This window comes from Pedobacter sp. T50_32 (genome assembly GCF_057652195.1).
Map to the genome: position 1 here is coordinate 1 of NZ_JBYFBY010000011.1, position 91,717 is coordinate 91,717.

Here is a 91,717-nt window from a genome sequence, read left to right on the forward strand (position 1 = left end):
ATGAGGTGGTCAGTTTGCCGCGGAATAGGTGGTCAGCTTAAACCGAAATCAGATGGTCAATTTCAGCGAAATCTCCAGGCTAGTTCTATTAGAAATAATTCATGAGCAAGCGGTACAGCATTTGATTTAGATTTTAGCGCTTTCAATCGTTCAATTGTAATCCCAGTTTTATACGAAATGATTTTGATGGTATTGTCCTCTACAGTATCAAAAAACTTCCCTAATACAGTCTGTTTAGAAATCTTTACCTCAGGCTCAATATTAACTAATGATAGATTTGGATAAATTTCCTCAATGACATTCCCTATATCCTCTCCAATACTTAAAATGATCAGAAACAATTTCTTAGCACCAATCTTCTTGATTAACCCATTTCGAAGTTTGCTAATTTCGACGGTTGGAATTCCAGTCTTAGCATGTATATCAACATTTGCAATATTTCGCTTTGTTAGAAAAGAATTTAAGTTATTGTGGGGAATACGTGAGGCCATTATCCTCTAAAAGTAACCAACATGCTATTTAATGGCAATTTCGTGTGTTTTACTTTCTTTTTATTTTAAATATTTGCTTTTAATGAAAGTATTATTAATTTTGAATAAGAATTTAATAATCCTATTGATTATAAGAGTCTTGCGGACACAATCTGAGGCCGTCATCGCAGGACAGCAGAATAATCCCAATATCTATTTATAGATGTGCTATATTTGCGCGTCCAGATAGATTTGGGGTCTGCTGTAATGCCACGTTGACTTAAGGCCTCAGAAACTTTATTGTGTGCTTGGTTTGCAGACCCCAAATTTATCAAGTCTCTTCCAATGCAGGGCTCATCTTAACCAGATACGAGCATGCCTGTATATCAGAACCTTTCGAATAACGATTTGATTGCCTTTTTAAGGGGGGGGGATGCTGCTGCGTATAAGGAAGTCTATGATCGGTATTTTCAGTTGATGTTTGTGTTTGCTTTTAGGAAGTTGCGGGATGAGGAATTGGCAAAGGATTTTGTACAGGAGTTGTTTGTCTCGCTTTGGGTGAAACGTGATCGGTTGCTGGTGGAGGGGAATTTAGCGCAGTACCTTTACATCAGTTTGCGAAGTCAGCTGTTCAATTATTTTGCGCACCAGAAGGTGCAGTCTAAATATATTGATTTCCTTGGGGTGTATGCGGATGGTTTTGCTGCTGAAGAGTCTGATTTTTCGATCAGGGAGAAGCAGCTCTCGGATTATATTGAAGTGCAGATGCAGAAATTGCCTGCGAAGATGAGGGCGGTGTTTGAGCTGAGCAGGAAGGATGGGCTGTCCAATAAGGAGATTGCCGATTCGCTGAATACTTCGGAGAGCAATGTTTCTCACCAGATCTCCAATGCGTTGAAGATACTAAAATCTAAGCTCCATTTGCTAATTGGTCTGCTGTTGGTCTGAATTTTCCTCTTTTAATTCTCCTAATTTTCTTTTTTTTCATTTTTGTCTTCAAGATTGCTGCATGGTTCTTTTACAACCTGTAAATAACCTTTGAAAGGTATGGATGCAAAAGAAGCAAAACAACTCCTAGAAAAATATAACGCGGGCCTTTGTAACGAAGCGGAGAAAGCTTTGGTAGAATCTGCTTTGTTGGACTTCAACGAGGGGCATGAGCTGGAATTGTCGCAGGAGCGTATCGATGAAATTAAAAGAGAGGTATTTACGGGGCTCCCTGTTCATCGGTCCCATAAGCTTAATATTTATATCTGGATTGCCGCTGCTGCTGCGGTGGCGCTATTGATATTGGCGATAGTACATTGGAAGCTGGAGGAAAACTTGCGCTTGTTTGATCAGAATGTTGCTATACCGGATGTGGCACCTATCGGAAATAGGGCGGTGTTGTCGGTTGGTGATGAGTTGATAAACCTCGATGGTGTCAAGGGTGGATTAAGGTTAGGGGCTGATGGGGTTGCTTATTTGGATGGATCTATTGTCGGTAAGAATTTAAAAACACAGTTGTCGCAGACCCTTTCGACCCCCAAGGGGGGACAGTATCAGGTGGTGTTGTCGGACGGAAGTCGGGTTTGGTTAAATGCGGCTTCGTCGATCAGCTACCCGTCTTCCTTTGATGGGGCGAAAGAACGTCGGGTGTCGGTTACGGGTGAGGTGTATTTTGAAGTGGCCCATGACAGGTCAAAGCCTTTTGTGGTGGCTTCTGCCGGCCAGGAGATCAAGGTGCTGGGGACAAATTTTAATGTGAATGCTTATGGTGATAATGGGGTGACGGCGACGACTTTATTGGAAGGAAGTGTGTTGGTGAGGGATTCGCATGGTGTTGGTGAGGTGTTGAAGCCGATGCAGCAGTTGGTAATGGGCAGGGGTGGGAGTTTGCTTCGCGCTGCCGATGCTGAGCTTGTGATGGCCTGGAAAAATGGGAAGTTGGAATTCAAGGATGCACCGCTTTCGGACATCCTTGCGGAGGTGGCACGTTGGTATGACCTGGAGATCGTGTATGAGGGTGGGATTTCGGACCGTGTATTCACTGGAAGTGTTTCCCGTAAATCTAATTTGTCGGTGCTGTTGAAGATATTGTCCTTTTCAGATGTTCGGTTTCGTCTTGAGACTAGTGGAAGGGGGATCAAAAAACTGATTGTTGAACCTTAAATAATGTTTTGCCGATGAAGTAAATTTTAAAGATTTAGTATTAGTTAATTAATTCCCCATTCATAAAAAAGCCGGAGGTGTTCGAGCACTTCCGGCGGCTTTAGGGGGATGGATGTCTGGGACATCCGATTCACGCACGAATTTTTATCAAACCCTAAACTACAAACTTATGATTTTTTTTGAAAACTGTCGTCCCTTTCTTTGGGTCGGGCAGTATCTATCTATTTTATGTCGGTTGATCCTTTGGTGGAGGCCGTCAGCCCGTTGGGGCTTTTCACTGGTCTTTTCCTGTTGCTTTTTGATGTCTGTTGTTGCGAGTGCGTCACAGGTGACCTTGAATCTTAGATCGGTATCTCTGGAGCTTGCCTTTGCGGAGATCAAGAAACAAACGGGCTATGGCTTTTGGTACGAAAAGAAGGACTTAATGGATCTGCCGAAGGTGTCGGTCAGTGTGCGGAACGTGGAATTGCGTGCTGCCTTGGAGGCTTGTCTGAAAGGTCAGCCCTTATCTTATGAGATCTTTGATAAGACGGTGGTGCTGAAAAGGAAAAGTGTTACGCCTGCTGTTGTTCCGTCTAAGAGAAGTGCGCAGGATAAGGTGCGAGGAAAGGTGGTGGATGCGGAATCTAAAGAGCCACTTGCAGGTGTACTTGTTAAGGTGAAATCTCCGGAAATATCTGTTGTTACCAATGATAAAGGGGAATTTGAGCTGAATTTGCCGAATGGAAAATATGAGTTGTTGGTTCAATACCTTAGCTACAATATCCGTGAATTTAGTGTCACTGTTCCCACAACTGAATTACTGTCTCTTGAATTAACTGCTAACGAAAGTATCCTAAGCCAAGTTGAGATTGTAAATACAGGGTATCAAAGTCTCCCTAAAGAAAGAGCAACAGGGTCATTTTCTTATATAGATGAAAAAACGATTTCCCGTTCAGTTTCACCTGATTTATTGAGTAGGCTGAATGGCGTTTCAAATGGATTGCTTTTCGATAGTACGGTAGGTAACTCAACAGGTATAAGTGTTAGGGGACGGAGTACAATTTTTTCCAATACGACACCTTTGATTGTAATTGACAACTTCCCGTTTGAAGGCGATCTAAACACTATTAATCCTGATGTGATTGAGAGTGTGACCTTGTTGAAAGACGCTGCTGCTGCGTCCATTTGGGGTGTTAGAGCTGGGAATGGTGTTGTTGTGATTACTACCAAAACGGGGAGGTTGAATGCAGCGCCGAAAATTTCGGTTAATGGAAATGTAACCGTTGGTGAGAAACCTGACCTTTACTATGAACCTCAGCTTTCTTCGAGCGAATTTATTGATGTAGAAAAATTTCTTTTTGACAAAGGGGCCTACACTGCTACAATTAATGGTGGATTTGGCGTGATTTCTCCTGTGGTTGAAATCCTGCAAAAGATTAAGCTTGATCCGAGCTACGCCGCGGTCGGGAATGCACAGATTGATGCTTTCAGAAATATTGATAATAGAGAGCAGAGAAGTCAATACTTTTTTAGGAATAGCAATGTCCAGCACTATGCCGCTGATGTCACTGGAGGGGGAAATATGCAATCCTATTATTTCTCTGTAGGCTATGACAGAAATGTACCCAATTTGGTATCTCGCTCCAATGATAGGATTACACTTAAGGGTAGCAATTATTATAATTTATTAAAAGGCAGGTTAAGGCTGAATACGGATTTGATGTTTTCAAAATCCAACAATAGGAATATGTTCGCCAGCGGTTATGTGCCTTTTTTACCCTATGAGCAGATTGCGGACGCCGTGGGAAATCCTTTGCCCGTTCTTCGACGTGGCGGATTGCGAGCATCTTACATAGAGACAGCCGGAGCTGGTAAGCTTTTAGACTGGTCATACAGGCCTTTGGAGGAATTAAGAAACCAGGGTTCGACCAACCTATCTGGCTTGTTAGATTACAGGTTAAGTGTAGGTGCTAACTATAAAATATTGGATGGATTGTCTTTTGGACTATCCTATCAGTATTATAATGCAAGTACAAAGACGGAAAGCCTTAATGACCAAAATTCTTTTTATACAAGAAATATGGTCAACACCTTTACGAATATAAATTCCACTTCAGGTGCGGTAACTAGGCCAGTTCCGCTTGGATCAATCTATAATCCAATATTTGCATCCAGAGAGTCTCACTATGGAAGAAGCCAATTAGACTATAATAAAGTATTAGGTAATCTACATGAATTGTCAGCAATTGCCGGCTATGAAGTTAGGCAGGACGCTGGTAATCAAAATACCTATTTTGCCTATGGCTACAATCCCGAGACGGGAAGCAGTGCAATTATAGATCCGATTACGTTGTTTCCGTCCTTTTTTAATCCCGTTTCGGCGTCAAGAATTCCAGCTCCAATGAACCAGAGCTCGAATATAAACAGATATATTTCTTGGTATGCCAATGCTTCCTATGCATATGACAGTCGATATGTTATTTCGGGAAGCTTTAGGAAAGATGAGTCAAACCTATTTGGTGTAAAAGCAAATCAGAAAGGTGTTCCTTTATGGTCTGTCGGCTTATCTTGGAATATTCATAAGGAAGATTTTTTTAATGTGAATTGGATCGACAATCTTCAGCTAAAATCCACCTTTGGATACAATGGAAATGTGAATAATTCTATTACCGCATATCTGACCGCTTCACCATCACTATTTAATTCTTATGGCGTACAGTATTTTACTATAGTTAATCCACCCAATGATGATCTAAGATGGGAACGTGTTAAAAACTTCAACACGGGTATTCATTTTTCACTTCTAGAGAGCCGTATTTCTGGAAGCGTCGAGTATTACTTGAAAAACGGTGTTGATCTGATTGCCAGTAGTCCAATTGCTCCACAGACGGGGGTCTCACTATTCACTGGTAATGTTGCTGACACACGAACAAATGGGATGGATGTTCAGCTAAGATCTAGAATTCTGAACGGGGGATTGAGGTGGACAAATTATATCATTTTGAATTTTGTTAGGGACAGGATCACCGACTACAAGGTAGGGACCGGGAGCAATTCAAATGTAGTAACAGGATATACAGGGAACCTTTCCCCACTGCCCGATTATCCGATCAATGCCGTGTTTGGTTACAGATGGGGAGGATTGAATGAACTTGGAAATCCGCGAGGTTTTATCAATGACCAATTAAGCTCAGATTATGCCGCCATTTTGAATTCCAATGATCGTTCTCAGTTACAATTCTTCGGATCGGCAACACCCACGGTCTTTGGAAGTTTCAGAAACACCATCGGCTACGGCAGGCTTGAACTATCATTCAATATCCTTTACAAGTTTAATTATTTTTTCAGACGTCCTTCATTAAGCTACGCTTCTCTGTTTTCGGGTGCTTACATGCAGCGGGATTACGGGAAGAGATGGCAGTTTGCGGGAGATGAAGTTAGTACGGAAGTACCTGCTATGGTATATCCAAATCTACCAAACCGCAGCGATTTTTATAATTATGCTTCGGTACTTGTAGAAAAAGGAGATCATATCCGTCTACAGGATATCCAGCTCAATTATACCTTTTCAAATTTTAAAGGAGAGGCCTCTTTCTTGAAAAATATGAATGTCTATTTCTATGCTAATAACTTGGCAATACTCTGGAAAGCTAATAAACATGGGATAGATCCCGATGTCCGCTCAGGTTTTCCAAATCCAAGGACAGTAGCTATAGGCTTAAAAACAACCTTTTAAATCATTGTTATGAAAGCAATTAAAATCTCTATTAACATCATTGCTATACTTTCATTTTTTTTGATCTCCTGCAAAAAGGATTTCTTGGAAAGAAAGCCCAGTACGAATATCTTACATCCGACCACATTGGAGGAGTTTCAGAGTCTGTTGGAAAATCATCTGGTAATAAATGGCACTTCGGGCCTTGGAGTACTCGCCGGTGAAGACTACACATATGCCTCCAGGGAGATTTGGCTGTCCAACAGGACGGCCACAGAAAGAAATTCATTTATATGGGCAAAGGACCTTTACGAGGGCGAGCCATCTGACGATTGGAGTATGCCGTACACAACGATCTTCTACGCCAACTGTGTACTCGATGGATTAAAAAATATTACGGTGACGGAAAGGAACAGGGCACAGTTTAATCTTGTTAAGGGTTGGGCGCTATTTGTACGCGGCTTTGCCTATTTCGATTTGGTCAATAGTTTCGGACGTTTTTATACTCCAGCTACTGCCGAAAGTGATTTAGGTGTGCCTCTAAGATTGAATCCTTCTGTAGATGAAGTGCTACCTAGGGCGACTGTCTCGGAAAACTACAAACAGATATTGAATGATCTGAAATACTCGAGCCAACTGCTACCGCAGACATTTCCTACTCTCAACAGGAATAGACCATCCAATGTCGCTTCCCATGCACTGCTTTCAAGGGTCTATCTGTTTAGAGGGGAATATGGAAATGCCGAACTACATGCTGATAGTGCCCTAACGCTGTATGATAGGTTAATCGATTACAATACCTTGGATAAAACAAGTGTTACACCTTTCTCTACAACAAATGTCGAGCTTATCTACTGGAGATATGCAACAACTAAGGCGGCTTATGCCGCTTCTGGAAGATATAGCCAAATTAGCCCTGAATTAATTGGTTTGTACACTCCCAATGATCTAAGACCTTCAGTGTTCTTTGCCAAGCAAGGCGATGGAAGCTTTGTGCCAAAAAGGGGGTATCAAGGGGTTGGAAACCAGCCTTTTATGGGTCTTGCGACAAACGAACTCTATTTGATCAAAGCAGAATGTCTTGCTCGGCGAGGCCAATATATCGAGAGTATGAATTGGTTGAACAAACTGTTAATAAAGCGTTGGAATCCGAATGCGAATAGCGTACCCAATCCATACCAGAATATAGAGGCCAGTTCTGCTTCAGAGGCATTAGGGAAGATTCTGCTGGAACGTAGAAAGGAACTAGTTTGGCGTGGAATACGATGGGAGGATATCAAAAGGCTGAACAGGGATGGTGCCAACATTGTGTTGAAGCGGAATTTGGGCGTGCAGGAATTTACACTTCAACCAAATAGTCCATTGTATATATTTCCAATCCCGAATGAAGAGATCATGTTCAGTGGGATCAAACAAAACGAACGATAATTATCAGGGCAACTTTAAAAAATAAGAAATGAATATTAAGATATATATGTTGCTGCTATGTTTGTCAATCATAGCTTTGGGGAGGGTGGATGCAAAGTCTAACAATCCAGATGATGTTGTTATAGAGGGACGGGTACTTGATAACTTCACAAAGACTTCGAAACATAAAGTTATTGAAGTCACTATACTTATTTCGGAATTTGCAACTAGTGGTATGAACTTTCGTGGAAGGAAATTTCTGCCAGAGGTTGACCAGAAAACTGGCAAGTTCAGACAGGTAATACCAGCTATAAGTGATAGGTTTTATATGTACATCTATTTTACACCGGTAGGAACTGAGAATTGGACGTTTATTCCCAACGTCTACATACTTGAAAAAGGAGATCGTCTCAACTGCGAGCTTTCCTCACGATACTATAAGTTCACGGGAAAGGGGGCAACAAGGCTCCAATGCCAGAGTGATATTTATAGTCAGAAACTCCCACATAAGTCGCAAAGTACTCAGGACGCTGATTCCTTACTTAATATTAGGCTTAAGATCATAGAGGATTATTCAAAAGAATTGGGTCTAGAACTTACAAATATCATGATTGCCAATTGTTATGGACTGCGAGATTTCTTATGGCTGAGGGAATACGCAATTAAAGCAAAAGTTAATAGAAGTGACTATGATTACGCAATAAACTCAGAAAGATTCAAAAAACTTGAACATAAAAATTTAAACAGCATACAAATCGAGCATCTTGTACAAGCTCCAATCTATGTGGATTATCTTTATTGTAAAATTGTCTTAGAAAGTAATATTGTCAATGATTGGAAAAGTTCTAGGGCAGATGCTGGTGCAAACTTTGTCTATAATAGGATTTTGAACAACTATAATGGCCTTATAAGGGAAAAACTTTTGGTTATATTTTTTCTGCATAATAAAATATCGTCGAAATTCTTGGACGAAGGACTTCAAATCGTACAATCGAAAGACTACAGAAAAATTTTATTGGATCTAAAGGAGACTTACCGGAACGATAAACCATTTTATAATTTTAAGCTTAAGGACGACAAGGGAAATTGGATCACGCTAGATCATTTCAAGGATAAGGTGGTAGTGATGGATTTCTGGTTTACTGGCTGCACAGGTTGTAAAATGTTAAATGAAGCCATGGTGCCAATCGTAAAGAAATATCGAGACAACCCGAAATTAGCGTTTGTTTCAGTTTCCATAGATAAGGAGCGGTCTGCTTGGTTAAAAAGTGTTGCGACCGGGAATTATACCCACCCCGAGAGCATTAATCTGTATGCGGGTGTAGGTAAGGGTAATAATGCAAGACATCCACTGATAGAACATTATAAAATTAAGAGCTACCCGACACTTTTTATCATTAAGAACGGTAATATGTTTGAGGCCAAACCAACTATACCAATCTCGTCTCCAGCAATGGATGGGACGCTAACAGATAATACTAAGACATTTATTTCTCTTTTGGATTCCGCACTCAAATGAGAAAGAATTATCTACTAGTGGTGTAAAGAATCCACCACTAGTAGTTTTGGAAATAATCTATAGGTTATAATTCCCATCAAGACTTGAAGGGGTCATTCCTTTAGAGCTGACTTCAGAATAGTTTAAAGTTTGTCCGTGATCCTGTGTATCGTTTTCAGGTTGTGTGAACGAACATTCTCTGTCTGAATCATCATCGCAGTTGATAGGATCATAGGTTCCGGCTGGAATCTTTTCATACTGGTTTTCGTCAACTTGTACATAAACCCAAAGTGGCGCTTTTGTTCTTTTTGCGTTGGTAAATGCGCTAAATCCTACTGCAAGAACTGCAACCAGCAGTCCGAATGCGAAATTTTTTAAATTTTTCATTTTAATTGATTTTAATTTTAAATTAATGTCTTCCGGTTTATGTTTTTATGGAGGTAGATGGCGAAGATGGCCAAGAGGATAAAACCGATATTGAACAACAGGTGCTGTTCCCAAGTGAGCGATGCTATCGCTCCCCCGCAATGACAGGGTTTCTTTTCTGCCCAAAGTAACATCGACGCGATGTATAGCGTAAAGATACTCATCATGATGGTGAAGAAGTATAATCCTAATTTTTGGGTCTGAGGGATGATCAGTGCTAGGGCAATGGCCAGTTCACTGATGGGTACCAGCCAACTGATGGTGAGGGCATAGTTCTTAAGGTATTGGATCTTCGATAGTCCTTTGTAGAATTGGTCATGTTCTACAATTTTTGCCTGTGCGGTGTAGACTAAGAGGAAGATACAAAGTCCTGTGATGCCGTTGATCAGGAGCTGCTTGGTCTGGTGCCTTTGGTAAAATGGTGGTTTGCCTGTAATACTGGTACTGTTCATGGTCTTATCTTTTGGTTGTGCTTCGATGTGGTGGTATCCGCCACCTTGGGTACTTGCCCCAATTTCTCTGTTTTGTTGATCGTTGTCACGGACCTCCTTTCTTTTTTGATGAATTCGTTGATGTAAATTTCAGTACGTTTTTTTGTTAAAAAAATATCCCGCGGGATAGAAATGCGTTTGCCGATCAATTAGTTAGTCCGGTTGAAGGCAGCCTTGGCGGCGCTGAACCGGGAAGGGGTCATCCTCAAAAAGGATGCGCTGATAACATTGGGAAGCAGGTTGATGGGGTATTTTTGGGCGTAATGATAGACCTTTTCTCGATCTGAATAGGTCATCAGCTCCGAACGCCATACATCGAGTTCCCATTGTTGGAGCATGAAATGTTCGAGGAGAAGGGAGGTTTCTGGAAATTTCCGAAGCTGGTTAAAATTGTTCCGTTCAATGCGCAAGAGGTTGGTGCCGCTTATGGCAATAAATTTATGGGTGGAGATGGTCTGTTTGAGAAAGCTGTTGATGTCGGTAAAGATCTGTTCTGGACCATAGATGGCGTAGACTTCTGATTTGCCGCTTTGGAGGTTTCTGTATTCGGCGACCCAGGCATCAATACTGTACCAGGCATAGTGTAGGTCTTTTTCTTCATTGCTGATAACGCTTTTTGTCCTGATGCGCTGGATGTCTACAGCTCTGACCAAGGCTCTTTCGAATTTGGGTGAGAGCCGGACATTTGCAGAAAGGATGCTCAGAAGCTCTTTGAGCTGTTGCGCGCTAGGGTTCATTTGATTATTTATCTTTTAACCATTGTCTATGTATTCTGGAAAGGTGCTTGCGGCTGATGTGTAAATAACTGGCCAAATATTTTTGGGGGATTAGGTTTGGTTCGGGATTTTTGTTGCGAAATTTGCGGTAACGCTTGTTTGCCGGTTCTTCGTGAAGCAGGAGCTTTTCTTCAGTGATACGCCTTTGCCATTGGTCTTCAAGGTGGAGGATTATTTCATCGATACCAGATGCCATATGATGATTCTCGAGAAGGACTTTGTATCCGCAGTAATAAAGCCGGCTGGAGATGAGCGCACTTATTCTTGGACTTGGATGGGAGTTCGCGTCACTCTGCTGACCGGACATTGGAAAAAATGCTCCGGCGTGATGGAATCTGATGGTTTTGGTTTGGCCAGGATCGGTTGCATCGATTGGCGAAGTTACTTTAGGAGTTTCAATGTATTCATGAAGTAAGCCTGTGGCCAAGAAATAAAGTGTGCGTTGTGCGGGCAGTTCGAGTTGTTCGCCCTTTTTTAATGTGATCAGTCGAAAAGTGCTTTCAAACAACGCGTTGAGCGTTGTTTGAAAGCTAGAAACCGGTGCCAGCGCAGCTGTGACTTGACTGATATCGATCATGGTTTGAGCTTATAATTTCGAGTTTACATAGGTGATTTCGATTGTCATACTTCCCGAAGCGGTGATATGGCCATCGTTAGCTGTCTCGATCATCAAATCGCTTTTAGGCTTAAAGAGTTTGTCCTCATCTCCGGAGCCGTCGCCATCTTTGGTCAAGGTTACCGGTAGGCGGTGTTGAATGGCAAAGCTCCCTTGGTCGCCAAGGAAATTGGCAATTGCTGGCGGCATTTCATCAAGATAACTGAGCTGGTCGGTAGTCAGGTCGAAATGACCGTTGATCCATAGTTTGGGCTGCAGTTTAAGGGCGGCCGCCTCTGCGGTTAATTGTTGGTCATTTAGTGCATAAAGTGCTTGTAAAAGGGACTGAAGACCAACTTCATCAAAGGGTTGTTTTTGCATTTTCGTAAAAATTTATGTGAGACCATTTATTGTTTGAGGCAATTTAGTGGCACTTTTTGAAGTGGAAAAGCTTTTCGCGGTGATATTTTCTGAGTGGCACCCTGAAAAGTGTTGTGAGTGGTCTATTTCGGAAATTTTAGGAAAATTTTGGTAATTTCGGCACTTCAGCTACCTAGTTTACCTAACGCTTCCCATTATGCTGAAACGGATTCTACAACATCTCTGCTCAAGATTTTTTATCATCAATCTTTTGTTGATACTGATTGTATCAATATTCGCAGGACACTACATTGTCGTGCACGGCCGTGACGAAACATGGGCAGAACTTAGGCAGATGTCCGCATACTATTATTCCGTTGCCTATAGTGCAATCATAGCAATGGTATTACAACTGGGCATCTATTTGGTAAGCTACAAGCTATCCAGGAAACATCGGGGCAAAGGATTGACCATTCCTTGGGCATTGGAACAATTGCTGTATGGTGTTGTAACGATCCTCATGCTTGAGTTGTTATTGGCCGCTGCGCTGTTCGGCCTACATGGCTTATGGTTGCCGGAAACGTCATTTTTTAAAAAGCTGTTTCTACCCATTGTACTGTTTGTACTGATAGTCAATCTCTGTTATGTCATTTACTACATGAATAAATACCCTAGGGCGCAGAAGCTCGTTAAGTATCTGATACCTAAGAAACCGAAGCCAAAGCCGCAAATTAAAGTATCCACTGATTTACCTGCCTTGGTTTATGCTGGCGAATCAGGAGTTATGGCCTATGGTTTTTCTGGAAATCCAATGATTTGGACACACTCGATCAGACAGTCTATTGAACTGTTAGGTACTAGAGATTACTATAGTGGACAGCGGCACTGGCTCGTTCACCGTTTGGCGATCGCTGATTTGGAATCCATTCCGGGAAAGCGTGTGAAGCTCATTTTAGCCTTTGAATTCAAACATGAAATGATTGTTTCGCGCAGACGGTCTTCAATCTTTAGGGCTTGGTTCGGTGAGGCAGCTAGGCCGTTAGACGATCGTTTTGGCTAATTTATTACCTGTGTTTGAGGAGCTCCGCTTTTAACCTTGACAGGGTTTCCCTTGTGATCCCCAGATAGGAAGCGATATTCGCCTGGGTGGTGAGCTGTTCGATATCCGGATGTTGTTTGAGCAGGTTCAGGTATCTCGTCATGGCTTTGGGTATATGTCGCTGCATGTGGATGTCCATGACGACCATGAGGTATTTCTGGGTCATGATCCTACCGATGAGGTTGGCTTCCTGGAAGTCGGCATAGAGGGCGTTCAATTGGTTCCAGGTGATGGAAACGAGGACGCTATCCTGTAGGAGTTCGATATTTTCCATGGAAGGTTTTTGTTCGAAGAAGCTCGTGACGGCGCAGGCCAGGTCTCCGGCTTTCATGAACCAGTTCGTGCACTGGTTGCCGTCGTCATCGATGTGGTAGGACCTGACAAGTCCGGTCTCGACGAAGTAGAGCCTTCGGCAGATTTCTCCCTCACGTAACAGATGGTGTTTGGCTGGAAGTGTTTCGGTCAATAATTGTTCGGCAAGGCGTTGTTGGTATTCTGCCGAGGTAGGCGCCACGCTGCCCAGCAGTTGGAGCAGGGAGAGGGTTTCTATGTCGTTTGTTTCCATGATGTCGCGTAAACTAGGTTAGAGTGAGCTGTGACTATTTTGGAAACGTACCAAATTTGAAGATGTTTTTTGGGCTAACATTTTGGGACATTTGCTCCCTTTTTCTGGATTACTACGGATTACTTTCATGGCTTTAGCAAAGGTTTTTGTGAGAATTATCACAGTCTTTCTCATTTATTGCTTTATCACGCGCATTTGGCGGCGTTATTGGGAGCCTGAAAGTTGTAACAAATATCAATGACATTTTTGGAAGCTTGGAGGAACTTTGTGAATGTTAATCAACGCAATGGCTTATGGAGAAATGATACCTTATAGCAACCCGAGTGAAAGTTGACGCCAGTATACCGGCTAGGGAGCTGATCATTTAGTTTATTGTTTATGTTAGATGAGGTGTTAGAAGTTTGGCTGAAGGAATTTGAGGCCGAATTGGGTGAGATTGCTCTTGAAGAATTGAACCCTATCGAAAAACTTAAAAGAACAGTGGCTGTCACAGAAGTACAGCTGAATAACTTGAGGGCATTCGTTGTCGAAAATCCGTTTGTGGATGAAGCCGATGAGATCGAATTTTTCAAGCGCGTTAAACCGCAGTTCTATTGTTGGAAAATTTATGCTTTTGAACGTTACAGTGTAGAGTCCTGGATGCCTAGCGATAAAGACGAAAGTAAACGGAATTTCCTGTTGGGAGAATTAAGATCAATTGAAAGGTTCTTTCGACTGCATGATTTCCATTACCAGTATTATAGGATGGGTGCAGGTGAGTTGGACGGGCTTTTCTTCCTTCGCAAGCAGATGGAGGAGGGAAGTATTTTGGTCCCGAATGTGGCGGATCCGGATCCTAGTTTTGCAACGAGGGGAGATTATCTTTTTGCCAAGTTCATGGCTTTGGAGAAATTGGCGGCTTGGATCCAGCAGGCTATTTTGGGTTTGGATGGGCTTTCTCCAGTTGATATGGGTCAACCTAGGCCTAAGAAACTGAAATGGACGGGGGAAAGTATCAATCTCTTGGAGATTGCCTATGGTCTATATTATACGGGTCAGTTGAATGAAGGTAGGGCGAATATCATCGATATCGTGAAGGAGCTAGAGGACATATTTGGGGTGAGTTTGGGAAGGCCATACCGGAGGCTTGCCGAGATTAGGCAGCGAAAAAGGTTGAGCAGGACGAAGTTTATTGATGAGATGGGATCGGCGATCTTAAAGAAATTGGATGATGAGGATGAGTATAGGCCTTGATCATTTCTGCATCTTGCACAGCCATATTAAAATTTAATGCTATCGCACATACAAAAAGTATTACCTGTATATCGCAAAAAAAAACTATTTCAAGTTTCGGTTAAAAAATAGTTAGTGCGAGCCGAACGCTAATCCAATAGTGTTCGGCTTTATGTTAGGGCAAGTGGACTTGTCTATCCGGCTGCCCCGCCCCGAGAACCTACAACAAGCTTTCGGGTGTTGAAATTAGCTGGGTCGGTGACTTCAATGATGACTTTTCCATCTTTTTTTAGGGCCACCTTTCCTGTAACTGTACTCAAGCCATAGTTCGAACTATCTGCTTTTGACCTTGCGCCCTTTTTTAATACAATGGTTACTGTGGCCAATTTTCCATCTGCGTGATTGTAAAGGTAGATTTCTTTGCCAACCTTTTTTGAGCTTAGGATAGTTGTGGCAAATTGGACAAGCTTGCCATTGTGGGAAGCAAGATTTTCCGCATTGGCCTGGATAGGCTCCTGTTTCAAGTACAAACATCTTTTATTCAACAAGAAGGCATGAACGGAACTCGTAAATGCGAGGAAGAGCATGCATGCGATAATTAGTTTTTTCATGGGCCTAAGGTAGGGAATTAAACCACTTTAAAATGTTTTTGCAATTAAATTTGACCACCTCCCCAACGAGTTGTCAATCCGGTTTTCCCAATGTGTGAACCTTTGTGTCATGTTCCGCTGCAATGGAGTGGCGGGTTAACGGATTTTATATGTTACAGAATTTTACATGGCAACAGTTTTTGGTTGCTGCATTGGTCTTTTCCCTTTTGTGGTATGGGGGGATGTGGTTTTTTTGGTTGAGGCATAGGAAGCTTGGCGGTTTGGGATGGAAGGGGAGCAGTGCTGGGATTGGTTCGGATCGTAGTGGTCCGGGTGCCGGTAAACTGCCGCACCGTTGGGAAGGGGATGTGGAAGTGCTGTCACCTGCGGATGAGCTGATGGGTAAAAGTCGATTGCCGGAGGGGATGGAACTGTTGTCTGGCAGCGAGCTGCGTTTTGCGGGGAAGGAGGGGACGGCGGACCGTTCCGACCAGTTGGGCCTGGTCCCTGATCTGTTGCAGGAACTGAAGCTTTTGTTTCAGCGGCTTGCCGAAGAAGATGGGAAAAAGAGTGATTTTTTTCGGTTGCTGGAAGCGCTGAAGTCGGGGTTTCCCAAGATGGGCGGCCATCCACAGATGCATGCGCTCAATGAATTCATCATCGACCATGCCCCTTTCCATTTAACGCCAGGGGAAATTGCGGACCTCTGGGATTAGTTTACCATTCAAACCTTTTTTATGAAAGTATTTCATCGATTTTTTATTGGCCTTTTGAATTTTACAGGTGTGGCCTACTGGCTGTTTTTGGTGGTTGGGCTGGTGTTGCTGTCTGCAGGTCCCCTGTTTGCCCAGGATGGGAACGCGGGGATTGCAGAGGCGACCAACCGGGTAAGGAGCTATTTCGATACGGGCTGCGACCTGATGTATGCCATCGGTGCAGTGGTTGGGATCATCGGTGCCATCAAGGTGTTCAACAAGTGGAATGCGGGCGAACCGGATACCAATAAGGTCGCTGCCGCCTGGTTCGGTTCCTGTATTTTTTTGGTAGTGGTGGCCACGGTACTCAAATCCTTCTTTGGGATATAATTTTCACTTTAAACTTTTTTATGGCTTCGGTATATCAGATCAATAAGGGGGTGGGCAAGCCCATCATGTTCAAGGGATTGAAGGCGCAGTACATTGCTTATTTGGCAGTTGGAATGGTGTTTTTGTTGGTTGCTTTTGCGGTATTGTATATCTCAGGCGTCAGTCTGTTTTTGGTACTGCCGATCATTTTCGGCCTGGGTGCTGCGCTGTTTGTGGTGGTGGGCAAGCTATCCGCGCGCTTTGGCGAGCACGGGCTGATGAAATTCTTTGCCCGTCGGAATTATCCGCGCTATATCCAGTTCCAGTCGAGGCAGTTATTCCTTTCACTTAAAAATAAAGCTCATGGTCAGTGCAAATAAGATGTTTCCGATTTTGAAGGTAGAAAAGGGTTGTATAGTTTCAATGCAGGGGGATTTTTCGGTGGTGTATAGGGCGACCTTGCCGGAGATCTTTACGCTGTCGGACGGGGACTACGAGGCCTATCACCAGGTCTTGGTGAAGGCGATCAAGGTCTTGCCAAAACACAGCGTGTTCCATAAGATGGACTGGTTTGTCAGGGATGGTTACCAGGCGGATTACGTTCGGGCCGGGGATAGTTTTCTGGCCCGGAGCAGCGAGACCTTTTTCAATGAAAGGGAGCGCTTGGAGCATAGCTGTTATATTATCCTCACCAAAAAGCCCGAGGGAAGGAAACTGTCAAGTTCGGTCTACAGCAATGTGCTGCGCAGGAGCATCGTTCCGGCGCAGCTGATGGAGGAAAAACTGCAGCTTGACTTCCTGGATAGTTGTGGACAGTTGGAAAGGATCTTGAAGGACAGTGGTTTTGTGGCTTTGTCAAGGTTGGGTGATGATGAACTTGCGGGTACGGCGAACAATGCTGGACTGATCGAAAGGTTTACCTTTCTTTTGGGGGAGCATGAACCGTCGCTCTTGCGGGACATCAGTGTCAGTGATGGGCTGAAGGTGGGGGAAAAGGAGGTCGAGCTCTATTGCCTTTCGGAGATGGAGGACCTGCCGGCACTTTGCGGCAGTAGGATCAATTATGATCGGTACAGTACCGATCGATCGAAGTTTTCGATCGGTTTTGCAAGTCCATTGGGACAGATCCTGGACTGTAACCATATCTATAACCAATACATTTTTATCGGAGATGACAGGGATACGATCAAACGGCTGGAGGCGAAAAAATTGCGCTTGCAGTCGCTGTCGGGTTACTCCAGGGAGAATGCGGTATCGCGTGATGCGGTCAATGATTTCCTGAATGAAGCGGTAGTGCATCAACGGCTGCCGATCAAGGCGCATTTCAATGTGCTGGCCTGGTCGGACGATCCGATGGAGATGAGGGATTTGAAGAACAAGGTGGGCTCGGCGATGGCACAGCTGGACGCGGTGGCCAAACTGGAAACGGAAGGTGCGGCGCAGATCTGGTTTGCGGGAATGCCTGGGAATGCGGGCGACTTTCCAATGAACGATACCTTTGATACCTTTGTCGAGCAGGCGACCTGTTTCTTTAACATGGAAAGCAGTTACAGGGACAGCCTTTCTCCCTTTGGGCTTCGCTTTGGCGACCGCCTGAAGGGACGTCCGGTACATGTGGATATTTCGGATGAGCCGATGCGTTTGGGCCATGTGACCAATCGGAACAAGTTCATCCTTGGTCCATCGGGTTCTGGTAAATCTTTTTTCACCAACCATATGGTACGAAGCTACTTCGAGCAGGGGGCACATGTGGTGCTGGTGGATGTAGGCCATAGTTATCGAGGGCTCTGTGATCTGGTGGGCGGCTACTATTTCACTTATGCAGCGCATGACCCAATCAGGTTCAATCCGTTTTTCATTGCGGAGGGGGAGATATTGGATACCGAAAAGAAGGAAAGCATAAAGACGCTTTTGCTGGCGCTCTGGAAAAAGGATGATGAGCATTTCAAGCGCTCGGAATATGTGGCGCTGTCCAATGCCCTGACCTTGTTCTATCAATATCTCGGGGAGAATAGGGATATCTTTCCCTGCTTCAATACTTTTTATGAGTGGCTGCTTTCGGACTATACACAGATTTTGGAGAAGGGCAAGGTGAAGGACAAGGATTTTGACGTGTCGAGTTTTCTGTATGTGCTGCAGCCCTATTACAGGGGCGGGGAGTTTGATTACCTGTTGAATGCAACGGAAAACCTGGACCTGTTACATCAGCCTTTTATCGTCTTTGAACTGGATAACATCAAGGACCATCCGATCCTGTTTCCGGTAGTGACGCTGATTTTGATGGAGATGTTCATTTCCAAGATGCGCAAGCTGAAGGGTATACGTAAAGTGCTGCTGATTGAGGAGTGCTGGAAGGCCATTGCCAAGGAGGGGATGGCGGAGTATATCAAATACCTGTTCAAGACGGTCAGGAAATATTTCGGGGAGGCGATCGTCGTGACCCAGGACGTGGAGGATATCATTTCCTCGCCCATCGTCAAACAGGCCATCATCAATAATGCGGACTGCAAGATATTGCTCGACCAGAGCAAGTACCAGAACAAGTTTGATTCCATCCAAGCATTGTTGGGGCTGACGGATAAGGAGAGGGCGTTGATCCTTTCGATGAACAGGGCCAATGACCCTAAGCGGAAATACAAAGAGGTATTTATCTCCCTGGGTGGGCAGTACAGTAAGGTGTACCGGACGGAAGTAAGCCTGGAAGAATACCTATGCTACACGACCGAAGAAACGGAGAAGATCAAGGTACAGGAATACGCCGTCCGTTTCGGGAGCATCCAAAAGGGCATCCAGATGCTCGCACGGAATATGAAAAACTTAAAGCCATAGTCCTATGAGAACAATGCTAGTTTTTGCTGCCGTAGCCATGCTAATGGCAGCCTGCAATACCAATCCTAATAATCAGTTTGCCGGCATTTATGCCAACCATTCCGAAGGTGAGTATAGTATTGCCGACGATACATTGGAGCTGGTCCAGCTTTCGGATGTTGAGTATCAGATTGTTCGAAGAACAGGGTTTAACCTGATCAGGAAGGGCAAAGTCGGGAGTCGGCAACATGAAACCGAAAACTGGAGAGTGAGCTATGAAGCTACTCAACAGCTGCTGCGCGAGCAAGTGCGCGGTAAGCTGATCAGGGTCGTTCCTGATAGTGGAATGCTGGTCATCGGTCATAGGGAATACCGCAAAATCAAACCTTAAAATTTATCGGATGGAAACAATAAAATATTCCATACGGCAGATTCAATCTGCCGTATGGTGGACGGATAGTGCTAAAATTCTAATAAGAAGAATTGTGAAAACCTTCGAAGGAAGCTTGAATACAGTTAAAAAACAAATTAAACAGGTTATGAAAAAATACATGATCATCCTGCCCTTGAGTACGATGACACTGTTTGTGGGGCTGCCCAAGGGGGCCAATGCCCAGCTTGCGGTGGTGGAAGTGATCAGGGCGGGTGTAAAGAAAGTCATCAAGGCGGTGGACCTTAGGGTGCAGCGCCTGCAGAACGAGACGATCTGGCTGCAGAATGCGCAGAAGGTCTTGGAGAACCAGTTGTCGAAACTCAAATTGACGGAGATCGCAGATTGGACGGATAAACAGCGGGAGCAATATGCGAAATACTATGAGGAACTCTGGAAAATCAAGTCGACGATTGCCTATTACAAGCGGATCAGGGACCTGACGCAAACGCAGATCGCTATTGTGGATGAGTACAAGTGGGCCTGGGGACTTTTCCAGAAGGATGTCCGGTTCAAGTCCGAGGAGCTGGAATATATGGGAAAGGTCTATTCGGGCATCTTGGACGAGAGCATCAAGAACCTTGACCAGCTCTTTTTGGTGATCAATTCCTTCAAGACCCAGATGTCGGATGCATCGAGGCTGGAACTGATCGCAAAGGCGGCAGACGAGATGGACGCGAATTATTCGGCGATCAAGAAATTTAACTCGGGCAACATCAGTTTGAGCATCAGCCGGTCGGTCTCATTGGAGGAGACGGCAAAATTGAAGGAGATCTATGGGGTGGATTAAAAAGAGATGCAGCGTTTTAGGGGGGAGGTCTAAGATGTTGAAAGGTCTGCTGTATGGCTTACTGCTGATGATTTTAAATCTTCAGCCCTTGCTGGCGCAGAAGGGCTCGGAATGGTTTCGGCAGAAGAAAACGCAGACAAGGTACCTGTTTGAGCAAATTGCGGCATTGAGAATTTATGCTGATATGGCACAGAAGGGATATCGCCTGGCAAGTTCGGGACTGAATACAATCTCGGACCTTTCTAAAGGGGAGTTCAGTCTGCACAATGCATTTATTTCTGATTTGAAGCAGGTCAACCCCAGTATCCGGAACAGTGCAAAGGCTGCGGGGATCATAGAGATGCAGCTGATGATTTCCAGGGGATTTAAGGGGGTCAGCGATCATGGACTGTTAAGTTTTTCAAACCAGGAGTATGTGCATCAGGTACGGGAAAATATTTGGCAATTATGTCTAGATGACCTAGAAGAGCTGTTATTGGTCGTCACGGCTGGCAGGGTCGAAATGGATGATCGGCAGCGGTTGGAGCGCTTGGACAGGGTCTATTTTTCGATGCGGGAAAAGCTTGCTTTCGCCCAGCATTTTCAGCAACAGGTTTTGGGATTAATTAATAGGAGAGAAGATGAACAGAGAACGATCAAATCGCTATGGGATCTCCATGGCATTAGGTAGTGGAGTTAGGTCGGTCTGGATCAGGAAGCTTTGGGTGTTGGCGATGTGTGTGCTAGGTTTTGTAAAAGCAAATGCGCAGTCGCACGAGGTACAACAGTTATTGCTGAATGTGGAGAAGCTTGGCCAGCTGAAAAATATCCTTCGGGATATGAAACGGGGCTATCAGGTGCTCAGCGGTGGCTACAACACGGTCAAAAATATCGCACAGGGCAATTTTTCACTGCATGAGGTTTTTTTGGACGGGCTGATGGTGGTCAGTCCCGAAGTAAGGAAATACCGCAGGGTGGCCGAGATCGTGGAACAGCAGCAGTACATGGTGAGGGCCTACAAGTCGGCCTTTAGTCGTTTTGGGGCCGCGTCGATTTTCAGTGTGGCGGAGATGGCCTATATCGAGTGGGTCTATGGTCAGCTTTTCTCCCGTAGCCTGGATAATCTGGAGGAACTGGCGATGGTCATTACCTCATCCAAACTGAGGATGAACGACGAGGAAAGGCTCAGCGCAATTGATCGGATTTTTGGGGACATGCAGCAAAAGGTGCTGTTCCTTCGCGATTTTAACGAAAAAACGACTGCGTTGGGAATGCTCAGGGAGCAGCAGCAACGGGATCTGAAGTCCGTGGGCAGTCTTCACTCGAACCTTTAAATTTTTTATCATGAAAGGAATAATCATCACAGCTATTGGTATGGTAACATTGGTATGTCTGCCAAATTTGCTTTGGGCGGGCGGGCTTGCGGAAAATATCGGTGGGCTGCATCAGGTACTTGACCAGGTGTACAAGGAGATGGTCCCCTTGTGTGCGGGACTGATCGATGTGGCAAGGGGGATCGCTGGCTTTGCGGCACTGTGGTATATCGCCAGCCGTGTCTGGCGCCAGATTGCCGCCGCCGAACCGATCGATTTCTATCCATTGTTGCGCCCATTTGCTCTCGGTCTTGCGATCGTACTGTTTCCGATGGTGCTCTCGGTATTCAATGGCATCCTACAGCCCACGGTACTGGCCACGCGTGGTATGGTAGCCGATAGTGACAGGACGATCAGGGCTTTGTTGCAGCGTAAGGAAGCGGAACTGAAAAAATCGACGAAATGGAAACTCTATGTCGGAGAGGACGGGGTGGGCAATCGTGCCGAATGGTACAAGTACACCTATCCGAAGGATGCCGATGGGACCGGGGAGGGCTGGATAGAATCGATCGGCAACGACATCAGGTTTTGGGCGGACCGTACGGACTATAAGGTAAGGCATAGTTTTAAGCAGTTCATGTCGGAGCTATTGGAACTGGTCTATCAGGCGGCGGCGCTCTGTATCAACACGCTTCGCACCTTCTTTCTGATCGTGATGGCCATTCTGGGGCCATTGGTCTTAGGGTTTGCGGTATTCGATGGCCTGCAGCATACGCTTTCGGTCTGGATCGCCCGCTACATCAATATCTTTTTGTGGCTGCCGATCGCCAACATTTTTGGGGCGATCTTGGGCAAGATCCAGCAGAATATGATCAAGCTGGATATTTCCGAGGTGGCCTCTGGTGGGGATACTTTCTTTTCGGCGACGGACATGGCCTACATGATTTTTTTGGTCATTGGGATCGTCGGGTATTTCTGTGTACCGACGGTGGCCAATTATGTGGTGCATGCTGGCGGCGGAAACTCAATCCTGATGAAAGTAAACAGTATGACTGCTGGCGGCGGGAAATGGGGAAGTGCTGCCAGTGGCATGACCGGGGGACTGATGGCCAGTGGTGCCAAAAGGGCTGGTGCAGCTGGCTGGGAAGGTACGAAGTCCGCGGGCGGAATGTTGGCCGACACCTTTGGCGACGGCAGTAGGCAGATGGGGGGGATGGCGGAAACTTCGGGCCAGGACTACTTCAAGGAAAAAATTAGTGGGGATAACAAAAAGTAAGATCATGTTTGCACATTTTAAAAATATAGATACGGCGTTCAGCCACATTAAACGGTTTAGCCTATTTCTGATTGTCGCCTGTGTAGCCATCTGTGGGATGGTGGTTTGGAAGTGCTTCGGAATGGTACGGGAAACGCAGGAAAGAATTTATATACTCGCAGGTAGTAAGGCAATAGAGGCCTTTAGTACGACCAGAAAGGATAACCTTCCTGTAGAATTGCGGGATCATATCAAGACCTTCCATCACTGGTTCTTCACGCTCGATCCAGATGACAAGGTCATTCGTTCCAATATCGGTAGGGCTTTGAATTTGGCCGATGAAAGTGCCCGGAAAGCGGACAATAACCTGAAAGAAAAAGGCTACTACAACAATGTGATCTCGGCCAATATTTCCCAATCGATCGAGGTGGATAGTATCAGGCTTGATCTCAATGTATATCCCTATCTATTCCGCTGCTATGCGACCCAGCAACTGTTGCGGTCAAGTTCCACCCTGAAAAGGAAACTAGTCACGCAGGGGGAAATCAGGAACGTTTCCAGATCGGATAACAATCCGCACGGATTTCTGATACAGCGCTGGGAGACTTTGGAAAATGTAGACCAACAGGTGGCGCGATGAGCTGGCAAAGAAATAAATCAGCTCGGCAATGGTTAGCTACGATTGCTGAAAGGTTAGATGTGGCTACTAGTTCGAGGAAACGGAAACTTGCAGACTGGTTAAATGATAGATGTAGGGATGTTCCAATTTGGAAAATGAAATGCTATCTCATTTTAATTGCTGCCTTGGTCTCGATGTACCTGGCCTATGTCGTCATCATGGCCTTTAACTAAATATTCATTCATAAATTTTAGATCATGGATCAACAAAAAGAAAAGAACAAAACCAGGTTCTGGCTTTTTCTGCCATTGCTATTATTGCCGTTTTTGGCACTGGGCTTCTATGCACTTGGTGGCGGTAATGGAAACAAATCGCGGACGCAGACCGCTAGCGGGATCAACGCCAACTTGCCAGATGCAACCTTCTCGAAGGATACGCTAAAGAACAAGACGGAATACTATGACCAGGCCGAGCGCAGATTATCAAAAACGGATAGCAATGGCATAAAGGACATTGCCGAAAAATTGGGTTTCAGCGGCATGTCTAATTCCGCTCATCAAGAAACGGGCGCGGTTAGTCAGACCGAGGAAATAGATAAGAGGATTGCCGCTATCCAAAGGGAAATTACCAGGCCGGAGCCTGCACCGGTCATGCAGCGAAGTAATACGGTTCGAAGGGAAGCAGCGGGCGGTATCAAAGATGACGTGGATCGATTGGAAAAATTGATGTCCACCATGCAACAGGGCAAAGGGGAAGACCAGGAGATGCTGCAGCTCAACCAGTTGATGCAGGGGATCTTGGATGTACAACATCCCGAAAGGGTTCTCCAGCGCCATGCGATGGAGAAATCACTTTATCCTGATAGCCAGTTCAAGGCTTTGCCTGCCTATATCGACGGAAACCAAAAAGTGGTGGATGGTGCCGCTGTAAGGCTGAAGCTGATAGATACCGTAGTGATCTCTGGTCTGACCTTACCAAAGGGGCAACAATTATTTGGGCTGTGCAGGTTATCTAATCAGCGATTGCTCTTGGATATCAAAAACGTGCGTTTGGGAAATGCAATTGTACCCGTAGACCTTACCGTATTCAGTTTGGATGGGATGGCAGGTATTGCAGCTCCCGAAGCGGTATTTACTGGAACGTTGAATGCAGGGACCGATAATGCAGTACGAGGTATTGGGATGGGTGGTTTTGACAGTTCCATAGAGATGCAAATGGCTACCGCCGGGATTGATGCTGCCAGGCAATTGGTATCGAGGAAGGTCAGAAAGGTCAAGGTTAAATTGAAAGCGGGAACGGTGGTGCTATTGAGGGACAACAAGCTAAAGCGTTAGCCATGTTGTTCAAACGTCAGGACTTTTTGATTGCTGTCCAACAGCTGTCGGTGGCATTGGTGCGCAATGCTGATTTTGTACTCTATCCCGAGGAGCTCAAGCTTTATGGATTCGAGGACATCAATACTGTGAGGGGCGAAAGCTGGGCAGAACTTTATGCGAACAGGTATCAGCTCAGCTATGTCCCTTTGGAACCTTTTCTGGAGAGAATGGTAAGGGACCTCGACCTGCGCAATTTGCCGCCACTGGTAGACACGGGCTATGCGCATGGGGATAGGTTTGAGGAGCGCTTGTATCAGCGGAAAATGCGCTTTGAGCGGCAGACCTTTATAGCGACAGTGGATCATTTGAGGGAAGCCAATAAAGCAGGGTTTGATCACGTGGCCTATCTGAGGACCGATCAGCTGCTGGGTTTCGATGATGTCATTGCGATAAGGGGGCAAAAGGAGGCCAGCGAATTTGCGGAGGCTAACCTAGCTTGGCGGGTGTTGCCCCTTGGTCCCTGTCTGAAGGCATTGGTGGCGGTACTACAAAATGAAAATCTTCCCGATATCGTCGATGCGGGATATTACCATAATCAACTTAATAACAGTTATATGAATTTAAAAAATTTAGAAAATCTCAAAGAAGAGATGAAGACACTCGGTTTTGCCGAACCGCTGATCGAGCAGATGGAGGAGCGCATGAAGGCGAACGAACCTGCTTTCAAATTGCTGGACAGGGTTGATGCCGCCAAGGGGGTGGTCGACCTAACCCTACATTTCAAACAATCGGGACAGTCGGATTTTTATTATCTGAACCGACTGGAGGCCCTGAACAATCAGGGCAAGGTGTTGGAGAATGGTGAAAAGTATGCGGTGTTGGTCATGGATGCCGAGGGAAAGATCAGTGCAGCAACACCGATGGATACTTTCGCCGAGGCGGTGGAGATGTTCAGGAAACAGGATGGTGATTTTGCCTTGGGCGTGATCAAGGACAGGGAAGTGGTTGCCGAACTTGCAACGATGGTGGCCGGTAAAGTCACCCATATCGATAATGCTATCAAGCGTGATTACTTTGCGCCGCCCTTGTCGCAGACTTTCTGGTTGGATCACGGAAAGGGCTTTAACCGCGAGCAGGCTGCGAATTTGGTGCAGGGCCGCGCGGTCTACCGTGATGACCTGTTGAGCAGGGAGGGCAAGCCTTATCAGGCTTGGATGCAGTTGGATACGGACAAGGTGAGGGATAACCACAATAACCTTGGTTATCGTCAGTTCACTGACGCCTATGGCTATGACGTTAAGGCACAGCTGGGGGAATACAAGATTGCTGAGATGGAAGATCCGAAAAAGGCCGCACAGTTGGAACAGGTACTAAAGAATGGGGGAAGGCCGTTGATTACAGTGGAGAAGGACGGCAAGCCCACGAAACTTTATCTGGAAACTTCGGTGCGCTATGGCAAGCTGAATTTCTATTCGGAAAATGGTAGGCCAGAAAAACGCGAACAGTTTTTGAAGCAAACAGGCTTTGATAAAACAGAACAATTGGAAAGCGGCAAGGCCAAAGCCAAGGGGAAAGTGGAGGAACAGGCGCAGGGAATGGGCGTATAGGACGTATTCGGGCGACGAAAAGTGATTTTTCGTCGCCCGAATTATTTGGGATTGTGCGACTAAGCTTTATATTCGCAGCATAATTTTATCAATCATTTAATTATCAACGTTTAAAACCAAAAGAAAATGGAAAAGTTCCAAAAAGTTAAGGAGTTGGTGGCATCGATCGAACAGGATGCAGAGAAGTTCTACAATAATGGCAACAGTGCCGCTGGTACACGTGTAAGAAAAGGTTTTCAAGAACTGAAAACTTTGGCGCAGGATATCCGTAACGAGGTGACCGCAAAGAAAAACGAAAAATAATATTGCCTAACCTGAGAATTAGGGAAGCCCGGCCATTTGGTCGGGCTTTTTTTTATCTTGCGCTTGGCCGTTGGGGCAGCTGTACATGGAAACTGCTTCCCTTTCCGGGCTGTGATTCTATCTTGAGCGTTCCGCCGAGCTTTTCGACCAGGTGGCCCACCAGCGGAAGACCGAATCCATAGCCCTTTTCCTCCACCGTGCCGAGCGTACTGTCAGAAATCCCAGAACGGAGCTGCTCCAGGCGCTGCTGGTCAATGCCGACCCCGGTGTCCGTAACGGTCATGTCCAACAGGTTCCTGTCGGGAGTTTCGATAAGGTCGAGCCCGACACTGATCTTTCCCTTTGCGGGTGTGAACTTGATGGCGTTGGAGATCAGGTTGCCGATGACCTGTAGGATCTTCTGCTTGGAAAAGATGATATGCTTGGCCTGTTCGTTGATGTTGACCTCAAGTGCGATGTCCTTATAGGTCGCCTGTGGCAGGTAGAGCTGTAGCAGCTTGTCCCTTAGGGCGTCAAGGTTAAGTTCATTTTCACTGATGGGGGCATGTTGTTCGTTCTGGCTGAGGATCTCGTCGGCCAGGTCCAGCAGTGACCTGCTGCCTGTATGGATCATTTTGATGAATTCAAGCACTTCTGCCAGGTCTGCCGATCGGCCCTGTTGGCTGATCATCTCCGATAGGCCGATGATGCCTGCCAGTGGTCCACGGATATCATGGGCCACCTTCTTGCTGGCCTGTCCGGCGTGGTTCAATCGGTGCTGCATATGCTCCAGGGTCTGGTAGCATTTGATACGGTTGACGATCTCATCGGCGATGATCTTGAGCAGCTCTACCTTTTCGGGGCTCAGGTTTTTCAGTCCCGTATCCAATACGCATAGGGCGCCGATGTTGATGCCCTGGTCCTGCAGCGGTATACCGAAGTAGTAGCGCAGGGAAAGCGGGTCGCCAACATAGAACTTGTCGCTGAAGCGTTCATCTGCCGAAAGGTCGGGGACTTCGAAGGACTGGTCCCCCATGATGGTATACTGGCATACGGATTCCTCCCTGTTCATCTGCTGCAGGTCCAGTCCGTGCGAACCTACGGTCCACTGTGTGTAGGCATCGATAAGGTTGATCAGGGAGATTTCTGTGCCGGCCACCTTGGCGGCCAAGAGGTTGAGGTCCTTCAGGCTTTCGTTTAGGCTGGTATAGTCAACATCGAGGGAGGCCAGGTGCATGAGCCTCTCTGGCTCATTGTGTGGTATCGGGGAAGTTATTGCTGCCATAAAATATGCTAAGTGACCAAATTCTGTAGGGCCGTGATGATGGCCGAAAGCTAAGATAATGATTTTGGTCTGCTTTTGACAGTAAGAAATTTTATTTGCTTTTCTAGGTGGGAAGGGCTGGTGTCTTTCTTCATTGGTCCATATGTTTTTGCCTGGTGCCCAATGCGATGTCTGTTCATGTCAGTATTCCCAATCCCGCTTGATCCTGATGACGTTCTCGATATACCTGTCGGTCATCACCAATAGGATTTTTCCGTTCTCCATTTCCAGCCAGCCATACTCGTAGCAGTAGTGGTAGCGGCCCTTTTTGGTCTCCAGGATGTTGGTGTAGTATTCGAAGTTGAATCCCTGGTCCATCAGCTCGCTCCGGGTAACGACCCTTGGCTCGTACTCGTAGACCCGCATCTTTGCGATGATGTTGCGGTTGCGCAGGAGATCCCGCGAGATCTGGTAGACGTGCCTGGGCTGTTCCTTTTTGAGTTTTTTCCGCTTGGTGCCGTTGGCCTGGTTACGGCAGGTGTCGTTGCAGTATTTTTTATCGGCCCTGCCGAAGAGGTCCTTTCCGCAATTCAGGCAGATGGGCTGAACGTCGTATCTGAGGGTTGCCATATATCTTCTTGTTGTACAGTATGATATCCGATGTAATAAACGTTTAAACCGTTTGTCTTGTTTTTCGACCGACTAATTCTTTATGGTCTTCGGAGGTTTGCACTGTACCAAAACGAAAAGGATATGCAAAACAATGTTCTGGCAACGGAGAGTTTTTCCTCCTCGGCCAAGCGCCATTATTTCCTGGACTTCAAGCTGGCCGCCAACCAAAGGAATTTCATACAGATCACCCGTAGCGAGGAGCAACAGGGTGGCGGTTACAGGCGTTCACAGGTGATCATCTACGAGAGCGACTTCCACCTGTTTTTCCAGGGACTATCCTCGCTGCTGCACCATGCCGCCCATTTGGACCTGCAGCAGCTGGACTTCAGCGCGCAGTGCGAGATGTTGCGGCAGAAGCGTGTCCGCGGGATCAAGTCCTGGGAGCCGGACATGAGGCCAAGGGAAAAGATGCTGGCCGGTGGGGCGGCAGTACTATCGGATGCGGAGCTGTTGGCACTATTGATCGGTTCGGGGACGGTGCGCGAGACAGCGGTCGATCTGGCCGCACGCATATTGGATAGCGTGGAAGGCAGCCTGGAGAAATTGTCCAGCTGCAATTACGGGGCGCTCGGCAGGTTTGCGGGCATGGGACTAGCCAAGTGCAGTGCCATCATTGCCGCCATGGAGCTATCCCGCAGGCTGGTGGAGCATCAGCTGGTCTCTGCGACCGGGTTTCTTGGAGCCTTTAAACAGTAGGATTTCCCTATGTGCCAGGGAAGTGTATGCGGTAATTTCTTTCCAAAGAAACGGACAAAAAGGCGGCGAATGTCGTGACCTCCGCTAGCTGCGTACGCATAATGGTCCCGATTGCATCGGGACCACCCTTCGGGACTTATAGTACTCCGCTAGCTTATAAGGTCACGGACTTCTTTGCTTTCTTTTTTTCCGTTTTTTCTTTTGAAAAGAATTCACGACTGAAAGGAAGCCAATTAACCAATTTTTTAATTAAAAGTTTAATGTAATGGAAATTACGGGAAGATTGACCGCTGATGCGGTTGTGAGAAATGTATCGGGGGATACTAAGGTAGTAGGTTTTACGGTGGCTGTGAACGACAGCTACAGGAGCGGGGACGAGCGCAGGGAGATTGCGACGTTCTTTGAATGCAGTTACTGGAGGAATTCGGGGGTTGCGGAGTACCTTAAAAAAGGCGACGTAGTGCAGGTGTTCGGACGTGTGGGGGTGCGTGCCTATGTGACCAAGGATGGCGAGGCGGCGGCGGCGCTGACGTTCCGTGTGTCGGAGGTGAAATTGTTCGGAGCCTCGCAGAAGCATGCCAAGGGCGTGGAGGTACTGCCCGAGCAGGTGCCTTCGGCAATGGAACAGGCAAGGGGCGAAGGTGGAACGGGCGACCTGCCTTTTTAATGGTCTCATTTTTAACTTAAATCTTAATGGTCATGGGACACAATTTGAATTACAACGAGGAGACAAAAAAGCATAGTTTCTTTTCCGTGAAAGAGAAGGCTTGGCATGGGCTGGGCACGGTGGTGGATAGTTATCCGACTTCGGCGGAGGCGCTAAGGTTTGCTGGGCTGGACTACACGGTGGTAAAGCGCCCACTGTTTACGATGGATAACCTGAACGAGGAGTTCAGGCAGGGCGAGCTCATGCGTGCGTATGCTGAGGTGGAGGTGCCGAATTTTTATGCGACCGTACGTACAGACACCGAGCAGGTATTGGGTGTAGTGGGGAAAGATTATGGCGTGGTGCAGAACATAGAGGCGTTTTCATTTTTCGATAGCATTGTTGGCGGTGGAGAGGGCATCCAGTACGAGACGGCTGGGGCACTGGGCAGGGGAGAAAGGATCTTCATCACTGCGAAACTCCCTTCCTATATCCGTGTGGGAAATGAAGACCTGATCGAACAATATATCTTTCTGACCACATCGCACGACGGGGGCGGGAGCATTACGGCGGCGTTTACGCCCGTAAGGATAGTGTGCAACAATACGCTTAATGCTGCAATGCGCAGCCAGCGGAATGTGGTGCGCATCCGACATTCCTCGGGTGCGGGCGAGCGCCTGAAGGTGGCGCACACGCTCATGGGCATCTCCAATGACCTTGCAGGGGAGATGGAATCTATCTTCAACCATTGGTCGAAGGTCAGGATCACCGACAAGGAAGTGAAAAAACTGGTGCAGCTGGCCATGGCACCCAATAAAGAGGTGCTGCAGAAATTGGAGAAGGGTGCTGATGACGAGCAGTCGAGCGTCTACCGCAACATGGTCGAGGAGGTTTATACCTATGCCATGGGCGACCCCGCCCAGCAGCTCGAGACTACCGCGGGCACGGTGTTCGGTGCGTATAATGCCGTGACGGGCTATTTCCAGAATGTCCGCAGGTTCAGGGACGGGGAGTCGAAGTTCAGGTCGATCATAGAGGGCACCGCCAAGCAGCGCGGACAGGCAGCCTTTGATCTGTGCCACGGCTTCGCTGCCGATGGCGAACTAAAATTAAGGTGATCATTTACGGGGCGGGAAGCCGCCCCTTTTTAAAATATAAAAGTATGAGCGTTTTATCAGAACATACCGAACGGAGGGCGATCTTGGAAATAGCGAAAAGTGTCCGCTATCTTGAAAATCTCGACCATCTTTTGATGGGCAGTGACGATGCCTTCGAGGCGCAGCTCGCCAAAAACCTGCTCAGGGGCATCATCGAATCCAATAATTATGAAGTGATCTATTCCAAGGAGATGGGCACACGGATAAGAAAGATGAAAAGCGACGGCGAAAAATAGTTAGTTGATAGGTTATAAAAAACAGTTGTTTATGAAACAGGAAATAGAAGTAAACGTCACCCTTACAATCGAGGGCGACGCAGCGCGCGACAGGTGCGAAATCAGCCAGTTTATAGGGATGCTCATCCCCAAGGAGTTCGAGTCGGAGGGCTTTTCACTGATGTACCACAAAATCCACAGGATATTGGAGGAGGGGGATATCTATTTTTCGTCACGTCCCTGCGGCTCAGCGGTCTGGCAGTTTGTAGAGGCGTATTATCCCGCCTATCACAGCAGCGGCGAGATCGCCGAAAACGACGATCTGAGCAAGATGCTCAGCGGGGAACTTACAGGGGATGCCGCCGTGCTCTTTTGGGGAACGTATGGCGGTGATCTGGGCAAAGTGCTTGCCGCCTACAACAGGTCGTGCAGGGAAGTCTATGAACGGGCAATCCTCGGCTATGTGGAAGATGAAGCTGAGACCATTTCGATCCGTTGGAGCGTGAAGGACGTGGAAGAGCGTGCAAAGGAAAATGGCTATCGGCTAAAGGCTGGCGAGGCGCTGAAGGTGCTGGAACTGCTGAAGGAAAGGCATGATTGCAATATCGGCATCACTTGGGATACCATAGACGATTACCTAAGCTATATCGTTCCCGATTCCTTGGAGGATGATGGCTTGCAATGGCGTACCCTCAGGTTTGCGGGCATTGAGTTTCTGTGCAGGGTCATTCCCGATATCGCAAACGGAGGTAAGGAACTGCTGGTCGCCCCCACTGAACTTGAAGGGCAGATGAAGAGAGGGGATACAGATGGTACAGCGCAATCGCTCGACGATGGTATTGCGTACTACGCAACCGAAGCGGAAATGAAGCTCGGCGACGACGAACTGTACCAGCTGATTTATGCCTGATACCGAAAAGTAAGACCCTAGGTCTACCTGCCGTAAAGGGTACAGTGGTTTATGCTGTACCCTTGCGGTATTTATTTGATAGTCGGTCGGCGACAGCGGAGCTGTCGCCCGAAGCCTCGCGTACTATCGTCCGCTCGGCTGGAGTTTTAAGTCATTATTGTAGATGAAGACAGCTATAATGAATTCAGACACTAATGGTTGATAGATGCGAAATATTTCTCACCTCTTTCCGTAATCGTAAAGTTGGGCCATTCGTCATGTCCATTACCGCCAACGGTAAGGTATCTTAAAATGATGAAATCCCATACCACCTCTCCCAGCCTCGCTTCATCAGCGTAGGATAGATGTTCTTGGTAAATAGCGTTCGAAGATTTTTCAAACCCCCGTCTGATTATCAGTTAATTGCATGATTGTAGGTCATTGGGGGCAAGTCCCCGGCAATAGTAATTGTCATTCCGATTTAAATTAGTTGCCAAAAATAATTACCAAAGACCACTTGAGTTGTCGTAACGCCCCTTGTTATGATACATGATAAAAATGCGGATAATAGGATAGGATTTTCATTAAAAAAAATTATCCAATTACCAACATTTATAGGCTTTGGCAAAAAGAGGGATCATTGGTGAGGCGATATGCCTACCAGTCTGTCTCTTCAGATAACTTTAGTTTTATTAGCACCTTTTGTTTTAAAATTGGGACGTTGAAAAACAGGCTCCTAATTTCAATGACCTTAAAATAAAACCCAATATCGTTCATGTTCGGATTTTCGCACTGAAGATATATTATTTCGTCGATTGACGGTATATGGGGTAGTACATCGTATTCCTTGGTATCTATTACATCTCCTTTGTAATAAAATTCAATCTCGAAAGGTTTTTTCATGTCTATGGTGTTTAGATTATATCAAGATAACATTTTTCTATTAGTTTTTAGTATTAGGCTGGTTATTCTGCACCCAAATTAGTTTCAATCTTAGCGAGAGAAGTCTCTTACGGGGAGTGGTTTTGAAAACCTAGATGTTAGAAATAGTCTTGGTTGAAACCTAAATCTGCAGGAAAATTGCAAACTGCAGGTTCATAATCAATCGAATAGCTTAAATTTGTTTTATCATGAAAAATCTAATTTTGTTTTTCCTGACCTGCTTCATTGCGACAATGACCTTTCTAGGTGGTCTATCGATGAAAAACCCTTTGCCTGCATTTCTGGTAGGTTTTGGGGTATGGATGCTTTTTCTTTATAGAATAGCCCGCAAATAATTTTATTGTACTAGCCAAAATTTGTTTTTATCTGTTAACGATAATTTGCATGTCCGTGTTAATTCAGATGAGACTTATATAAAGTCCTTGTTAGATGGATGCTATCAGAATTTTAAATGGTATCGCAAGAACTTTAGCTAATGAAAGTGGCATAGGAAATTATGTACTTTAGAAACAAGAGGTATTTAGTACCACTAAATTTTGGATTCCGTCAATAGTGAGTAGGGGTCAGTAGAATTGGATTTTCCATTTTATGGTAGATTTTATTTTTTTGTATTCATCCAGTTATTATTCTTGGGATGTTAAATCTACTTTTCACTACGGTCTAACCAAAATTATTTCAGTTTATCCTTGTCTTTTAAAATCAAAACCCAATCATTTTTATCTCCTTTTGTAGGGCTGGTTAAGCTTGTTGATTGAAACTTGGAATAAGCTTGCCATTTGGTGAATTCTCCATTACGAGGATTATACCAGCGTAATTTTTTGAACTGATGTGCCTTTAGAGTAATAGTTCCGCCTTTGGGCAAATAAATAAGCGAGTGTTTCATCGTAGAAGAAGCCACTATATGCAGACTGTCGATTGCACTGTTCTCTGCCAAAATATAATTGTCGGGTTTTAGTTCATTAAAAGGTATAGTTTTAAATAACTTGATAAGATGCTGTAGCTGTACGGCTCCGGGTCTTTGTAGGCTTTCTTTCCAATCCGTTATACAGGGAATAACAAATGATGAGTTTTTTTCGAACATCTGCCAAACAGCATTATGTCCGTAGGTAAATCCACAGGCACCAGCCAATATATTTCTGTAGGCGGCTAACCTTACATCATAATCTCCGAAAAAGCCCAGTTTAAAATGTGCAGTATCTTTTAGGGAGTTGTCATTATTCAATATAGTTTTGTGAACTTTGAATTCTGTATCGAAATTCATATAATTCCAAAACGCCACGGGAATGTCTTCATAGCAGGGTTCTGCATCTAAAAAGGGTTTTGTGGGTGTCTTATCATAATCTTTTTTCGCAAAATGGTAAACTTCCATGTGTTTTTTTGCATGTCCTGTTTGGTAAATATTAAAATCTAGCCAAGGTTCGTTATGAAAGAAATCAGAAGATGATTGTTCGCCAGCAGGGTGATAGGTAATAAGGTGCCTACCTCCGTCTCCCTCCGTTAAACCTTTCGCCATTGCCCTCCATATTTCTATCGATTCTTCAATAGGGTTTCTATCGCCACCTAAAATCCACACCACATTGTCGTTCTTATATCGTTTACCGAGAAATCTTCCATAGAAATAGGCATTGGTCTTGTTAAATATAATAGGTCCGTTTCCTAAACGATCCGAAATAACCTTATCGCCCCAGGTAGGCAAGATGGCCATTACCAAATTGAGCTTGTTAGCTTTTCTAATTACCTCATCTACATGTCTAAAATAGGGCTCGTTGGGTTTGTTTGGATCTAAATTAATAAAAGGTACATCGCCATTGGCATTAGGTTTTTTAAGACCATCGTCTTCCGCCAATAAGGTGGCCTGTATTACCGAAAAGCCCTGTGCTGCCCTTGTTCTTAGATAATAATCCGAATCATTTATATTTAATTTATGGAACAGTTCCCAAGCAGTATCACCTAGCCAAAAAAAAGGCTTGCCATTTTCATCGGTTAAATACCTTTGATTACTGCTGATTTTTAGATTTTGAGCATATAATACATTGGATAAAACGAGAGAAACCAATACAAAAAGAATATATTTCATTTTTATGATGATGTAATTTAAGCATCAATTTATAATACTTTTTTAGTTTATATGCAAAATAGACAAGTAAACATAAGCTTGGGCTATAAAAGTATAGATTGAGTGGCGTTCAGGGATAATTATCTCCACACTTTGGTTAAAAAAGTATGAGCAGCTTAATGTGGTTTCTAATAAATTTGATATTATCAAACTTCTTTTAAATTGAAATAACTGTATCAGATGAGATATATACTATTCTTTCTTGTTTTTGTTTGTGTTAATGATAGTTCAGCAGGTATTAGACTTCCCAAGCTGTTTGGTAATGGGATGGTGTTACAGAGAGACGAGCCTATAAAAATTTGGGGCTGGGCAAACCCTAACGAAAAAGTAACGGTAAGTTTTAAGTTTCAGCAGAAAACTGTTAAAGCCGCTATAAACGGTACATGGCAATTATTTCTGGCTAAAGAACCTGCCGGTGGCCCCTATCAATTAATAATAAGAGGAGGTAAGGAAGGCATTAGCATAGATGATGTGCTTTTGGGTGATGTTTGGGTATGCTCTGGTCAATCTAACATGGAATTTGCCGTAAGCAGCTCTTTAAATGCAAAAGAGGAAATTGAAAATGCCAGTTTTCCTTTAATAAGACATATAGAAATTCCTAAAGCAATGGCCTATCATCCAAAAGATGATTTGGATAGGACAGTACAATGGAAACAGGCCAATTCGGAAAATGTGGGTAGGTTTACCGCAGTGGGCTATTTTTACGCGAAAGCCTTGCAAGAAAAACTAAATATCCCCATTGGGCTTATCCATACTTCATGGGGAGGTACAGATATAGAAACTTGGATAAGCAGAAGCGCATTGGAAACAAGCAATCTTTTTACAGCCGATAATATGGCTCGCAAAAATGTAGACCTAGAGCAACTGATTAAGCAACGGAAAATTGATATTATCGGAAGTATGCAAAAAAAACAAGACGGCTTTCCTAAGGATGCACTTGTAAAAACATTTCAAAACACTGCTTTTGATGATTCTAAATGGCCACTCATTAAATTGCCAGGGTTGTGGGAACAATCTATAGAAAATTTTGATGGTGTGGTGTGGTTCCGTAAAACAATAATCTTATCGGCAGATTACGTGAGTGGGGCAGGTTTGTTAGAATTGGCTAGGATAGACGATTCTGACGAAACCTATGTAAATGGTATTAAAGTAGGTGGCCTTAAGGATAAATATAGCGATAAGCGTACCTATCCCATATCGGCAGGTATTTTAAAACAGGGCGAAAATGTGATAGCCATTAGGGTAGAAGATACAGGTGGTGGCGGTGGTATATACGGAACGCCAGATGAGATAAAACTTACCATCGGAGATAATATGATATCACTTGCCGGCAACTGGAAATATCAAGTAGAAAGTGTCTTCGAAAATTCGTCTTCTAATACAGGAAATATAGGCAACCCTAACGATTATCCTACACTTTTGTTTAATGCAATGATTTATCCCCTAACTAAGTTTGCTATAAAAGGCGTCATCTGGTATCAGGGAGAAAACAATGCAAATCGGGCCTATCAATATCGTACAACTTTCCCTTTGCTCATTAACGATTGGCGTACACACTGGAATCTTGGAATATTTCCTTTCTACTATGTACAGTTGGCCAGCTGGAGAGGTGCTAACGGAAATAGCAATGCCGGTAGCTCGTGGGCAGAGCTGCGTGAGGCACAATCGCTTACACAATCCACGACAAATACCGGAATGGCAATAACCATTGATATTGGGGAAACAAATGATATCCACCCTAAAAATAAGCAAGACGTAGGAAAACGTTTGGCGGCTATTGCGCTAAACAAAACATACGACAAGAAAAATGTTTTCTCTGGACCTGTACTGGATAACTATACTATTAAAGCAGATAGTGTAATTATTGCCTATAAAAATGTTGAAAATGGCCTACTAATAAAAGATAAGTATGGATATGTTAAAGGATTTGAGTTAGCAGGGGCCGATAAAAAGTTTCATTACGCGATGGCCAATGTAACCCACAACAAAATTATATTATCTAGTAAAAAGGTTAAAAAACCAATAGCCATAAGATATGCATGGGCCGACAACCCTAACGATGCAAACGTATTTAATAAGGAAGGTTTTCCAGCAGTTCCCTTCCGTACGGATGATTGGGAAGTGACTACACGACATGTGAAGTACTCTATCAAATAGTTTTTATAATAACAATAATATGTTTACAGCCTAATTAAATATAGACTATCTATATGTTGAAAATTACGGTCTAAAAAAACTACTTATTTTTTAAGTACGGGAAAAACTTCAATACTATACATATCTAAATATTTAATTTACGTTTTTGTACGTGTTTTGGACAAAAAAGTATTATCGCTTATACTAACAAATTCCCAATTTTGATACACAATGTCTTAACGCACTAAGTTTGAAATTGTTTCTGCATTATTCTACAGGTAAAGAAAAGGGCAGGAGATATTGTAAACGAATTAGAAATTTATTCGTGAAAGTAGGATTAGTTTTCTCATCGAATAAAAAATTAAGTATACTAACCAATATATTAAACCAAATTTAAATGAAAGTATGTCGTAACTTTTTTTACCCTTTTCGTTCATTAGAAAGTGGTGAAAAATCGAAATTTTCTATATGGAGAAGGAATTGTAGAAAGCCTCCATATCTATCAAGGAAAATTCATCTTTTAATTGTGGCCTTATCTTTTTGTTTTCTCGGCGTTAATGCACAAACAGGGATTTCAATAACAGGAACAGTTAAAGATTTCAATAATCATGTGTTGCCTGGTGTTAGTGTCAAGATAAAGGGCACTAGTACTGCCACAGTTACCGATACAAAAGGAGCATATCAAATTCAAGCTAAAGACTCTGAGAGTATTCTAATATTCGCTTTTCTTGGAATGGATCCAAAAGAAGTTAAGGTCGGTAGTAATAAAGTTATCAATGTATCTCTGAATGAATCAAGATCTTTATTAAACCAGGTCGTGGTTATAGGTTATGGAGAAACAACCAGAAAGGATTTAACGGGCGCCATTGGTCAAGTTAACATTACCGATTTACAAAAAGCACCTGTTAAATCATTTGATGAGGCACTTGCAGGACGTGTTGCAGGTGTATCTGTAGGTACTAATGATGGCCAGCCTGGCTCAAACACCAACATTGTAATAAGAGGAACCGGAACATTAACCCAAAATCCAACACCTTTATATGTAATTGATGGTTTCCCAACCGAAGATGCTAATAGTAATTCTATTAATCCTTCAGACATAGAATCTATGGAGGTATTAAAAGATGCGTCTGCAACAGCTATCTATGGTGCCAGAGGAGCAAATGGTGTGATTATCATCACCACTAAAAAAGGTAAGGCCGGAGCGCCGGTAATTACCTATAACGGCTACGCCGGATTTTCGGAAAATCCAAAACCAATAGCCCTAATGAACGCCTATGAGTTTGTAAAATATCAGGCCGAATTAGAGCCTGTATATGCACAGAATGCTTATCTGAATGCAATGCCATTGGAAGACTACCGCAATGTGCCCACCATTGATATCCAAGACCAGATTTACAAAAGCGCAGCAACCCAAAATCATGAATTTTCATTGAGAGGTGGAAACACAACTACAACCTATGCAGTTTCTGGAAATGTGCTAGATCAAGATGGTATTATTATCAATTCTGGATTTAGACGTTATCAAGGTAGGATCAGTTTAGACCACAAAGTGAACAAATGGGTGCAGGTAGGTACAAACTTAAATTACGCAGCAACAAAAACCTTTGGAACCATTGCTACAGAAACAGCTTATAAATACACTTATAGTAGTTTAGCTTTAATGTATAATGTTTGGGGCTTTAGACCTGTAGCAGGTGCTGGAGAGCAAATAATAGAAGAACTGTTTGATCCATTAGCTGTTGCCGGAGACTTTCGCGTAAACCCTATCATTTCGGCAAAAAATGAACTAAGAGAAACTAAGGTGAACAGTTTGAATGCAAATGCATGGGCACAGTTTAAAATTTTACCAGAATTAACTTTCAGAGTATCTGGCGGAGTTGCTAGTACGATGGTAAATAGAAACATTTTTTTCAATTCGTTAACAGCCCAAGGAAATTTTCGCAGGGTAGAAGGGGTAAATGGCTCTGTTGTATTTAATCCTATCAATACATGGTCAAACGAAAATATCTTAACCTATCAAAAAATATTTAATAAAGCACACAATGTAAATATTGTTGGCGGGTTTACCATGCAGCACCAAACCAATAAATATTATGGTTTAGAAGCACAACAGGTAATTAACGAACAGCTAGGACTAGATGGATTAGACGAGGCATTAACCAATATCAATTTCTCAAATGGCTCACTTTGGTCCATGGCATCTTTTCTTGGGCGTGTGAGGTACAACTATAAATCCAAGTACTATTTTACCGCTTCGTTCCGTAACGATGGTTCTTCCAAATTTGCTCCTGGAAAACGTTGGGCATTTTTTCCTTCGGCAGATGCCTCTTGGAGAATGAAGGAAGAAGACTTTTTTAAAAATATTAATGTCATATCGGATGCCAAGCTTCGTGTGAGCTATGGGGCATCAGGAAACAATAGGGTGTCAGATTTTCCATACATCACTCAGTTGTCGCTTCCGCGTTTTGGTGGTTATTCTTTCAATAATGCCGCCCCTACACGTGGCGCATTGTTAACAGCTTATGGTAATCCAGATTTGAGATGGGAAACTACTGTACAGGCAAATATTGGTTATGACCTATCCTTATTCAAGTCTAGATTGAACATTACTGCAGATGTATATAGAAAAACAACAAAAGACCTATTGATAGAAGCAAACTTGCCATATTCCACCGGATTGTACAATATATACAACAGAGCTACCGCTTTTAAGAATATTGGTAAGTTGAGAAACCAAGGTCTAGAATTGACCATTAACACAGTGAATATCGATAAGCCAAATTTCAAATGGACATCCAATTTTAATATCAGCTTTAACCAGAATAAGATACTGGAACTATATGAAGATATTTCATCTATCACTAGTCAGGTTGCTTTTGATAGCGATTTTAGCAGTGTCCCTTCATATATTTCACCTGTGGGCAAATCTGCGGGTAACATGTATGGCCTAGTTTGGGATGGTGTTTATCAATATTCTGATTTTGACAACATTGCAGGTGTATGGCAATTAAAAAGCCACATAACCACCAACGGGCAAACAAATGTACGGCCTGGAGATATTAAATATAAAGATTTAAATGGCGACCTCAAGATTGATATTGCAGATTTTACCGTAATAGGACGTGGTTTGCCAATTCATACAGGTGGTTTTACCAATAATTTCTCTTACAAAGGATTCGATTTAAACATATTGTTTCAATGGTCTTATGGTAATGATATTATAAATGCAAATCGTTTATTGTTTGAAGGTAATGCTAAGAGATTAAGGGCCTTGAACCAATATGCAACTTATGCAGATAGATGGCAGCCCGATAATCCTAGTAATACACTTTTCGCTACCGGAGGGCAAAGAGATGCATACTTTTCTAGTAGGGTGGTTGAAGATGGTTCGTTCTTAAGATTAAAGACTGTAGCATTGGGCTATAATTTTGAACAAGATTTGGTTAAAAGGCTAAAACTAAAAACCTTAAGGGCCCATTTTTCGGCACAGAACATCTTTACTTGGACCAAGTACTCTGGCTCAAATCCAGATGTTTCGACCAGACATTCTGTACTTACGCCAGGATTTGATTTTGCATCATATCCATTGGCAAGAACAATAATTTTCGGATTAAGCACCTCATTATAAATAGTATACAATGAAAAAGAACTTAATATTATTAGCAGTTGTGTTACTATGTAGTACATCTTGCAAGAAATTTTTAGATACCAAACCCACAGATTTTATCACCCCAGAATACAACACTATAGCCCAATTGGAAACGGGTTTAGCGGGTGTTTATGATGTATTGGGAACTGTTTATCAAGATGTATATCCTTATTGGCTAAATGCTACTTCAGACTTAAGTTTAGAAAGATCTGGATCTTCTAATAGTACAGTTTATGTTTATAGTCCAGCTGATATAAGGATAACTGATCTATGGAGGCAATTATATCAAGGTATATATAGAGCCAATAATATTCTTGCTGTGGTAGATAATCCGGCACTTGACGAAAAATCTAGAAACAGAATAAAAGGTGAAACGCTGTTTTTAAGAGCATATTTCAACTTTTTGTTGGTAAGTAATTATGGTGATATACCACTATTGTTAACATCAAATCCATCAATTACAGAGCTAAATACACCCCAAACTCCCCAAAAAGATGTTTATGATGCGATTGTAAAAGATATGATTACAGCTGAGGGTTATGTAGATGCCGCAGGAACAGGTGTAGCAACATTTGGTGGTAGAGTATCGAAATCTGCAGTACAGGGTATCTTAGCACGTGTATATCTTAAAATGGCGGGCTATCCCTTAAATGGAGGAATACCAATGTATAAAGAAGCATTAAATTGGGGCTTAAAAGTGAAAAGCTCGGGAAGTCATGAGCTGGAAGCAGACTATCGTGAAGTATTTAAACGCTATGCTAGAGATCAATATGATATTAAGGAAAGTATCTGGGAAGTAGAATACTATGGTAACGGTACAGGAGGGTTGCAAGAATATAGTTATGTAACAGGAGGTCGTTTTGGCATTCTTTGTGTAGATCAAAGCAAAGGCAATAGTTCAGGGCTAATTTTTGCTACGAGAAAACTCTATAACCTGTACAAAGAAAGTGCAGAAAGTACACTTCCTATCAAATCTTCTTATGACATTAGACGTGATTGGAACATTGCTCCCTATCATTGGGGTTCGGGAACCACAGCCGTTTATACCGCCAATTCCGACCTTCACAGAAGATATGCAGGCAAATGGAGACGCGAATATGAAACTCTCACTCCCAAAGGAAATAATGTTACTGGTGAGAATTTTCCGTTGTTAAGATATTCGGACGTATTGTTGATGATAGCAGAAGCTGAAAATGCAGTAAATGGTCCAGCAAATGCGGCTCAGTATGTTAACGAGGTAAGAAGAAGAGGATTTGGGATTCTATATGGTAATACCGTTAAATCTATTACAGTTACAAATGGAGGAACAGGCTATACTTCGGTTCCAACAGTAACGGTGGGCGGTACGCAAATAACAGCTACGGCTACAATAGCAGCTGGTGCTGTTACAGCTATAAATATTACTGATTATGGGCAGATAACCAAAACAAATGGTTATGCTGCACCCCCAACTATAACCATTACAGGAGGTGGCGGCACTGGTGCAGTTGCGGCAGCAGTTTTAACACAAAATGCAGATGCAGATTTAACTGCTGGAGACATTGCTTCTCCCGGGGCCATGTTAATAGCCATAAAAAATGAGCGTGCTAAAGAGTTATGTTTTGAAAGCTTGCGGAGATCCGATTTAATTAGGTGGGGTAATTTTGTAAATGATATCAAACAGTATGCAATAGATGCTAGAGCTATTGGCGCAATTGATGGAATGGTAGCTTGGACCAATAATGTTACAGCAAGGTCAGTTTTGTTTCCTATTCCTATCTATGATATCACGTTGAACAAAGCATTGGTACAAAACCCAGGATATTAATCAACTAAATAATTATATTCCAATGAAGAAATTATATATCATTTTACTGGCATGTATTGTATTATCATGCAGTAAAGAAATGGAAGTAAATGAGCCTAAATTTGAGGTAACAACTGAAAAACTTACCTATAAAGTAGGAGAGCCTATAAATTTCAATTTTACCGGAACGGTAGAGAATATTACATTTTATTCTGGTTTGCCCGGGGCCGATTATACCTTTAAAGATAGGACCGAATTGGAAGGAGGTACACCCCAAATCAGTTTAAACACCCAATATGGTGGAGGAGGAACACAAATCAACTCTCTAAAGCTGATGGTTACAACAGAACTTACGGCACTAACTAAAGAAGCTGTAATAGCCGCCGACTGGACTGATATCACATCTAGAGCTACAATTACTACAAATACTACTGTGGTGCCATCGGGAACTATGAATTTATCAGATATTGCCAAGCCTGGTAAGCCCTTATATTTTGCCTTAAAATTTGTAGGAGCACAAGACCCTACAAAAGCAGCAGGTAATTGGATTATTCCTGCATTTAATGCATCCACTCTGTTAACCGATGGAACAATTTTGCCTATCGCCAACCTACAAAATGCTGGCTGGTTAGCTTTTTCTATTAAAAACGATGCCAATAGCTGGACTGCAAGAGGTAACCCTATTGCGGATTTAGTAGTTATAGGAGGTGGTCCAAATGCGCCAGAAAGTGAAGATTGGTTTATTACGAAACCACTTTTCTTTACAAAGGTTGCCCCAGATAAAGGTTTAGCAATCCAATATATTAGCAGTAACACGCTAAGCAGCTACAAGTTTGCAGGATATACACAGCCTGGAAAATATAAAGTAGCTTTTGTGGCATCAAATGCAAATGCCGATGGTCAGAAATCGATTGTGAGGCAAATAGAAATTACAGTAACGCCATAGCTAAAAGTAATAATGGAGCAAAGAAGAAATAGGTATTCTAATTAAGAAGGTATGACGTTTATGTATGTAAATATGTTTGGTAAATTATTATTGGTTTTCTTTTTAATTGTAACCTCTTGTGGCAAAAAAAAGGAAAATACAGTAGTCGAGACAGTTGCGCCAGACGGTGTACAGCTTCAACCACAACCTTTTGGTACCAACTTATCTGGAGCCGAGTTTGGCGCAAACGTACCAGGGCAGCATCAACAAGATTATAGTTATCCGCTAGTAACAGATTTGGATTATTTTAAATCAAAAAACATGATGTTGGTACGCTTGCCGTTTAAATGGGAACGAGTACAGCCAGTCTTATATGGGCCGTTAGATCCAGTAGAACTTAAAAGACTTACCGATTTTATAGATGCTGCGGCTGTTCGCGATATACTCATCATACCAGATGTACATAATTTTGCACGTAGGGTAGTTAACGGAAATAGGGAAATAATAGGCACTAGCCTGGTCCCAACAACGGCTTTTACCGATTTTTGGGGGAAACTTGCCGAAGTGCTGAAAACAAAGAAAAACATTTGGGCCTATGGCGTTATGAACGAACCTTTCAATATGCCCTCTAACATTGCGTGGTTTAGCATTGCACAGGCAACTATCAACAAAATTCGTGAAATAGATCAAAAGACAGCTATTTTAGTTGGTGGCGATAGTTACAGTTCTGCCGAAAGATGGCCTCAGGTAAGCGAAAATTTAAAAACATTACGTGATGATACAGATAACCTTATTTTTGAGGCACACGTATATTTTGACGACACTTCTGCTGGGACTTACGATGGTACGTACGACCAAGAAAAAGCAACACCACAAACTGGTGTAAACAGATTGCGCCCTTTTGTGGAATGGCTAAAAACCAATAAAAAAAGAGGTTTTATAGGAGAATATGGTATTCCAGACGATGACCCGCGTTGGCTGGTAGTTTTGGATAATATGTTGAAATACATGAAAGAAAACAATATCAACGGAACTTATTGGTCTGCCGGGCCTAGATGGGGAACTTACAGACTAGCTATCCAACCGCGTAATGGCATAGACAGACCACAAATGCAAATACTTCAAAACTATCAGACTACCTCGCCTACACAAAAATAAAATGGGTTCAAATAAAATACGCTGGATAATACTCATATTGGTTTTTATAGCCACAGGCCTTAATTTTTTAGATCGCCAAGTGCTTTCCATTACGATCATCAAGATACAAAAGGAATTTCATCTTACCGATGTACAATATGGAATGGTAAATACCAGTTTTCTTATCAGCTATGCGTTGATGTTTACCATTGGTGGCCGTTTAACGGATAAGTTCGGAGCAAAACTCGGTTTGGCTTTTTCGGTGGGTGTGTGGTCTATTGCCAGTTGTTTGCATGGCTTTATGGATACTTTTTACCAATTGATATTGTTCAGGTTTTTGTTGGGCGTTGGCGAGGGCGGGTGTTTTCCAGCAGCAGCTAAAACTGTAAATGAACTATTTGAGAAAAAAGAACGTGGATTTGCTAACGGTATTGCCATTGGTGGTTCGGCAATGGGAGCAGTATTGGCGCCACCCTTAACCATCTGGATAGCAAATCAGATGGGGTGGCGTTGGAGCTTCATTATTCCGGGTATTGTGGGACTTGTTTGGTTAGTGGTATGGGTAATTATACCATGGAACAAAAAAAGAATAGCCCGACAACAAGAAGCATTGCTACAACAGACGGCTTTAGTGCCTAGCAAGCCAATTCCATTTTTAAAGATTCTTACCAACAAGTATGCAATTGTATTCTTGGTCATCAGGTTCTTGCTCGATCCAGTTTTTTATTTCATTATGTTCTGGATTCCTAAATATCTTAACGAAGAAAGAAATGTCTCTTTTGATGAAGTTGGACGCTTGTTATGGATACCGTTTTTGGCATTGGGATTATCTAACATGATTGGTGGCTACTTTTCAGATAAATTATTGAAAGTAGGTTTCTCAATTAATAAGGCGAGAAAAACAGTAATGGGCATAGCTGCATTTTTAACCTTGGGGGCAATGTTTGTACAGGGCGTATCATCGGTAACTTGGGCAATAGGTCTAATGTCGTTGCTCATGTTTGCCCACGGGTTCTGGATTACCAATTACATTACCTCCATATCAGATGTTTTTGGAAACACCGCCACGTCAACAGTAGTGGGACTTAGCGGTACTGCTGGCGCAATTGCTGGAATTATTTTAAACCCATTGATAGGGCTTGTGGTACAAAATTATTCCTACAATCCACTTTGGATAATTTGCGGATTAATGTATCCTTTGGCATTTCTTATTCTAATGGTATTTATCCCCAAAATAAGACCTATCACAACAGAATAGGCTATATGCTTACAAAATGAGCTAAATTTTTATATACAAAATAGGTTAACGCGTTAAGATGATATTAATTAATTAAGATAGATAATGAGTGAATTAGCAGCAAAAGTTAAAGCGGGTTTTGATAACCAAACAACAATAAGTAATAAGATTAAAAAACGAAACCAAACCAGTCCACGTATAGGTGTATTTGGTGTGGGCTACGCTAAATACTGGCCACAATTTGAGGGTTTGTACGAGCAAATGCTCGAAAAGCAGGAAATCTTTATTGATAAGGTAAAAAAGAACCATGTAGAAGTGATTGATTTTGGAATGGTTGACGATGTGACTGGAGCCTACGATATTCTTCCAAAATTAAAGTCGGCAAATCTCGATCTTATATTTTGCGATATGCTTACCTATGCAACCTCAAGTACATTTGGTATCATCATTAAGAGTATAGACGTACCTATTGTATTGGTGGCATTACAGCCAGATAAGGCATTAAACTATAAACAGGCGTCAACTTACCAACAATTATACAATGATGATGTATGTTCGTTGCCAGAATTTACAGGTGTGGCGGTACGCATGGGAAAAAAGGCACCCGATGTAATTATCGGCACACTACATGATGATCCGAAAGCAGAAGAGGAGATAGCAGAGTATTGCAATATTGCTAGGGTTCTGCACGATTTAAAAACAGCAAGGATAGGGCATATCGGTCATCCGATAGAAGCTATGTTAGATATGCACTCTGACTCTACTATGCTTACGGCACATTTTGGAGTGCACATTGTACAATGCGAAGCAAATGAAATTGTAACCCAATATGAACGAGCGGAAAGAAGTGCGATAGAATCAGAAAAAGAACGTATCCTAGATTTTTTTGATACGCCAGATCCAGTTTCTGACCCAATTTCGGAGAAATTAAAAGTAGATGATTTAGAAGTTGCGGCAAGAGTTTCGGTAGCTTTAGAGGCATTTGTAGAACAAAAAAAATTAACAGGATTGGCCTATTATTACGAAGGAGAAGATAATAGCGAAACCCGCAGAGTGATGACCAATCTCATTGTTGGCAATTCGTTGCTAACTGGTGCTGGCTTCCCGATGTGTGGCGAATCTGATCTGAAGTGCTGCATCGCCATGCTCATTATGGAAAGATTGGGTATTGGTGGTAGCTTTGCCGAATTTCATCCAGTAGATTTTGCCGAAAACTTTATTTTGGTAGGGCACGATGGCCCGCATAACATTACCATTGCACAGGGCAAACCCGTATTAAGAAGTTTAAAAAAGTATCATGGTAAGCCTGGTTTTGGTGCAGGGGTAGAGTTTAAGATTAAAGAAGGTCCAATTACCATGCTGAGCATCAGTTCTAACTACGAGGGCAAATTCAAATTTGTAATTGCCGAAGGAACATCGGTAGAAGGCCCGATACCACCAACAGGAAATACCAATACTCGGGGGTATTTTAAACCAGATGTACGTACATTCCTTAAAAAATGGGTTAAAGAAGGTCCAACACACCACTTTGCTTTAGGTATTGGCCATCATGCGCAAACCATTAAAAAAATAGGTGAATATTTAAACGTAGAAGCTGTAATTGTAGAATAAGGTTTAGTCGCAATAAAACAATAAGCTGGTTAGGAAAGCTTCGAAAAACATTATTGGTCATTAATTTTTTAAGAAGTTAAGCTTGTTTCTAAAAGCAGTTACAAATTGGCTTACAACTTGTCACTTTCATGAAAAAATAAGCCATTTATTAAATAATATCGCTATTTTTCTAAACAAATCGCACACAAATGAAATTAAAATATCTTTTATACTTAATTGCTGCAAGCCTATTAATATATGGTTGCAGTCATCTAAAGCAAAGGCCATTAACCTCGTTAGGTAGTAGTAATCTTAGAGGCGTTCCCTTTCAGAATATAACTTTAGAAGCTTCTTTAAAACCGTTTAAAAAAAATGACAAGGAAGATATTAGAAGGGTGGCAGAGGAGATTTTTACACAGTGGAGTTCTCTGTTGCGCCATGCCGATACTATTTCTATCATGCTTTGGACTTCTGACGGTTCTGAAATTTTAGATTACACAGGCAATTTAAACCAACCTTTGGAGTGGTCTAAGTATATCGGAAACCCAAATACCGAACACGCCATAGGCTCGGGTCCAAAAGAACTTTCATTGCATGAGCGGGCTTACTTTTACATGGAAAATCCCCCAAATTATACTTTTAAGGATTTAAGGTTTATCGTTAACACTTTAAAAGAAGTAGGCGCAGCAATTACGGGCAGACCCATAAGAATAGGAGCTACTTTTGATCCAGGTCCGGAGTTTGCAAAATCTGAATTTAAATATAAAAAGCATCCCGAAATACTAGAAGGCAGTGCCATGGGCGAAAAGAGCTTTGTGTTCAGTTATGCTGCCTTAAATGAAGATAAAACCAAGTATGCAGGCTTTCCTAATGGTATTCCGGCAAACACCCCATTCGGTACTTTTTTTGGCCGTCAAAGCCAACATTTTTTAAAAGATCTTAATTTCGATTATATCTGGTTTAGCAACGGTTTTGGCTTTGGTATGGAGCCTTGGGCATCAACTGGTGTTATTTTTACAGGAACAGGTTTCAATTTCCACCGTCTAGCCGAAACCAAGGAAAAAATCATCAACTTCTGGAAACTGTTCAGGGCAGAATGTCCAACATTCAGGATAGAAACCCGGGGCACCAATCTATCTACTGGTATTGATTTAGCTAAGGATGGTGTTGATTTGAGAGCGATATACAATGGTGGCTTTAACCTATTGCCACCGCCAAATTCGCCTTGGGCTGCACTAGATGGAGATTTTGGATTGGAAATGATTGGCTACCTCTCTCGAATGGCCGAACTGCCCGATGACAAATACATCTACCGTTATTATACACATGACCCTTGGTGGTTAAATAGTCCATGGTTAGACAGGTATGGCAGCGAGCCACATGATATTTATCTGCCTATGTCGGCGTCACGCATTAATGCCAAAGGCGAAATCAAACTGCCTACACATCTTAATTTTTTAACCATAGATGATAGTTTCGGCAACATGCCAACACAAGTGCCAAACGAAGTTATCCCGCATATTTTAAAAGCACGATATAACAGCCCAACCGCTGCTGCACCACTGGTATGGGTCTACCCTTTCGATGAATACCATAACTGGGCGTCTAACCAACCCAACAGGCTAAATGAAATTTACTATGGTGATTGGTTCATTAGACAGGCCATTAACAACGGATTACCTTTGAATACGGTAATATCAACTAAATCATTTCCCACGGCAATACAAGAAAAACCAAATTTGTTTAGCCAATCTATTTTATTGGCCGTTGTGCCCGATGCTAATTCGGTTTACGAAAAAACGCTAATCAACTTTGTTAAAAATGGAGGAAAATTAGTAGTCTACGGTCCAGCGGATTATGCTAGCGCTGCTTTTAAAGAATTGTTGAACTTAGAAAATTCGACAAGCCTAATCGGGGAATTTAAAATCGTAAATAACTACCTGTTAGATAACCTTAATAGAAGCTATCGCGATAAAATCACTCATCAATCTCTATTCTCTGGCGGTGGAATAAGCACTGTTATCAACAATAAAAATGATAAAAGCACTAAATCTCTCGTAAAATTCTCTAAGGACGGTCAAATAAGAGATGTGCTTTGGTTTAGGGAATTACCAGAATGGAACGGTGGCAAGATAGCCTACGTAAGGGGAACAAATTCTAGTCATTTTGAAGGCGGCAGGTTGTTAAAGCCAGATGATCCGAATGAATATTTTGTTGGACCGCTCTACCTGCGTTACATTCTTAAAGAATTTGGGCTGGAATACACTGTAGATAAGCAAAATTCTGATGTTAAAAATCCGGTATTAGGCATTGCCCGTAACAACAACGGCTATTTCTTTTCGGGATATGTGCCCAATACATCAGTAAGGCATGGTTTTAAATTTGCGCAGGGTGCACCCATTTTGGTAGGCTATGATGCCGTAATGGAAAACGGAAAGGCCAACTATTCTTTTCCTACGGCTTGGCATAGAGAGGCAAGAGTGTTTGTAGAGCAGAACGACGGTATTGTTTCTTGTAAAGAAATGCACTCTGGAGAACTAGGTATTAGCAGAAGGCTGCAGGTATATGGACTTAAAAATGCTACAGTGCGGGTTTTTCCAAATGATGAAACGACCGAGCAGACCATCCATTTTTATCTGAATAGCACCTACCCGTGGAAAGAAGGGCATCTTAAATTTGCCAAGGGCGAAAAAGAATATGGAAATAACTATGTCGTAAAAAATGTTACTGGCGAATTAGTGGTTTCTTGGTAGATAATGAATAGAATAATGAAGAAATTTAGCGGTATGGTATTGGGTATGCTATTTACCCTTACGGTTAATGCACAAATTGGTAAACTGTCGGATACGGTTAATTACCTTGCTCCAATAAAAAAGCAATTGGAAACCAAGTTCCCCAAAAACCGTACTATAAACTTGGTTTTTCATGGTCATTCCGTACCATCGGGATATTGGACAGGCTCTAAAGTGCACACTTTAGAATCTTACCCGCACCTTTTGTTGGGTAAGTTAAAAACCATTTACCCTTATGCGGTTATCAATGTAATTTTAACCTCCATTGGGGGCGAGTGGGCCGAAAAAGGACAGACACGTTTTACCAACGATGTGCTATCGCATAAACCGGATGTGGTAATTATAGATTATGCACTGAATGATTTGGGCATCGGTCTAGAACGCTCCAAAATTGCATGGAGCAAAATGATAGAAGAAGCCCTGTCCAAAAATATCAAGGTAATTTTGGTTACGCCATCCCCCGATCAACGCGAAGATATTACCGATTCTAATAATAAGCTGGCTCTACATGCGACACAGATTAGGGAACTGGCGGTAAAGTATCAAGTTGGCTTGGCCGACCCGTTTGCTCAGTTTCAAAAAATAGCCAAAGAGAAAGGTTCTATAAAGGAACTGATGTCGCATGTGAACCACCCCAACGAAAATGGACACAATCTTATTGCCGAAGAACTGTTTAGATGGTTTAAATAGCACAGAGATATTAATTACCAGTTTGTAATGTAGTGGTTTAAGTGTATGGTCGGAAAAGTATTAACTATGGCAAAAAAAATATGCAAAACTTAGTGCGTTAACTTGGTAAATTAGCTAACAATTAACAGAGTGTACAACTCTTCGGTTTAACCAAGTATTAAAATCTTTTTGTATGAAAAAAACAGCTACTTTATTTTTATCATTTTTATTGTGCTTTATGTTGGGTGCAAAAGCACAGCTATGGGAATTTAAGTTTAATCAACCTCCTGCAACGCCAAGTTTGCCATCTTCTTGGGCTGCAGTTAATTATACTTTCACTTATTCGGGCACGGCATTAAATCTTAAAATAAATGCTGCCGGAACGTCTTATCTGCAATATAATCCTGGAGGTGCTTCCACCATTGCTACAAAAACCTATAAATTATTAAGGGTACGTTTAGCAAACGAAACTGACGGAACAGTTGCGAGATTTTATTTTAGAAATGCTAACGCTTGGATATATATACCTTTTAATATTGACGCTAATTCTGGTTATAAAGATTATACCATAGATTTAGCAAGTGAGGCTTTTTCAGGTAATGGTGTCTCTTTTGGTACAAATAAATGGGAATTTACAGGAGGGGATGCAGATGCTTCACCTGCAGGAGATGGTACCCATAGAAATATGCCGATAATTAGGTTTGACCTACCCAGCGGACATCCAGGTAGTGGTTCATTGCCAGCAGATTATGCAAATAAAACAATTAGTATAGAATACATTAGGTTTGGCAGCGATTTACAAACACTTCCAGTGAATTTAGCTAGGTTTACTGCTAAAAAGCAAGCCAACGGCATCCAGCTAAACTGGAGTACAGCATCGGAAGAAAATAATTCGCATTTCGATATATTACGTTCACCAGACGCAGTTAATTTTGAAAAAATTGCTCGTGAAGAGGGAAAAGGCAATTCAAATAGCGCAATTAACTATCAATATACAGATACAAAAGCATTGCCGGGAACTAACTATTACCACTTAAATCAGGTAGATTTTGATGGTAAAACAAAAAAATCTGAAGTAGTGGCGGTAAATTCTGGCCTTAAGAATGTTGATTTTAAAGTTTATTCAGGCAATGGTGCTATCAAGATTTCTGCTTTTGCTTCTAACGATGATAAAGGCAAATTGCTCATTACAGATATTTCTGGAAGGAAAATTATAGAGAGTCCTTATGCTTTTACTAAAGGACAAAATGTGGTGGAACTTTCTTCTGTAAAGTTAACTGCTGGTGTATATGTGGTTACTTTAGCTGGAAAAATGGAAGCTACAAGCGTAAAATTTGCGTCGAAGTAATCAATCATTGAGAATAACAACTAAGAGATAATAAAAAGAACAATTCTTTTACGAAAAAATAAGAATAGAACAAGGGAAAGGCTTAACGAAAGTAATGGCGTTAAGCCTTGTTTATGAAATATATTAGCTGATTCATATTAAGATATTACATGCAGCAAGCATAGCCAATAATTATACGCTCTGTTAAACAAACCAAATATTAAATTAAACCTAAAATGATTAAAAAAATCTGTTTTATCGGGATATTTTTATTTTGTGTAGCTTATAACGGGCTATTTGCCAATACGGTTTTATGGAGTTTTAATGCTCCAGTTTTGGCCAATAAGGCCGATGGATGGAATATTGTTGGCTATACCAACGCTGCCACAACTAGCAGTACCCTAAATCTTAGCGTACAGTCTAACTCAAACATTAGGTTTGATGAGTATACCAATCCATACAACCCATCGGTATATAAATATGTAGCCATAAAACTTAAAAACACCACCTCGCAAACCACAGCTAGATTTTATTGGTGGGGTGTAAATAATAGTACAGCCTATTATATAGAATTTGCTATCAGTTCAAATGATAATACCTTTAAAGAATACTTAATTAATTTAGGCGCCAATAGTAACTGGACAGCTCAAACTGCCGGTATCCGTATCATTAGGTTTGATTTACCTAGCAATGTACAAGCTGCATCCTTGGGTAAGACTATTAGTGTAGACCATATTAGATTGGCGGCCTCGCCGCCTCTGCAGTTTCCATTGGCACAACCTTTTGGCGTAAACCTAGCGGGTGCAGAATTTGGAGATATTCCCGGGAATGACTATAGCTATCCAACTATTGCCGAGTTGGATTATTTCAAATCAAAAGGCTTGAAACTATTTAGGCTACCCTTTAAATGGGAGCGCATCCAGCCTGCGCTAAATGGAAATTTAGATGTTGCCGAATTGGCGAAAATGACAACTTTTGTAGATGCGGCTCGAGCACGTGGTTTGTGGGTGATATTGGACATGCACAATTATGGAAGAAGGAAGATGGGTGGAAATACCATTATTATCGGTTCGCCTACGCTTTCTGTTGCACACGTAGCTGATGTATGGGAAAAATTGGCACTAGTATTTAGAGACTATGAAAATATATATGGCTATGGAATAATGAATGAGCCCCATGGCATGTTGACCGCAACTCCATGGTTTAATATTGCACAGGGCATTATCACAAAGATAAGGACGGTTGATGCTGGTACGGCAATTATGGTTGGGGGGGATGACTGGAGTTCTGCCAGTAAATGGCCTACAGCTAGCGATAACCTTAAAGATCTGATAGATGCATCCAACAACCTAATTTATGAAGCCCATATTTATTTCGATAAAAACGCAGGGGGACTGTATACACAAAGTTACGATTTGGAGGAGGCTACGCACAACATCGGTGTAGTAAGGGTTGCGCCATTTGTAAAATGGTTAAATACAAATAATCTTAGGGGCTTTGTTGGCGAATATGGTGTGCCCAATAACGACAGCCGTTGGTTGGTTACCTTGGATAATATGCTCAATTATTTGAAGGAAAACGGCATAAATGGAACCTATTGGGCGGCAGGGCCAAGGTGGAATGACTATTTCCTATCTGTAGAACCACAAAATGGTAATGATAGGGTGCAAATGTCGGTTTTGCAAAATTATACTACGGCAAATATATCAAGCACTTCAGCAGTTGTTGATAGTAGAAGTATGATGCACAATTGGGAATTTAACCGCCCGGTTGTAACCAATGCAGTAGAAGGATGGACTATTATCAATTATGCCAATCCAGCTACTTCCGCAGGTATATTAAACTTACAGACTGTAGTAGCCAATAATCACATTAAATATGATGTAACACCACTCGATCCCATTCAAACTACACTGCACAAATATGCTATTGTCAGACTTAAAAATACAACCAACCAAACACAGGCAAGATTTTATTGGCATGACCATATTGCTTATAGCTATGCCGATTTTAGCATTACGGCCAACGATACCCAATATAAAGAATATGTTGTTGACCTTAGCCAAATTAGCAGTTGGACAAGTAAGAACAGTATAAAGATTATCCGTTTCGATGTGCCTTTTGGCGGTATTACAGGTTCGATAAATAAAACTGTGCATATCGATTATGTTAAACTAGCAACATCAGCACCGATAGTAACATCAGGTTCGGCAAACGTAGAATTTACGCATCTGCAGAAACTGGTGCCCATTAATGCTAATTTAACAAAAGGAAAGACACTGAAGATAGTGCCAAACCCAGTGGATAGCCATGTAGAACTGGTGTTGAATAATGGTAAAGGCATACTAAAAGTGAAATTATTAACCTTAGATGGTCGATTGCTTTTTGAAACAAGAGGAACTTTAGATAAAATAAACGAGCAATTTGGTTTAAAAGTTTCAACTTTTAATTCGGGTACTTATCTGGTAAATGTTGAAGATAACGGTATCTTCTACAGCCAAAAGTTAGTTAAGAAGTAGTTTTATGTTATGACAATAAAGATGTCATATCTAATATAGATGAATAAATAGTTTTTAGAGAATACTTAGTATAACACACAAAAGAATGAAAAAAAGAATTGCCTTAATCTGCCTTCTACTGGTAGGAATGATAATGAATGGAGCCTATGCCCAAAGCAGAACCGATTCCTTTTTTAAAACTGGCGACAAGATTAGTTTTATTGGCAACAGTATCACCCACAGTGGCGATTTCCATCACTATATTTTAGTGTATTATGCCACTAGATTTCCAGAACTAAATATCAGCGTTTACAATTTAGGTATCAAAGGCGATAATGCAAATAGTTTTTTGCGCCGTATGGATGCAGATATTATCCCCAAAAAAGCAAACTGGTCTATCATTATGGCTGGTATGAACGATGTAAACCGTAGTCTTTATGCGGCCGAAAGACAGGGAGATACAGATATCCAGAGCAGAAAGGAACGAGCTCTGAGCGATTATAGGAACTACTATGAAACGGTTATCCAGCGGTTATTGAAGACCAAGACCAAAATTATTCTTCAAAAGCCAAGTATCTACGATCAAACAGGCGATTTGCCCGTACCTAATTTAATGGGTGTTAACGATGCTCTTAAAAAATGTACAGGCATTATAGACGAACTTGCCAAAAAATATAAGCTCCAAGTTATTGATTATTGGACTATTATGGCGCAACTCAACAAACAGTTGCAACAAAAAGATCCGAAAGCTACTATAGTAGGTAACGACAGGGTTCACCCTGGTCCAGTCGGAAATTTTGTAATGGCACATCAGTTTCTAAAATCTACCAGTGCACCTACATCAGTATCTGCTATAGAAATAGAAAACGGAGCCGTTAAAAACTCAAGTTATGTTGTAGTAAAAGACTTATCGGTAAAAGATGGAACAATAACATTTAAAGCAAAAGAAGAAAGCTTGCCTTTTCCTATGCCACAAGAGGCCGAGCCAGCTTTGGCATTGGTTCCTTTTACCGAAGAGTTAAGCAAACAATCTCTAAAAATAGGAGGGCTAACCGAAGGAAGCTATACACTAACCATTGATGGTACTTTTATTGGAAACTTTACCGCACAAAACTTAGAAAATGGAATTAATCTATCCAACTTTAAAAATACACCACAATATAAACAAGCGGTTAAGGTATTACAACAGGCAATTTTGTACCGCAATACTCAACGTAAAGTAAGAGACCTGAAGTTTGTAGAGTTTAGCTATTTGCCAGAAAATTTATGGAATGGCGACTTTAATGGCATTAAAGCATTTATGGATAACTACCTTAGCTTTATGCAAACTTCCAATGACGCCAGATATCCTAATTTTAAGAAGGTATTTGATGATTATCTGAAAGATAAACCTTCACAAAGAATGTTTGAAAAGCAGATTGACAGTCTTGCTGGTGTTATTTATACTACAAATAGACCAAAAGAACATACTTTTCAAATTAGTAAATCTGATTTAAATATGCCAGATAGAAGCAAAGCTCCTTTTGGCGTAAACTTGGCTGGTGCAGAATTTGCCCATAACAAAATACCCGGCATTTATGCCAAAGATTATATTTACCCAACTATAGACGAATTGGATTACTTCAAATCTAAAGGAATGACCCTCATAAGAATTCCATTTTTATGGGAAAGATTGCAGCACGAGTTGGGTGGCGAATTAGATCAATTGGAACTACAACGCCTGATGACTATAGTAGACGCCGCTAGAGAAAGAAAGCTATGGGTAATTTTAGATATGCACAATTACGGTCGTAGATATGTAAATGGAACTAGAGAAATTATTGATTCTGAAAACCTGCCTATAGCGCACGTAGCCGATGCTTGGAGGAAAATTGCAACAGAATTTAAGGGAAAAGATAATATTTGGGGCTATGGTTTAATGAACGAGCCACATGACATGCTTAAACCTAACTCTTGGTTTAATATTGCGCAAGTCTGTATCAATAAAATTAGAGAAGTAGATCAAAAAACGCCAATTATGGTAGGAGGCGATAGCTGGAGTTCGGCAGAACGATGGATGGAATTTAGTGCCAATCTTAAGAACTTGGTAGACCCATCAAAAGACTTGATTTTCGAAGTGCATATTTATTTCGATGAAGATGCTTCTGGAACTTACAAACGGTCTTATGATGAAGAAAAGGCTGATCCAAATATTGGTATTAAAAGAGCAACCCCTTTTGTGAAATGGTTAAAGGAAAATAATTTTAGAGGCTTTGTTGGCGAATACGGTGTGCCAGATGACGACCCTAGATGGCTAGTAGCACTAGATAATTTCTTGACTTATTTAACCAAAAACAACTTAAACGGAACCTATTGGGCAGCTGGCCCATGGTGGAACAAATATCGCTTGGCCATAGAGCCTAAAAATGATACAGATAGGCCGCAAATGGTAATCTTAGAAAAATACAACTATACGGAGCAGCACCGAAAATAATTCCATTATCTCAAATTAACAGCTGTTAATCCTGTCTGTCAAAAAGCAGGGTTAACAGCTATGCTTCCAGATAAAATTATTGTTAACCCCAAAACTCATTATCAAATATCATGAGAAAGCTAATGTTTTGCGCCATTTTTTTTGTGTTGTTTTTTCAAAATGCAGTTTTTTCACAACATAGGGACGATTCTTTTTTTAAAGATGGCGACCGTATCAATTTCATTGGTAATAGTATTACACATGGTACTTCTGGTACCGGAAGGTTCCATAATTTTATACTGCTATACTATGCTACTCGTTTTCCCAATAGTAAGGTTGTTTTCTACAATTCTGGTAAATGGGGCGATAATGCCAACAGCTTTTTACAAAGAATAAATAACGATATATTGAACAAGGGGGCTAATTGGTCTGTAGTAATGGCTGGCATGAACGATGTAAACCGCGAATTATATGCGCCCGAAAGACAGGGAGAGGCAAATATCGAAACGCTAAAACAGAATGCCTTAAATAGTTACAAAGGGTATCTCAGAAATGTTATCGTTAAATTACTAGAGGCGAATACCAAGGTCATTTTACAAAAACCAAGTATCTATGACGAAACTGGCGATTTGACGGGAGCAAACAGGCCCGGTGTTAATGCAGCACTACAGAAATGCACAATTATTATCGATGAACTGGCCACTGAGTTTAACCTTAAAACTATCGATTATTGGACCATAATGAACACCATTAATCAGGAGTTGCAGCAAACCAATATCAAGTCTACCATTGTTAGTAACGATCGTATCCATCCGGCTGCTCCGGGCAATTTTGTAATGGCCTATCAGTTCTTAAAATCTACTAATGCACCAAAATACGTGGCTAATATTGAAATAGAGAACAATTCAGTCATCAAAAGCGAATTTTGTACCATTACAAATTTAAATGCTACCGGCAATAGCCTTACCTTTAAATATAAGGCAGAAAGTTTGCCTTTTCCCGTTGCGGTAGATGCCGAACCAGCTTTAGCACTTGTTCCCTTTAATAATGATTTGAATAAAGAAACACTTAAAATTACAACGCTTGCTGAGGGTAAATATGCACTAAATATCGATGGCTCATTTATAGGTTCTTTTACGGCGAATGAACTAAGGCAAGGTATAAATCTAGCGCAGCTAAAAAACACGCCACAATATTTACAGGCATTGCAGGTTAAGGCAAAAACAGATGCGTATAGAGATCAATATGTTTTAATAAGGGATATAAAGTTTATTGAAATAAATTATTTGCCACAGACATTGTGGACAGATTTTGCTGCGGCTCAGGTTCATATCCAAAATTTAATTGCTACCAATAGCAGTACCTATACCAATCAAAAAAACAGATTTGATGCCTATTTAATTAACAAACCAAATGAAGCTGCTATTGAGCAGCAGCTTAATGCGCTAGCCGATGAGATTTTTGCTATAAATAAACCCGTAGAACGTACTATAGAAATTAAGCAAACCACACAAAGCCATATTTGGGAATTTAATGAAAGCGTAGCTAACGATAGGGTAGAAGGATGGACCATTATCAATTACATTAATGCCCAAACTAACAATGGAATATTGAAACTTACCGCGTCGAAAACCAATTGTCTTATCAAGTTTGATTCTCCCGATGGGTACATAAATCCACAAGTCAGTAATGCAGCAATCATCAAGCTTAAAAATGGAACATCAAATACTTTAGCTAGATTTTATTGGTGGACGGGTACCGTAAGTGCAGCCTATTTAGAATTTCCTATTTCTGCCAACGATACCGATTTTAAGGAATACACCGTTTATTTAAGCGATGATTCTAGATGGAGCGGAGATATAAATATCATCAGATTTGATGTGCCCAGCCCTGTCACTGCCGACAACCTCAATAAAAATGTTGAGATTGATTACGTTGCATTAAGTACCATACAGCACGAGATGACACCAAAAACACCAGCACCATTTGGTGTAAATTTGGCCGGGGCAGAGTTTGGAGAAATAGGAGAACCTCATTACAGCTATCCAACCACAACAGAGCTCGATTATTTTAAACAGAAGGGATTAAAGTTATTTCGCCTTCCCTTTAAATGGGAGCGTATACAGCCTATTCTAAATGGCAATTTAGATAATGAGGAGTTAACTAAAATGAAAACTTTCGTGAGTGCCGCACAGGCGAGAGGGCTGTTAGTTATACTAGATTTGCATAATTATGGCCGTAGAAAAATAAGCGGCACGGAATATATTATCGGCTCTGCCCAGCTATCTACTGCACACGTAGCCGATGTTTGGACCCGACTAGCCAATGAGTTTAAATCTTATAAAAATATATGGGGATATGGCATCATGAATGAACCGCACGATATGTTAGCTTCAACACCATGGGCAAGTATAGCGCAAACCATTATTACAGCTATTAGAAGTATAGATACAGAAACCAGTATTTTAGTGGGCGGAGACAGTTGGAGCTCTGCACAACGTTGGCCTACTGCTAGTAACAACTTAAAAGATTTAATAGACCCAGCTAACAAACTGATATTTGAAGCGCATGTATACTTTGATAAAGATGCCAGTGGTAAATACCAAAACAGTTATGAAGTAGAAGAAGCTACACCAAATACAGGAATCAACAGGGTAACACCTTTTATAAATTGGCTAACGGCCAACAATCTCAAAGGTTTTATAGGCGAATATGGTGTGCCAGATAATGATCCACGTTGGCTAACGGTTTTAGATAATATGCTGGTCCACCTACAAAGTAAAAATATTAATGGTACCTATTGGGCAGCAGGACCAAGATGGGGAACTTATACACTTTCTGTAGAGCCGAGAAATGGACAGGATAGACCGCAAATATCCGTGTTAGAGAAGTACAAGGTGGCAACCGATTCTACGCTGCCAGTTTCTCTGCTTTCTTTTACAGGAAAAACACAGTTTAACAGCATTCTATTAAACTGGAAAACAGCTACCGAACTTAATAACTCGCATTTTGATATTTTGCATTCTGCAGATGGAAAGTTGTTTGGAAAATTAGCCACTGTTAAGGCGAACAACGAGCCAGACAAGGTTTTTAGCTATAATTTCAAACATCAATATCCCATATTGGGTACAAATTATTATCAGCTTAAACAATTTGATTTCGATGGTAATACGTCTGGCCCAACAATAATATCGGTAAATTTTCAATTGGAAAAGCCATCGTTAAAAGTTTATCAGGACATTAATAAGGCAATGAATTTCATGTTTGAGGTTACTAACGACACCAACGCCAAGCTTACGATAACTGATTTAGCAGGAAGGAGATTAATAACTCAAGACTACTGGTTACAAAGTGGCAAGAATATACTTGAGATTAAAGACAAACTGGCGTACGGAGTTTATGTGGCAACCTTGACAACAGCTACCGAGAGGTTAAGTGCCAAATTTTTTGTACAAGACTAAATATGAACACAATTTAGCAGCCTAATCGTCACTTTTGTGCCCATATTCAGGGTGTGCACTAATGGCGAATTTATACTTATCACCCCGGTAGTAAGAGTACTCAATTTCTATCACCTTTCCATCATCGGCAAAAACAGCACTGTCAAGAACAAAAATAGCGATGTTGCTGGTTGTGCCAAAATGGTTCTTATTGCTATTGGCTTCTAATATATCTGCGCTGAGCGTTTGCCTTATGTCGTTTATTTTGAGATTATATTGTTGCTCATAAGCTTTAAAATAAGATATTTCTGTGGATAAGGCGTCTATTTTTGGACATAGAGTTAACGAGATATATCTTGTTTCATCTTTCATTAATTCATCATCGGCGTAGCGAAGCTGGTGTACTTTTAGAACAGGCCCTTCAATAATTACGTGCGTTCCCACAATAGCGGCAGAAACGCCCTCATTCAAGATAGTTTTCTCTAAAATAATATTTTTTGGCGTAAGGCCTTCGGCCTTTAAGCTTTCGTTAAACCCTTTACGCGTCGAATCAATGGATCCTAAAGTGCGTACCAGCTGGTGTGTCGCTGTTCTATTTAGTACAAAAGTACCTTTGCCTTTTATTCTCCTTACCCAACCTTTCGATTCTATCTCTAACAATGTTTTCCTCGCTGTGGTATTACTAATTTTATAGTTTTTAATCAGTTCATTTTCAGAAGGGATTTTGTCTCCGGGAATTAATTCCCCCGATTTTATCTTTTCAATAATAGAATCGCTTATAGTTATAAACTTAGGTTTCATTCGTTGAAGTAATGAAGAATTGGTTTTAGTTAGGATAAATATACTGTAAAAATACTAAGTTTTTTATCCTCAGATGGTTTTATGGCTTATTATTTAAAGGTTGCTGCCTTTAAATATCATATTATACATAAGATAATCTAAAGTGCACAGCAACCTTATATTAATACAATCAAAAAATTATTTTTTACTATTGTTAAATTTGAACTTACCCTGCATCACATCCCTAAAAAATGCACCTTGATCCGTGGGCTCGTAATTCCAGTTTTTAATCATTTGTGGTACCCATACCGGGTCGAAAACCCATACAGTAAATGAGATACCCTTCTTGTTAAAATAATTCATAATAGCAGGACCGTATTTGCCATCATCGTTCAGATTTTTGTCTTCGTCATTATCTTTCATATAGCCAATTTCTGTGGCAAAAACAGGATAGTTATCGGCAACGTAACCAAAATCTTTTTCCCACTCGTCAACCCAAGGATATTTTCTTTTTCCTGGATAGGGATGGGTTACATAGGCTATTCCGGGTCTTTCGATTGGTTTGAATTTTACAGGAGTAAGATCATAGGCCCAGTTAAAGCCTGCAACCAACGGTATGGCCTTATCGTTAAGGGAGTAGACTACATCTATCAACTGCTCCATCAGGTTCTTCCATTCGTCCCAAGTAACTCTGCCATATTGCCCATTGTATGTGGTAGGTTCATTAAAGAGTTCATAAAAAGCTACTGTTGGCACATCTTTATAATGGGCAGCAATAGTTCTCCAGAAATTGAATGTTTCCCTTTTCGTGGTATTGTGCATGTCGTGCGCCAAAAGTTCTGTATGTAGATTTCCAATAGAATGCCAATCTATAATCACATACATGCCCAGTTCAGAACACCATTTTACAGCTTCATCTAAGAGTTTGATATACGCCTCAACGCCTCGTTGATGAAACGCAATGGGATGCACTGGGATACGGATAACATTGGTGCCCCAACTTTTAATCACTTCAAAATGTTTTCTGTTCCAATAGCCATCCTTAACTAATTTGTCTGGATCTGAAATCGAAAGACCTTTAAATACAATAACTTTTCCAGTTTCGTCTATAAAAGAATTTTCTTTTACCTTTATGAGATTTAACCTAGTGATATTAGGATATTGTTTAATAAAAGGTGTAATTCTGTTAATATACCACCATTCTTTTTTTGTTTCGTTGCTGGCTAAGCCAGGCTGCGCTTTTAACGTCAAACCAACAGTCCAAAATACAGTGAAGAGTAGCAAGGAGATTAAATTAAAATTTTTCATATCAATACATTTTTTTTAGCCCGAAAAATAAGCTTAGCAATATTTAAATAGTAGCTTATTTTTATCCATATATGATATTGATTTAGCTCTGATATATTTTCCTGCAAATACGAGCTGGCTTATATGAATATTCTATGTCCAGAATAGTTTTCCCGAAGTTCTTTGGGTGTGCAGTGTTTTTTCTTTTTAAACAATCGGTTGAAATTTGATATATTATTGAAACCACATAAATAAGATATTTCTGTAATGGTATGGGTCGTATCAATTAACATTCTAGAAGCATGGCCAAGTCTGATTTCATTTAAAGAATTAATGAATGTGTTACCCGTACGTTTCTTTATAAACCTACTGAACGATTCTTCGGTCATATTGGTCAGCTTGGCTAAATCTTTTAGTGATATTTCTTTATCATAGTTATTATTCATGAATTCGAATGCTTTTTCCAGTCTTCTACTGTTATGTTTAAGGTTGGCAGCATTCATAAAGCTAGAGTTAGATAGAAGAACCATACTTTTAGACATTGAAAGTTCATGAAGAATACTCAACAGTTCCAGAACAGAGTTAAAACCGTTAGAGTCTTTCAGTGCAATGAGCCTAGGCTGTATAGTATTTATCATTTCCGGACTGAAGGAAATTCCACGTAAACTTTTTTCCAGCATATTTTTGATAAGAGTCATCTGATTCCTTTTCAAGAACTTTTCCTCGAAGAGGTCTTTATGCCACTGCATCGTAATCTCAGTTATTTCGGAATTACATTCGTGCGTAAGCCATACATGAGGGAGATTGGGTCCGATCAAAACAAGTTCTAAATCGCCAATGACATCAATATTGTCACCAACAATTCTTTTCGCTCCCTTAGCATTCAAAATTAGGTTCAACTCGTATTCCTCATGGAAATGTATCGGAAAATTAAATTCTTTCTTTACCCTCGAAAAAATTGTAAAACAATCGTTTGGAGTAAGTGGGGTAATTTCTTTAATAATATTATTAATCGATGCCATAGAATAATTGTATATGATATTAGTAGTTTTCTAGACAGTGTAAAGCATTAAAGAAAAACAGAATGAAACTGCTCTTTTATAAATAAATGGACTTTAACGTTTGGTTAAAGGTAAGCTAATTTATTAACTTAACGCACTAAGTTATATGGTTTTTTTTTATCATAATTGATACTATCGTGACATCTCTAAAGCCAAATGAGTGCAGATCCTCTAAATCATCGGTAGAAATAGATCTTAATAAGCTTTTCAGCAAGAGAGATAGGAATTATATGTTATTTGGGTAAAAAAGTATTTGTCTTATGCCCATTTTATTAATGAAATTTACCCCATTGAAATTACACATGTAAAGCCGCTTCTAGTTGCTATATGCCGTATAATTATTGTTTAACCGGATAAAAACCTACACAATTGAAACTACAACTAATAGATATTGCGATCGTTATCTCTTACCTAGTAATGATGGTATTGATAGGATGGTACTACAAAAATAAAGCCAGGCAAAATAAAGAAAGTTACTTGATGGGGGGTAAGAAACTGCCCTGGTATATGTTGGGTTTAAGTGATGCCAGTGATATGTTTGATATCAGTGGAACGATGTGGATGATATCACTTTGTTTTGTTTATGGAATGAAGAGTATTTGGATACCTTGGTTATGGCCAGTTTTTAACCAAGTATTCAATATGATGTTTCTTTCCAAGTGGCTACGTCGTTCTAATGCCAATACCGGAGCAGAGTGGTTGGCTACCCGTTTCGGACTTACAGGAACGGGAGTTAAAGCTTCACATAATATCGTAGTAGCATTTGCCATTATCAGCTGTCTGGGTTTCTTAGCTTATGGTTTTATTGGATTAGGTAAGTTTATAGAGGTTTTTGTGCCATGGGATTTGGTCAGTGGTTACATCCCTTTTGATATTCCACCGCAATATGTTGCACATTTTTATGGTATCATATTTACCCTTTTTGCCATGTTCTACTCCATATTGGGGGGTATGCATAGTATTGTGGTAGGTGATTTTATCAAATATATGATTATGACGATAGGTTGTATAGCTATTGCCGTAATTGCTTATTTACATCTGCAAGACAAAACCCTTAATGTACCGAAGGGTTGGTTCGATCCATTTTTTGGGTGGAAACTGGACTTGGACTGGTCTAATATCCTCCCGTCAGCCAACAAGAAAATAGAAGATGACGGATTTGGATTGTTTGGCATATTCTTTATGATGATGCTCTTCAAAGGTTTTTTTGCGAGCTTGGCTGGGCCTTCGCCAAGTTACGATATGCAGAAGGTATTGTCTACAAAGTCGCCCAAAGAGGCATCTAAAATGACGGGCTTTGTATCACTTGTTCTGCTACCGGTTAGATATTCCATGATTATTGGCTTAACTGTATTGGCCTTGTTATACTTTAATGAAATGGGCATCAGCACACCTCAAGGAACCGATTTTGAACGTATATTGCCTGCGGCTATCAATAACTTTTTGCCTGTTGGGATTTTAGGTCTGGTTCTTACGGGGTTATTAGGTGCCTTTATGGGAACCTTTTCGGGTACTTTAAATGCTGCACAGGCATACATTGTTAATGATGTATACCTAAAATATGTAAACCCTAAGGCTTCGACTAAGAAAATTATCAGTATGAACTACATTGTAGGTGTACTGGTCGTTATTGTAGGTGTTGTGCTTGGCTTTTTCGCTAAAGATGTAAACAGCATTCTGCAATGGATAGTTGGCGCACTATACGGTGGCTACATTGCTTCTAACATGTTAAAGTGGTACTGGTGGCGCTTTAACGCTAATGGCTTTTTCTGGGGAATGGCCTCGGGAATCGCTGCAGCATTAATATTTCCCTTTATATTCGATGGTATTTTACCATTGTACGTATGGCCTTTATTATTTGTAATCTCTTTAATAGGCTCTATTGTGGGTACCTATGCCGCTCCAGCAACAGATGTAGAAATATTAAAAGCTTTTTATTCAAATGTAAAACCATGGGGTTTTTGGAAACCAGTGCATGATTTGGTAATCAAAGAAAATCCGTTTTTTAAGCCAAACAAACGCTTCAAGCTAGATATGTTCAATGTATCGCTGGGTATTATAGCGCAGTGCTGTTTAACGTTGGTACCTATGTATCTGGTGATGTGGATGAAACTTCCATTACTTATAGTGCTGCTCATATTAGCAGTAATCATTATCATCTTAAAAAGAACATGGTGGAATAAATTAGAAGATTAGTAAGATAAAGACACAATTAGATAATATTATGAATTTGTATTTTGATAAGCGGCTGAATGAATTAAGGCAATCTTATTTTGAAAGAATAACAGCACAAAATCAGGTAGAGAAATTGGGTAATGGTGTATTTGAACGCTATCAAAATCCTATTCTTACAGCAGCTCATACCCCTTTAAGTTGGCGCTATGATTTAAATGCCGAAACTAATCCTTTCTTAATGGAGAGGTTTGGTATCAACGCTACCTTTAATGCCGGAGCCATCTTGTTCAATGGTAACTTTGTTTTGGTAGTAAGAGTAGAGGGCCACGACCGCAAATCGTTTTTTGCAGTGGCCGAGAGTTACAACGGTATTGATAATTTTAAATTTTGGGAATACCCAATAATTATCCCCGAAACAGATGAACCCGATACCAACGTATATGATATGCGGTTGGTTAGGCACGAAGACGGCTGGATTTACGGTCTGTTTTGTACCGAAAGAAGAGATAAATCAGCTCCAGAAGGTGACCAGTCTGCCGCAGTTGCACAATGTGGCATAGTAAGAACAAAAGACCTTAAACACTGGGATAGACTGCCAGATTTGAAAACACCATCTCCTCAACAGCGTAATGTTGTATTGCATCCAGAATTTGTAGATGGAAAATATGCATTTTATACCCGTCCGCAAGATAGTTTTATCGAAGCTGGCAAGGGAGGGGGAATAGGATTTGGTGTGTGTGATGATATAGAGAATCCAGTAATATCCGTAGAAAAGGTAATAGATAAAAAGGTTTATCATACTGTTTACGAAGGAAAAAATGGGTTAGGCCCAGCACCAATAAAAACGGAGAAAGGCTGGCTACATTTGGCTCATGGTGTGCGCAATACCGCGGCTGGTTTGCGTTATGTGCTATATATGTTTATGACAGATTTACACGACATTAAAAAAGTGATTTATAAACCTGCTGGATACTTTATGGCACCAGAAGGTGAAGAGCGCATAGGGGATGTTTCTAATGTATTGTTCAGCAACGGCTGGATAGTGGACGAACAAAACAACGTCTACATCTATTATGCATCATCAGATACCAGAATGCACGTAGCCACAAGCTCTATAGAAAGGTTATTAGATTATGTAACCAATACGCCTGAAGATGGTTTACGATCCGCTGAATCAGTAAAAACAATTTCTAAAATAGTGTCGAATAACGCTAATGTTAACATTCAACAGTAAACATAGGCTTGCTTAAGTTTTATAGGTGCTTAATATTTAAGGTATCTAGCTATGATATGTCATTTATTGACAGAAGTTTTCCTTCTAGCCGAGGGAATTAATGAAATAAAGAAAATTAAAATATACTGCAATGGCTGTTAAAGAAACGAATTACAATTACGTAAGTTATTTATGGGATGAAGAAGAAGCAGCGAATATGGCTGGCGATGAGGTGGCATTATTGATTTATCGTTCAAACCTATTAGGTGCTGATTTGCGCCTGACCAATTACGGTGGGGGAAATACCTCCTGCAAGGTTAACCAAATTGACCCACTTACTGGGCTGGAAACGGAAGTAATGTGGGTAAAAGGCTCCGGAGGTGACCTTGGCACTCTTAAGAAAAGCGGTCTGGCAGCGTTGTACGTGGATAGGCTGCGCAGCCTAAAAAATATATACAGAGGAGTGGAGCATGAAGACGAAATGGTGGCGCTGTTCAACCATTGCATCTATGATCTTGATTCAAAGGCCCCTTCTATCGATACGCCATTGCACGGTTTCCTGCCGTTTAAACATATTGACCATCTACACCCAGATGCGGCTATTGCCATTGCAGCAGCAAAGGACGGAAAAAAAATTACCGAAGAATTGTTTGGGGGCACTGTGGGTTGGGTAGAATGGAAAAAACCAGGTTTTGAGCTAGGATTGCAACTAAAGGCTTGTCTAGACGCAAATCCGGGTATTCGAGGTATCATGTTGGGTTCCCATGGACTTTTTACTTGGGGCGATACGGCCTACGAAAGCTATGTAAGCACTCTTGATGTAATTGAAAAATGTTCTGAATATCTAAACCAAAACTATGGCAGGAAAGGTCCAATATTTGGTGGTCAGAAAATAGAAAGCCAATCAGAAGAAATTAGAAAAAAACAAGCTGCGGCAATTGCTCCAACCTTAAGAGGGCTATGTTCTACAAAACAGCAGATGATTGGTCATTTTACTGATGATGTTAGGGTATTGGAATTTATCAACTCAAATGACCTTTCACGTTTGGCTCCAATGGGTACAAGCTGTCCAGACCATTTTTTGCGTACTAAAATCAGTCCTTTGGTGCTAGAACTGGATTCGGATGCAGATTTGTCTGACGCAGCTTCCATCAGAGCCTCGTTAACTCCTTCCTTTGAAGCTTATAGGCAAATGTATACAAATTACTATGAAACATGTAAGCATCCGGACAGTCCAACTATTCGAGATACCAATCCGGTAGTAATTCTATACCCTGGAATTGGAATGTTCACTTTTGCCAAAGATAAGCAAACGGCTAGGGTAGCAGCAGAATTTTATATCAATGCCATTAATGTGATGAAAGGTGCGGAGGCAGTTTCAGAATATACTTCACTACCTCATCAAGAAGCTTTTAATATAGAGTATTGGTTGTTGGAAGAAGCCAAACTACAACGTATGCCAAAGCCAAAACCATTAACAGGCAAAATCGCATTGGTTACCGGAAGCGCCGGTGGTATTGGGAAGGCAATTGCGAAGAAGTTTGCCTCAGAAGGTGCTGTTGTAGTATTAAACGATATGAATGCCGACCGATTGGAAGGAACAGTAAGTGAATTTGAAACACAGTTCGGGAAAGATACAGTGGCTTCTGTAACATTGAATGTAACCCACTCTGCTGATATTGAACTGGCTTTTACAAAGGCTGCACTTGCTTTTGGCGGTATTGATATCGTGGTTAACAATGCTGGTATTTCCATATCCAAAACCATTGCAGACCATACCGAAAAAGATTGGGATTTACTGTATGATGTATTGGTAAAGGGACAATTTTTTATTACTCAGGCAGCATCTAATATGATGAAAAAGCAAGGTACAGGTGGCGACATAATTAATGTGGTGAGCAAGAATGCCTTGGTAAGTGGTCCAAATAATGCTGGCTATGGTAGTGCAAAGGCTGCACAGTTACACTTGAGCAGGTTGAACGCTGCAGAACTGGGTGCCGATGGTATCAGAGTGAACGCGGTAAATCCAGATGCGGTGATTAGCGACAGCAACATTTGGGCAGGTGGCTGGGCAGAAGGGAGGGCGAAAGCCTACGGGGTTACAGTGGAGGAACTGCCAGCATATTACGCTAAGCGTACATTGCTTAACCAAATCATATTGCCAGAAGATATAGCCAATGCTTGTTTTGCATTTGTTGGGGGGCTAATGAACAAATCTACTGGGAATATGCTAAATGTAGATGGTGGTGTGGCCATGGCTTTTGTAAGATAATTCTAAGAATTATTCTGTGAGCCTGCCAACATATCTACATGGTTTGTTGGTTTCTTCAAAGCAAACAAGTACACAATTTCGTGGATATTACCTTAATCAATCAAAACCACATGAATATTGAACAAAAACATATTGCACAACATAACGATTCGTTAATATCTGCCCATAATCGAAAGCTAGCGTATCTAAAGGAAGATTTTCCCCAGCATGATTTAGAAAGAGCAATACAGAAACTGGTGGATTTTCAAATTGCTATTCCAAGTTGGGCTCTTGGGACGGGGGGAACGCGTTTTGGGAGATTTTCCATCATCGGCGGCGAGCCAAGAAACATCGAAGAGAAAATTGAAGATGTTGGATTGCTGCACCAGTTGAATGCTTCTAGTGGTGCAATATCACTTCATATCCCTTGGGACATTCCACAGGATGTGGCAAAGATAAAGGAGATCGCTGGTCGGTTTGGTCTTGCCTTTGATGCCGTGAACTCAAATACGTTCCAAGATCAGCGAGATGCTGCCCACAGCTATAAATTTGGTTCGCTGCAACATGTAGACAAAGCGGTAAGGCAACAAGCTATAGCCCACAACATAGAGGTAATTAAGCAGGGCGATAAATTAGGGTCAAAAGCGTTGACGGTATGGCTGGCAGATGGTTCTTGTTTTCCAGGACAGCTTAATTTTAGAAGAGCCTTTGAAAACACCTTACAGAGCTTGGAAGAAATATATGTACAATTGCCGCCAGACTGGAAAATGTTTGTAGAATATAAGGCCTTCGAACCCAACTTTTATTCCACCACTATTGGAGATTGGGGACAATCCTTATTATTAGCCAGTAAATTGGGTAATCAGGCATATACTTTGGTTGATTTAGGTCATCATTTGCCCAATGCAAACATCGAGCAAATCGTTTCCTTATTGCTAATGGACGGTAAACTGGGAGGCTTCCACTTTAACGACTCTAAATATGGAGATGATGATTTGACCACGGGCAGCATTAAGCCTTATCAGCTTTTCTTAATCTTTAATGAATTGGTAGAAGGAATGGATGCAAGAGAAATGAACCACGCTAAAGACTTGGGATGGATGATTGATGCCTCCCATAATGTAAAAGACCCTTTAGAAGACTTACTACAATCGGTAGAGGCAATAATGCTTGCTTATGCGCAGGCACTAATGGTGGATAGACCAGCTTTAAATAGTGCCCAGCAACGGAACGATGTGGTACGGGCACAGGAGATACTTCAGCATACTTTCAGAACAGACTTTAGACCCTTAGTTGCCGAGGCAAGATTGCGAGCGAATGCCGCTTTGTCGCCATTGGCACTTTATAGAGATTTGGATTATCGCAATCAATTGATTCGAAAAAGAGGTAAGAATACAACCTCTACAGGACTTTAGCGCATGGCGAACAAAAGGAAAATACCTGTAGTGGCTGTTTTCGATGTAGGTAAGACCAACAAAAAACTGTTTTTATTTGATGAGCACTACCGAGTAGTTTTTGAACGTTCAGCACGCTTTATAGAAACGGTAGATGAAGATGGAGAACCCTGTGAAAACCTCGAAAGTTTAAGGCTTTCGGTCTTTGAATCCCTTAAGGAGATATTCAGTCATCCCTTGTTTGATGTGAAAGCAATCAATTTTGCTTCCTATGGTGCCAGTCTGGTGTATATTAATGAGGAGGGTGAACCCTTAGCGCCGTTATATAACTACTTAAAACCCTATCCAGAGAAACTTAAACAGGAATTTTATCAAAAATATGGTGGAGAAATAGAATTCGCATCACTTACGGCCTCTCCGGTGTTGGGCAGCCTTAACTCTGGGATGCAGTTCTATCGTCTCAAAATGGAAAAGCCAGAGATTTATGCACAGGTACAATATGCCTTGCACCTGCCTCAGTACCTTAGCTATCTGATTAGTGGCGTAGCCTATACCGATAAAACGAGTTTAGGTTGCCATACCAATCTATGGAATTTTGATAAACAAGATTATCATGCTTGGGTAACTGAAGAAGGAATATTGGAAAAAATGGCTCCAATAGTTTCATCAGATCATGTTACTTCGGTTATTTTTACGGGAAGCAAACATGCCGTTGGAGTGGGGCTGCACGATAGTTCCTCGGCTTTAATACCTTACTTGGTGTCGTTTAAAGAACCTTTTGTACTGCTTTCTACCGGAACTTGGTGTATTAGTTTGAACCCATTTAATCAACAACCTCTCACCACGGATGAGCTGTCTAATGATGTTCTTTGTTACATGCAATATCAGGGCATTCCTGTGAAAGCATCAAGATTGTTCTCGGGATATAATTATGAACAACAGATCAAGCGTATTGCTTTGCATTTTAAAACCGATATTACAGCATTTAGGAATGTTGTTTTTCGTCCAGATTATGTTGCTTTGTTATTGGAAAAATACGGGAATAAAGTTAATATTAACTGGAAGGAGCTTCAATTCGCCAGCAGGGACCTAAGTGCTTATGAAAATGTATGGCTTGCCTATCATCATCTAATGATGGATTTAGTAAGTCAACAATACCACTCTACCCAATTGGTGGTAGTTGGCACCAATGCTAAACGTATTTTTGTCGACGGCGGTTTTAGCCGAAACGTGGTATTTATGAATTTATTAGCCATCACTTTTCCAAAGGTGGAAGTATATGCAGCTTACATGCCTCAAGCTACAGCTATGGGTGCTGCTTTAGCCATACACAAAAGCTGGAATACCCAGCCATTGCCAAATAATATCATAGACCTTAAGCTATACACTCCAGTTCAAATAAAAGTAAATTCATGAATTTAGATTATAACCAATCTTATCCCGGTATAGATGACCTAAGAAACAGAGCCAAAAGTAAGATTCCTCGTTTTGCCTTCGAATATCTAGATGGCGGCTGTAATGAAGATGTGAATTTATATCGCAATACCGCAGAGTTGCGTAATATTCAGCTAAATCCTATTTATCTTAATGAGTATACCGGGGTAGATATGAGTACAACTTTGTTTGGCAAGACTTATTCTGCTCCATTTGGGGTGGCTCCAGTTGGATTGCAGGGCCTGATTTGGCCTAATTCACCAAATATTTTGGCAAAGGCCGCACATAAGCATAATGTCCCCTTTATACTCAGTACGGTAACCACCAGTGCTATTGAAGATATTGCAAAAATTACCGAAGGCAATTTTTGGTATCAGCTTTACCATCCGGCAGAAGAAAAACTGAGAGATGATATTATCCGAAGGCTAAAAGAAGTAGAATGCGATGTTTTAGTTATTCTATCTGATGTGCCAACATTTGGTTTCAGACCACGAGATATCCGTAATGGATTGGCTATGCCACCGCGTATGACTTTAAACAATATTGTTCAGATTATGGGTCGACCGCATTGGGCCTTGCAGACTTTAATACACGGCACACCTTCTTTTGCTACCATGAAACCTTATATGCCAAAGGGCTTAGATATGAAACAACTAGGGGCTTTTATGGATAGAACATTTTCTGGGAGATTAAATAGAGAGAGAATAGCTGCCATTAGAGACCAATGGGAGGGTAAATTAGTTATTAAAGGAATTGCCAGTGCTGAAGATGCACAGCTTGCTATTGATTTAGGGCTAGATGGTATTATTGTTTCCAACCACGGTGGGAGGCAATTAGACGCGGCGGAATCGGCTATAAAATCGTTAACGGATTTATTGCCATTTAAGGACAAGATAACTATGATGATGGACAGCGGGATTCGTTCTGGAGCAGACATTGGTAGAGCATTGGCTGCTGGAGCAGATTTCACTTTCTTAGGAAGGACATTTATGTATAGTGTTGCTGCACTTGGTAATCAAGGAGGGCAACATGCCATGGCAATTCTAAAAAGTCAATTAAAACAGGTAATGGAGCAAGTTTGCTGTCAACAGGTTTCTGGTCTTACAAATCGGAAAGTTTGAAAACGAAAACTATTACTGACAAGTAATTCTAGGACGAGACAGTAAGGAAAAGCCTGGAAATAGGAGGGGAATCTAAACCACGAAAATGCCGAATAATAACTAGGTCATGGCAAATATTGCAAAGTTTTTAAGTTTAATACTTCCAAAAGATCAGATAAAGACCAACCTAATAGATTTGGTATCTTATGCATCAGATGCAGGCTTTTATTGCTTACGTCCTAAAGCAGTGGTATTGCCAAAATCGGAAGAAGAGATAATCAAGTTATTTGATTTTTCTAGAGAACATCAAATACCCTTGGTATTCCGGGCTGCCGGTACCAGTCTGTCCGGCCAGGCCATTACAGATGGAATACTTGTTGACCTTAGCCAGCACTGGGATAAAATACAGGTAGAAGGCAATGGGGCATTTGTAAGGGTTCAGCCCGGAGCGATCGGATCCGTAGTCAATGCCCATTTGAACAAATATGGCAGAAAAATAGGACCCGATCCCGCTAGTATAAATTCTGCGATGATGGGAGGTATTTTGTCAAACAATGCCAGTGGAATGTGCTGTGGGGTGAGTAATAATTCCTATCATACCATAAAATACATTCGTTTCGTCTTGCCTAATGGTAAAAGCTATAGCACCGAAATTGGTATCGATTATGAGCGTTTTAAACAGGAATGTTCTATCCTCTATCATCAATTATTAGCGTTAAGATTTCAACTCATAAAAAGGACCGAAATATTCGAAAGGATAAGGAGCAAATATCGTACAAAAAATACTTTAGGGTATTCGATAAATGCTTTTATAGATTTTACGGAACCATTAGATATTCTTGCCCATTTATTGATAGGGGCGGAGGGAACGCTAGGATTTATAGCCGAAGCGGTGATGGAAACAATTCCAGATCATCCAACAAAATCTACGGCGTTATTATATTTTACAGATATTTGTTCGGCCTGCAAAGCTATAGTCCCATTGACTAGATCAGGTGCGGCTGCTGTTGAATTAATGGATAGGGCATCGCTTCGGTCTATCGAAGATATTTCGGGGATACCGGCCATTATCAAAACACTTCCAGAAACAGCGGCCGCATTGCTCATAGAGTATCAGGGGGAAAATTCTTTAGAAACACAAACAAAGATTGATAGCTTCCTTTCGATAGTTGCCCAGTTGGAACTGTTAAACGAAGCTTCGTTTACTTCGATCCCCCACGAGCAAGCATTACTATGGAAAGTACGGAAAGGAATGTTCCCTGCTGTTGGGGCGGTGAGAGCAAGCGGAACAACGGTGATACTGGAAGACGTAGCGTTTCCCGTAGAAAAATTAGGGGATGCAATAATAGATTTACAGGGGCTGTTTGGAAAATATGATTATCAAAAGGCGATTATCTTCGGCCATGCCAAAGATGGAAATATTCATTTCGTCGTTACTCAATCTTTTGACACCAAAGAGGAAGTGCAAAGATATGCCGATTTTTTAGATGAAGTGGTGGAACTGGTTGTAAAGAAATATGACGGGGCTCTAAAAGCTGAACACGGAACAGGGCGCAATATGGCACCATTTGTAGAAACTGAATGGGGCGGCGAGATTTATCAGATCATGAGATCTTTAAAAGAGTTAATAGACCCAGAAAATTTTTTAAATCCTGGTGTGATCATCAATCCAGACAAAAAAGCTCATATTTCAAACCTTAAAGAGCTCCCAAAAGTAGAGGAAGAAGTAGACCGTTGCATGGAGTGTGGTTTTTGTGAACATAAATGTCCCAGCAGAAACCTTACCCTAACGCCTAGAAGAAGAATTGTGATAAGACGAGAACTACAGAAGTTTAAGCGCCAAAATAATAGAAAGGATTATAAGACATTGTTAAACGAGTACCAGTATCATGGACTTGATACCTGCGCTGTAGATGGACTTTGTGCAACGGCATGTCCGGTAGATATAGATACCGGCGATCTGGTAAAACGTCTACGTAGGGAAAATCACTCGGTAATAGCAAATAAGATCGCATTGCAAACAGCGAAACATTTCAAGGCGGTATCAGGAATCATAAGGTTCGCATTGGCCTCTGGTATACTTGCCAATAAAATAATTGGGGGAAAAACCATGTTCCGTTTTACCAAGGGCATAAGGAAAATAGTGCCATCCTTTCCGTTATGGTCAAGCCAGCTAGCGTTGGCAAAGGCCATTCCACAGACAAACGAAAAACAAGGCCTAATGGCTAAGGTTGTGTACTTTCCGACATGTATTTCCAGGATAATGGGCGATGTGGACAGAGATGAAAAAGGAGTGATGCAGTTATTTTTGGATGTTTCAAAAAAGGCAGATATCGCAGTGATTATTCCAATGAGTATACAGACACAATGCTGTGGGCAGATCTATTCGTCAAAAGGGTTTAAAGACGCTTACACATACACCGTCAATAAAACCATCAGTGAATTGTGGGAAACGACACAAGGGGGAAGATATCCTGTAGTGCTGGACATTACTTCCTGTACCCAAACGCTGACCAATTGTCGCCCTGCATTATCATTAGTAAACAAGAAGAAGTTTGATGCGCTAAAGATTATAGATAGTTTAGCTTATTTACATGATTATATCATGCCCAAAGTCAGGATATCAAAGAAAAAATCCCGTATCGTTTTACATCCTGTATGTTCATTACAAAAAATGGATGGATTGGATAGAAGATTTACGGCAATTGCGAAACATTTTGCGGACGAAGTAATGCTGCCTTTGTTCGCTGGCTGCTGTGGAATGGCAGGTGACCGGGGCTTTATCTATCCCGAATTAACGAAGTCGGCAATGCTTTTGGAGAAGGACGAAGTCTGTTCGTCAAAAGTGTATGAAGGTTACTATTCCTCTTCTAAAACCTGCGAAATGGCACTTTCAGAAGCAATAGGCGAAAATTATCAGTCTATACTAAAGTTAGCTGATGAATGTACACTCTAGGAAAGTTAGCTATTGATAGTGGAGTTGCTACCTTTGAGTAGAGACCTTTATGTAGCAGATTTGAAATGTAATTTTAAATTTGACTTATATGAAACACAGAGTATTTGATGATGAGTTCAAAAAGATGGCCGTTGAGCTGTCCAAGGTAAAGGGATCTGTAAAGGAAGCCGCACATGAACTAGGTTTGGATGCCTCCAGGTTGAGCAAATGGCGCAACAATCCTGCATTCAATGGAGGTAAGATAATGATGGACAAACCTGGTCTGAGCGAAGAACAACAGGAGATACGAAGGTTAAAAAAGGCGCTCAAGAATGCAGAGCTGGAACGTGACATCCTAAAAAAGGCAGTGGGCATCTTCTCCAAGGGAGACGGGGGATATACGGATTTATAGCCCAGAACAGGGCGGTCTATCCCGTTGGGAAGATGTCGGAGATATTTGGGATCAGCAGCAGTGCCTATTACAAATGGTCAAAAGATCCGATAGGATTTTGGCAGGGCCAGAATTCTGAACTGTTGGCACGGCTCAAAGAAGTCCATTCGATGAGCAAGGGACGTTATGGTAGCCCACGTATCGCCAGGGAGCTTCAGGCATCAGGATCAGAGCTTCACGTCCACGCATCGCCAGACTAATGCAGAGAAATGGGATAAAGAGTATTATGAAGCGTAAGTACCGTGTGACCACCAATTCCGACCATCTCTACCCGGTAAGCGAAAACCTGTTAATGCGGGACTTCAGCACCAAGGGTATAGGAGAGAAATGGGTCAGCGATATCACCTATATCCGTACAGGTGAAGGCTGGCTATACCTTACGGCGATCATGGACCTGGCAGACCGTAAGATTGTGGGCTGGAGCATGGACAGCAGTACGACCGCTACCTCTACGATCGTAGCGGCATGGAAAATGGCTATACGCAACAGGCCTTTGGATGGCGAACTGATATTCCATAGTGACCGGGGCATACAATATGCAAGCCATGAATTCCGTAGATGCCTAAAAGGGATGCCGGTATTGCAAAGTATGAGCAGAAAAGGAAATTGCTGGGACAATGCAATTGACGAAAGCTTTTTTAAGACTTTGAAGACAGAGCTGGTATACCATACCAGATTTGAAACCAAGGCTCAGGCCAAACTCGAAATATTCGATTACATCGAGGTTTGGTACAATAGAAAAAGAAGGCATTCAGCATTGGATTACAACACTCCGCAACAAGTCGAGCAGAACATGGCTAGGAAAAAAACACAAGCTGCATAAAAGGTCTCTACTTTTCTATTGCAATTCCAGTAAAGGTTGTTGGCTGAAATTCTAAAGACTTATTTAACTGCTCTAAAGGTGTCGAACTATGCTTTTGCTTCGCAAAAGATGCTTCTGAGGGGAAAGCCGTTTTAAGTATTGGACCAGGAAAATTGAAATTCAGGAAGATTGCTATCGGAATGAAAAGCAAAAATATCAGACAGTGTGGATAGTTTGGGAACGGAATGCGTTGGCTAGTTTTGCCGAAATCTACACTACTGCACTGAATATACCTGGTTACAATTGTATATTTATCGATGATCCCATACAGTCTATGGACAGTGTAAATATTCTATCGACTATTGATTTATTGCGGAGCATAGTACTGAATTATAACACACAGATAATTCTATCTACTCGTGACACTACATTTTTTAATTTATTAAAGAAAAAAATGCCATCCAAGTCTTTTAACACGAAATTTCTGGAGCTTGAAAGTGTAGGTAAAGTGAAAAAAGCGTCATAGAAATTTATTATCCACCAAAAAAGGTAACATACAAAGATAAACAAGGGTGCTTAATTACGCCCTTGTTTCTTCCAGGGGTGGCGTATCGGCAGCAGAAGATATTTTCAGGGCCCATCTAAGACTTCATTATAAAGATAAAGCTACAGAAAAACCTTTGGCCTTATGGGAAGATATGGCTGGTGAAAATGTAGATTATGCCGAAGAGTGGTTAAGGTTAAATTTCAAGTAAATATTGTTTAAGGTTTTGGATATACTTAAGATTCTACTGAATTCGGCTCCAAATCCAAATCGGCAATTCTACGTACGTCAGCTAGGAAATGGTTCGTGAAACGTACGCTTAAGCCCACTTCCTAAAGCCTTGCAGAAATGCAGGGCTTTTTTTATTTGGTTAAATTCTGGTTGTTATAATGATGAACAGCTAAAAATGCCTTGTCATAATTGCAAGCTGTTATTTAGGTAAGGCTTAATGCGACAATGCCGCAAAGTATAAGCGCACTGGCAATGATCCTTCGTTTTCCGTCTTTTTCATTGAGTGCCTTCGACCCCATGAACACCCCAATGAGTATGCTGGTTTCCCTTGCTGGGGCAATAATGGTAAGTGGTGCTAATTTTAATGCCTCTAACACTAAGATATAGGCGGCAGGGCTAAGTACAGCTATGGCTAAGATACTCCACTTGTGGTCATGAAATTCTCTCTTTATTTCTCCTGCTTTACCCATAATAAAAGGGATGAGCAATATTATGCTAAAGGCATTGGAAGAAAATGTAAGTTGTAGTGGCGATAGCTGATAACTCTTAATGGCAATTGCATCGTTAAGCGTATATAATGCAATGAATAATCCTGTTAAGGTTCCCCAGAATACGCCAGCTTGTATCTTTTGATCTCCCTTTTTAAATTTTAGTCCGGTGATTACGAGTACGCCGGCAAGGATGAGTATTAAACCTAAAGCTACATTATATCGAAATGTTTCCCTTAACACGAAGATAGCTGCTATTGACGAGAGCAACGGGCCAGAGCCACGAGCAAGGGGATAGACTACGGAAAGGTCGGCTTTTCGGTAACCTTTCTGTAAGATTAGGAAGTAGGCGATGTGAAGAATGGCGCTGCTGAGCGAGAACCAAAGCATAGGCTCAGAAAATTGGAACTTCTCGTTAGTAGCAATGTGGTGCATCAGGAATGGTAGGTAAACTACGGTACTGCCAATGTACATTAGCCAAACGAAAGGTACCTTCCCATTGGCTTTTTTAGAAATTAAATTCCAAATGGCATGTAAAACGGCAGCACTTAATACCAAGAAAAGCACATAGAGTGTCATATAGCAGGCAAAATAAAGAAAATAGCTTGTATTTTAACCTCACTATAGCGTAGAGAAATACCACCAAGGGTGGTGTTATGAAGGAACTAGAAAAGCTTCTAGTTGTGCGGTTTTAGTGCTTGAGTTGCGATAGGTCTATACCGAGTTCGGAGAAACCCTTTGTTCCCTTTTCTGTAATGAAGAGCTCTTTTTTGTTCATTTCGTCTTTAAGGAGCCAGCCTTTGGCTACAAAGTTTTGCAATAGCAACTCGCCCAGTTTTCCACCAACATGCTCGTAACATAGCTTCGCATGTTTTTTTCCAGTTACTTCGTTCATTTGGATCTTTTTTCTCAAAAGTAGGGTTGATTTAACAATTTGAGAATGATGAAGGTCATGTCGCATTACGATCATTATCAGTTTGATGTTACTAGGAGCACAGGTGTCACGCATGCGCTAGCAGCGGATGGTATTAGCGTTTGGAAAGCTTTGTTTTGGAAAAGAATTTAAGTGGTGGTTTAGAACACTTAAGCCTGGAGAGATATGGGTAGAAAAAAGAAATGGAGATACAACCGAAGTCATATCCCCATCATCTAAATTAACGCTCTCACAACAAAGGTAATCAACCTGATTGAGTTTGCAAAAGAGTATCGGTAATTTTACCAAATGTATCGATGAAAAGGTGTTTGATATGCTATTTCCTGCGCCATGTAGGTTGCCTGAGATAGCAGCATTTATTTATGTTAGATAAACCCGGTTGCAGCGGATACCGGCCCTGCGCATAAGGCCTCGCAGGTGTATGAGCGTAAAACGGGACTGGCACAGCCTAAGGATTGTTAGTATTGCTTTGCAAAAAAAAATAATAGGGAGTAGCCTATTGCCTAAATTTATTGAACTCCGAAAATTTGGGAAGGCAATGGGGAAACTACGCGATTTTTCCTAACAGGCATAAAAATTTCCTATGCCTGCCGAAAAGTATATATTTGTGATTAGATCAATGATATCCTTGCGAAGTTTCAATTCTTTATTTGGCCGCTACTACCGTACCGCATTTAGCATCATTTGCCTGGTGCTGATTTTTATTTATAGCAAGCAGCATAGCTACATCCTTTTCCATACGCTTGTAGAGCTTTTTTCTATTGTTATTGCTTTCGCCGTTTTTATTGTGGCCTGGAATTCTAGAAAAATGCAGGATAACAAATACCTGCATGTGATTGGTATTGCCTATCTGTTTATTGGCGCATTAGACCTGCTGCATACCCTGACTTTTTCGGGGATGAATATAATTTCGGTGCCGGGGTATCCTGCCAACCAATTTTGGGTAGCTACGCGTGGCATGGAGGCGCTGATTTTTCTGGGCGGTTTTTTAATGATGGGGCGCAAGCAAAAAATTAATACAGAGCTGCTTTTTCTTTTATATTTTGTGGTTGCATCGCTAATTGCGATGAGTATTCTGGTATGGCAGATTTTTCCGGTCTGCTTTGTTGAAGGAGAGGGTCAAACGCACTTTAAGGTGATAGGCGAGTACATTATTATTGCGTTGCTGCTGGTCAGTTTATTTATGCTTTATCGAAGACGCAGCAATTTCGATCGCAAAGTTTATCAGCTTCTTTCTGGTTCCATTGTATTTGCCATTTTAAGTGAAAGTTGCTTTGCGTCTTATACATCAAACTGGGGTGCGCTAAACGAATGGGGGCATTATGGTAAATTGATTTCCTTTTTTCTCATTTACAAGGCAAATGTGCAGATGGCTTTTGAGAAGCCTATGGGAAGTATTTTCCGCGACCTTAAAGCCAGTGAAACTGAATACAAGACATTGGCGGAGAACCTGCCTGGTCTGATTATGCGTTTTGACGAAAATCTCAATTGCACCTATATTAACCAGGATATCCGTAAGACACCGACATTTGCCGGTACTGATGTAGACGCACTGAACAAAAGGATTTGGAATGAGCTGCAGCATGCGCTAGTGGAAAGAAAGCCTATTGCAGGCGAATTGGAAATGGGTAGCGAAGACGCCCGATCTTATTATGCTTATCAGATTATTCCGGAGATTTTTGATGAAGATTCTGAACGTAGACTTCTGGTGATTTTTAGAGATATTACCGTTAGTAGACAGGAGAAACTTTTTCTTTCTAGCTTATTGGATACCATTCCGCAGCAGGTGTGGACGGCCAAGGCCGACGGTACGATTGATTATGTTAATGGCGTTATTATCCGAGATTTTGCTGTAGACCCAAATTCGCCTTTTACTGGAGGATGGCAGCCCTTTGTTCATCCCGATGACTTGGAAGAAACTTTTAGGACATGGACATATTCGTTTAGAACTGCTTCTGAATTTAATGTGCAGTATAGATTGAAGATGGCAGATGGTCAGTACCTTTGGCATTTGGGCCGTGCCGTGCCTATTATGGAAAACGGCGAGGTAAGCCTATGGATAGGTACCAATACCAATATCGACCTGCAAAAGAAAGGGCAGGAACAGCGTGATGAGTTTATTTCTATCGCTTCGCACGAGCTAAAAACACCGTTAACGAGTATTAAAGCATTTAACCAACTTTTGGCCAAGACGGATGATCTGTCTAAAGCAAAATCTTTTCTGCAAAGAGTAGATAAAGCTACTACGAAATTGGAACGGTTAATTAATGATATGCTAGATGTGAGCAGGATTAATGCTGGTAGGCTACAGTTTGATAAGTCTGTTTTTAATCTTAATGAGCTGTTGCAAGAATGCTGTGAAAATCTTCAGTTAAGCGTAACTAGCCATCGGATTATGTTGAAGGAAAGCGAAACTGTTCAAGTATTTGCAGATCGTTTTAGGATGGAACAGGTGATTAGCAATTTGCTCAGTAATGCCGTTAAATATTCGCCGCAGGCAGCTATAGTGTCTGTTTCGATGAGAGTAGAGCAGGAGGGCGTTATTGTTGCTGTAGAAGATCATGGCATAGGTATAGATAGCCAAGAACTTGAAAAACTTTTTGATAGATATTACCGATCTGATAATGCTGCTGAGCGCTTTGGCGGCCTTGGTTTGGGGCTTTTTATCTCCTCGGAGATTATTAAGGCGCATCAGGGTACGTTTTGGATTGAAAGTGAGCTTGGGGTAGGCACTACGGTTTATCTTCGTATTCCATTAGGAGAAACAGGACCTGCAACTACTACCATCGCGAAAGGAAGGAGCTACCGTAACGAATACCTTAGCATTGATTGTAATGACGAGCAGGGATGGATGGAAGTGAACTGGACTGGTCATCAGCATTTTGAAAGTGTACAAAACGGTGGATTGCAGATGGTAGAGATACTCAAGTCATCGGGACTTACCAAAGTGCTGAATGATAATAGGGAGGTGCTGGGTAACTGGTCGGAGGCCTCGGACTGGGCAGGGAAGGTTTGGTTTCCGATGATGATTGAAGCTGGTCTTCGAGATTTTGCCTGGGTTTTTTCGCCAAGTATCTTTGCGCAGCTTGCCGCTCAGAAAAGTGTTGACGTATCGGATGGTAAGGCTAATGTTCGCTTTTTTTACGATATGGAAGAGGCCAAACGTTGGTTAGCAGAGGTTTAGTCAGGATCTTAAAAGGTTTGCTGAATTTCTACAATAAAAATGAAAACAACCCCGATACTAAAGTTCGGAGTTGTTTAGTTTCTAAATCATAACTGTTTCAAAGGTGCTATTACCTGGCGTGTCTTTCGCTTCGGCGGTAATTTTAGTGCCTGCCAAGCTATTGTTTAGCGTAGTAGCATTGTAAATCCAATAGATGTTGGTTTCACTTAGTATAGCCATACCGCTTTCTAGCAATGTATCGGCAGCATCATAAATGCTAAGCTTTACTTCTGTAACCCTAAAATTGTCTATGGCTCTTACCTTGAGCTGGTCGCCGATTTGACCTTGATAGTAGGTGGTTTCTATTAAAGTGATTTCTGGTGCTTTACAGTAATCTGCCAGGGCTAGGTTGTAGACTGATGTGCCCGGTTTTGCAAAAGCTTGATAATCGGCTGCTAAATTTGGGTTGCTGATGACACCCTTTGCATAAACAACCGCCTCCCTAAATTTTTGCTTTACCTCAATTTGTTTTTCGGTATACACTGGGTTTTCTGGTCTTCTCGGTCTTTTGGCGATCACCGTTTGGTTATTACCGAAATTTTTGAATACCACTAGATTGCCCACTTTGCCGCGGGCACCAAACATTACTTCATTGTTTTCTGACTTTGCCATTTTTTCTGTTTTTAAATTGTGATGAATAATTAAAATTTACACTTCTTGCCGAGTGCTTGATGTAAAGTTGGGGATGGAAAAAATAGGGCTTGTCGGTTTTGGCGGGTATGGGTGTGTTATGCGTTATTTGTGTGGTTTTGTCGTTTGGGTGTTGTGGTTTACCGTCGGTCTAGGCTCGGTCTACCGTTGGTGATACGTTTGGAATGTTTTAGGTTTTAACTTTTTTCATTAGTGTTAGCTTTGTGTCTTACTTTTTTCATATTTGTTATTTTGTTTTCATTGGTACTCAAGCTTTCGCTTCGCTCAGGTTTGACCGCAAAAAGTAACAAAAACTCTCGGTTGCTTATTTTTTCTTTCAAAGTTAGTACTTCGGCTTATTGGTGCGATCCGAAAAATAAGAGACCGAAAAAAAGTAGAACGGAGATGTTTTGCTTGGGCTCTAGATGTGATTGAAGCAAGATGCCTAGCCTATCTAGTGTTAGGAAGATTAGCCGATTTTAGTAGAACGAAGAGGTTTTGCTTGGGCTTGAGATCTTGCCTAACCTACTATTTATGTCATGTGAGCATAAGGTTTACATTTTGTACTTATTTTAACGTGAGTTTGTGTGTTTTTAGTTGTCTATCAGAGTTTTATTTGTTTTGTCCGCGGAAAGAGTTCAATAAAAGCTGATGCTGATCACGCAGTAGCTGCGAAACAAATTCATTTCAGGGTCAGTTAGGCTAGATTAACAACCATAATTCACATTAATGTTATGAATAACTCCTAAAGTTTGAGCTAGCATATTTGTAATATTTTGATGCGTTTATTGCAGAAATGTAAATGGGGTTTTGGATGCTATTGCGGAGTTGATAATGGCTGTTCGGATGGTGTTTGTCAATCTGCTAAAAGTTTAAGAATGCTTGCTCACATTTTGAAGATGAGGTAAATTTGTTTTTGTTGAATTACTAGTGAATATCATTTTACCAATGAAAATCTAATTTATGAGCGGGCCATTACATCGTTTATTTTTTTATACTGCCGATCTTAAACTGCTTACAGGCAAGAGCGAACGAACCTGCCAGCGTGTTTTGCAGTTGATTAGGGATTGCAACGGACTGCGGAAGCACCAACCTATTACTGTTTTTCATGTGAGCGATTATTTAGGGATTTCCTTAGATAAGTTGCTGCCGTTTTTGAGGTGAATGTGATGCGTTAGTTGCGATACGCTTGCAAGTATCCACATTGCTGAACCTAAGCCGGAAAAAGGGGGCTACGTAAATAATCTATTTCAAAATCAGCTTCAAGACATTAGATAGAATTGGATTATGGTCGTCTGCTCGCCAATTAAGGTACAGATCTGTTTTAACTGGCAGTTTAATAAATCTTAAGCCAGGGCTTTCGTGGTAAGAGTAAGAGTCGGGCAATACAGCTATTCCAAGACCTTTTCTAACTAAAGCGATAATAGTGGAGCCAAATTCCGAATGTAGGTATACATCTGGCACAAAATCAAAAGCACTAAATAACTCCTGAATGATATGACCGTAACTACTTCCTTCATCAATGGTTGGCAAAATGAACTTTTGTTGAGTGAGTGTTTCTTTTGTTAAATCATCTAGTGTTTGAAAGGGATGATTTTCGGGTATTACTAATGCTAGATGATCAGTGTAGATCTTTTTAGATTTGATACCAGATGCGTTGTTGATATCTCGGGTAATTGCTAAATCGATCTTGTAATTCCTTAAAAACTCCCGCTGATTTTCGTATAATACTTGAACCAGTTCGATTTGTAATTTGGGGTAATCTTTTGCAATGCTAGCCAAAATATCGGGCATAATAGAAGCAGAGATAGAATCGGGATGGGCAATTTTGATAGTGCCGATTTCTCCCAAATGGATTTGTTTTGCAAATTGATGTATGTATTCTATCTCGTTTAGCTCTACTTCCCATTTATCTTTTAAAAAGCGCCCAGCAGGAGTTAGTTTCACATTTCTTTTGTTGCGCTCAAATAACATTAGGCCTAGCTCGTTTTCTAAAGATTGAATTTGCCTGGTTAATGCAGATTGCGTTATATTCATTTTCCCCGCAGTATTCCAATAATGGAGTTCGTCTGCTAACGTTAAAAAATATTTGATCTGTTGTAAATCCATTAATGCAATTTAAGCATTAATAAATGATAAAATAGCATTTTACTGCATTTGTTTAGAAGGTAGATTTGCATCATGAAAAATATAGCAATAGTTCGTGCAACAACGGCCGATGTGTTACAGCTTCAGGATATTGGAAGAGAAACTTTCTCGCAAACTTTCTCAGCTATCAATACAGCGGAAAACATGACAAAATATTTAAGTGAAAGTTTTTCTGAGAAACAAATGCAAACTGAGTTAAACAATTCTTTATCGCAGTTTTATTTTGCAAAGGCTGACGAGCAGGTTGTAGGTTATATGAAACTGAACATAGGAGAGGCACAGAAAGAAAATCCAAATGAAAATGCGCTTGAGATAGAGCGGATTTATGTATTGAAAGAATTTCATGGAAAAAAGGTAGGTCAGTTACTTTACAATAAAGCCATTGAAGTTGCCAACGAAATAGCGGTAGATTATGTTTGGTTAGGCGTTTGGGAAGAAAATTTTAGAGCAATTGCCTTTTACACTAAAAATGGTTTTGTGAAATTTGGTCAACATGAATTTGTGTTGGGGGATGATAAACAAATTGACCTTTTGATGAAACTAGAATTGGATAAATAATACTCTACAAATGAACATTAATATACGTAAAGCGGTTGAGGCAGACAGTGAAAAAATTTGGGTGCTGATGAAACAATTAGCTGTCTTCGAAAGATATATTGACGGTTTTGCCATTACACCAGAAATTGTAAAAGAAAGTGGTTTCCATAAAAATCCGCCAGATTTTTATTGCTTGTTAGCAGAAGATAGCAGTGCTGTTGCTGGAATTTTGGTTTATTATTTTTTGCCTTATACCGCTCAAAATAGGCCAGCAATTTATATGAAAGAACTTTATGTAGATGAAAAATATAGAGGACAAAAGATTGGAGAACAATTAATGCAAGCTTTGAAAGCAGAAGCTTTAACGCATAACTGCGTACAAATCAAATGGACAGTTGCAACGTGGAACGAAGCAGGTCAGCGGTTTTATGAAAGATTGGGTGCCAAAGAGAACAATGATTGGTTAAACTATGAAATGAACTTATAGTATTCTTGATTGTAGATGGAAAAGAAAAACCTTTTACTAATTTTATTGATATTTGGAACTGCATTTTGGGGTATTTCTTTTTCTGTAACCAAGTTGGCTATGGGGGAAGGCTCTACATCTACTTTCCTTTTTTATCGTTTTCTATTGGCTACGTTGGTACTCTGTTTCATCTTTTGGAAACATTTGGTTAAAACGACATTGGCGGATATTAAAACAGGCGCCTTATTGGCTGTGCCATTGTTCTTAGGTATTCATTTGCAAACCTTAGGCATTAAAGAAACAAATGCATCTCAATGTGCTTTCATTGCGGGTATGACAGTTGTTATTGTACCTATGCTTAAGCTGTTGTTTTATCGTAAAGCAGCTCCTTTTAAAATTTGGATAGCCGCAGTTATTGCTTTAACAGGTTTGTTCATCATATCTATCAATAACCAATTGAGAATTAGTACTGGAGATATCTATACGTTAACTGGCGCATTTGGATTTGCTATTTATTTAATTGCGGTAGAAAGGCAAGCAGCGATCAAAAACCTAGTGCCAACCATTATTCCTATGTTTGCCACTTGTGCATTGCTCACTTTTGGTTTAGCCCTAGGTGATGATCAAGCGAATTGGCGGCCTGAAGCCAATACTTTTTGGATTGGTATTTTATATTGCGCCATTTTCTCAACGGCTTATATGTACTCTATCTCCAATATTGCCCAAAAATACATCAGTGCAGAGCGAGTAGCGGTCATCTATCTTTTTGAGCCAGTATTTGGCGCATTGGCGGCTTTCTTTATTCTCAACGAAAGCCTCTCATGGCGATTACTTTTAGGTGGCGGACTTATCTTCTTGGCAACCATTGTTTCTGAAGTTAATTTTAAGAAACGAGCTAAAAAGATATCGCTGATAAATTAGAAATGGTTAAGCCTAGTATTCGGTTTGCAGACCTTGTTTCTTTAAGTAGATTTATTGATCCTTTTGAACACTTAAGCCAAAGGGGTGGTAGTTAACAACGTATTTAAGAACACGGGGCCGAGGTATAACTTCAGCCTTTTTACTTACTGAAATTTTCTATATTTATAAATCAAATAAACGCTACTCGACGTCGTAAATATCTACTGTTCTGTAATGATTGGCGCCATAAGATGGCGTATAGGTTAGCGGTAATTTTGAGAAAACCATATTCTGATCACCTAACAATGATAACAAAAATGAATAGACGTGGCGCAGTGGGAGCATTGCTTGACATATATGAACAGGCAATTTCAGACTTTAAGAAGAGTATTGGGGATATTCCAAACAATGTTTTGACGACCATCATAGACCCAGAAACAAGTGACGGAAACTGTAAGTCTATACAAACAATTCTATCTCATGTTGTAAGTTGTGGTTATGGCTATACTACCAGTATTTATAACTTGAAAGGACACAATGTTAAAAGACCGGATAAGGTTTTTCATCTAACCATTGAGGAATATATGAAAGACTTGACCAATGTTTTCACATACACCCAAAACATTTTTGCAGAGATTAAAGACAGTGAGTTAGAACAATTCGACAATTCACTAAAGATCAAGACAGCGTGGGGACAGTTGTATGATATAGAACAATTAATAGAACACGCTATTGTCCACATTCTTCGGCATAAACGACAAATTGAAAAATTAAAGCATAGAGGAATTGAAATATAAGCTACCGCTAACATGGCTTTTGCGTTAGGCGGGGTGACGTGCAAACTTTGAGCTTTTAGTGAAAAATTGAACTTTGTGCTTTGAAAATGCAAAGCCCGAAAACGTTAGCGGTAATTTTCCCAGACCGTGCAACTAACAAAGAAAAATAATGAAACTGACAAATAATGAAAGTCAAAAAATTAGAAATTGATAATCTTATAACTGAAAGATTAATACTCATTCCATTCACAATTGACATTTGTAGAAATATTTTAAACAATGATTATAGAGATTTAGAAGTCTTGAAGTTGAAAAAAGGTAAAAGTTGGCCAGACGCAGACGTTTTGGACACACTACCGAGAATAATTAACAATTTAAATAAAGTAGAATATCCAACGGGTTATGAATCTTGGATGATTATTAAAAAGGAAACTTCTGAAATAATTGGTGATTTGGGCTTTAAAGGATTTAATAGTGAAGAAGAAAACATTGATTTAGGATATGGTATAATTAAAGAAGAAAGACGAAAAGGTTATGCGGAAGAAGCAGTAAGTAAAATAATAAAATGGGCTTTCTCAAACAAAATTGTAAAAGAAATAACCGCAAATTGTTTAACAGAAAATGTGAGTTCTATAAATCTATTGAATAAATTTAATTTTATAAAATTGAAAACAGAAGACGATATGATTTATTGGAATTTAAGTAATCAAAACAATTAAAGATATATAAAAACTACTGCTAACAAGGGCTTTGCAACAGTGGATTTAAGTATTTCAATTGAACATTTCCCTCGCTAGCGCACGCCTTTGGCGTGTGACAAAAAGTTAATAATTTCAATTAATGAGCCGTAAATACAAATTCCAAGGGTTTAATAGATATTACTTATTTATGATGATTTCTAAATGCACACGCGGCACGCGTGCGCCAGCAGGGAGTAGGGGAGGTTGCTGGTTTGGAGATATTTTAGTTAATAAATAACCGTTCGAACGATAATTAAGAGAAGACTTGATTTTCGATGAAATTTCTATATCAATAAATTAACATTCCGATTTCAAACGTTTTAAAATCACTGAACGTAAATGCGCTTCATGTGTGTCGCCCCAATTTCCTAGCGTAGCAATTACAGGAATTAGCGTTTGGCCAAACTCCGTTAAACTATACTCTACTTTTGGCGGTACTACAGGATAGATTTTCTTGGTAATCAAATCATGGTCTTCCAGTTCCTTTAACTGAATATTAAGCACCCGTCTTGTAGCATCTGGAATTTTTCGTTGCAGTTCACTCGGACGTTGATGGCCTTGGTTGATAAACCATAACAAACGAATTTTCCATTTTCCGTAGAGCACTTCTCCAATCAAATCTAAACCACAATTGAGGTTTGGCATTACCTTTCTTTCGTACATCAAACAAAATTAAAACTATGTTCCAAATTGTGCAATAGGGGAGAAATTTATCTCTATCCGAATCGTAACTCCGTACTTGTGAGAAGTATACATAAGTCTGAATTTTGTCCTAAACAATTAGACGATGAAACAAGATTTTAATTTCAATAATGAGTTATCGGGCAAAATTGCCTTAGTAACGGGCGGCACCAAGGGAGCCGGAAGCGCCATTGCAGAAAGGCTTTTACAAGCTGGCGCAACAGTTATTATTACTGCACGAAATGCGCCTGAAAAAGAGAACAGCAACTTGCATTTCATTTCTGCCGATTTAAGCCAAGCTGCAGATGCACAAAAAGTAGTGAAGGAGGTGCTATCAACTTATGGAAGGCTAGATGTTTTGGTAAATAATCTTGGTTCTTCAGTTACTCCTGCTGGTGGTTTTGCCGCCTTAAGCGATGAAGATTGGGTAAGCACCCTACAAGCTAATCTGCTTGCTCCTGTAAGACTGGATAGGGGATTTTTACCGCAAATGATTGAGCGAAAAACTGGTGTGATCATTCACATTGCTTCCATTCAAGGTAAACTACCACTTTATGATTCTACCTTGCCTTATGCGGCTGCAAAAGCAGGATTGATCAATTACAGTAAAAGTCTATCTAACGAGGTTGCACCAAAAGGTGTGCGTGTACTTACGGTTTCGCCGGGATGGATCAATACTACCGCATCGAAAGCTTGGCTGGGCGAAATTGCTAGAAATGCAAATAGTACTGTAGAAGAGGCGCAACAAGGTGTAATGGATGCTTTGGGAGGAATACCTTTTGGCAGACCTGCCGAACCAGAAGAAGTAGCAGAATTAGTTGGTTTTTTGGTTTCGCCAAGAGCTAATTATTTAACAGGGACAAATTTTGTAATAGATGGTGGCACCGTGCCCACAGTTTAATCACCTTAAAATTTAAAACAATGAACTTACCGAAAGTAATAGTAGAATTAGTAAAAACACAAAACAACTTTGATAGCGCTGCTTATGCAAATTGTTTTACAGCAACAGCCGTAGTTTTTGACGAGGGGAAAACCCACAAGGGCAGAAAAGAAATAGAAAATTGGATAGCAAAAGCCAATAAGGCATACCAAGCCACCATGAAACCTCTAGAATATTCGGAAACGGAACAAACGCTAAGAACTGAAGTTTCAGGAACGTTTCCTGGAAGCCCAATTACCTTGACTTATTACTATGAATTTGAGGATGGATTAATTCAATCATTAAAGATTATGTAAACCTAGGTTAGTAGATGCTAAAAAGTCAGGAAATAGCAAGACCGAGGTGCGAACTTCGGCCTTTTTGCTTAATGAAATTTTTCTATATTTATATTCAAATAAAACGCTACTCGACGTCGTAAATATCTACTGTTCTGTAGGGATTGGTGTAATAAAGTAACGCATATATACAAGTTAGTAGCAAGGTTGGGGGTTATACTGAAAGTGGCCACCTTTTTTTACATCAAAGTGGCCACCTGTTACGCTCCAAAATGGTCACCTG

The 91,717-nt window shown here is 41.2% G+C and carries 76 protein-coding genes; 56 read left to right on the plus strand and 20 right to left on the minus strand.

The window, feature by feature from the left end; all coding sequences use genetic code 11:
• Positions 1-62: 62 nt before the first annotated feature.
• Positions 63-491 (minus strand): hypothetical protein, encoded by a 429-nt coding sequence (locus tag AC23ME_RS20530; RefSeq protein ID WP_487729606.1) that lies wholly within the window; start codon positions 489-491, stop codon positions 63-65.
• A 354-nt stretch (positions 492-845) separates the two neighbouring features.
• Here AC23ME_RS20530 and AC23ME_RS20535 point away from each other — a divergent pair, with 354 nt between their 5' ends.
• The 5 genes from AC23ME_RS20535 to AC23ME_RS20555 all read left to right on the plus strand — a co-directional run bounded on the left by AC23ME_RS20535 (position 846) and on the right by AC23ME_RS20555 (position 9,244).
• Positions 846-1,418, plus strand: coding sequence for an RNA polymerase sigma factor (locus tag AC23ME_RS20535; RefSeq protein ID WP_487729607.1), 573 nt, complete (start codon positions 846-848; stop codon positions 1,416-1,418).
• Between the two features lie 99 nt (positions 1,419-1,517).
• A complete protein-coding gene (locus AC23ME_RS20540; RefSeq protein WP_487729608.1) occupies positions 1,518-2,621 on the plus strand; it encodes a FecR family protein in 1,104 nt (367 codons plus the stop codon).
• A 334-nt stretch (positions 2,622-2,955) separates the two neighbouring features.
• Positions 2,956-6,339 (plus strand): SusC/RagA family TonB-linked outer membrane protein, encoded by a 3,384-nt coding sequence (locus tag AC23ME_RS20545; RefSeq protein ID WP_487729609.1) that lies wholly within the window; start codon positions 2,956-2,958, stop codon positions 6,337-6,339.
• A gap of 9 nt (positions 6,340-6,348) precedes the next feature.
• Complete coding sequence (locus tag AC23ME_RS20550; protein ID WP_487729610.1) at positions 6,349-7,746, plus strand: RagB/SusD family nutrient uptake outer membrane protein; 1,398 nt, start codon at positions 6,349-6,351, stop codon at positions 7,744-7,746.
• A gap of 28 nt (positions 7,747-7,774) precedes the next feature.
• Complete coding sequence (locus AC23ME_RS20555; RefSeq protein WP_487729611.1) at positions 7,775-9,244, plus strand: TlpA family protein disulfide reductase; 1,470 nt, start codon at positions 7,775-7,777, stop codon at positions 9,242-9,244.
• Between the two features lie 57 nt (positions 9,245-9,301).
• Here AC23ME_RS20555 and AC23ME_RS20560 read toward each other — a convergent pair whose 3' ends face one another.
• The 5 genes from AC23ME_RS20560 to AC23ME_RS20580 all read right to left on the minus strand — a co-directional run bounded on the left by AC23ME_RS20560 (position 9,302) and on the right by AC23ME_RS20580 (position 11,892).
• Entirely contained in the window at positions 9,302-9,610 is a 309-nt protein-coding gene (locus AC23ME_RS20560) for a DUF6520 family protein (RefSeq protein ID WP_487729612.1), read from the minus strand.
• 17 nt (positions 9,611-9,627) lie between these two features.
• Positions 9,628-10,101 (minus strand): MauE/DoxX family redox-associated membrane protein, encoded by a 474-nt coding sequence (locus tag AC23ME_RS20565; protein WP_487729613.1) that lies wholly within the window; start codon positions 10,099-10,101, stop codon positions 9,628-9,630.
• Positions 10,102-10,289: 188 nt separating this feature from the next.
• The gene (locus AC23ME_RS20570; protein ID WP_487729614.1) at positions 10,290-10,877 is read right to left on the minus strand and encodes a cyclic nucleotide-binding domain-containing protein; all 588 of its coding nucleotides are present in this window, start codon (positions 10,875-10,877) and stop codon (positions 10,290-10,292) included.
• 4 nt (positions 10,878-10,881) lie between these two features.
• Positions 10,882-11,493: a Crp/Fnr family transcriptional regulator gene (locus AC23ME_RS20575; RefSeq protein WP_487729615.1), complete on the minus strand. Its 612-nt coding sequence runs from the start codon at positions 11,491-11,493 to the stop codon at positions 10,882-10,884.
• A gap of 9 nt (positions 11,494-11,502) precedes the next feature.
• On the minus strand, positions 11,503-11,892 hold the full coding sequence (locus tag AC23ME_RS20580) for a hypothetical protein (protein WP_487729616.1): 390 nt from the start codon (positions 11,890-11,892) through the stop codon (positions 11,503-11,505).
• A 196-nt stretch (positions 11,893-12,088) separates the two neighbouring features.
• Here AC23ME_RS20580 and AC23ME_RS20585 point away from each other — a divergent pair, with 196 nt between their 5' ends.
• Positions 12,089-12,931: a hypothetical protein gene (locus AC23ME_RS20585; protein WP_487729617.1), complete on the plus strand. Its 843-nt coding sequence runs from the start codon at positions 12,089-12,091 to the stop codon at positions 12,929-12,931.
• A gap of 4 nt (positions 12,932-12,935) precedes the next feature.
• Here the strand turns inward: AC23ME_RS20585 and AC23ME_RS20590 are convergent, their stop codons facing one another.
• Positions 12,936-13,535 (minus strand): Crp/Fnr family transcriptional regulator, encoded by a 600-nt coding sequence (locus AC23ME_RS20590; RefSeq protein ID WP_487729618.1) that lies wholly within the window; start codon positions 13,533-13,535, stop codon positions 12,936-12,938.
• A gap of 378 nt (positions 13,536-13,913) precedes the next feature.
• On the opposite strand from AC23ME_RS20590, the gene AC23ME_RS20595 reads away from it, so the two are divergent.
• Entirely contained in the window at positions 13,914-14,768 is an 855-nt protein-coding gene (locus AC23ME_RS20595; RefSeq protein WP_487729619.1) for an RteC domain-containing protein, read from the plus strand.
• Between the two features lie 173 nt (positions 14,769-14,941).
• On the opposite strand, the gene AC23ME_RS20600 is transcribed toward AC23ME_RS20595, so the two are convergent.
• The gene (locus AC23ME_RS20600) at positions 14,942-15,358 is read right to left on the minus strand and encodes a hypothetical protein (protein ID WP_487729620.1); all 417 of its coding nucleotides are present in this window, start codon (positions 15,356-15,358) and stop codon (positions 14,942-14,944) included.
• A gap of 149 nt (positions 15,359-15,507) precedes the next feature.
• Here AC23ME_RS20600 and AC23ME_RS20605 point away from each other — a divergent pair, with 149 nt between their 5' ends.
• From AC23ME_RS20605 to AC23ME_RS20665, 13 genes are all read left to right on the plus strand, one after another.
• On the plus strand, positions 15,508-16,053 hold the full coding sequence (locus AC23ME_RS20605; protein WP_487729621.1) for a hypothetical protein: 546 nt from the start codon (positions 15,508-15,510) through the stop codon (positions 16,051-16,053).
• A gap of 21 nt (positions 16,054-16,074) precedes the next feature.
• Entirely contained in the window at positions 16,075-16,422 is a 348-nt protein-coding gene (locus AC23ME_RS20610) for a DUF4134 domain-containing protein (RefSeq protein ID WP_487729622.1), read from the plus strand.
• A gap of 20 nt (positions 16,423-16,442) precedes the next feature.
• Positions 16,443-16,781 (plus strand): DUF4133 domain-containing protein, encoded by a 339-nt coding sequence (locus AC23ME_RS20615; protein ID WP_487729623.1) that lies wholly within the window; start codon positions 16,443-16,445, stop codon positions 16,779-16,781.
• Entirely contained in the window at positions 16,765-19,230 is a 2,466-nt protein-coding gene (locus AC23ME_RS20620) for a TraG family conjugative transposon ATPase (RefSeq protein WP_487729624.1), read from the plus strand. Before AC23ME_RS20615 ends, AC23ME_RS20620 begins: the two co-directional genes overlap by 17 nt.
• Positions 19,231-19,234: 4 nt before the next feature.
• Complete coding sequence (locus tag AC23ME_RS20625) at positions 19,235-19,600, plus strand: hypothetical protein (protein WP_487729625.1); 366 nt, start codon at positions 19,235-19,237, stop codon at positions 19,598-19,600.
• A 10-nt stretch (positions 19,601-19,610) separates the two neighbouring features.
• Positions 19,611-20,429, plus strand: coding sequence for a conjugal transfer protein TraI (locus AC23ME_RS20630; protein ID WP_487729626.1), 819 nt, complete (start codon positions 19,611-19,613; stop codon positions 20,427-20,429).
• Entirely contained in the window at positions 20,416-21,099 is a 684-nt protein-coding gene (locus AC23ME_RS20635) for a hypothetical protein (protein ID WP_487729627.1), read from the plus strand. The genes AC23ME_RS20630 and AC23ME_RS20635 overlap by 14 nt, the downstream gene beginning before the upstream one ends.
• On the plus strand, positions 21,050-21,742 hold the full coding sequence (locus AC23ME_RS20640) for a TerB family tellurite resistance protein (RefSeq protein ID WP_487729628.1): 693 nt from the start codon (positions 21,050-21,052) through the stop codon (positions 21,740-21,742). Before AC23ME_RS20635 ends, AC23ME_RS20640 begins: the two co-directional genes overlap by 50 nt.
• Before the next feature lie 10 nt (positions 21,743-21,752).
• Positions 21,753-22,997: a conjugative transposon protein TraJ gene (gene traJ / locus AC23ME_RS20645; protein WP_487729629.1), complete on the plus strand. Its 1,245-nt coding sequence runs from the start codon at positions 21,753-21,755 to the stop codon at positions 22,995-22,997.
• A gap of 4 nt (positions 22,998-23,001) precedes the next feature.
• Complete coding sequence (gene traK / locus AC23ME_RS20650; protein ID WP_487729630.1) at positions 23,002-23,616, plus strand: conjugative transposon protein TraK; 615 nt, start codon at positions 23,002-23,004, stop codon at positions 23,614-23,616.
• A gap of 236 nt (positions 23,617-23,852) precedes the next feature.
• Complete coding sequence (traM, locus tag AC23ME_RS20655; protein ID WP_487729631.1) at positions 23,853-24,929, plus strand: conjugative transposon protein TraM; 1,077 nt, start codon at positions 23,853-23,855, stop codon at positions 24,927-24,929.
• Between the two features lie 2 nt (positions 24,930-24,931).
• The gene (locus AC23ME_RS20660; RefSeq protein ID WP_487729632.1) at positions 24,932-26,518 is read left to right on the plus strand and encodes a hypothetical protein; all 1,587 of its coding nucleotides are present in this window, start codon (positions 24,932-24,934) and stop codon (positions 26,516-26,518) included.
• 126 nt (positions 26,519-26,644) lie between these two features.
• A complete protein-coding gene (locus AC23ME_RS20665; protein ID WP_487729633.1) occupies positions 26,645-26,821 on the plus strand; it encodes a histone H1 in 177 nt (58 codons plus the stop codon).
• Between the two features lie 52 nt (positions 26,822-26,873).
• On the opposite strand, the gene AC23ME_RS20670 is transcribed toward AC23ME_RS20665, so the two are convergent.
• Together AC23ME_RS20670 and AC23ME_RS20675 are read right to left on the minus strand one after the other, a co-directional pair.
• Entirely contained in the window at positions 26,874-28,085 is a 1,212-nt protein-coding gene (locus tag AC23ME_RS20670; RefSeq protein ID WP_487729634.1) for a GAF domain-containing sensor histidine kinase, read from the minus strand.
• 180 nt (positions 28,086-28,265) lie between these two features.
• The gene (locus tag AC23ME_RS20675) at positions 28,266-28,694 is read right to left on the minus strand and encodes a hypothetical protein (RefSeq protein WP_487729635.1); all 429 of its coding nucleotides are present in this window, start codon (positions 28,692-28,694) and stop codon (positions 28,266-28,268) included.
• 123 nt (positions 28,695-28,817) lie between these two features.
• Here AC23ME_RS20675 and AC23ME_RS20680 point away from each other — a divergent pair, with 123 nt between their 5' ends.
• From AC23ME_RS20680 to AC23ME_RS20700, 5 genes are all read left to right on the plus strand, one after another.
• Positions 28,818-29,432 (plus strand): UPF0758 domain-containing protein, encoded by a 615-nt coding sequence (locus AC23ME_RS20680; protein ID WP_487729636.1) that lies wholly within the window; start codon positions 28,818-28,820, stop codon positions 29,430-29,432.
• A gap of 265 nt (positions 29,433-29,697) precedes the next feature.
• Positions 29,698-30,099, plus strand: a complete 402-nt coding sequence (locus tag AC23ME_RS20685; protein ID WP_487729637.1) for a single-stranded DNA-binding protein — start codon at positions 29,698-29,700, stop codon at positions 30,097-30,099.
• Positions 30,100-30,131: 32 nt separating this feature from the next.
• On the plus strand, positions 30,132-31,196 hold the full coding sequence (locus tag AC23ME_RS20690; RefSeq protein ID WP_487729638.1) for a DUF932 domain-containing protein: 1,065 nt from the start codon (positions 30,132-30,134) through the stop codon (positions 31,194-31,196).
• Between the two features lie 44 nt (positions 31,197-31,240).
• A complete protein-coding gene (locus AC23ME_RS20695) occupies positions 31,241-31,471 on the plus strand; it encodes a hypothetical protein (RefSeq protein WP_487729639.1) in 231 nt (76 codons plus the stop codon).
• Between the two features lie 31 nt (positions 31,472-31,502).
• Positions 31,503-32,360 (plus strand): hypothetical protein, encoded by an 858-nt coding sequence (locus tag AC23ME_RS20700; RefSeq protein ID WP_487729640.1) that lies wholly within the window; start codon positions 31,503-31,505, stop codon positions 32,358-32,360.
• Between the two features lie 636 nt (positions 32,361-32,996).
• Here the strand turns inward: AC23ME_RS20700 and AC23ME_RS20705 are convergent.
• Positions 32,997-33,242 carry a hypothetical protein gene (locus tag AC23ME_RS20705; protein ID WP_487729641.1) on the minus strand — a complete coding sequence of 82 codons (246 nt, stop codon included), beginning with the start codon at positions 33,240-33,242 and terminating at the stop codon, positions 32,997-32,999.
• 709 nt (positions 33,243-33,951) lie between these two features.
• Entirely contained in the window at positions 33,952-35,358 is a 1,407-nt protein-coding gene (locus AC23ME_RS20710; RefSeq protein WP_463211557.1) for a glycoside hydrolase family 140 protein, read from the minus strand.
• Positions 35,359-35,577: 219 nt separating this feature from the next.
• Here AC23ME_RS20710 and AC23ME_RS20715 point away from each other — a divergent pair, with 219 nt between their 5' ends.
• The 13 genes from AC23ME_RS20715 to AC23ME_RS20775 all read left to right on the plus strand — a co-directional run bounded on the left by AC23ME_RS20715 (position 35,578) and on the right by AC23ME_RS20775 (position 61,059).
• Entirely contained in the window at positions 35,578-37,554 is a 1,977-nt protein-coding gene (locus AC23ME_RS20715; RefSeq protein WP_463211559.1) for a sialate O-acetylesterase, read from the plus strand.
• Positions 37,555-38,059: 505 nt separating this feature from the next.
• Complete coding sequence (locus AC23ME_RS20720; RefSeq protein WP_463211561.1) at positions 38,060-41,164, plus strand: SusC/RagA family TonB-linked outer membrane protein; 3,105 nt, start codon at positions 38,060-38,062, stop codon at positions 41,162-41,164.
• A 10-nt stretch (positions 41,165-41,174) separates the two neighbouring features.
• On the plus strand, positions 41,175-42,992 hold the full coding sequence (locus AC23ME_RS20725) for a RagB/SusD family nutrient uptake outer membrane protein (protein WP_487729642.1): 1,818 nt from the start codon (positions 41,175-41,177) through the stop codon (positions 42,990-42,992).
• Between the two features lie 22 nt (positions 42,993-43,014).
• Positions 43,015-43,917, plus strand: coding sequence for a DUF5017 domain-containing protein (locus tag AC23ME_RS20730; protein WP_487729643.1), 903 nt, complete (start codon positions 43,015-43,017; stop codon positions 43,915-43,917).
• A 51-nt stretch (positions 43,918-43,968) separates the two neighbouring features.
• Positions 43,969-45,054 (plus strand): glycoside hydrolase family 5 protein, encoded by a 1,086-nt coding sequence (locus AC23ME_RS20735; RefSeq protein ID WP_463211565.1) that lies wholly within the window; start codon positions 43,969-43,971, stop codon positions 45,052-45,054.
• Between the two features lies 1 nt (position 45,055).
• Entirely contained in the window at positions 45,056-46,291 is a 1,236-nt protein-coding gene (locus AC23ME_RS20740) for an MFS transporter (RefSeq protein WP_463211567.1), read from the plus strand.
• Between the two features lie 84 nt (positions 46,292-46,375).
• Positions 46,376-47,881, plus strand: a complete 1,506-nt coding sequence (locus tag AC23ME_RS20745) for a hypothetical protein (protein WP_487729644.1) — start codon at positions 46,376-46,378, stop codon at positions 47,879-47,881.
• A 188-nt stretch (positions 47,882-48,069) separates the two neighbouring features.
• A complete protein-coding gene (locus tag AC23ME_RS20750) occupies positions 48,070-50,613 on the plus strand; it encodes a hypothetical protein (RefSeq protein WP_487729645.1) in 2,544 nt (847 codons plus the stop codon).
• Positions 50,614-50,628: 15 nt separating this feature from the next.
• Positions 50,629-51,342 (plus strand): SGNH/GDSL hydrolase family protein, encoded by a 714-nt coding sequence (locus AC23ME_RS20755; RefSeq protein ID WP_212751612.1) that lies wholly within the window; start codon positions 50,629-50,631, stop codon positions 51,340-51,342.
• Between the two features lie 172 nt (positions 51,343-51,514).
• Complete coding sequence (locus tag AC23ME_RS20760; RefSeq protein ID WP_487729646.1) at positions 51,515-52,669, plus strand: hypothetical protein; 1,155 nt, start codon at positions 51,515-51,517, stop codon at positions 52,667-52,669.
• A gap of 215 nt (positions 52,670-52,884) precedes the next feature.
• Entirely contained in the window at positions 52,885-55,167 is a 2,283-nt protein-coding gene (locus AC23ME_RS20765; RefSeq protein ID WP_487729647.1) for a cellulase family glycosylhydrolase, read from the plus strand.
• A gap of 85 nt (positions 55,168-55,252) precedes the next feature.
• Positions 55,253-57,619, plus strand: a complete 2,367-nt coding sequence (locus tag AC23ME_RS20770) for a cellulase family glycosylhydrolase (RefSeq protein WP_487729648.1) — start codon at positions 55,253-55,255, stop codon at positions 57,617-57,619.
• Positions 57,620-57,729: 110 nt separating this feature from the next.
• Positions 57,730-61,059: a cellulase family glycosylhydrolase gene (locus AC23ME_RS20775; RefSeq protein ID WP_487729649.1), complete on the plus strand. Its 3,330-nt coding sequence runs from the start codon at positions 57,730-57,732 to the stop codon at positions 61,057-61,059.
• 21 nt (positions 61,060-61,080) lie between these two features.
• Here the strand turns inward: AC23ME_RS20775 and AC23ME_RS20780 are convergent, their stop codons facing one another.
• The 3 genes from AC23ME_RS20780 to AC23ME_RS20790 form a co-directional block, all read right to left on the minus strand.
• Positions 61,081-61,839, minus strand: a complete 759-nt coding sequence (locus AC23ME_RS20780) for a GntR family transcriptional regulator (protein WP_463211578.1) — start codon at positions 61,837-61,839, stop codon at positions 61,081-61,083.
• Between the two features lie 177 nt (positions 61,840-62,016).
• The gene (locus AC23ME_RS20785; protein ID WP_138730787.1) at positions 62,017-63,126 is read right to left on the minus strand and encodes a glycoside hydrolase family 5 protein; all 1,110 of its coding nucleotides are present in this window, start codon (positions 63,124-63,126) and stop codon (positions 62,017-62,019) included.
• 119 nt (positions 63,127-63,245) lie between these two features.
• Positions 63,246-64,127, minus strand: a complete 882-nt coding sequence (locus AC23ME_RS20790) for an AraC family transcriptional regulator (protein WP_113663374.1) — start codon at positions 64,125-64,127, stop codon at positions 63,246-63,248.
• A 408-nt stretch (positions 64,128-64,535) separates the two neighbouring features.
• Here AC23ME_RS20790 and AC23ME_RS20795 point away from each other — a divergent pair, with 408 nt between their 5' ends.
• From AC23ME_RS20795 to AC23ME_RS20840, 10 genes are all read left to right on the plus strand, one after another.
• Entirely contained in the window at positions 64,536-66,362 is a 1,827-nt protein-coding gene (locus AC23ME_RS20795; RefSeq protein WP_113663373.1) for a sodium:solute symporter family protein, read from the plus strand.
• 28 nt (positions 66,363-66,390) lie between these two features.
• Entirely contained in the window at positions 66,391-67,575 is a 1,185-nt protein-coding gene (locus tag AC23ME_RS20800) for a glycoside hydrolase family 130 protein (protein WP_113663372.1), read from the plus strand.
• 130 nt (positions 67,576-67,705) lie between these two features.
• Positions 67,706-69,826, plus strand: a complete 2,121-nt coding sequence (locus AC23ME_RS20805) for a bifunctional aldolase/short-chain dehydrogenase (protein ID WP_113663371.1) — start codon at positions 67,706-67,708, stop codon at positions 69,824-69,826.
• A 110-nt stretch (positions 69,827-69,936) separates the two neighbouring features.
• The gene (locus AC23ME_RS20810) at positions 69,937-71,220 is read left to right on the plus strand and encodes a sugar isomerase (RefSeq protein WP_487729650.1); all 1,284 of its coding nucleotides are present in this window, start codon (positions 69,937-69,939) and stop codon (positions 71,218-71,220) included.
• Positions 71,221-71,223: 3 nt separating this feature from the next.
• On the plus strand, positions 71,224-72,615 hold the full coding sequence (locus tag AC23ME_RS20815; protein WP_487729651.1) for an FGGY-family carbohydrate kinase: 1,392 nt from the start codon (positions 71,224-71,226) through the stop codon (positions 72,613-72,615).
• Complete coding sequence (locus AC23ME_RS20820) at positions 72,612-73,754, plus strand: alpha-hydroxy acid oxidase (protein WP_487729652.1); 1,143 nt, start codon at positions 72,612-72,614, stop codon at positions 73,752-73,754. Before AC23ME_RS20815 ends, AC23ME_RS20820 begins: the two co-directional genes overlap by 4 nt.
• Before the next feature lie 106 nt (positions 73,755-73,860).
• Positions 73,861-76,689: an FAD-binding and (Fe-S)-binding domain-containing protein gene (locus AC23ME_RS20825; RefSeq protein WP_487729653.1), complete on the plus strand. Its 2,829-nt coding sequence runs from the start codon at positions 73,861-73,863 to the stop codon at positions 76,687-76,689.
• 88 nt (positions 76,690-76,777) lie between these two features.
• The gene (locus AC23ME_RS20830) at positions 76,778-77,080 is read left to right on the plus strand and encodes a transposase (protein ID WP_487729654.1); all 303 of its coding nucleotides are present in this window, start codon (positions 76,778-76,780) and stop codon (positions 77,078-77,080) included.
• 205 nt (positions 77,081-77,285) lie between these two features.
• The gene (locus AC23ME_RS20835; RefSeq protein ID WP_487729669.1) at positions 77,286-77,942 is read left to right on the plus strand and encodes an IS3 family transposase; all 657 of its coding nucleotides are present in this window, start codon (positions 77,286-77,288) and stop codon (positions 77,940-77,942) included.
• Between the two features lie 551 nt (positions 77,943-78,493).
• Complete coding sequence (locus AC23ME_RS20840; RefSeq protein ID WP_487729655.1) at positions 78,494-78,676, plus strand: hypothetical protein; 183 nt, start codon at positions 78,494-78,496, stop codon at positions 78,674-78,676.
• A gap of 223 nt (positions 78,677-78,899) precedes the next feature.
• Here the strand turns inward: AC23ME_RS20840 and AC23ME_RS20845 are convergent, their stop codons facing one another.
• Positions 78,900-79,763, minus strand: coding sequence for a DMT family transporter (locus AC23ME_RS20845; RefSeq protein ID WP_487729656.1), 864 nt, complete (start codon positions 79,761-79,763; stop codon positions 78,900-78,902).
• Positions 79,764-79,875: 112 nt separating this feature from the next.
• The gene (locus AC23ME_RS20850) at positions 79,876-80,097 is read right to left on the minus strand and encodes a hypothetical protein (protein WP_487729657.1); all 222 of its coding nucleotides are present in this window, start codon (positions 80,095-80,097) and stop codon (positions 79,876-79,878) included.
• 604 nt (positions 80,098-80,701) lie between these two features.
• Here AC23ME_RS20850 and AC23ME_RS20855 point away from each other — a divergent pair.
• Positions 80,702-83,302 carry an MASE3 domain-containing protein gene (locus tag AC23ME_RS20855; protein ID WP_487729658.1) on the plus strand — a complete coding sequence of 867 codons (2,601 nt, stop codon included), beginning with the start codon at positions 80,702-80,704 and terminating at the stop codon, positions 83,300-83,302.
• A gap of 81 nt (positions 83,303-83,383) precedes the next feature.
• Here AC23ME_RS20855 and AC23ME_RS20860 read toward each other — a convergent pair whose 3' ends face one another.
• Together AC23ME_RS20860 and AC23ME_RS20865 are read right to left on the minus strand one after the other, a co-directional pair.
• Positions 83,384-83,953, minus strand: coding sequence for a hypothetical protein (locus AC23ME_RS20860; RefSeq protein ID WP_487729659.1), 570 nt, complete (start codon positions 83,951-83,953; stop codon positions 83,384-83,386).
• A 1,263-nt stretch (positions 83,954-85,216) separates the two neighbouring features.
• Positions 85,217-86,080 carry a LysR family transcriptional regulator gene (locus AC23ME_RS20865; protein WP_487729660.1) on the minus strand — a complete coding sequence of 288 codons (864 nt, stop codon included), beginning with the start codon at positions 86,078-86,080 and terminating at the stop codon, positions 85,217-85,219.
• Positions 86,081-86,152: 72 nt separating this feature from the next.
• On the opposite strand from AC23ME_RS20865, the gene AC23ME_RS20870 reads away from it, so the two are divergent.
• From AC23ME_RS20870 to AC23ME_RS20890, 5 genes are all read left to right on the plus strand, one after another.
• Entirely contained in the window at positions 86,153-86,677 is a 525-nt protein-coding gene (locus AC23ME_RS20870) for a GNAT family N-acetyltransferase (RefSeq protein WP_487729661.1), read from the plus strand.
• Positions 86,678-86,687: 10 nt separating this feature from the next.
• On the plus strand, positions 86,688-87,143 hold the full coding sequence (locus AC23ME_RS20875) for an N-acetyltransferase family protein (protein WP_487729662.1): 456 nt from the start codon (positions 86,688-86,690) through the stop codon (positions 87,141-87,143).
• 15 nt (positions 87,144-87,158) lie between these two features.
• Positions 87,159-88,043, plus strand: a complete 885-nt coding sequence (locus tag AC23ME_RS20880; RefSeq protein ID WP_487729663.1) for a DMT family transporter — start codon at positions 87,159-87,161, stop codon at positions 88,041-88,043.
• 296 nt (positions 88,044-88,339) lie between these two features.
• Positions 88,340-88,819 carry a DinB family protein gene (locus AC23ME_RS20885; protein WP_487729664.1) on the plus strand — a complete coding sequence of 160 codons (480 nt, stop codon included), beginning with the start codon at positions 88,340-88,342 and terminating at the stop codon, positions 88,817-88,819.
• A gap of 164 nt (positions 88,820-88,983) precedes the next feature.
• Positions 88,984-89,517, plus strand: a complete 534-nt coding sequence (locus AC23ME_RS20890) for a GNAT family N-acetyltransferase (protein ID WP_487729665.1) — start codon at positions 88,984-88,986, stop codon at positions 89,515-89,517.
• A 318-nt stretch (positions 89,518-89,835) separates the two neighbouring features.
• Here AC23ME_RS20890 and AC23ME_RS20895 read toward each other — a convergent pair whose 3' ends face one another.
• Positions 89,836-90,201, minus strand: coding sequence for a winged helix-turn-helix transcriptional regulator (locus AC23ME_RS20895; RefSeq protein ID WP_487729666.1), 366 nt, complete (start codon positions 90,199-90,201; stop codon positions 89,836-89,838).
• Between the two features lie 124 nt (positions 90,202-90,325).
• Here AC23ME_RS20895 and AC23ME_RS20900 point away from each other — a divergent pair, with 124 nt between their 5' ends.
• Positions 90,326-91,120 carry an SDR family oxidoreductase gene (locus AC23ME_RS20900; RefSeq protein WP_487729667.1) on the plus strand — a complete coding sequence of 265 codons (795 nt, stop codon included), beginning with the start codon at positions 90,326-90,328 and terminating at the stop codon, positions 91,118-91,120.
• Between the two features lie 20 nt (positions 91,121-91,140).
• Entirely contained in the window at positions 91,141-91,455 is a 315-nt protein-coding gene (locus tag AC23ME_RS20905; protein ID WP_487729668.1) for a nuclear transport factor 2 family protein, read from the plus strand.
• Positions 91,456-91,717: the final 262 nt, after the last annotated feature.

Coding starts and splice junctions, on each gene's coding strand:
- AC23ME_RS20530 (WP_487729606.1), bottom strand. CDS start 491: ATGGCCTCACGTATTCCCCACAATAACTTAAATTCTTTTCTAACAAAG.
- AC23ME_RS20535 (WP_487729607.1), top strand. CDS start 846: ATGCCTGTATATCAGAACCTTTCGAATAACGATTTGATTGCCTTTTTA.
- AC23ME_RS20540 (WP_487729608.1), top strand. CDS start 1,518: ATGGATGCAAAAGAAGCAAAACAACTCCTAGAAAAATATAACGCGGGC.
- AC23ME_RS20550 (WP_487729610.1), top strand. CDS start 6,349: ATGAAAGCAATTAAAATCTCTATTAACATCATTGCTATACTTTCATTT.
- AC23ME_RS20555 (WP_487729611.1), top strand. CDS start 7,775: ATGAATATTAAGATATATATGTTGCTGCTATGTTTGTCAATCATAGCT.
- AC23ME_RS20560 (WP_487729612.1), bottom strand. CDS start 9,610: ATGAAAAATTTAAAAAATTTCGCATTCGGACTGCTGGTTGCAGTTCTT.
- AC23ME_RS20565 (WP_487729613.1), bottom strand. CDS start 10,101: ATGAACAGTACCAGTATTACAGGCAAACCACCATTTTACCAAAGGCAC.
- AC23ME_RS20570 (WP_487729614.1), bottom strand. CDS start 10,877: ATGAACCCTAGCGCGCAACAGCTCAAAGAGCTTCTGAGCATCCTTTCT.
- AC23ME_RS20575 (WP_487729615.1), bottom strand. CDS start 11,493: ATGATCGATATCAGTCAAGTCACAGCTGCGCTGGCACCGGTTTCTAGC.
- AC23ME_RS20580 (WP_487729616.1), bottom strand. CDS start 11,892: ATGCAAAAACAACCCTTTGATGAAGTTGGTCTTCAGTCCCTTTTACAA.
- AC23ME_RS20585 (WP_487729617.1), top strand. CDS start 12,089: ATGCTGAAACGGATTCTACAACATCTCTGCTCAAGATTTTTTATCATC.
- AC23ME_RS20590 (WP_487729618.1), bottom strand. CDS start 13,535: ATGGAAACAAACGACATAGAAACCCTCTCCCTGCTCCAACTGCTGGGC.
- AC23ME_RS20595 (WP_487729619.1), top strand. CDS start 13,914: ATGTTAGATGAGGTGTTAGAAGTTTGGCTGAAGGAATTTGAGGCCGAA.
- AC23ME_RS20600 (WP_487729620.1), bottom strand. CDS start 15,358: ATGAAAAAACTAATTATCGCATGCATGCTCTTCCTCGCATTTACGAGT.
- AC23ME_RS20605 (WP_487729621.1), top strand. CDS start 15,508: ATGTTACAGAATTTTACATGGCAACAGTTTTTGGTTGCTGCATTGGTC.
- AC23ME_RS20610 (WP_487729622.1), top strand. CDS start 16,075: ATGAAAGTATTTCATCGATTTTTTATTGGCCTTTTGAATTTTACAGGT.
- AC23ME_RS20615 (WP_487729623.1), top strand. CDS start 16,443: ATGGCTTCGGTATATCAGATCAATAAGGGGGTGGGCAAGCCCATCATG.
- AC23ME_RS20620 (WP_487729624.1), top strand. CDS start 16,765: ATGGTCAGTGCAAATAAGATGTTTCCGATTTTGAAGGTAGAAAAGGGT.
- AC23ME_RS20625 (WP_487729625.1), top strand. CDS start 19,235: ATGAGAACAATGCTAGTTTTTGCTGCCGTAGCCATGCTAATGGCAGCC.
- AC23ME_RS20630 (WP_487729626.1), top strand. CDS start 19,611: ATGGAAACAATAAAATATTCCATACGGCAGATTCAATCTGCCGTATGG.
- AC23ME_RS20635 (WP_487729627.1), top strand. CDS start 20,416: ATGGGGTGGATTAAAAAGAGATGCAGCGTTTTAGGGGGGAGGTCTAAG.
- AC23ME_RS20640 (WP_487729628.1), top strand. CDS start 21,050: ATGAACAGAGAACGATCAAATCGCTATGGGATCTCCATGGCATTAGGT.
- traJ (WP_487729629.1), top strand. CDS start 21,753: ATGAAAGGAATAATCATCACAGCTATTGGTATGGTAACATTGGTATGT.
- traK (WP_487729630.1), top strand. CDS start 23,002: ATGTTTGCACATTTTAAAAATATAGATACGGCGTTCAGCCACATTAAA.
- traM (WP_487729631.1), top strand. CDS start 23,853: ATGGATCAACAAAAAGAAAAGAACAAAACCAGGTTCTGGCTTTTTCTG.
- AC23ME_RS20660 (WP_487729632.1), top strand. CDS start 24,932: ATGTTGTTCAAACGTCAGGACTTTTTGATTGCTGTCCAACAGCTGTCG.
- AC23ME_RS20665 (WP_487729633.1), top strand. CDS start 26,645: ATGGAAAAGTTCCAAAAAGTTAAGGAGTTGGTGGCATCGATCGAACAG.
- AC23ME_RS20670 (WP_487729634.1), bottom strand. CDS start 28,085: ATGGCAGCAATAACTTCCCCGATACCACACAATGAGCCAGAGAGGCTC.
- AC23ME_RS20675 (WP_487729635.1), bottom strand. CDS start 28,694: ATGGCAACCCTCAGATACGACGTTCAGCCCATCTGCCTGAATTGCGGA.
- AC23ME_RS20680 (WP_487729636.1), top strand. CDS start 28,818: ATGCAAAACAATGTTCTGGCAACGGAGAGTTTTTCCTCCTCGGCCAAG.
- AC23ME_RS20685 (WP_487729637.1), top strand. CDS start 29,698: ATGGAAATTACGGGAAGATTGACCGCTGATGCGGTTGTGAGAAATGTA.
- AC23ME_RS20690 (WP_487729638.1), top strand. CDS start 30,132: ATGGGACACAATTTGAATTACAACGAGGAGACAAAAAAGCATAGTTTC.
- AC23ME_RS20695 (WP_487729639.1), top strand. CDS start 31,241: ATGAGCGTTTTATCAGAACATACCGAACGGAGGGCGATCTTGGAAATA.
- AC23ME_RS20700 (WP_487729640.1), top strand. CDS start 31,503: ATGAAACAGGAAATAGAAGTAAACGTCACCCTTACAATCGAGGGCGAC.
- AC23ME_RS20705 (WP_487729641.1), bottom strand. CDS start 33,242: ATGAAAAAACCTTTCGAGATTGAATTTTATTACAAAGGAGATGTAATA.
- AC23ME_RS20710 (WP_463211557.1), bottom strand. CDS start 35,358: ATGAAATATATTCTTTTTGTATTGGTTTCTCTCGTTTTATCCAATGTA.
- AC23ME_RS20715 (WP_463211559.1), top strand. CDS start 35,578: ATGAGATATATACTATTCTTTCTTGTTTTTGTTTGTGTTAATGATAGT.
- AC23ME_RS20725 (WP_487729642.1), top strand. CDS start 41,175: ATGAAAAAGAACTTAATATTATTAGCAGTTGTGTTACTATGTAGTACA.
- AC23ME_RS20730 (WP_487729643.1), top strand. CDS start 43,015: ATGAAGAAATTATATATCATTTTACTGGCATGTATTGTATTATCATGC.
- AC23ME_RS20735 (WP_463211565.1), top strand. CDS start 43,969: ATGACGTTTATGTATGTAAATATGTTTGGTAAATTATTATTGGTTTTC.
- AC23ME_RS20740 (WP_463211567.1), top strand. CDS start 45,056: ATGGGTTCAAATAAAATACGCTGGATAATACTCATATTGGTTTTTATA.
- AC23ME_RS20745 (WP_487729644.1), top strand. CDS start 46,376: ATGAGTGAATTAGCAGCAAAAGTTAAAGCGGGTTTTGATAACCAAACA.
- AC23ME_RS20750 (WP_487729645.1), top strand. CDS start 48,070: ATGAAATTAAAATATCTTTTATACTTAATTGCTGCAAGCCTATTAATA.
- AC23ME_RS20755 (WP_212751612.1), top strand. CDS start 50,629: ATGAAGAAATTTAGCGGTATGGTATTGGGTATGCTATTTACCCTTACG.
- AC23ME_RS20760 (WP_487729646.1), top strand. CDS start 51,515: ATGAAAAAAACAGCTACTTTATTTTTATCATTTTTATTGTGCTTTATG.
- AC23ME_RS20765 (WP_487729647.1), top strand. CDS start 52,885: ATGATTAAAAAAATCTGTTTTATCGGGATATTTTTATTTTGTGTAGCT.
- AC23ME_RS20770 (WP_487729648.1), top strand. CDS start 55,253: ATGAAAAAAAGAATTGCCTTAATCTGCCTTCTACTGGTAGGAATGATA.
- AC23ME_RS20775 (WP_487729649.1), top strand. CDS start 57,730: ATGAGAAAGCTAATGTTTTGCGCCATTTTTTTTGTGTTGTTTTTTCAA.
- AC23ME_RS20780 (WP_463211578.1), bottom strand. CDS start 61,839: ATGAAACCTAAGTTTATAACTATAAGCGATTCTATTATTGAAAAGATA.
- AC23ME_RS20785 (WP_138730787.1), bottom strand. CDS start 63,126: ATGAAAAATTTTAATTTAATCTCCTTGCTACTCTTCACTGTATTTTGG.
- AC23ME_RS20790 (WP_113663374.1), bottom strand. CDS start 64,127: ATGGCATCGATTAATAATATTATTAAAGAAATTACCCCACTTACTCCA.
- AC23ME_RS20800 (WP_113663372.1), top strand. CDS start 66,391: ATGAATTTGTATTTTGATAAGCGGCTGAATGAATTAAGGCAATCTTAT.
- AC23ME_RS20805 (WP_113663371.1), top strand. CDS start 67,706: ATGGCTGTTAAAGAAACGAATTACAATTACGTAAGTTATTTATGGGAT.
- AC23ME_RS20810 (WP_487729650.1), top strand. CDS start 69,937: ATGAATATTGAACAAAAACATATTGCACAACATAACGATTCGTTAATA.
- AC23ME_RS20815 (WP_487729651.1), top strand. CDS start 71,224: ATGGCGAACAAAAGGAAAATACCTGTAGTGGCTGTTTTCGATGTAGGT.
- AC23ME_RS20820 (WP_487729652.1), top strand. CDS start 72,612: ATGAATTTAGATTATAACCAATCTTATCCCGGTATAGATGACCTAAGA.
- AC23ME_RS20825 (WP_487729653.1), top strand. CDS start 73,861: ATGGCAAATATTGCAAAGTTTTTAAGTTTAATACTTCCAAAAGATCAG.
- AC23ME_RS20830 (WP_487729654.1), top strand. CDS start 76,778: ATGAAACACAGAGTATTTGATGATGAGTTCAAAAAGATGGCCGTTGAG.
- AC23ME_RS20845 (WP_487729656.1), bottom strand. CDS start 79,763: ATGACACTCTATGTGCTTTTCTTGGTATTAAGTGCTGCCGTTTTACAT.
- AC23ME_RS20855 (WP_487729658.1), top strand. CDS start 80,702: ATGCCTGCCGAAAAGTATATATTTGTGATTAGATCAATGATATCCTTG.
- AC23ME_RS20860 (WP_487729659.1), bottom strand. CDS start 83,953: ATGGCAAAGTCAGAAAACAATGAAGTAATGTTTGGTGCCCGCGGCAAA.
- AC23ME_RS20865 (WP_487729660.1), bottom strand. CDS start 86,080: ATGGATTTACAACAGATCAAATATTTTTTAACGTTAGCAGACGAACTC.
- AC23ME_RS20870 (WP_487729661.1), top strand. CDS start 86,153: ATGAAAAATATAGCAATAGTTCGTGCAACAACGGCCGATGTGTTACAG.
- AC23ME_RS20875 (WP_487729662.1), top strand. CDS start 86,688: ATGAACATTAATATACGTAAAGCGGTTGAGGCAGACAGTGAAAAAATT.
- AC23ME_RS20880 (WP_487729663.1), top strand. CDS start 87,159: ATGGAAAAGAAAAACCTTTTACTAATTTTATTGATATTTGGAACTGCA.
- AC23ME_RS20885 (WP_487729664.1), top strand. CDS start 88,340: ATGAATAGACGTGGCGCAGTGGGAGCATTGCTTGACATATATGAACAG.
- AC23ME_RS20890 (WP_487729665.1), top strand. CDS start 88,984: ATGAAAGTCAAAAAATTAGAAATTGATAATCTTATAACTGAAAGATTA.
- AC23ME_RS20895 (WP_487729666.1), bottom strand. CDS start 90,201: ATGTACGAAAGAAAGGTAATGCCAAACCTCAATTGTGGTTTAGATTTG.
- AC23ME_RS20900 (WP_487729667.1), top strand. CDS start 90,326: ATGAAACAAGATTTTAATTTCAATAATGAGTTATCGGGCAAAATTGCC.
- AC23ME_RS20905 (WP_487729668.1), top strand. CDS start 91,141: ATGAACTTACCGAAAGTAATAGTAGAATTAGTAAAAACACAAAACAAC.